Source organism: Streptomyces sp. NPDC085524 (genome assembly GCF_044541755.1).
GTDB lineage: Bacteria > Actinomycetota > Actinomycetes > Streptomycetales > Streptomycetaceae > Streptomyces.
Window position 1 is genome coordinate 56,351 of the sequence record NZ_JBITTH010000006.1, and the last position, 102,982, is coordinate 159,332.

The 102,982-nt window shown below is 71.0% G+C and carries 87 protein-coding genes, 1 tRNA gene and 2 pseudogenes (1 of these 90 only partly in view); 56 read left to right on the plus strand and 34 right to left on the minus strand.

Annotated elements, in window-relative coordinates:
* The 4 genes from ACIGFK_RS10710 to ACIGFK_RS10725 form a co-directional block, all read left to right on the plus strand.
* Positions 1–347: the 3' end of an arylamine N-acetyltransferase gene (locus ACIGFK_RS10710; RefSeq protein ID WP_376660454.1), read on the plus strand. Its footprint begins 496 nt before the window's first position; 347 of the gene's 843 nt are visible here — the last part of the coding sequence; its start codon lies beyond the left edge, outside the window; the stop codon is at positions 345–347.
* A 73-nt stretch (positions 348–420) separates the two neighbouring features.
* Positions 421–636 (plus strand): hypothetical protein, encoded by a 216-nt coding sequence (locus tag ACIGFK_RS10715; RefSeq protein ID WP_376660453.1) that lies wholly within the window; start codon positions 421–423, stop codon positions 634–636.
* A 70-nt stretch (positions 637–706) separates the two neighbouring features.
* Positions 707–1,039, plus strand: a complete 333-nt coding sequence (locus tag ACIGFK_RS10720) for a hypothetical protein (protein WP_376660452.1) — start codon at positions 707–709, stop codon at positions 1,037–1,039.
* 84 nt (positions 1,040–1,123) lie between these two features.
* The gene (locus ACIGFK_RS10725; RefSeq protein ID WP_386464379.1) at positions 1,124–2,368 is read left to right on the plus strand and encodes an alpha/beta hydrolase; all 1,245 of its coding nucleotides are present in this window, start codon (positions 1,124–1,126) and stop codon (positions 2,366–2,368) included.
* Between the two features lie 3 nt (positions 2,369–2,371).
* Here ACIGFK_RS10725 and ACIGFK_RS10730 read toward each other — a convergent pair whose 3' ends face one another.
* The 4 genes from ACIGFK_RS10730 to ACIGFK_RS10745 all read right to left on the minus strand — a co-directional run bounded on the left by ACIGFK_RS10730 (position 2,372) and on the right by ACIGFK_RS10745 (position 5,946).
* Positions 2,372–3,394 carry a hypothetical protein gene (locus ACIGFK_RS10730; protein WP_376660450.1) on the minus strand — a complete coding sequence of 341 codons (1,023 nt, stop codon included), beginning with the start codon at positions 3,392–3,394 and terminating at the stop codon, positions 2,372–2,374.
* Positions 3,395–3,505: 111 nt separating this feature from the next.
* Positions 3,506–4,489, minus strand: coding sequence for an ABC transporter substrate-binding protein (locus tag ACIGFK_RS10735; protein WP_376660449.1), 984 nt, complete (start codon positions 4,487–4,489; stop codon positions 3,506–3,508).
* A gap of 94 nt (positions 4,490–4,583) precedes the next feature.
* Positions 4,584–5,249: an ABC transporter permease gene (locus ACIGFK_RS10740; RefSeq protein ID WP_376660462.1), complete on the minus strand. Its 666-nt coding sequence runs from the start codon at positions 5,247–5,249 to the stop codon at positions 4,584–4,586.
* A gap of 4 nt (positions 5,250–5,253) precedes the next feature.
* On the minus strand, positions 5,254–5,946 hold the full coding sequence (locus ACIGFK_RS10745; protein WP_400051262.1) for an ABC transporter permease: 693 nt from the start codon (positions 5,944–5,946) through the stop codon (positions 5,254–5,256).
* Between the two features lie 133 nt (positions 5,947–6,079).
* Here ACIGFK_RS10745 and ACIGFK_RS10750 point away from each other — a divergent pair, with 133 nt between their 5' ends.
* A complete protein-coding gene (locus ACIGFK_RS10750; RefSeq protein WP_376660447.1) occupies positions 6,080–7,045 on the plus strand; it encodes an ABC transporter ATP-binding protein in 966 nt (321 codons plus the stop codon).
* Positions 7,046–7,144: 99 nt separating this feature from the next.
* Here the strand turns inward: ACIGFK_RS10750 and ACIGFK_RS10755 are convergent, their stop codons facing one another.
* Positions 7,145–8,254, minus strand: coding sequence for an alpha/beta hydrolase (locus tag ACIGFK_RS10755; protein WP_376660446.1), 1,110 nt, complete (start codon positions 8,252–8,254; stop codon positions 7,145–7,147).
* Positions 8,255–8,406: 152 nt separating this feature from the next.
* Here ACIGFK_RS10755 and ACIGFK_RS10760 point away from each other — a divergent pair, with 152 nt between their 5' ends.
* From ACIGFK_RS10760 to ACIGFK_RS10785, 6 genes are all read left to right on the plus strand, one after another.
* Entirely contained in the window at positions 8,407–10,254 is a 1,848-nt protein-coding gene (locus tag ACIGFK_RS10760) for a phosphatidylglycerol lysyltransferase domain-containing protein (RefSeq protein WP_376660445.1), read from the plus strand.
* A 315-nt stretch (positions 10,255–10,569) separates the two neighbouring features.
* The gene (gene folP, locus ACIGFK_RS10765; RefSeq protein WP_376656362.1) at positions 10,570–11,370 is read left to right on the plus strand and encodes a dihydropteroate synthase; all 801 of its coding nucleotides are present in this window, start codon (positions 10,570–10,572) and stop codon (positions 11,368–11,370) included.
* A gap of 25 nt (positions 11,371–11,395) precedes the next feature.
* Complete coding sequence (locus ACIGFK_RS10770) at positions 11,396–11,839, plus strand: nuclear transport factor 2 family protein (protein WP_376656361.1); 444 nt, start codon at positions 11,396–11,398, stop codon at positions 11,837–11,839.
* Between the two features lie 131 nt (positions 11,840–11,970).
* The gene (folB, locus tag ACIGFK_RS10775) at positions 11,971–12,330 is read left to right on the plus strand and encodes a dihydroneopterin aldolase (RefSeq protein WP_030010912.1); all 360 of its coding nucleotides are present in this window, start codon (positions 11,971–11,973) and stop codon (positions 12,328–12,330) included.
* Positions 12,327–12,935: a 2-amino-4-hydroxy-6-hydroxymethyldihydropteridine diphosphokinase gene (gene folK / locus ACIGFK_RS10780; RefSeq protein WP_376656360.1), complete on the plus strand. Its 609-nt coding sequence runs from the start codon at positions 12,327–12,329 to the stop codon at positions 12,933–12,935. The genes folB and folK overlap by 4 nt, the downstream gene beginning before the upstream one ends.
* Positions 12,936–12,981: 46 nt before the next feature.
* Entirely contained in the window at positions 12,982–13,470 is a 489-nt protein-coding gene (locus ACIGFK_RS10785) for a DUF3180 domain-containing protein (protein WP_376656359.1), read from the plus strand.
* A 15-nt stretch (positions 13,471–13,485) separates the two neighbouring features.
* Here ACIGFK_RS10785 and ACIGFK_RS10790 read toward each other — a convergent pair whose 3' ends face one another.
* The 7 genes from ACIGFK_RS10790 to dacB all read right to left on the minus strand — a co-directional run bounded on the left by ACIGFK_RS10790 (position 13,486) and on the right by dacB (position 21,328).
* Positions 13,486–13,878, minus strand: a complete 393-nt coding sequence (locus ACIGFK_RS10790) for a hypothetical protein (RefSeq protein ID WP_376656358.1) — start codon at positions 13,876–13,878, stop codon at positions 13,486–13,488.
* 4 nt (positions 13,879–13,882) lie between these two features.
* A complete protein-coding gene (gene folE, locus ACIGFK_RS10795; protein WP_365165259.1) occupies positions 13,883–14,491 on the minus strand; it encodes a GTP cyclohydrolase I FolE in 609 nt (202 codons plus the stop codon).
* Positions 14,492–14,592: 101 nt separating this feature from the next.
* Positions 14,593–16,629 (minus strand): ATP-dependent zinc metalloprotease FtsH, encoded by a 2,037-nt coding sequence (ftsH, locus tag ACIGFK_RS10800; protein ID WP_376656357.1) that lies wholly within the window; start codon positions 16,627–16,629, stop codon positions 14,593–14,595.
* Between the two features lie 207 nt (positions 16,630–16,836).
* Positions 16,837–17,397, minus strand: a complete 561-nt coding sequence (hpt, locus tag ACIGFK_RS10805; protein ID WP_243339812.1) for a hypoxanthine phosphoribosyltransferase — start codon at positions 17,395–17,397, stop codon at positions 16,837–16,839.
* 65 nt (positions 17,398–17,462) lie between these two features.
* Positions 17,463–18,488, minus strand: a complete 1,026-nt coding sequence (tilS, locus tag ACIGFK_RS10810) for a tRNA lysidine(34) synthetase TilS (RefSeq protein ID WP_376656356.1) — start codon at positions 18,486–18,488, stop codon at positions 17,463–17,465.
* 235 nt (positions 18,489–18,723) lie between these two features.
* Positions 18,724–19,866 (minus strand): zinc-dependent metalloprotease, encoded by a 1,143-nt coding sequence (locus tag ACIGFK_RS10815; protein WP_376656355.1) that lies wholly within the window; start codon positions 19,864–19,866, stop codon positions 18,724–18,726.
* 37 nt (positions 19,867–19,903) lie between these two features.
* Positions 19,904–21,328: a D-alanyl-D-alanine carboxypeptidase/D-alanyl-D-alanine-endopeptidase gene (dacB, locus tag ACIGFK_RS10820; RefSeq protein WP_376656354.1), complete on the minus strand. Its 1,425-nt coding sequence runs from the start codon at positions 21,326–21,328 to the stop codon at positions 19,904–19,906.
* A 181-nt stretch (positions 21,329–21,509) separates the two neighbouring features.
* Between dacB and ACIGFK_RS10825 the strand changes: the two genes are divergently transcribed.
* Positions 21,510–22,004, plus strand: a complete 495-nt coding sequence (locus tag ACIGFK_RS10825) for an inorganic diphosphatase (protein ID WP_243629059.1) — start codon at positions 21,510–21,512, stop codon at positions 22,002–22,004.
* Between the two features lie 200 nt (positions 22,005–22,204).
* Positions 22,205–23,848, plus strand: coding sequence for a threonine/serine exporter ThrE family protein (locus tag ACIGFK_RS10830; protein ID WP_376656353.1), 1,644 nt, complete (start codon positions 22,205–22,207; stop codon positions 23,846–23,848).
* Positions 23,849–23,987: 139 nt separating this feature from the next.
* On the opposite strand, the gene ACIGFK_RS10835 is transcribed toward ACIGFK_RS10830, so the two are convergent.
* The 6 genes and pseudogenes from ACIGFK_RS10835 to ACIGFK_RS10860 all read right to left on the minus strand — a co-directional run bounded on the left by ACIGFK_RS10835 (position 23,988) and on the right by ACIGFK_RS10860 (position 30,845).
* Positions 23,988–24,683 (minus strand): DedA family protein, encoded by a 696-nt coding sequence (locus ACIGFK_RS10835; RefSeq protein ID WP_376656352.1) that lies wholly within the window; start codon positions 24,681–24,683, stop codon positions 23,988–23,990.
* A gap of 121 nt (positions 24,684–24,804) precedes the next feature.
* The gene (locus ACIGFK_RS10840) at positions 24,805–25,563 is read right to left on the minus strand and encodes a MerR family transcriptional regulator (protein ID WP_376656351.1); all 759 of its coding nucleotides are present in this window, start codon (positions 25,561–25,563) and stop codon (positions 24,805–24,807) included.
* An 85-nt stretch (positions 25,564–25,648) separates the two neighbouring features.
* Positions 25,649–26,161: a DinB family protein gene (locus ACIGFK_RS10845; protein ID WP_376656350.1), complete on the minus strand. Its 513-nt coding sequence runs from the start codon at positions 26,159–26,161 to the stop codon at positions 25,649–25,651.
* Between the two features lie 118 nt (positions 26,162–26,279).
* Positions 26,280–28,361, minus strand: a pseudogene (mrdA, locus tag ACIGFK_RS10850) (penicillin-binding protein 2); the annotation flags it as partial.
* A 58-nt stretch (positions 28,362–28,419) separates the two neighbouring features.
* Positions 28,420–29,877 carry an aldehyde dehydrogenase family protein gene (locus ACIGFK_RS10855; protein WP_376656349.1) on the minus strand — a complete coding sequence of 486 codons (1,458 nt, stop codon included), beginning with the start codon at positions 29,875–29,877 and terminating at the stop codon, positions 28,420–28,422.
* Positions 29,878–29,966: 89 nt separating this feature from the next.
* Complete coding sequence (locus ACIGFK_RS10860; protein WP_376656348.1) at positions 29,967–30,845, minus strand: helix-turn-helix domain-containing protein; 879 nt, start codon at positions 30,843–30,845, stop codon at positions 29,967–29,969.
* A 351-nt stretch (positions 30,846–31,196) separates the two neighbouring features.
* On the opposite strand from ACIGFK_RS10860, the gene ACIGFK_RS10865 reads away from it, so the two are divergent.
* Positions 31,197–31,685: an ATP-binding protein gene (locus ACIGFK_RS10865; RefSeq protein ID WP_376656347.1), complete on the plus strand. Its 489-nt coding sequence runs from the start codon at positions 31,197–31,199 to the stop codon at positions 31,683–31,685.
* 144 nt (positions 31,686–31,829) lie between these two features.
* Here the strand turns inward: ACIGFK_RS10865 and ACIGFK_RS10870 are convergent, their stop codons facing one another.
* Positions 31,830–32,075: a DUF397 domain-containing protein gene (locus ACIGFK_RS10870; protein ID WP_376656346.1), complete on the minus strand. Its 246-nt coding sequence runs from the start codon at positions 32,073–32,075 to the stop codon at positions 31,830–31,832.
* Between the two features lie 194 nt (positions 32,076–32,269).
* Positions 32,270–33,445: a DUF2786 domain-containing protein gene (locus ACIGFK_RS10875; RefSeq protein ID WP_400051269.1), complete on the minus strand. Its 1,176-nt coding sequence runs from the start codon at positions 33,443–33,445 to the stop codon at positions 32,270–32,272.
* 236 nt (positions 33,446–33,681) lie between these two features.
* Here ACIGFK_RS10875 and ACIGFK_RS10880 point away from each other — a divergent pair, with 236 nt between their 5' ends.
* On the plus strand, positions 33,682–35,352 hold the full coding sequence (locus tag ACIGFK_RS10880) for a bifunctional 3'-5' exonuclease/DNA polymerase (RefSeq protein WP_386464406.1): 1,671 nt from the start codon (positions 33,682–33,684) through the stop codon (positions 35,350–35,352).
* Between the two features lies 1 nt (position 35,353).
* Here the strand turns inward: ACIGFK_RS10880 and ACIGFK_RS10885 are convergent, their stop codons facing one another.
* The 4 genes from ACIGFK_RS10885 to ACIGFK_RS10900 all read right to left on the minus strand — a co-directional run bounded on the left by ACIGFK_RS10885 (position 35,354) and on the right by ACIGFK_RS10900 (position 39,114).
* Positions 35,354–36,628: a hypothetical protein gene (locus ACIGFK_RS10885; protein ID WP_400051271.1), complete on the minus strand. Its 1,275-nt coding sequence runs from the start codon at positions 36,626–36,628 to the stop codon at positions 35,354–35,356.
* Positions 36,629–36,738: 110 nt separating this feature from the next.
* Positions 36,739–37,254, minus strand: a complete 516-nt coding sequence (locus tag ACIGFK_RS10890) for a SigE family RNA polymerase sigma factor (RefSeq protein WP_376656342.1) — start codon at positions 37,252–37,254, stop codon at positions 36,739–36,741.
* A gap of 55 nt (positions 37,255–37,309) precedes the next feature.
* The gene (locus ACIGFK_RS10895; protein ID WP_376656341.1) at positions 37,310–37,822 is read right to left on the minus strand and encodes a GNAT family N-acetyltransferase; all 513 of its coding nucleotides are present in this window, start codon (positions 37,820–37,822) and stop codon (positions 37,310–37,312) included.
* An 83-nt stretch (positions 37,823–37,905) separates the two neighbouring features.
* Complete coding sequence (locus tag ACIGFK_RS10900; RefSeq protein WP_400051273.1) at positions 37,906–39,114, minus strand: serine hydrolase domain-containing protein; 1,209 nt, start codon at positions 39,112–39,114, stop codon at positions 37,906–37,908.
* 241 nt (positions 39,115–39,355) lie between these two features.
* On the opposite strand from ACIGFK_RS10900, the gene ACIGFK_RS10905 reads away from it, so the two are divergent.
* The 14 genes from ACIGFK_RS10905 (at position 39,356) to ACIGFK_RS10970 (ending at position 56,739) form a co-directional block, all read left to right on the plus strand.
* A complete protein-coding gene (locus tag ACIGFK_RS10905) occupies positions 39,356–39,763 on the plus strand; it encodes a hypothetical protein (protein ID WP_400051275.1) in 408 nt (135 codons plus the stop codon).
* A gap of 107 nt (positions 39,764–39,870) precedes the next feature.
* Entirely contained in the window at positions 39,871–41,226 is a 1,356-nt protein-coding gene (gene eccD, locus ACIGFK_RS10910) for a type VII secretion integral membrane protein EccD (protein WP_386464415.1), read from the plus strand.
* A gap of 60 nt (positions 41,227–41,286) precedes the next feature.
* Complete coding sequence (locus tag ACIGFK_RS10915) at positions 41,287–42,966, plus strand: hypothetical protein (protein ID WP_400051277.1); 1,680 nt, start codon at positions 41,287–41,289, stop codon at positions 42,964–42,966.
* A 118-nt stretch (positions 42,967–43,084) separates the two neighbouring features.
* Entirely contained in the window at positions 43,085–47,059 is a 3,975-nt protein-coding gene (gene eccCa / locus ACIGFK_RS10920; protein ID WP_376656336.1) for a type VII secretion protein EccCa, read from the plus strand.
* A gap of 16 nt (positions 47,060–47,075) precedes the next feature.
* A complete protein-coding gene (locus ACIGFK_RS10925) occupies positions 47,076–48,494 on the plus strand; it encodes a DUF6177 family protein (RefSeq protein WP_376656335.1) in 1,419 nt (472 codons plus the stop codon).
* A gap of 132 nt (positions 48,495–48,626) precedes the next feature.
* Positions 48,627–48,959, plus strand: a complete 333-nt coding sequence (locus ACIGFK_RS10930; protein ID WP_376656334.1) for a hypothetical protein — start codon at positions 48,627–48,629, stop codon at positions 48,957–48,959.
* A 25-nt stretch (positions 48,960–48,984) separates the two neighbouring features.
* Complete coding sequence (locus tag ACIGFK_RS10935) at positions 48,985–49,296, plus strand: pore-forming ESAT-6 family protein (RefSeq protein WP_376656333.1); 312 nt, start codon at positions 48,985–48,987, stop codon at positions 49,294–49,296.
* A 74-nt stretch (positions 49,297–49,370) separates the two neighbouring features.
* Positions 49,371–49,784 (plus strand): DUF6507 family protein, encoded by a 414-nt coding sequence (locus tag ACIGFK_RS10940; RefSeq protein WP_376656332.1) that lies wholly within the window; start codon positions 49,371–49,373, stop codon positions 49,782–49,784.
* Entirely contained in the window at positions 49,781–52,594 is a 2,814-nt protein-coding gene (locus tag ACIGFK_RS10945) for a hypothetical protein (RefSeq protein ID WP_400051280.1), read from the plus strand. Before ACIGFK_RS10940 ends, ACIGFK_RS10945 begins: the two co-directional genes overlap by 4 nt.
* 77 nt (positions 52,595–52,671) lie before the next feature.
* Positions 52,672–53,457 (plus strand): immunity 49 family protein, encoded by a 786-nt coding sequence (locus ACIGFK_RS10950; protein ID WP_400051282.1) that lies wholly within the window; start codon positions 52,672–52,674, stop codon positions 53,455–53,457.
* A 143-nt stretch (positions 53,458–53,600) separates the two neighbouring features.
* Complete coding sequence (locus tag ACIGFK_RS10955) at positions 53,601–54,452, plus strand: immunity 49 family protein (RefSeq protein ID WP_400051284.1); 852 nt, start codon at positions 53,601–53,603, stop codon at positions 54,450–54,452.
* Entirely contained in the window at positions 54,449–55,339 is an 891-nt protein-coding gene (locus ACIGFK_RS10960) for an immunity 49 family protein (protein ID WP_386464442.1), read from the plus strand. The genes ACIGFK_RS10955 and ACIGFK_RS10960 overlap by 4 nt, the downstream gene beginning before the upstream one ends.
* A 35-nt stretch (positions 55,340–55,374) precedes the next feature.
* Complete coding sequence (locus ACIGFK_RS10965; RefSeq protein WP_400051286.1) at positions 55,375–56,019, plus strand: hypothetical protein; 645 nt, start codon at positions 55,375–55,377, stop codon at positions 56,017–56,019.
* A gap of 156 nt (positions 56,020–56,175) precedes the next feature.
* Positions 56,176–56,739 carry a hypothetical protein gene (locus ACIGFK_RS10970; protein ID WP_400051288.1) on the plus strand — a complete coding sequence of 188 codons (564 nt, stop codon included), beginning with the start codon at positions 56,176–56,178 and terminating at the stop codon, positions 56,737–56,739.
* 6 nt (positions 56,740–56,745) lie between these two features.
* Here ACIGFK_RS10970 and ACIGFK_RS10975 read toward each other — a convergent pair whose 3' ends face one another.
* On the minus strand, positions 56,746–57,240 hold the full coding sequence (locus ACIGFK_RS10975) for an ATP-binding protein (RefSeq protein ID WP_400051290.1): 495 nt from the start codon (positions 57,238–57,240) through the stop codon (positions 56,746–56,748).
* Between the two features lie 239 nt (positions 57,241–57,479).
* Between ACIGFK_RS10975 and ACIGFK_RS10980 the strand changes: the two genes are divergently transcribed.
* The 9 genes from ACIGFK_RS10980 (at position 57,480) to ACIGFK_RS11020 (ending at position 69,049) form a co-directional block, all read left to right on the plus strand.
* Entirely contained in the window at positions 57,480–58,331 is an 852-nt protein-coding gene (locus tag ACIGFK_RS10980; RefSeq protein ID WP_400051291.1) for a helix-turn-helix domain-containing protein, read from the plus strand.
* A 9-nt stretch (positions 58,332–58,340) separates the two neighbouring features.
* A complete protein-coding gene (locus ACIGFK_RS10985) occupies positions 58,341–58,538 on the plus strand; it encodes a hypothetical protein (protein WP_400051293.1) in 198 nt (65 codons plus the stop codon).
* Positions 58,539–58,794: 256 nt separating this feature from the next.
* The gene (locus ACIGFK_RS10990) at positions 58,795–58,980 is read left to right on the plus strand and encodes a plantaricin C family lantibiotic (RefSeq protein ID WP_376656322.1); all 186 of its coding nucleotides are present in this window, start codon (positions 58,795–58,797) and stop codon (positions 58,978–58,980) included.
* Between the two features lie 69 nt (positions 58,981–59,049).
* A complete protein-coding gene (locus ACIGFK_RS10995) occupies positions 59,050–62,085 on the plus strand; it encodes a type 2 lanthipeptide synthetase LanM family protein (RefSeq protein WP_400051295.1) in 3,036 nt (1,011 codons plus the stop codon).
* Positions 62,086–62,152: 67 nt separating this feature from the next.
* A complete protein-coding gene (locus ACIGFK_RS11000) occupies positions 62,153–62,353 on the plus strand; it encodes a class II lanthipeptide, LchA2/BrtA2 family (RefSeq protein WP_376656320.1) in 201 nt (66 codons plus the stop codon).
* A gap of 110 nt (positions 62,354–62,463) precedes the next feature.
* Positions 62,464–65,253: a type 2 lanthipeptide synthetase LanM gene (lanM, locus tag ACIGFK_RS11005; RefSeq protein WP_400051297.1), complete on the plus strand. Its 2,790-nt coding sequence runs from the start codon at positions 62,464–62,466 to the stop codon at positions 65,251–65,253.
* Positions 65,253–67,415, plus strand: a complete 2,163-nt coding sequence (locus ACIGFK_RS11010) for a peptidase domain-containing ABC transporter (protein ID WP_376656318.1) — start codon at positions 65,253–65,255, stop codon at positions 67,413–67,415. The genes lanM and ACIGFK_RS11010 overlap by 1 nt, the downstream gene beginning before the upstream one ends.
* A 39-nt stretch (positions 67,416–67,454) precedes the next feature.
* Positions 67,455–68,189: an ABC transporter ATP-binding protein gene (locus ACIGFK_RS11015; protein ID WP_376656317.1), complete on the plus strand. Its 735-nt coding sequence runs from the start codon at positions 67,455–67,457 to the stop codon at positions 68,187–68,189.
* The gene (locus ACIGFK_RS11020; RefSeq protein ID WP_400051299.1) at positions 68,186–69,049 is read left to right on the plus strand and encodes an ABC transporter permease; all 864 of its coding nucleotides are present in this window, start codon (positions 68,186–68,188) and stop codon (positions 69,047–69,049) included. Before ACIGFK_RS11015 ends, ACIGFK_RS11020 begins: the two co-directional genes overlap by 4 nt.
* A 93-nt stretch (positions 69,050–69,142) precedes the next feature.
* On the opposite strand, the gene ACIGFK_RS11025 is transcribed toward ACIGFK_RS11020, so the two are convergent.
* The 4 genes from ACIGFK_RS11025 to ACIGFK_RS11040 all read right to left on the minus strand — a co-directional run bounded on the left by ACIGFK_RS11025 (position 69,143) and on the right by ACIGFK_RS11040 (position 72,017).
* Complete coding sequence (locus tag ACIGFK_RS11025) at positions 69,143–69,325, minus strand: hypothetical protein (protein ID WP_376658507.1); 183 nt, start codon at positions 69,323–69,325, stop codon at positions 69,143–69,145.
* A 35-nt stretch (positions 69,326–69,360) separates the two neighbouring features.
* Positions 69,361–70,023: a LuxR C-terminal-related transcriptional regulator gene (locus tag ACIGFK_RS11030; RefSeq protein ID WP_376658483.1), complete on the minus strand. Its 663-nt coding sequence runs from the start codon at positions 70,021–70,023 to the stop codon at positions 69,361–69,363.
* A gap of 222 nt (positions 70,024–70,245) precedes the next feature.
* A complete protein-coding gene (locus ACIGFK_RS11035) occupies positions 70,246–71,358 on the minus strand; it encodes a sensor histidine kinase (RefSeq protein WP_376658484.1) in 1,113 nt (370 codons plus the stop codon).
* Positions 71,355–72,017 (minus strand): response regulator, encoded by a 663-nt coding sequence (locus ACIGFK_RS11040; RefSeq protein WP_400051427.1) that lies wholly within the window; start codon positions 72,015–72,017, stop codon positions 71,355–71,357. The genes ACIGFK_RS11035 and ACIGFK_RS11040 overlap by 4 nt, the downstream gene beginning before the upstream one ends.
* A gap of 361 nt (positions 72,018–72,378) precedes the next feature.
* Here ACIGFK_RS11040 and ACIGFK_RS11045 point away from each other — a divergent pair, with 361 nt between their 5' ends.
* The 5 genes from ACIGFK_RS11045 to ACIGFK_RS11065 all read left to right on the plus strand — a co-directional run bounded on the left by ACIGFK_RS11045 (position 72,379) and on the right by ACIGFK_RS11065 (position 77,547).
* Positions 72,379–73,797, plus strand: a complete 1,419-nt coding sequence (locus tag ACIGFK_RS11045) for a protein kinase (protein ID WP_376658485.1) — start codon at positions 72,379–72,381, stop codon at positions 73,795–73,797.
* A 72-nt stretch (positions 73,798–73,869) separates the two neighbouring features.
* Positions 73,870–74,427 carry a hypothetical protein gene (locus ACIGFK_RS11050; RefSeq protein WP_376658486.1) on the plus strand — a complete coding sequence of 186 codons (558 nt, stop codon included), beginning with the start codon at positions 73,870–73,872 and terminating at the stop codon, positions 74,425–74,427.
* A 31-nt stretch (positions 74,428–74,458) separates the two neighbouring features.
* Positions 74,459–76,492, plus strand: a complete 2,034-nt coding sequence (locus tag ACIGFK_RS11055) for a ThiF family adenylyltransferase (RefSeq protein ID WP_400051302.1) — start codon at positions 74,459–74,461, stop codon at positions 76,490–76,492.
* A gap of 57 nt (positions 76,493–76,549) precedes the next feature.
* A complete protein-coding gene (locus ACIGFK_RS11060) occupies positions 76,550–77,185 on the plus strand; it encodes a hypothetical protein (RefSeq protein WP_376658488.1) in 636 nt (211 codons plus the stop codon).
* Between the two features lie 209 nt (positions 77,186–77,394).
* A complete protein-coding gene (locus ACIGFK_RS11065) occupies positions 77,395–77,547 on the plus strand; it encodes a hypothetical protein (protein WP_376658489.1) in 153 nt (50 codons plus the stop codon).
* 17 nt (positions 77,548–77,564) lie between these two features.
* On the opposite strand, the gene ACIGFK_RS11070 is transcribed toward ACIGFK_RS11065, so the two are convergent.
* Positions 77,565–80,498: a BTAD domain-containing putative transcriptional regulator gene (locus tag ACIGFK_RS11070; RefSeq protein WP_400051304.1), complete on the minus strand. Its 2,934-nt coding sequence runs from the start codon at positions 80,496–80,498 to the stop codon at positions 77,565–77,567.
* Positions 80,499–80,757: 259 nt separating this feature from the next.
* On the opposite strand from ACIGFK_RS11070, the pseudogene ACIGFK_RS11075 reads away from it, so the two are divergent.
* From ACIGFK_RS11075 to ACIGFK_RS11135, 13 genes and pseudogenes are all read left to right on the plus strand, one after another.
* A pseudogene (locus tag ACIGFK_RS11075) lies at positions 80,758–81,290 on the plus strand (IS5/IS1182 family transposase); the annotation flags it as partial.
* A 529-nt stretch (positions 81,291–81,819) separates the two neighbouring features.
* Positions 81,820–82,980 (plus strand): acetyl-CoA carboxylase biotin carboxylase subunit family protein, encoded by a 1,161-nt coding sequence (locus tag ACIGFK_RS11080; protein ID WP_376658506.1) that lies wholly within the window; start codon positions 81,820–81,822, stop codon positions 82,978–82,980.
* Positions 82,981–83,110: 130 nt separating this feature from the next.
* Positions 83,111–84,514 (plus strand): diaminobutyrate--2-oxoglutarate transaminase family protein, encoded by a 1,404-nt coding sequence (locus ACIGFK_RS11085; RefSeq protein ID WP_376658491.1) that lies wholly within the window; start codon positions 83,111–83,113, stop codon positions 84,512–84,514.
* Entirely contained in the window at positions 84,511–85,731 is a 1,221-nt protein-coding gene (locus tag ACIGFK_RS11090) for a hypothetical protein (protein WP_376658492.1), read from the plus strand. Before ACIGFK_RS11085 ends, ACIGFK_RS11090 begins: the two co-directional genes overlap by 4 nt.
* Positions 85,721–86,881 (plus strand): hypothetical protein, encoded by a 1,161-nt coding sequence (locus ACIGFK_RS11095; protein ID WP_400051305.1) that lies wholly within the window; start codon positions 85,721–85,723, stop codon positions 86,879–86,881. Before ACIGFK_RS11090 ends, ACIGFK_RS11095 begins: the two co-directional genes overlap by 11 nt.
* 25 nt (positions 86,882–86,906) lie before the next feature.
* On the plus strand, positions 86,907–87,977 hold the full coding sequence (locus tag ACIGFK_RS11100; protein ID WP_376658494.1) for an LLM class flavin-dependent oxidoreductase: 1,071 nt from the start codon (positions 86,907–86,909) through the stop codon (positions 87,975–87,977).
* Between the two features lie 48 nt (positions 87,978–88,025).
* Positions 88,026–89,267, plus strand: coding sequence for an acetyl-CoA carboxylase biotin carboxylase subunit family protein (locus ACIGFK_RS11105; RefSeq protein WP_376658495.1), 1,242 nt, complete (start codon positions 88,026–88,028; stop codon positions 89,265–89,267).
* 11 nt (positions 89,268–89,278) lie between these two features.
* A complete protein-coding gene (locus ACIGFK_RS11110; RefSeq protein ID WP_386464480.1) occupies positions 89,279–90,529 on the plus strand; it encodes an MFS transporter in 1,251 nt (416 codons plus the stop codon).
* Positions 90,530–90,665: 136 nt separating this feature from the next.
* On the plus strand, positions 90,666–91,166 hold the full coding sequence (locus ACIGFK_RS11115) for a cobalamin-dependent protein (RefSeq protein ID WP_376658497.1): 501 nt from the start codon (positions 90,666–90,668) through the stop codon (positions 91,164–91,166).
* 13 nt (positions 91,167–91,179) lie between these two features.
* A complete protein-coding gene (locus ACIGFK_RS11120; RefSeq protein ID WP_400051309.1) occupies positions 91,180–92,442 on the plus strand; it encodes a methylaspartate mutase in 1,263 nt (420 codons plus the stop codon).
* Positions 92,393–92,950, plus strand: coding sequence for a flavin reductase family protein (locus ACIGFK_RS11125; RefSeq protein WP_386464486.1), 558 nt, complete (start codon positions 92,393–92,395; stop codon positions 92,948–92,950). The genes ACIGFK_RS11120 and ACIGFK_RS11125 overlap by 50 nt, the downstream gene beginning before the upstream one ends.
* Positions 92,947–94,137, plus strand: coding sequence for an ATP-grasp domain-containing protein (locus ACIGFK_RS11130; protein ID WP_376658500.1), 1,191 nt, complete (start codon positions 92,947–92,949; stop codon positions 94,135–94,137). The genes ACIGFK_RS11125 and ACIGFK_RS11130 overlap by 4 nt, the downstream gene beginning before the upstream one ends.
* Before the next feature lie 416 nt (positions 94,138–94,553).
* Positions 94,554–95,606 (plus strand): aspartate-semialdehyde dehydrogenase, encoded by a 1,053-nt coding sequence (locus tag ACIGFK_RS11135; protein ID WP_376658501.1) that lies wholly within the window; start codon positions 94,554–94,556, stop codon positions 95,604–95,606.
* Positions 95,607–96,290: 684 nt separating this feature from the next.
* Here ACIGFK_RS11135 and ACIGFK_RS11140 read toward each other — a convergent pair.
* The 4 genes from ACIGFK_RS11140 to tmk form a co-directional block, all read right to left on the minus strand.
* Positions 96,291–96,364: transfer RNA gene (locus ACIGFK_RS11140), tRNA-Thr, on the minus strand.
* A 112-nt stretch (positions 96,365–96,476) separates the two neighbouring features.
* The gene (locus ACIGFK_RS11145; protein ID WP_376658502.1) at positions 96,477–98,036 is read right to left on the minus strand and encodes an alpha/beta hydrolase; all 1,560 of its coding nucleotides are present in this window, start codon (positions 98,034–98,036) and stop codon (positions 96,477–96,479) included.
* Positions 98,037–98,194: 158 nt separating this feature from the next.
* A complete protein-coding gene (locus ACIGFK_RS11150; RefSeq protein ID WP_376658503.1) occupies positions 98,195–99,406 on the minus strand; it encodes a DNA polymerase III subunit delta' in 1,212 nt (403 codons plus the stop codon).
* Positions 99,407–99,492: 86 nt separating this feature from the next.
* Positions 99,493–102,672 (minus strand): dTMP kinase, encoded by a 3,180-nt coding sequence (gene tmk / locus ACIGFK_RS11155; RefSeq protein ID WP_400051312.1) that lies wholly within the window; start codon positions 102,670–102,672, stop codon positions 99,493–99,495.
* Positions 102,673–102,982: the final 310 nt, after the last annotated feature.

A 102,982-nucleotide genomic window follows, 5' to 3' on the forward strand; every position in this document is an offset into this window, starting at 1 on the left:
GCCCCTTCCCCGTCATGACCTTCCTGTCCGCGCCCGCGACGATGGCCGACTTCGGAGCCGAACACCTGCGGCTGTCGACAGCCCCGGACTCCCCCTTCGTACGGACCTTCGCCGCGCTGCGCCGCGACGCCACGGGCATCGACCTGCTGAGGGGACGGGTGCTGAGCCGGATCGACCCGGAGAAGGGGCCCGTCGAGCGGGAACTGGGCAGCCCCGAGGAGCTGTTCGACGCGCTGACGGGCGTCTTCGGCCTGGACCTCGGCGACCTGCCCGGGGCCGACCGCGAGGAGCTGTGGGCCCGGGTGCAGCAGGCCCACGAGGAGTGGCTGGCCACCCGACAGGACTGACGGCCGTCCGCGGGCGCGGCCGAAGCGGGGTGCGGCGCGGTCGGTGTCGGTGGGGCAGGGCAGACTGGGGTCCATGTCCCACTCTCCCCGCCGGGCCTGCCCCTCCTGCGGCCGCGACTGCGCCGTGACCGCCGGCCGGATCGCCCGCCACGACCCCCCGGCCGGGCGGGGCCGCGGCGACATGGTGTCCTGCCCGGGATCGCGCGCCCGGGTGGTGCTGGGCGCCTCGGCGCCGGTTCTCGACGGCTTCGTGCTGTCCGAACACCCGGGGCAACTGCCGCTGTTCTGAGTACGCGCGCCCGCGCGGGCTGAGTATCCGCGCGGGTCCCCGGGAGGCGGGCACGGCACAGGATGGGGGCATGTCGTGGAACCAGCCCGCCGCCGTACCCCCGCCGCCGTCCGAGGCGGGCACCACCCTCCGTGAGCGGGCCGTGCTCGCGCTCCTCGCGCTCCTGCCCGTGCTGTTCATCGCGAAGTTCCTGCTGCTGGCCACCGACAGGGGCGGCCGCTGCTTCGTGAACGACATCGGCTGCGCACCCTTCCCGGGCGGGGTCTTCCTGGCGCTGCTCGGCGCCGCGGTGTCGGCGGCCGTCCTCGTGGGGACCGCGACGGTGCGGGCGGGGCGGATCGCCCTCCGCGTCCAGCTGGTACTGGAGGCCGCGGCCGTGGGCATCGTCCTGGCGTTCCCCTGACCCTCCGCCCTCGGGTTCGCCCCCCTCGACCACCGGGTGCGGCCCGTATGTCGGCGCGCACCCGCCGTCCGTAGCGTTCCGGGCATGACGAACACACGGATACCGAAGCAGTGGCTGCGGCGCGGGGCCGCCGCCGTGGCCCTCGCGGCCGTACTCGGCGGGATCGCCGCCCCCGCCGCGCTGGCCGTACCCACGGTCGCGTCCCAGGGCGCCGCACAGCGCGGCTCCCTGCTCTCCGTCACCCCGGCCGGGACCCTGGACCGCGCGGGCGTCGCCGCATACCTCTCCGACCTCGGCATGGACGCGGGCACCGTCCGCCACGGGATCACCGCGTACCGGCTGACCTACGCCACCGTGGACCCGCAGGGCCGCCCCACCACCGCCACCGGGCTCCTCGTTCTGCCCCAGGGCGGCCCGCGCCGCCTCGACCTGGTCTCCGACACCCACGGCACCACCGCCCACCGGGACGACGCCCCGTCGGGCGGGGCCGGCTACAACCGGCTCACCCCGTACCTGCACGCCTCCGCCGGCCGGGCCGTCGCGGCCCCCGACTACCTGGGCCTCGGCGGCGGGCCCGGCCCGCACCCCTACGTGGACACCGCGTCCTCCGTCACCGCGTCCCTGGACATGCTGCGGGCGGCCCGCACCGCCGGGGACCGGCTGGGCCGCACCATCACCCGGGACGTGTACGCCACCGGCTTCTCACAGGGCGGCCAGGTGGCGATGGCCCTGGGCCGCGGGCTCTCCCGCCCGGGCAGCGGTTTCCGGCTGCGGGCGCTGGCCCCGATGGCCGGGCCCTACGACCTGAGCGGCTCCGAGATCCCCGGCATCACCGACGGCCGGGTCGCACCGCGCAGCGCCGTCTTCTACCTCTCGTACTTCCTCACCGCGCAGAACCGGCTGCACCCGCTCTACAAGGACCCGGCCGAGGCCTTCCGCGCACCTTATGCACAGGCTGTGGAAAGTCTGTTCGACGGGAACCACCGGGAGGAGGACATCGTCGGCGCGCTGCCCGCGACGCCGCAGGAGCTGCTGACCCCGGAGTGGTACGAGAACGTCCGCGCCCCGCGCGGGGAACTGCGCACGGTCCTCGAGGCGAACGACGGCGCGTGCGACTGGAAGCCGGCCGTGCCCGTACGCCTCTACACGGGCGCCGCCGACACCGACGTGCCGATCGCGAACAGCCGGGCCTGCGCCGCCGACCTGGCGCGCCACGGGGTCCGGGCGAAGATCGTCGACCAGGGCCCGGACGCCGACCACTTCGCGACGGCGATGCGCTCGGCCCCCCAGGTGTCCCGCTGGTTCGACTCGGTGGGCCGGGGCCGGTAGGTCCTAGGAGATGGCGGTGCGGAGGCGGGCCACGTCGATCGGCTCCGTCTCGTCGTGGGCCGTCAGGTCGATGACCTGGCCCGCGGCGGGGGTCTGGTCGGCAGGGGTCTGGCCGGCGGCCGTCCCGGCGGCGGGCTGCGCCGGCTGCACGGCCTCCGCCTCGTGGACCGCGAGGGCCTCGGCGCCGACCACGTCCGCCAGGTCCTCGTTCTGGACCGCCTCGATGGCCGCGCGGGCCTGCGCCGCGTTCTTGGTGCCGAAGAAGTCGAAGCCGCCCTCGACCCGGGAGGCCGGGCGCTGCCGGGAGGCGTACGGGGCCACGGGCGCCGCCGGGCGGCGGGCGGGCAGGGCGGCCGGGCGGGAGTGGGTCTCGGCCGGGGGCAGCTCCGCGCGGACCTGCTTCTTCGGCCCGGGCTCCGGGTCCGGCTCCGGGGCCGGCGGCTTCTTGCGGGCCAGCGCGAGCATGGCCGCGTGGGCCCGGGCGTAGCCGACCGCGGTGGGCGCGCCCGCCGAGGTGCGCTCCTCGGTGACCGGCGGCAGTTCCTTCGGCGCGGACGCCGGGGCCGACTCGGCGGCCTCCATCGCGAGCAGCCGACGGCCCTCCAGGGCGCTGGCGCGCTCGGTCTCGGCGGTCGCGTACCGGCGCAGCAGCGCGGCGTGCTCGCCGCGCAGCCCCGCGAGTTCGACCCGCTTGGCGCGCAGCTTGGTCTCGAGCCTGGCGCGCAGCACCCGGGCCTCTTCGAGGTCGGACTCGAGCTCGGCTATCCGCTCTTCCGTCTTCCACTCGTCCTTGACGCGCTCGCGCGCCAGCTCCGCGACGCGGCGGCCCGCCGCGCGGTCCCAGGCCCGCATGACGACGGCACCGGCGACCCCGGCGCCCGCCGTGAGCGCCACGAGGAGCCTGAGCGCCAGCGGTTCCGCGAGCAGCCAGGCGACGCCGGCGCTGGTGACGGACACGCCGGCGACGGACGTCGGCGTGAGCAGCCGGTGCAGGGGTTCGGGATTGCGGTGGCGTCCACGGGGCATGGCCTGAAATTTACAGGGCATGGCCCTCGATTGGAGTACCCGCCCGGAAAACTGTTCCCAGGCGGTTACCCGTCATTTCCGCCGCAAACCGTGCGACTGTTGCCGGTTCCGCTACTTCACGAGGCCCTTGGACTGCAGATAGGCCTTCGCGACGTCCGCGGGCTTGGCGCGCTCGGCGTCGACCTTGCGGTTCAGGTCGACGAGGTCGGCCGTCGTGAGGACCTTGGTCAGCTTGTCGAGCGCGGCCGCGACCTCGGGGGCCCCGGCGTCCTTGGCGTTCACCACCGGCAGCACGTTGTCGGCGTTCTGGAGCTTCTTGTCGTCCTCCAGCAGGACCAGGCCGAAGGCGTCGAGCGTGGCGTCGGTGGTCGTGGTGAGCACCAGCTGGTCCGCGCCGTCCTTGACGGCCTGCTTGGCCTGCGGGGTGCCGACTCCCTTCGGGTCGATACCGGAAACCTGAATTCCGTATGTCTTCGTCAACCCGGGAGCGCAGAAGGGCCGGACGGCGCATTCGTCGCCCGCCGCGATCTTCACCTTCAGGCCGGACTTCCCGAGATCGGAAAGGGTCTTCAGGTTGTTCTTCTCGGCGAATTCCCTGGTCACCGCGAAGGCGTTCTGGTCGACCGCCGAGCCCGCCGGCAGGGCCTTCAGGCCGAGCGGGCCCGCGAGCTTCTCCAGGCCCGCCACGGTCGCCGCCACGTCGCTCGACGCGACGGGCTTCTCCTCCGGCGCCTTCGGCCCGTTCACCTTGGCGTTGAGGAACTCGGCGAGCGTGGCCGCGTACTCCGGGACGACGTCGATCTCGCCCTTTTCCAGCGACGGCTCGTACAGCTCGCGGTTGTTGACCGTCTTGGTGGAGGCGCTGTAGCCGGCGTCCTTGAGGACCTGCGCGTACAGCTCGGCCAGCACGTTGGACTCGGTGAAGCCGGCGGCGCCGATCACCAGGCTGCCCTTGCCGGCGCCCGCTGCGGGGTCGGCGGCGGAGGCGCCGCCGTCCTTGCTCTTCTCCAGGCTTTCGCCGCCGCACGCGGCCAGCGACACCGCCAGCGCGAGGGTGCCCAGGGACGCGCCGAGGACGCGTGTGGTCTTGCTCATGGGGAACTCCGTTCGAGGCGTGGGAAAGAGTCGTGGGTCTGTACGGGGGCGGGGTGCGGGGCACGGGGTGCCGGATCCGGGGTCCGTACGGGGATCAGCGCGGGCCGGTGCGCGGCAGCAGCCGCTCCGCGGCCACCAGGGCCCCCTCCACCAGCAGGGCGAGCGCGGCCACCAGCAGTGCGCCCGCGACGACCTGTGCGGTGTTGTAGGTGTTGAAGCCGGCCGTGATGATCCGGCCGAGGCCGCCCTGGCCGACCATCGCGGCGATCGTGGCCGTGGCGACGACCTGCACCGCTCCCGAGCGCAGTCCGGTCATCACCAGCCGCCGGGCGAGGGGCAGTTCCACGCGGAAGAAGAGCTGGGCGCCGGACATGCCCATCCCCCGGGCGGCCTCCACGACCGAGCGGTCCACTTCGCGGATGCCGACGTACGCATGGGTGAGCAGCGGCGGCACGGTGAAGAGGACGAGCGCCGCGATCGTCGGCAGGTAGCCCGCGTTGCGCAGCGGCGAGACCATGAACAGGGCCAGCACCGCGAAGACGGGCACGGCGCGCCCGATGTTCGACAGGTTCACGGCGAGGGCGCCGCCCTTGCCGAGGTGGCCGAGCCACAGCCCGACGGGCAGCGCCAGCACGCAGGCGATGCCGAGGGCGACGCCGCTGACGTAGGCGTGCTCGGCGAGCCGGTTCCAGACGCCGCTCTCCCCGGACCAGTTGGCGCCGTCCGCCAGCCAGCTCCAGGCGTCCCCCGCCACACCCAGCACCTCAGGCCTCCTTGCCGGCGGGCCGGCGGCCGGCCCGGGTCCACGGCGTGAGCAGCCGCTGTACGCCGAGCAGCAGCAGGTCGGCCACGAGCGCGAGCAGCACGCACAGCAGGGAGGCGGTGAGCACCTGGGCCTTGAAGGAGCTGTTCACGGCCGGGGCGATGAGGTTGCCGAGGCCGCCCTTGCCGACGATGGAGCCGACGGTGGTCAGGGCCACGGTCGACACCGTCGCGATGCGCAGCCCGGCGAACAGTGCGGGCAGCGCGAGCGGCAGTTCGACCTGCCACAGCAGCCGCCCCGGGCCGTACCCCATGCCCCGCGCGGCCTCCCGCACCTCCTCGGGCACGGATTCCAGGCCGGCCAGCGCGCCCCGGACCAGGATGGTCAGCGAGTACAGCACCAGCCCGGTCACCACGAGCGCCGCCGACAGCCCGAAGAGCGGGAGCAGCAGGGAGAACATGGCGAGCGAGGGGACCGTGTAGAGCAGGGTGGTCAGGCCGAGCACGGGCGCCGCCCAGCGGCGGCCGCGGCGGGCCAGCAGGGCGAGCGGGAGGGACACGGCGAGCCCGATGAGGACCGACACGCCCGTGATCCAGACGTGTTCGAGGGTGGCGTCGGTGAGCTCCTGGGAGCGGGAGGAGACGTACTCCCAGCAGAACCAGTCGTTCGCCACCAGGCAGCCCCGGCCCGCCATCCCCCTCACCCCCGGTCATCGAACGTACGTTGGGACCGACCCTAACCCCCGGCGGTGTCCATGGCCGGAATCCTTCGCACATGGGCAACACGCCCTTCACAAACCGGTGGGCCCGGTAGGGAAGGATGACGATGTGATCCGATTCGAGCACGTGACCAAGCGCTACCCCGACGGGACGACAGCCGTCGAGGACCTGTCCTTCGAGGTGGCGGAGGGCGAACTGGTCACCCTCGTCGGCCCGTCCGGCTGCGGCAAGACGACCACGATGAAGATGGTCAACCGGCTGATCGAGCCCACCTCGGGGCGGATCCTGCTCGACGGCGAGGACATCGCCGCCACCGATCCGGTCCGGCTGCGCCGCCGCATCGGCTACGTCATCCAGCAGGTGGGGCTGTTCCCCCACAAGACGGTGCTCGAGAACACGGCGACCGTGTCCCGGCTCATCGGCACCCCCAAGGCCGCCGCCCGCGCCCGGGCCGCCGAACTGCTCGAACTGGTGGGCCTGGATCCGGCCGTCTACGGGGGCCGCTACCCGGACCAGCTGTCGGGCGGGCAGCGGCAGCGCGTGGGAGTGGCCCGCGCACTGGCCGCCGATCCGCCGGTGCTGCTGATGGACGAGCCGTTCGGAGCGGTGGACCCGGTGGTGCGCGAGCGCCTGCAGAACGAGTTCCTGGCCCTCCAGCGCACGGTGCGCAAGACGATCCTGCTCGTCACGCACGACCTGGAGGAGGCCATCCGGCTCGGCGACCGCATCGCCGTCTACGGACAGGGCACCATCGAGCAGTTCGCCCGCCCGGCGGCGGTGCTCGGCGCGCCGGCCACCGACTACGTGGCCTCCTTCGTCGGCGCCGACCGGGGCCTGAAGCGGCTCGCGGTCACGGTGGTGGAGAAGGCCGACCTGACGCCTGCCGAGGAAGGCTCCGCGCCCGCCGCGGCGGTGGAGCTGGGCGCGTCGCTGCGCGAGGCCCTCGCCGCCCTGCTCCAGGAGGACTCGGGCCGGATCGGCGTCACGGACCCGGCCTCCGGCGCGCTGGTCGGCGTACTGACCCCGGAGGGCGTCCACCGGGCGCTGCGGCGGGCCGAACCGCAGCACGCATAGGGCACACAAAAGAGTGACCGGCCCCGAAGGGCCGGTCACGGGTGCTTCGTTCGGCTGAATCGCCGGGCGGATCGCCCGGGCGGATCGCCGGGCGGATCGTCAGGCCTCGATCCGGCCGCTCATCCACACCAGCATCGGCGGGATCTCGCGGCGCCACGTGTTGAAGTTGTGGCCGCCGCTGTCGAGGATGATCGAGGAGACCCGGTCCGGGCTCTGCACCTTCTTGATGAACTTGCGGGTGTCGCCGAGGTTCGGCTCGCCCTTCTCGCTGCTGGTGACGAGGAACGACGTACCGCTCGGCTTCTTGTTCTCCATGCTGTGCAGGACGTCGGCGCGCTTCTTCAGCTTGCCGTCGCCGTGGAAGAGGTCACCGGTCGTCGGGTCGTCGGGGGCGTCGTAGTACGCGGACAGCCCCGCGGCCGCGCCGAAGGTCTGCGGGTAGTGCGCGGCGATCTTCAGCGCGCAGTAACCGCCGGTGGAGTTGCCGATGAAGCCCATGTTCTGGGGCTTCTTGCCGACCCGGAAGGTGTCCGTGATGGCCTGCGGCAGGTCCACGCCGAAGAACGTCTCGGTCTGCGGGCCGTCGGGGATGTCCACGCACTCGGTGTCGCGCGGCGGCGCGACGGTCGGGCGCAGCATGACCAGGATCATCGGCTTCATCTTCCCGGCCTTCGACAGGCTGAACGCCTTCATCGGGTAGTCGAGCCCTTTGATCAGGTTCTCGGCGGTGCCCGGGTAGCCGGTCAGGACTATGGACGCGGGGAAGTTCTCGTTCTTGTGCTGCGGCTGGAAGTACTCCGGCGGGAGCCAGACGTAGCCGGGGCTCGTTATCTTCGACTTCTGCCCCGTTATGGCAACCTTCAGGATCTGTCCGCCGACCTGGGGCTTGGCACCGCCCGGCACGTCCAGCTTCTGCTTGTCGACGACCTTGATGTCCTTGCTGCTCATCGAGTGGTCGACGACCTTGCCCATGGACGTCTCCTGGCCGAACAGGTCGGCCCAGGAACCGTAGAAGAGGAACGACTTGTTCGCCGCGAGCCCCACAGCCGAGAACAGCGCCAGCTGGGTCGCCAGCAGGAGCCCGACCCGGCCGGCTACCGGGCGGAAGCCGCGGCCCGAGAGCTTCGGCCAGAACCAGACCGTGGCCGCGAAGAGCAGCACCCCGGCGAGGATGGCCAGCGCCAGAACCGTATTACTGGTGAGACCCATGAGCAGTCAGTCGACTTTCTGATGGCAGGACTGGAAATTTCCGACGGAAGAGTGAACCCGCTCCCCGTCGCCGTCGTCCTAATGGACGCACCACACTCCGGAGGCTGTCGCGGCCTTCGGCCACATGATCTCTCGCGGAGCAACGGGAAGCGATGTCTAGCAGGATAGATGGCGATAAGTCCGGACAGGTTCCGGCCCTGGCGGGTCGAATCCTCCGGGGTCCCCGACCGGAGGCCGTCCCCGGTCTCGTAGGTACGGCCGTCACGCTCGTCGGCCTGCTCGACATCGCGGCGGGTGTCTTCCCGCGCTTCCGGCACAGCCGGATCCACGCGGTCACCGAGCTGCTGCCCGGCACCTTCGGCCCCTTCGCAGCCGCCGCGTCCCTCAGCGTGGGCGTGCTGCTCCTGCTGCTCGCGCACGGCCTGAAGCGGCACAAGCGGCGCGCCTGGCGTGCCGCGGTCGTGCTGCTCCCGGCCGGCGCGGTGGCGCAGTTCATGTACCGGCACTCGGTGATCGGCGTGGTCATCGCGATGGTGCTCCTCGCCCTGCTGGTACGCCACCAGGGTGAGTTCAAGGCGCTGCCGGACCCGCGCAGCCGCTGGAAGGCGCTCGCGAACTTCGTCCTGATGAGCGCCGGCTCCATCGGCCTCGGCCTGCTCATCGTCAACGTCCACCCGAACCGGGTGGTCGGCAACCCGAGCCTGTACGAGCAGATCACCCATGTGGTCTACGGCCTCTTCGGCTTCGAGGGCCCGGTCGACTACTCCGGGAAGGTGTCCTGGACCGTCGGCTACTCGCTCGGCGCCCTGGGCATGCTGACCGCGCTGACCACGATCTACCTGGCCTTCCGCCCCGAGCACCCGGCCGCCCGGCTCACCGCCGACGACGAGTCCAAGCTGCGCGAGCTCCTCACCCGCCACGGCGGCCGCGACTCCCTCGGGCACTTCGCGCTCCGCCGCGACAAGGCCGTCGTCTTCTCCCCCAGCGGCAAGGCCGCCGTCACCTACCGCGTCGTCTCCGGCGTGATGCTCGCCTCCGGCGACCCCATCGGCGACGTCGAGGCCTGGCCCGGCGCCATCGAGCGGTTCATGGCCGAGGCCAAGGCCCACTCGTGGACCCCGGCCGTCGTGGGCTGCAGCGAGACCGGCGGCGAGGTCTGGACCCGCGAGACCGGCCTGGACGCCCTGGAGCTCGGTGACGAGGCGATCGTCGACGTCAAAGACTTCTCCCTCTCCGGCCGCCCCATGCGCAACGTCCGCCAGATGGTCAAGCGCATCGAGCGCAACGGCTACACCACCAAGGTCCGCCGCGTCGACGAGCTGACCGAGGAGGAGCTGGAGCAGGTCCGCGGCGCGGCCGAGGCCTGGCGCGGCACCGACACCGAGCGCGGGTTCTCCATGGCCCTGGGCCGCGTCGGCGACCCCGGCGACGGCGACTGCATCATCGCCACCGCGCACCGCGTGGAGGAGGGCGACACCAGCCCCTTCGGCGACCTCAAGGCCATCCAGCACTTCGTGCCGTGGGGCAAGGACGGCATGTCGCTGGAGATGATGCGCCGCGACCGCGCCGCCGACCCGGGCATGAACGAGCTGCTGATCGTCGCCTCCCTGCAGCAGGCCCCCGAGCTCGGCATCGAGAAGGTCTCCCTGAACTTCGCGATGTTCCGCGCGGCGCTGGCCCGCGGCGAGAAGATCGGCGCCGGCCCGGTCCTGCGCGCCTGGCGCAGCCTGCTCGTCTTCCTCTCCCGCTGGTTCCAGATCGAGTCGCTGTACAAGTTCAACGAGAAGTTCCGCCCCCGCTGGGAGCCGCGCTTCATGGTCTACCGCACCAGCCGCGACCTGCCCCGCATCGGCTTCGCCGTGATGCAGGCCGAGGGCTTCGTGACGCTGGCCCTGCCGCGCCTGTTCGCGAGCCGCCGCCGCCCGAAGCCGGTCCGCACGTGCACGCACAACGACATGACGGCAGTCCGCCAGCCGGACCGCGAGGTCCAGGCCGCGTAGCCGTCCGCCGGGCGTGCCGCCGGTCCCGGGGGTGTTCCCCGACCCACGCCCGCGGGCGGCCCCCGCCTCGAACGCCGGCGGGGCCGGAGGATCCAGCCCCGCCGGCGTTCGCCTTCCCGCCCACCCGCACCCTCCGGCCCGTCCGGCGTTCGAGGACCGGGGTCCGGGGCGGAGTCCCGGCAGCGGCGCTGCACGCGCCCTCCGCCACCGCCCAGCCGGGCCAAGGGCTCTACCCTGGAGCCCATGAACAGCAACCGCCGGCCGGCTCCCAGAGGCCGGGTCGAAGGCCTGCCCGACCTGGACCGCTGCGCGGTCATGGGCGTCGTCAACGTCACCCCCGACTCCTTCTCCGACGGCGGCCGCTGGTTCGACACCACCGCCGCCGTCAAGCGCGGGCTCGACCTCGTCGCCCAGGGGGCCGACCTCATCGACGTCGGCGGCGAATCCACCCGCCCCGGCGCCACCCGCGTCGACGAGGAGGAAGAGCTGCGCCGGGTCGTCCCCGTCGTGCGCGGGCTCGCCTCCGAGGGCGTCTCCGTCTCCGTCGACACCATGCGCGCGGCCGTCGCCGCCCAGGCCGTCGCCGCGGGCGCCACGCTCGTCAACGACGTCAGCGGCGGGCTCGCCGACCCCGGGATGATCCCGGCCGTCGCCGCGGCCGAGGTGCCCTTCGTCGTCATGCACTGGCGCGGCTTCAGCGCCGACATGAACAGCCTCGCCGTCTACGCGGACGTCCTCGGCGAGGTCACCGCCGAACTCCGCGCCCGCATCGACGCGGTCGTCTCCGGCGGCATCGCCCCGGAGCGGCTCGTCGTCGACCCCGGCCTCGGCTTCGCGAAGAACGCCGAACACGACCTGGCCCTGGTGGCGCACCTGCCCGAGCTGCGCGCGCTCGGCTTCCCGCTGCTGGTCGCCGCCTCGCGGAAGCGCTTCCTCGGCCGGGTCCTCGCCGGCGGGGACGGCGCCGCCCCGCCGCCCGCCCGCGAGCGGGACGCGGCCACGGCCGCCGTGTCCGCCATCGCCGCCCACCAGGGCGCCTGGGCCGTACGGGTCCACGAGGTACGGGCGACCGCGGACGCGGTTCGGGTGGCCCGCGCCGTGGAAGGGGCTCTGTGAGCCGCACGCACCCAGAAGGAGCCCAGTGAGCAGAACCGACATCGAAGCGGTCGAAGAGGTCAACACGGCCTTCTACGAGGCCATGGAGCGGGGGGACTTCGACGCACTGTCGGCGCTCTGGCTGGAGGACGAGATCTCCTGCGTGCACCCGGGCTGGCCCGTCCTGACGGGCCGCGGCGAGGTGCTGCGCTCGTACGCGCTGATCATGTCCCACACGGAGTACATCCAGTTCTTCCTCACCGACACGAAGGTGTCCGTCATAGCCGACACCGCCCTGGTGACGTGTACGGAGAACATCCTCAGCGGCGGGCCCGCCGAGGACGGCGGTGAGCTCGGCCCGCTCGTGGGCCAGCTGGTCGTCGCCACGAATGTGTTCCGACGCACACCGGAGGGCTGGCGGCTCTGGTCCCACCACGGTTCTCCCGTCCTGACGGAGTCCGACGAAGAGGACGAACAGGACACCGACTGACCCCCGCGGGCGGGATCCCCGGTATTTCGCAGGTAAATTCGAAGACGGACGACGCCGACCGCACTCGGCACAGGCCCATGGTTTCGGGGAGTCCCGGACCGGAAGAACCTACGAAAGCAGGAGTGATTCGCGTGGATCGTGTCGCACTGCGCGGCCTCAAGGCTCGCGGGCACCACGGCGTCTTCCCCAGGGAACGCGAAGAGGGCCAGACCTTCATCGTCGACCTCGTGCTGCACCTCGACACCCGCCCCGCGGCGGCCGGCGACGACCTGGCGAAGACCGTGCACTACGGGGTCGTCGCCGAGGAGGTCGTCGACGTCGTCCAGGGAGAGCCCGTGGACCTGATCGAGACCCTCGCCGAGCGGATCGCCCAGCAGTGCCTCAAGCACGAAGCGGTGGCACAGGTGGAGGTCGTCGTCCACAAGCCGGACGCACCCATCACCGTCCCCTTCGACGACGTGACCATCACGATCACCCGGAGCCGCGCATGAATCACGGACTGAGCGCCCAGAGCGACCCCACCGTCCAGCCCGTACCCGCGTCCGTCACCGAAGCCGTGGACGCGGCGGACGTCACCCTGTCCAACCCCAAATGGGCAGTGGTCGCGCTCGGCGCGAACCTCGGCAACCGGCTGGAGACCCTGCAGGGCGCCATCGACGCCCTCGGCGACACCCCGGGCCTGCGGGTCAAGGCCGTCTCCCCCGTCTACGAGACCGAGCCGTGGGGCGTCGAGCCCGGCTCGCAGCCCTCGTACCTCAACGCGGTCGTCCGCATCCGGACCACGCTTCCGCCCTCCTCCCTCCTGGAGCGCGGCCAGGCCGTCGAAGAGGCCTTCGACCGCGTCCGCGAGGAGCGCTGGGGCCCGCGCACGATCGACGTCGACATCGTCTCGTACGCCGAGGTGGTCTCCGACGACCCCGTCCTCACCCTCCCGCACCCGCGGGCGCACCAGCGCGCCTTCGTGCTGGCCCCCTGGCACGACATCGACCCCGAGGCCCAGATCCCGGGCCATGGCCCGGTCGCGGCCCTCCTGGCCGGAATCGGCCTGAGCGGCGTCACGCCGCGCCCCGACCTGGAACTCCGCCTCCCCGAGTAGTCGTTAGCCTGTTCATGGCTACTCGCTGAAAGTGGGGAACGCGGAAGTGAAGCAACTGAGGCCGGCGGTCCTGGCGGGCATCTTCCTGATCGCCGGGATCCTGTCCTGGGCGGGCGCCCGGCTGTGGAACGCCTACGGCACGCTGCCGGGCGTCCCGCTGGCCGCCCCGATCGTGCTGGCCGTGATCGCGGTGATCCTCCTCGCCACGGCCCTGTCGATGCGCGCCCGCCTCAAGGCCCAGCGCGAGCGCCGCCCGGGCGCCAAGGGCGTGGAGCCGCTGATGGCGGCCCGCGCCGTGGTCTTCGGCCAGGCCAGCGCCCTGGTGGCGGCCCTGGTGGCGGGCATGTACGGCGGTGTGGGCGTCTTCCTGCTGACCGACTCCCTCGACGTCCCCGCCCGCCGCGACCAGGCCTGGTACGCCGGCTTCTCGGTCCTGGCGGGCGCGGCGGTCGTCGCCGCCGCGCTCTTCCTGGAGCACGTCCTGAAACTCCCCGAGGACGACGACCAGTCCCCCCAGGGCGCCGCCCGGGCGTAGGCCCTGCGGGGCGGCTCAGGTGATGGGCGGGCCCATCACGTGGCGGGGGCCCAGCCACTCCCAGAGCCGCAGCGGCCCCGGCCCCCGCTCCTCCCAGTCGCAGAACTGCAGGTCCACGAGGAAACCGCTGTTCGCGAGCAGGGTCGCCTCGCCGTCGTAGCCGCCCTCGGCGTTGATGAGGGCGGCGCCCGCGACCGAGTCCACGGGCTGTTCCATGGGCGCGGCCGACACGGCGTCCACGTCCACGCTCAGGAACACGCACGGGCACGAGCACTCGCCCGGGTGCATCACCGCGTGCGGGATCTGGGCCCGGAAGCCCCGGTCGGCGTCGGAGTCGCCCTCCAGCAGCAGCTCGAGGGTCCGCCGTACGTCCTCGCTCAGCGGCACCCAGCCGTCCGCGTCGTCCACCGGCTCAGCGGGCCATGATCAGGGACATCGCCTCGTTGCGGGTGGCGGGGTCGCGGAGCTGGCCGCGGACGGCCGAGGTGATGGTCTTCGCACCCGGCTTCCGCACGCCGCGCATGGTCATGCACATGTGCTCGCACTCGATGACCACGATGACCCCGCGCGGGTCCAGGATCTCCATCAGGGAGTCCGCGATCTGCGTGGTCAGGCGTTCCTGGACCTGGGGGCGGCGGGCGTACACGTCCACCAGGCGGGCCAGCTTGGAGAGGCCGGTGATCTTGCCGTCCGTGGACGGGATGTAACCCACATGGGCTACGCCATGGAAGGGGACCAGATGATGTTCACACGAGCTCATGACCTCGATGTCCTTCACCAGGACCATCTCGTCGTGGCCGAGGTCGAACGTCGTCGTCAGGACCTCCTCGGGCTTCTGGTACAGCCCGGCGAATATCTCCTTGTACGCCCGCGCCACCCGCGCCGGCGTCTCCAGCAGGCCCTCGCGGTCCGGGTCCTCGCCGACCGCGATCAGGAGTTCGCGGATCGCCGCCTCGGCGCGCTTCTCGTCGAACTCGCCGATCGTGCCCTCGTCACCGGTCAGGGTCACTGGGTCGGTCATGTCGTCTTCCTCGTTCCTGTCCACACAGCGCTCGCAGGCGCATAAAAGTGCCGCGCCCCCCAGGCTAGAACCTGGGGGGCGCGGCTTCCATTCCGGGTGGATCAGGCCTCGGGGCGGTCCTCCGGGGCCACCTCGATGCCCTTCTCCGTGGAGACCGGCGTGACGGCGGTGGCCGCCGAGCTGCCGTTCGCCGCGTTCGTCAGCTGGAGCTCCTTGGGAGAGAGCACCGGCGGACGGGTGGACGGGGTGCGCCGGGCGGAGCCGGTCCACGCCGGGCGGGCCGGGCGCTTGACGATGGTCGAGAAGATCTCGGCGATCTCCTCCTTGCCCAGCGTCTCCTTCTCCAGCAGCGCGAGGACGAGGTTGTCCAGGACGTCCCGGTTCTCGACCAGGATCTCCCAGGCCTCGTTGTGCGCGGTCTCGATGAGCTTCTTGACCTCTTCGTCGACCAGCGCCGCGACCTCTTCCGAGTAGTCCCGCGGGTGCGACATCTCGCGGCCCAGGAACGGCTCGGTGTTGTCGCCGCCGAACTTGATCGCGCCGAGGCGCTCGGTCATGCCGTACTGCGTGACCATCGCGCGGGCCGTCGCCGTGGCCTTCTCGATGTCGTTCGCGGCGCCGGTGGTCGGGTCGTGGAAGACCAGCTCCTCGGCCGCGCGCCCGCCCAGCATGTACGCCAGCTGGTCGAGCATCTCGTTGCGCGTGGTGGAGTACTTGTCCTCGTCGGGCAGGACCATGGTGTAGCCCAGGGCCCGGCCGCGGGACAGGATCGTGATCTTGTGGACCGGGTCGGAGTTCGGGGAGGCCGCCGCGACCAGGGCGTGACCGCCCTCGTGGTACGCGGTGATCTTCTTTTCCCGGTCCGACATGATCCGGGTCCGCTTCTGCGGGCCCGCCACGACGCGGTCGATCGCCTCGTCCAGCATGTGGTTGTCGATCAGCTTCTTGTCCGAGCGGGCGGTCAGCAGCGCCGCCTCGTTCAGGACGTTGGAGAGATCGGCACCGGTGAAGCCGGGGGTGCGGCGGGCGACGGCCGAGAGGTCGACGTCCGGAGCGACCGGCTTGCCCTTCTGGTGGACCTTGAGGATCTCCAGACGGCCCTGCATGTCCGGCCGGTCGACCGCGATCTGCCGGTCGAAGCGGCCCGGGCGCAGGAGGGCCGGGTCGAGGATGTCGGGGCGGTTCGTGGCGGCGATCAGGATGACGCCGCCCTTCACGTCGAAGCCGTCCATCTCGACGAGCAGCTGGTTCAGGGTCTGCTCGCGCTCGTCGTGGCCGCCGCCGAGGCCCGCACCGCGGTGCCGGCCGACGGCGTCGATCTCGTCGACGAAGACGATCGCCGGGGCGTTGGCCTTGGCCTGCTCGAACAGGTCGCGGACACGCGAGGCACCGACACCGACGAACATCTCGACGAAATCGGAACCGGAGATCGAGTAGAACGGGACGCCCGCCTCGCCCGCGACGGCACGCGCGAGCAGGGTCTTGCCGGTTCCGGGCGGGCCGTAGAGCAGCACGCCCTTGGGGATCTTGGCGCCGACGGCCTGGAACTTCGCCGGCTCCTGGAGGAACTCCTTGATCTCGTGGAGCTCCTCGACGGCCTCGTCCGAGCCCGCGACGTCCGCGAACGTCGTCTTCGGGGTGTCCTTGGTGATGAGCTTGGCCTTGGACTTCCCGAAGTTCATGACCCGGGAGCCGCCGCCCTGCATCTGGTTCATCAGGAACAGGAAGACGACGACGATGAGGACGAAGGGCAGGAGCGAGAGCAGCACGCTCAGGAACGGGCTGGTCTTGTCCGGGGTCACGGAGTAACCCTTGGGGATCTGACCGGCGTCGTACTTGGTCTGGAGGTTCTGGGCGAGCTGGACGCCCTGATCCCCGATGTAGTTGGCCTGGAACTTGGTGCCGTCGTGCTTGCCGAGCTTCTGGCCTTCGCTCAGCTCGATCTTGATCATCTGGCTGTCGCCGGTGGTCAGCTTCGCCGACTCCACCTGGCCACTGTTGATCGCCTTGATGACCTCGCTGGTGTCCACCGACTTGTAGCCGCCGCCGGAGCCGACGACATTCATCAACACGACCACGGCGAGGACGGCCAGCACGATCCACATGACCGGCCCACGGAAGTATCGCTTCACGTCCATCCATACGGGGCGCAAGGCACCCCGTCCCTCCTGCCCGTAGGTAAATGCTGCTTTGAGTAAAGACTGTTCTTCGGAATGTACCCCTGAATTGTCACCCGCGGCCTCGTAGGGCGGCTGACAGACCCGCTTTCCCTGCTCCAACGGCGGGAATCGCCCCCAGGTTCCCGTCTTCCGGGCCCCGGGGGCGTCGTACTCCGCGTGCGGCGGTCAGCCGCCGTAGACGTGCGGGGCGAGCGTGCCGACGAACGGCAGGTTGCGGTACTTCTCCGCGTAGTCGAGGCCGTAGCCCACGACGAACTCGTTCGGGATGTCGAAGCCGACCCACTTCACGTCGATCGCGACCTTGGCGGCGTCGGGCTTGCGCAGCAGGGTGACGACCTCCAGCGAGGCCGGCTGGCGGGAGCCCAGGTTCGACAGCAGCCAGGACAGCGTCAGACCGGAGTCGATGATGTCCTCGACGATCAGGACGTGCTTGTCCTTGATGTCGGTGTCCAGGTCCTTGAGGATCCGGACGACGCCCGAGGACTGGGTCCCGGCGCCGTACGAGGACACCGCCATCCAGTCCATGGTGAGCGGGGTGGACAAGGCGCGCGCCAGGTCCGCCATCACCATCACGGCGCCCTTGAGCACACCGACGATGAGCAGGTCCTTGCCCGCGTACTCCGCGTCGATCTTCGCGGCCAGCTCGGCCAGCTTCGCGTCGATCTCTTCCTTGGTGATGAGCACCGACTGGAGGTCGTTGCCCATGTCCTTCTCGTCCACCCGCATCACTTTCGTTGTCGGCCGGGGCTCCGGGGGTGTCCCCGGAGGACTCAGCCGTGCTTCAGCACCAATCAGCCCTGCCGGATGACAAGTCTGCCACCCTGGCGCTGGGCCTCGACCCGGCCGGGCAGGTTGATGGCGCCCTGACCACGCCATCCGGTGATGAGGCGGTCCACTTCCTCGATGTGCCGGGCGAAGAGGGAGCCCGCGGGGGAGCCGGCGGCGACGACCGCCCTGCGCAGCACCCGGCGGCGGACGGCCGGGGGCAGGGCGTACAGCTTGGCGCACTCCAGCCGGCCGTCCTCGTCCCGTACGCCGGTCTCGGCCTCTGCGGCCCAGGCGTCCAGGGCGTCGGCGTCGTCGCGGGAGAGCTGGGCGGTGCGGGCCAGCGCCTCGACGACGCCCTTGCCGAGCGCCTTCTCCAGCGCGGGCAGTCCCTCGTGGCGCAGGCGGGAGCGCGTGTAGGCGGGGTCGATGTTGTGCGGGTCGTCCCAGACGGCCAGGGACTGGACCATGCAGGCCTTGCGGGCGGTCTGGCGGTCGACCTGGAGGAAGGGGCGGCGGTAGCGGTGGCTGCGGCCGGGGCCGCCGGACACTTCCGCCATGCCGGACAGCGAGCGGATGCCGGAGCCGCGGGCGAGGCCGAGCAGGACGGTTTCGGCTTGATCGTCCCGGGTGTGGCCGAGCAGCACTGCGGCGGCTCCCAGCCGGTCGGCGGCCTCGTCCAGGGCGGCGTAGCGGGCGTCGCGGGCGGCAGCCTCGGGTCCGCCCTCGCGGCCGACGCGCACGGCGACGGACTCCACCGGGTCGAGGCGGAGTGCGGTCATGCGGGTGACGACCTCGGCGGCGCGCAGGTCGGAGCCGGGCTGGAGTCCGTGGTCGACGGTGATGCCGCCGGCCCGGATGCCGAGCTTGGGGGCCTCGAAGGCGAGGGCCGAGGCGAGTGCCATCGAGTCGGCGCCGCCGGAGCAGGCGACGAGGACGAGCGGCGGGGTGGTGCGGGGGTCGGCGGAGCGGTGGGAGAGGTCGGTGAGGACGTCGTGGAGTACGCGGCGGACCGCCAGGCGTATCGCCGCGACCGCAGGATGGGGACCCATGTCCGGTGCCCTTCGATGGAGTTCGGATGCCTCGGAGGCTTCGGGGAGTGTGGTGCGTTGGGGTGCTTGCCCGGCTGCCCCCGCAGGGCGGGGATGTCACTCAGAGTGCGTCGATGGTGACAGAACCGAGCCGTTCCCCGAGCATCGCACGCCCTTCCACGCCCCACGGTCCCTCGGACGGGTGATGCTGCTTCCCCCAGTGGGACATGTTTACGCCCCCTGAGTCACACCTGAGTCAGCTTTCTGCGCCCCCCTCGGTCCCCTTGCGGTGCACGCGGGCCACCCAGTCGGCAGGGCGGGCGATCTCCGCCTTGGTCGGGAGGGTGTTCGGGGAGGTCCACACGCGGTTGAAGCCGTCCATGCCGACCTGGTCGACGACGGCGCGCACGAACCGCTCGCCGTCGCGGTACTGGCGCAGCTTGGCGTCCAGGCCGAGGAGCTTGCGCAGCGCCGCGTCGAGGCGGCCCGCGCCGCTGGCCCTGCGCTGCTGGAACTTCTCTCGGATCTCGGCGACGGAGGGCACGACGTCGGGGCCGACCCCGTCCATGACGAAGTCGGCGTGGCCCTCCAGCAGGGACATGACGGCGGTGAGCCGGCCGAGGATCTCGCGCTGTTCGGGCGTCTGTACGAGCTCGACCAGGGAGCGGCCCTCGTCGCCGTTTTCGGCGTCGGGGCGGGCGCCGGCGAAGGACTGGGCGGCCTCGCGCACGCGCTCGAGGACGGTCGCCGGGTCGAGCTCGGTGGCGCCGAGGAACGACTGGATCTCGCCCTCGAGGTGGTCGCGCAGCCAGGGGACGGCCGTGAACTGCGTGCGGTGCGTCTCCTCGTGCAGGCAGACCCAGAGCCGGAAGTCGTGCGGGGCGACCTCCAGCTCGCGTTCGACGTGGACGATGTTGGGGGCGACGAGCAGCAGCCGGCCGCCGCCCGCGGAACCGGGCAGGTCGCGGGAGACCGGCGCGAAGGTCTCGTACTGGCCGAGGACCCGGGAGGCCAGGAAGCTGAGCAGCATCCCGAGCTCCACGCCGGTCACCTTGCCGCCGACGGCGCCGAGCACGGCTCCGCCTGGGGTTCCCGCGCGGCGGTCCTGCATCTTGCCGAGGAGCGGCTGGAGCAGTTCCCGGAAGCCGGCCACGTTGGCCTTGACCCAGCCGTTCCGGTCGACGACGAGGACGGGGGTGTCGGGGAAGGCCGCGCCTTCGGGGATCATGCGGGTGAACTCGCGTACGTGTCGTTCCGAGGTCCTGGCGTGCGCGCGCAGCTCCGCGACCACCGCCCGCGCCTCGTCCCTCCCGACCTCCGGGCCGGGCCTCACCAATCGGGTCGCGGTCGCCACCGCGAGGTTCCAGTCGACCATCTCGGCACCACTGATGCTCGTCATGCGTCAACGGTACGTGGACGAGCCCTCCGGCGGACCCCTACGGTGCGGCCGCGACTGCGGCGGCCAGCTTGTCGAGGGCCTTCTCGGCGCCCTCCGGGCCCGGGGTGTTCGCGGTGAGGAACGCGAAGGCGAGGAGCCGGCCGGAGCGGTCGACGACGGTGCCGGAGAGCGAGTTCACGCCGCTCAGGGTGCCCGTCTTGGCGCGGAGCAGGCCGGCCGCCGGGGAGCTGCCGGAGTTGCGGGCGCGCAGGGTCCCGGTGAATCCGGCGACGGGCAGTCCGGTGAGGACCGGCCGCAGCTCGGGGTGGTCGGGGCCCGCGGCCTTGGAGAGGAGCCCGGTCAGCAGGCCGGCGCTGACCTTGTCGGCGCGGTTGAGGCCGCTGCCGTCGGCGAAGCGGGAGCCGGAGACGTCCACGCCGAGGGAGGAGAGGCGTGCGGCGACGGCCTTCTCGGCGCCTTCGAAGCTGGCGGGCTGTCCGGAGGCGAGGGCGGTCTGGCGGGCGAGCGCCTCGGCGATGTCGTTGTCGCTGTTGGTCAGCATCCGCTCGACGAGGCCGGAGAGCGGGGTGGAGAGGGTGACGGCCAGCGGCTGCGCGCCGGCCGCGGGCTTGGCCCGGGCGGGGGCGCCGGTGACCTTGACGCCCCTCTCGGCCAGGAGGGCGGCGAAGGCGCGGGCGGTCTCCTTCGCCGGGTCCTCGACCCGCTCCACGGGCCCGGAGGTGGAGTCGTCGGGGCGGCCCTCGTCCGCGGCCAGGGAGGTCACGAGGGCGATGTTGGGGTTGTCGCCGATCGGGTGGCGGGCGGGGCCGGTGTAGAGGCTGTCGTCGTAGCCCAGGGTCACGGTGTAGGTGCCGGCGGCCTTGAGGGCCTGCGCGGTGTCGCCGGCGAGCTTGACGAGGTTGCCGCCGGGGCCGGGGTTCTTCGTCTTGGCGGTGAGGGAGGGGTCGCCGCCGCCGACGAGGACGATCTGTCCCGCGGCGTCGCCCGGGGCGACCGTGGTCCGGATCCGGTGCTCGGGCCCGAGGGCGGCCAGGGCCGCGGCGGCGGTGGCGATCTTGACGGTGGAGGCGGGGGTCATCGCGTCGCGCGACCCGGACTCGTAGAGCACCTGCCCCGTCGCGGTGTCGACGACGGAGGCGGTACGGACGGTGCCGAGCGCGGGGTCGGCGAGCAGCGGCCGCAGCGCGGAGGCGAGCCCGTCCGGGGCGGCGGCCTGCGCGCGGCCCGGGCCGACGCCCTGGAGCACCCCGGGAGCGCTGGGAGCGGCCTGCGGCAGGCCCCCGGGGCCGGAGCCGGAGCCGTGATCTGCGCCACCCGTACGGCTCCAGGAGGCGGCCCTGTCCCGCTCGGCCTTACGCTGGCCGGAGTCCCAGGGACCGGCGGAGGCCACGACGGCCGCCGAAAGGGCGAGGCCGGCGACGGCGGACCCCGCGATGAGCTGCCACGTCTTGACCAATGGCACCTCGGACCAGCCCCTTTCGCGATCACACATATGCGTGAGGGACACTTAACCACTGCGTCTTGCCGCGAGCATGGCACCCCACCCGCCAACCGGCAGGGCAGGGCCGGACGCGCACGTAGTTCAATCAAATGCCGTCTCGAAGCAAAGCAGTCTTCTGAGGCTGATCATGGAGGAGCAGGACGTGGAGTTCGACGTCACCATCGAGATCCCCAAGGGTTCGCGGAACAAGTACGAGGTGGACCACGAGACCGGCCGGATCCGTCTGGACCGTCGCCTCTTCACCTCGACCAGCTACCCGGCCGACTACGGCTTCGTCGAGAACACCCTCGGCGAGGACGGCGACCCGCTGGACGCGCTGGTCATCCTGGACGAGCCGACCTTCCCGGGCTGCCTGATCAAGTGCCGCGCCATCGGCATGTTCCGCATGACGGACGAGGCGGGCGGCGACGACAAGCTGCTCTGCGTGCCGGCCTCGGACCCGCGCGTCGAGCACCTGCGCGACATCCACCACGTGTCGGAGTTCGACCGCCTCGAGATCCAGCACTTCTTCGAGGTCTACAAGGACCTGGAGCCGGGCAAGTCGGTCGAGGGCGCGAACTGGGTCGGGCGCGCCGAGGCCGAGGCCGAGATCGAGGCCTCGTACAAGCGCCTCGAGGCCTCCGGCGGCCACCACTGACGCTGCGCTGAGCGCTGACTGACGGCGGGCGGCACCCCCACGGGGGCGCCGCCCGCCGTTGCGTTTCCGGGCCCGTCCCTGCGGGGCTGGTCGTGCCGGCCCGCGCTCACCGGCCCCGCCCCGGGAGGGTCCCGTCGCCGGGGGTGGAACGATTCCGCATACTGATACGGCAGGTGATCACGGAGCGGAGGGCACGGCGCGTGGCGGAAGCCGATGGGGCGGAGGACCGCAAGCCCCAGTCCGACGAGGCGCGGAGCGCCTTCACGCCGCCGCCCGGGATGGAGCCCGAGGTCCCCGAGGAGGAGCAGCCCACCTCCGAGTTCGCCCTCCCGCCCGGCACCGGGCCCGTGCCGCCCGAGCCCGAGGGGTCGGCCTTCCGGCCCCCCGCCACCTACAGCGCCGCGCACTCCCCGCCCGCCTACACCCCGGGGCAGGGGTTCCCCGTCGCGCGGATGAAGGAGTCCCCCTGGCAGGACCGCATGCGCACGATGCTGCGCATGCCGGTCGACGTGCGCCCCGTCCCCGAGCTCGTGCAGAAGCCCAGCGAGACCGGGCCCGCCGTGGGCCGCGTGCTCGACCTGACGCTGCGCATCGGGGAACTGCTGCTCTCGGGCGGCGAGGGCTCCGAGGACGTGGAGGCCGCGATGTTCGCGGTGGCCCGTTCCTACGGGCTGGACCGCTGCGAGCCCACCGTCACGTTCACCATGCTGTCGATCACCCACCAGCCCTCCCTGGTGGGCGACCCGGTGTCGGCGAACCGGACCGTGCGCCGCCGGGGCACCGACTACACCCGCCTGGCGGCCGTGTACCGGCTCGTGGACGACATCAGCGCCCACGAGTACGACATCACGCTGGAGGAGGCCTACCGGCGCCTCGCGGAGATCCGGCGCAACCGGCACCCGTACCCGACCTGGGTGCTCACCGCGGCCGCCGGAGTGCTCGCCGGGGCGGCCTCCGTCCTCGTGGGCGGCGGGGTCGTCGTCTTCTTCGCAGCCGCACTCGGCGCGGTCCTCGGCGACCGGCTCGCGTGGCTGTTCGCCGGGCGCGGGCTGCCGGAGTTCTACCAGTTCGTGGTGGCCGCGATGCCCCCGGCCGCCTTCGGCGTGGCGCTCAAGCTCGCCGAGATCGAGGACATCAAGGCCTCCGCGGTGATCACCGGCGGACTGTTCGCGCTGCTGCCCGGGCGGGCCCTGGTCGCGGCCGTGCAGGACGGGCTGACCGGCTACTACATCACCGCGTCCGCCCGGCTGCTGGAGGTCATGTACCTCTTCATCGGCATCATCATGGGCGTGCTGGTCGTGCTCTACCTGGGCCTGCAGCTCGGCGCCTCCCCCAAGCCGGAGGAGGTCCTGCAGATCACCCAGCGGCCGCTGATCCAGATCGCCGCCTCGATGGTTCTCGTGTTCACCTTCGCGATCCTGCTCCAGCAGGAGCGCTCCTCCGTGTGGATCGTGACGCTGAACGGCGGGGTGGCGTGGGTGACCTTCGGGGCCCTGCACTACGCCGGCGGCATCCCGCCCGTGCCGTCCACGGCCGTCGCGGCCGGGCTGGTCGGCCTCTTCGGGCAGCTCTTCTCCCGCTACCGCTTCGCGTCCGCCCTGCCGTACGTGACGGCCGCGATCGGCCCGCTGCTGCCCGGCTCGGCCACGTACTACGGGCTGCTGCTGATCGCCGAGGACCGGCTGAACGAGGGGCTGGGGTCGCTGGTGAACGCGGCGGCCATCGCGCTGGCCATCGCGATCGGCGTCAACCTGGGCTCGGAGACCTCGCGGCTCTTCATGCGCATCCCGGGCGCGGCGAGCGCGGCCAAGCGCCGTGCCGCCAAGCGCACGCGCGGCTACTGACGGGGTACGCCGTACGCCCCCGCAGGGGCCCGGGCGGCCCTGCGGGGGCGTACGTGGGGGCTGGTGAGGCCTGGCGCGTGGCCCAGGGATTCGGGGCTCCGCCCCGGACCCCGCGCCTCAGACGCCGGCGGGGCTGGTTTCAGCGCTTGGCGTGGCGGCCGCGCTGGGGGCCGGTCTCGTCGATCGGGTGGGGCCCCGCGGGAGCGGCCGCGGCGGCCGCCTTCTTCTCCTTGCGGGACTTCAGCACCTCGAAGATCACCGGGATGACGGAGATCAGGACGATGCCGATGAAGATCGGCTCGACGTTCTTCTTGATGACCTCGAACTGGCCGAGCTGGTAACCCAGGATCGTGACGCCCGCGCCCCACAGCACGCCGCCGATGACGTTGAACGTCAGGAAGGTGCGGTACTTCATCGCGGTCGCGCCCGCGACCATCGGCGCGAAGGTGCGGATGATCGGCACGAAGCGCGCGAGCACGATGGCCTTGGGGCCGTGCTTCTCCATGAACCCGTGCGCCGAGTCGAGGTTCTCGGGCTTGAAGAGCTTGGAGTTCGGCCGGTTGAAGATCTTCGGGCCGAAGAACTTGCCGATCAGGTAGCCGACCTGGTCGCCGATGATCGCCGCGGCCGAGATCAGGGTGCACACCAGCCACAGCGGCTGCGTGATGGTGCCGCTCGCGGTGAACAGGCCCGCCGTGAACAGCAGCGAGTCCCCCGGCAGGAACGCGAAGAGGCCCGACTCCGCGAAGACGATGACCAGCGTGCCGATCAGGCCGAACTGCCCGACCAGATACTCCGGGGAAATCCACTCAGGACCGAGCGCAAGCGTGTTCACGGGTTCCGGGCTCTCCTGGATCGGGGGGGTCTGCGGTGCCGCGGCGACATTGCGGCCGTCTCAGTATGAACGCACACCTCCCCCGCCCGGTTCCAGGTCCCGGGCGGGGGAGATGTGCGCGCTACGCCTTGCGGACCGCGTTCGCCGTGATCGAGTCCCGCAGGTGCTCGGCCAGGCCGGGCTTCATGGAGTCGTAGAACTCCTTGAACCGCTCGTCCGCCACGTACATCTCGCCGAGACCCGTGTGGATCTCGTACGTGCAGTCGTAGTACCAGGTCACGATGTGCTGCCGGTGCTCCTCGGCCATGTCCATGGCCGCCTCGCCGTCGGCGGGCTCACCGGCCTCCATCAGGGCCGCGTACCGGGCGCCCCAGTCGGCGACCTGGTCCTGGACCCGCTGCCAGTCCTCCTTGGTGTACGTGGCGACCCGCCGCTGCGACTCCGCGTAGGCCTCGGTGCCGCCCCAGCGGCGCTCCGCCTCCTCCGCGTACTGCTCCGGGTCCTTGTCCCCGAACACCTCGAACCGTTCCTCCGGCGTGAGGTTGATGCCCATCTTCTTCGCCTCCATGGCGTGCTCAACGGCCTTGGCCATCTGCTGGAGCCGGGCGATCCGGTCGGTCAGCAGGGCATGCTGCCGGCGCAGATGCTCCCGCGGATCCGATTCCGGGTCGTCCAGCAGGACCGCGACCTCGTCGAGGGGGAAGCCGAGCTCCCGGTAGAACAGGATCCGCTGCAGCCGGTCCAGGTCGGCGTCGTCGTACCGCCGGTGACCTGCGGGGCTGCGGCCGCTCGGGGAGAGCAGACCGATCTCGTCGTAGTGGTGCAGGGTGCGCACCGTGACTCCGGCGAATCCGGCGACCTGGCCCACGGAATAGCCCATCCTCCTCGCCCTCCTCCTGGTTGGGTACGCCCTTCACTGTGGGTCCTCACGCCACGTGAGGTGCAAGCCCTTCGTGGGAGGGGGCTCAGCCCATCGCCTTCGTGCCGTCCAGGGTCTCGCGGATGATGTCCGCGTGGCCCGCGTGCCGGGCGAACTCCCGGACCAGGTGCAGGAGCATCCAGCGCATCGACACCTTGGCGTCCTTCGGGAACCAGGGCGCCGGGGGCAGCGGGAAGGTGTCGTCCAGGCTGGGGACGGCGGCGATGAAGGCCTCGGTCTGCTCCTTCACCCCGTCCCAGAAGGCGAGGGCGGAGGCGAGGGTCTCGTCCCCGGCCAGCCGGAAGCCGTCGTGCCAGGCCTCCGGGGCGCGGCCGTGCTCGTTCGGCCGCTGCTGCGCCATGCGCAGCCAGTTGAGCTCGACCTCGGCGGCGTGCTTGACGAGGCCGGAGAGGGACAGCTCGCTGACGGTGGGGCGGCTCGCGGCCTGCTCCTCGGTCACGCCCTGGGCCGCCGTGCGGAGGGCTGCGCGCTGGTCCTCGACGAACAGGAGGAGCGTCCCGCGCTCGTCTCCGGCAATCTCCTGGGTGGGGTGCGCCATGCTGACCGCCTCTTCCGTGATCGTGGTTGCTGCTTGCTGTGTCCTGTCCTGCTGACAAGAACCACGCTACGGACCGATGCGGTCAGACTGTGTCCTAAATCGCCACCCGCCCTCAGTTGGCCGCGATCTCCCCGTCCGGGCGGATCACCGGCAGCGCGGTGGCGGGCTGCGGGAGCAGCGCCTTGGCCAGGTCCTGCTTGCCGGTCGGGTCGAGCCCGTACATCGCCTCGTAGATCTTGCGGACGGCAGGTCCCGAGGCACCCGAGCCGGTGCCGCCCTGGGAGATCGTCATGACGATCGCGTAGTCCGAGGTGTACGAGGCGAACCAGGAGGTGGTCTGCTTGCCCTGGACCTCGGCGGTGCCGGTCTTGGCGTGCATGGGGATCTGCTTCTGCGGCCAGCCGCCGAAGCGCCATGCGGCGCTGCCGTTGGTGGCCACGCCGGCCAGGGCCTGGTCGATGTCGTCGCGGGTCTCGGCGTCCATGGGCAGCTTGCCCCGCACCTTGGGTGCGATCTCCTGCACCGACTTGCCGTCGGCGCTGACGATCGCCTTGCCGATGCTGGGCTGGTGGAGCGTGCCGCCGTTGGCGATGGCCGAGTAGACGGAGGCCATCTGGATGGGCGTGACCAGGGTGTCGCCCTGGCCGATGGAGTAGTTGATCGCGTCGCCCTCGCGCATCTGGTTGCCCTGGCGGCAGTTCTCGTAGGCGATCTTCTCGGCGAAGGTGCCGTTCTTCTTGCCGTCCCGGCACCAGGCGTTCTTGTTCGCGTCGAAGAAGTCCTGCTTCCACTTGCGGTCGGGGATCCGGCCGGGGACCTCGTTGGGGAGGTCGATGCCGGTGCGCTGCCCCAGCCCGAACTCGTGGGCCGTCTTGAAGAACCAGTCGTTGGGGTTCTTCTTCGGGTTGATGCCGCCGTCCTTCTTCCACTCCTGGTCGGCGAGCAGGTAGTACACGGTGTCGCAGGAGACCTCCAGGGCCCGGCCGATGGTGATGTCGCCGTGTCCCTGGGACTCGAAGTTGGTGAAGGTCTGGCTGCCGACGGAGTACGAGCTGGGGCAGGGGTAGCGGCCGTTGAACGGGTAGCCGGCGTTGACCACGGCCGTCGAGGAGACCACCTTGAAGATGGAGCCGGGGGCCGCCTGGGCCTGGATGGCCCGGTTCAGCAGCGGGTGGTTGGAGTCCTTGTCGGTGAGCTTGGCGTAGTCCTTGGCGGAGATGCCGCCCACCCAGGCGTTCGGGTCGTAGGTCGGGTTGGAGGCCATCGCGACGACGCGGCCGGTCTTGGTCTCCATGACGACGACGGCGCCCGAGTCCGCCTCGTAGTTGCGTCCGGTGTTCTTGTCGTACGTCTTGCGGGCCTCGATCATCGCGTTGTTGAGCTCGCGCTCCGCGACCGCCTGCACGCGGGAGTCGATCGAGGTCACGACGTTCGAGCCGGGCTGCGCCGGGTCGCTCTGGCCCTGCCCGATGACCCGGCCGAGGTTGTCGACCTCGTAGCGGGTGACGCCCGCCTTGCCGCGCAGCTCCTTGTCGTACGTGCGCTCCAGGCCGGAGCGGCCGACCTGGTCGGAGCGCAGGTAGGGGGAGTCCGTGTTCTTCGCCTTGGCGATCTCCTCGTCGGTGACCGGGGAGAGGTAGCCGAGCACCTGGGAGGTGTTGGCCTCGTCCGGTGCCGCGTAGCGGCGCAGGGCGGTGGGCTCGGCGGTGATGCCGGGGAAGTCCTCGGGGTGCTCGCGGATCTGCAGGGCCTGCTCGGTGGTGGCCTCGTCGGTGACGGGGATCGGCTGGTACGGGGAGCCGTTCCAGCAGGGCTGCTTCGTCTTGGCGTCGCAGAGCCGGACCTTGTCGATGGTCTCCTGCGGGTCCGTGCCGAGGACCCCGGCGAGCCGGGTCAGGACTTCCCTGCCCTTGTCCTTCATGGTCAGCAGCTCGGTGCGGCTGGCGGAGACCACGAGGTGCGTCGCGTTGTCGGCGAGCGGGACCCCGCGCGAGTCGAGGATGGATCCGCGCACGGCAGGCTGGACCACGCGCTGGACGTGGTTGTTCTTCGCCTCGTCGGTGTACTCCTGGCCATTGCGTATCTGCAGGTACCAGAGACGTCCGCCCAGGGTGAGCAGCAGCGAGAAGACGACGATCTGGATGACGACGAGCCGGTTCTGGACCCGAGGGGTCCGGCCGGTCTCCGGTATGTTGCTCAACTCGATCTCCCCCGGGCGGCACCGCGTACGCCCGGTCGAGTCTAGGGGCAGTCGGAGGTCAGAACGGGAACCGGCTGCGGCCGTGCTGTACCGAGATCCACTTCTGGGTGGTGAAGGCCTCCACGGTCGCCTCGCCGTTCAGCCGGCCCAGCCCGGAGGCCTTCTCGCCGCCGAAGGCCGCGAGGGGCTCGTCGCCGATGGTGGAGTCGTTGACGTGGATCATCCCGGTCTCGATCCGCTGCGCGAAGCGCACGCCGCGTTCCACGTCCCGGGTGTGCACGGCGCCGCTCAGCCCGTACGGGGTCGCGTTGGTCATCCGTACGGCCTCGTCCTCGCCGTCGAAGACCACGAGGAGGGCGACGGGGCCGAAGATCTCCTGGCCCAGCAGCGGGGAGTCCTCGGGGAGGCCGGCCAGCACGGTGGGTTCGACCAGGTTGCCGCGCGTAGCGCCGCGTACGAGGGCCTGGGCGCCGGCCTCGACCGCCCGGTCCACGAGGGCGGTCAGGGCGTCCGCCTGGAAGGAGTTGATCAGCGGGCCGATCTGGGTGTCGGGCTCGTGCGGGTCGCCCGTCTTCAGGGAGCGGACGCGGGCGGTGAACTTCTCGGTGAACTCCTCCGCGACGGCCGCGTCGACGAGGATCCGGTTGGCGGCCATGCAGACCTGGCCCTGGTAGACGAAGCGGCTGAAGACGGCCGCGTCCACCGCGTAGTCGAGGTCGGCGTCGTCGAGGACGACGAGTGCGCTGTTGCCGCTGAGTTCCAGGACCGTCCGCTTGAAGTGGCGGGCGGCGACGGCCCCGACGTGCCGGCCGACCCGGTCGGACCCCGCGAAGGAGATCACCTTGGGGACGGGGTGCGTCAGGAGCGCGTCGCCTATCTCGGCTATGTCGGTGACCAGGACGTTGAGCAGGCCGGCCGGGAGCCCGGCCTCCTCGAAGATCTTGGCGATGACCCCGCCGCCGACGACGGGTGCGTTCTGGTTCGGCTTGATGACGACCGCGTTGCCCAGGGCCAGGGCCGGGGCGACCGACTTCAGGGTGACCAGGAACGGGAAGTTGAAGGGGCTGATCACGGTGACGACGCCGACGGGGAGGCGCTGGACCCGGTTCTCCTTGCCCTCGACGGGCGAGGCCAGGATCCGGCCCTCGGGGCGGACGGCGAGCTGGACCGACTCGCGGATGAACTCCTTGGCGAGGTACACCTCGTACTCGGCCTTGGGACGGGTCCCGCCGAGCTCGTCGATCATCGCCTCGACGATCTCCTTCTCGCGCTCCTCGGTGATCCGCAGGGCGCGTTCCAGGATCTCGCGTCTGGTGTACGGGCTGGTGGCGGCCCACTCGCGCTGGGCGCGTTCGGCGCCGCGGTAGGCCTGGTCCACCTGCTCGACGGTGGCCACCGTGATGGCCGCGAGCTTCTCGCCGTTGTAGGGGTTGACGTCGATGATGTCCCAGGAACCGTTGCCGGCCAGCCATTCGCCGTCGATGTACTGGTGAGCGAGTTCGCTGAATATGGACATGCCATCCCTTACTGCGAGCGCGCACCCGTGCGCTGCACCGGAGACCGATCGGTCATCATGCACTGATCAGACGTCATACTACGTGCGAATCAAGACAGTTGGAGCAGGCCGCGGAGAAGATCGCGGGTCTGGTCCGGGTCGGGGCAGTCCTCCTGCAGCCGCGCCATCGCCCGCTCGTACTGGCCCACTTCCTCCTCTTTGTCGAGGTAGAGGGCACTGGTGAGCTGTTCCAGATAGACGATGTCCTGGAGGTCGGACTCGGGGAAGCGCAGCAGGGTGAAGGCCCCGCTCTCGCCCGCGTGGCCGCCGAAGGAGAAGGGCATCACCTGGAGCTGGACGTTGGGCCGCTGGGAGACCTCGATGAGGTGCTCCAGCTGCCCGCGCATGACGTTGCGGTCGCCGTACGGGCGGCGCAGCGCGGCCTCGTCGAGTACGGCGTGGAAGACCGGCGCGCTCTCGGACACGAGGACCTTCTGCCGCTCCAGGCGCAGGGCGACGCGGCGGTCGATCTCGGCGGCGGTGGCGCCGGGCATGCCCCGGCTGACGACGGCGTGCGCGTAGGCCTCGGTCTGCAGGAGGCCGTGCACGAACTGGACTTCGTAGATCCTGATGAGCGACGCCGCGCCCTCCAGGCCGATGTACGTCTGGAACCACCCGGGCAGCACGTCGCCGTAACTGTGCCACCAGCCGGTCGCGTTGGCCTCGCGGACCAGCCCCAGCAGGGATTCGCGTTCCGTGGTGTCCATGACTCCGTAGAGCGTGAGGAGGTCCTCCACGTCTCTGGCCTTGAAGCTCACCCTTCCCAACTCCAAGCGGCTGATCTTCGATTCGGATGCGCGGATCGAGTAGCCGGCCGCCTCGCGGGTGATGCCGCGGGATTCACGGAGTCGCCTGAGCTGGGAGCCCAGGAGGATGCGGCGCACCACGGAACCGCTGGCTTCTGCGGTCACTAGTACTGCCCTCCCCATCGCAATTGGCATGCGTGCGCGTCGAGGGGCCCCCGCACCCCAGAGGCCGCAGTCTGCCACCAAAACGCATCGGCCCGTACTCGTTCTGTAACGGAATCCCGCCGCCCGGAAAAGAAGTCCGTAAGTATGCGTAGGAAGAAATGAGCAAGAACCGTCACGGGAGTGGACAGGTCCGGCGCGTGCACGTGCATCTGCCCTTGCATCCGGCTCTCCCATTCGGAACGATGGTCCCCGCGCACCTGCGTGCTCTTCGCGCCGGCGCCGGACCCACCCCGCAGTTCTCTTTGGACGAAGCCGCCGCTTCGCCCGCGAATCCCGGGAGTGCCTCGCATGGGGACGAATGGATCGACCATGCTCGAGCCGTTACGGCAGGGGCTTCCCCCGGTCGACCCCACGGCTGTCTCCGGGTCCGCGTCATGTGCCCTGCCCGCCCGCTTCGACGCGGTGCGCGGGGCACGTTCGTTCACTCGCTCGACCCTGGCCCAGTGGGGCCTGGACGAGCGCTTCGACGACGTGGCCCTCGTCGTCTCCGAACTCGTCACCAACGCGCTGCGCCATGCGCTGCCGGAGGAATCGCGGGGGCCGGACGCCGAGCCGGAGCCGTCGGTGCGGCTGCACCTGATGCGGTGGAGCACCCGACTGGTGTGCGCCGTGCGCGACCCCAGCGAGGACCGGCCCGGCGGGGCCTTCTCGCCGGAGCGGGCCGAGGAGAACTGCGACCTGGAGTCCGGGCGGGGGCTGTTCCTCGTGGACGCCTACAGCGACAGCTGGGGCTGGCACCCGCTCGCGGGACGGCTGACCGGCAAGGTGGTCTGGGCGCTGTTCCTGCTCCACGACTGAGCCGGGCGCGCGGGGCGCAGGGTTCCGCACACGAGGTTCCGCACACGTCATCTGGCCGGGAATGATCATTGCGATCAGTCCCGGCCAGTGCACGTGCATGGCTTGATGACGGCTCTGTGAGCGCTCTGTTCCTCGCCTGCCCTGTCAGCTGATCAGGTGGTCGAACTCGCCGTCCTTGACGCCCAGGAGCAGGGCCTCTATCTCGGCCGGCGTGTAGACGAGCGCCGGACCGTCCGGAAAGCGCGAATTGCGGACGGCGACGTCGCCGCCCGGCAGCTTCGCGAACTCCACGCAGGAACCCTGCGAGTTGCTGTGTCTGCTCTTCTGCCAGGTCAGCCCGAACGTGGTGGCGAGTTCTGCAGCTGCCGTCCCGTTGTACGCGTGGTCCACAGGAAGCCCCCGATAGTGCAGATGTCAACTGCACCGGATCATAGCTGTGTTCATAAGCGCATGCATGGGCAGATGCACGTGCACGCGCAGGGTTATGCCTTGATCACAGACACGACATCCCTACGGGCGCAGGGCCCGGCGTTCGAGACGCGGGGGTTCGGGAGCGGGGCCCCCGCAGCGGCGCCGCACACGGCCTACCGCGGCAGCGGCTTGCGGCGGCCGCCCACGTGCGCGGCGTCCGCGGCGGCCGTGCCGTCCTCCCAGCCCGCGTGGTCGGTGGCCCCCCGCAGCCGGGTCGTGGTGGTCTTCGGGAACATCTCGTCCGCCCGGGAGGTGACCGCCACGTCGCGGGCCACCAGGGCCGGCAGGTTGTCCGGGGCCCCGCTCACCGCGTGCTCGGCGGTTTCGGCGAGCCGCCGACCGAGGCGGCTGGCGTAGGCGAGCAGGAAGGACTGCCGGAAGGTCTTGGTCCGCTTGCGTCCCCCGGCCCGCTGCGCGGCCTCCGCGCGGGTCATCGCCGCCATCCCCTGCACGAGCAGCGAGGTGTACAGCAGCTCCACCGCCTCCAGGTCGCTCTCGAAGCCGACCACCGTGGAGAACTCGAAGGCGCTGTTCCACACCGCCCGGCAGCGGTTGGCCGTGGCCACCGCGTCGAGCAGCACCGCCTTGGCCTCCTCGTACGGCGGCTCGACCCCGATCCGGCAGGCCCCCGGGACCTGCGCCGGGCGGCCTCCGCGTGCGGCGAGCAGCGCCTCGTCCACGGTGTGCCGGGCCATCAGCTCCTGGGCCTTGGCGCTGAGCGCCTCCGCCTCCTCGGGGAAGGTGGTCGCCTCGGCCTTGGCGAGCAGGGCGCGGATGCGGCCGAGCATGCGGGGCTCGATGTGCGCGTGCTCGTGCTCGTCCAGCGGGTCGCCCGGAAGCGGGCCCACCGGTTCGATGGAGGGCAGCCGGATCAGCAGCCGGAACACCTCCAGCAGCGCGGTCGCCAGGGTGAACCGGTCCGTCCGTTCGCGCTGCGCGAGCCCGTCGGCGTACTCCTGGTCCCCCGCCCACCACACCTCGGCCCCGGTCCAGCGCTCGGGGAGCCGGGTGTAGCGGCGTGCCTCGCCGGCGATCAGGTCGCCGGTGATGCGTATGTGCCGCTCGTCGAGGTCCCGCCGCACCAGCCGCAGCAGGTCGGCGGGCTGCCACCCCCGCTCCCAGGCCTGCCGTACGTACGCCTCCCCGCGCGCGAGCAGCTCCTGCCCGACGCCGGGCCAGGCGGCCGGGTCCGCCGCCAGGACGGAGGCGCCGGTGTCCAGCCCGGCGTCGTCCTGGGCGTACAGGGCTGCGGCGAAGGCACGGTCGACGGTCTTGGCGAGGTCAGTCACACCCCCAGCTTGGCATGCCGTGCTTTCGCCGCGGCGGGGGTCACCGGCCCGTCCGGGGTGGTGGCCGCTGCGCGGGGCCGGTCCCCTACCCGCCCTTCCACCGTTCCCGCCTCGATCGCCGGCGCGGCTCACTGCACGGCCCGCGCGGGGTCCGGGGCAGCGCCCCGGCAGCGGCGCCGCACCCGGCACGCCCCGGCTACGCCGCGCTGTCAGACCCCGGTGGGACACTCGCACCTGTGAGCGAGAACGCCGGGCGTTGGGCCCTGGCCGAGGACGGAGACGGTGCGTGGCACGCCGCACCCACGGACCCCGCCGCCGGGGGGCGGATCACCGTGCGGCACCCCGCCGAAGCCATCCGCACCGCACCCCCCGGCACCCGCTGGATCTGGCAGTCCACCGCCGCCGTCTACCCCCGCCTGCTCGCGGCCGGCGCCCGCGTGGACCGCTGCTACGACGTCGAGGACGCCGAGCTGCTCCTCCTCGGCCACGAGGGCCGCTTCGGCGAGCCCCGCTCGGCCGCCGCCGCCTGGGCCCGGCTCACCGGCGCCCCCGTGCCCCCGGACCCACCGCAGCGCGCCGCCGAGCCCGGCACCCAGGACTCCCTCTTCGACGCCCGCCCGGCCCCCGTCCCCCTGGACGCCCTGCTCGCCGTCCACGCCGACCAGGCAAAGCGGCTCGACGCCACCGCCCACCCCGACCGCATGCGGCTGCTGACCGCCTCCGAGTCGGCGGCCTTCCTCGTGGCCGCCGAGATGCACCGCGCGGGCCTGCCCTGGCGGGCCGACGTGCACCGGGCCCTGCTGACGGAGCTGCTCGGCGAGCGCTACGCCGGGGGCGGTGAGCCCCGCCGCCTGGCGGAGCTGGCCGACCGGATCTCCGCCGCGTTCGGCCGCCGGGTGCGCCCCGAGCTGCCGGCCGACGTCGTCAAGGCCTTCGCCGAGGCCGGCATCAAGCTGAAGTCGACCCGCCGCTGGGAGATCCAGGAGCTCGACCACCCCGCGGTCGAGCCCCTCCTCGCGTACAAGAAGCTGTACCGGATCTACACCGCCCACGGCTGGAGCTGGCTCGCGGACTGGGTCCACGAGGGCCGGTTCCGCCCGGAGTTCATCCCCGGCGGCACCCTCACCGGCCGCTGGGTCACCAACGGCGGCGGGGCCCTGCAGATCCCCAAGGTGATCCGCCGGGCCGTCGTCGCCGACCCCGGCTGGCGGCTCGTCGTCGCCGACGCCGACCAGATGGAGCCGCGCGTCCTCGCCGCGATCTCCCGCGACCCCGCCTTCATGGAGGTGGCCGGGCGGCCGGAGGACCTGTACACCGCCGTCTCCCGCCAGGGCTTCTCCGGCGACCGCGACAAGGCCAAGATCGCCGTACTGGGCGCGGTCTACGGCCAGACCTCCGGCGACGGCCTCAAGAACCTCGCCGCCCTGCGCCGCCGGTTCCCGCGCGCGGTGGCGTACGTCGACGAGGCGGCGAAGGCCGGGGAGGAGGGCCGGCTCGTACGGACGTGGCTGGGCCGCACCTGCCCGCCGCCGGCCGGGGCCCCCGACGAGGAGGGGGAGGCGGGCATCCCGCAGGACCAGGAGGAGCGCTGGACCCCGAGCTACGCCTCGACGAACACCCGGGCCCGCGGCCGCTTCACCCGCAACTTCGTCGTGCAGGGGAGCGCCGCCGACTGGGCCCTGCTGCTGCTCGCCGCCCTGCGCCAGGCCCTCGCCGGGATGCGGGCCGAGCTGGTGTTCTTCCAGCACGACGAGGTGATCGTGCACTGCCCGGCCGAGGAGGCCGAGGCCGTCGCCGAGGCCATCCGGCGCGCCGGTGACCGGGCCGGGCGGATCGCCTTCGGCGACACCCCGGTCCGGTTCCCGTTCACCACGGCGGTCGTGGAGTGCTACGCCGACGCGAAGTGAGCTACTGCTGCGGGGCGGTCCACATCGGGCTCAGTGCGAGCTCCTTCAGCTGGTCCATGGTCAGCAACGGGGTCTTGCGGGTGGCGGGCTTGTCCTGGTTGCCGGTGTTGAAGCCGGAGACCACCACCCGGAAGCCGTCCGGACGCAGCGTGTCCACGCTCCACCAGACCACTCCGGCACCGCCCTTCTCGCCCGGCTTCTCCTCCACCTTCACCTTGGTGCCGTCCGGCAGCGTCGTCACGTCCGCGCCGCTCATGTGACCGGCCAGCAGACCGCCCATGTTCGCCTGGGCGTTGACCTGGACCAGCGAGTTGCCCTTGCCGTCCGTGAGGACGGCGTACGCGTATTCGCCTTCGCCGCCCTTGGAGACGACCGAGATCCCGTACTGCCGGATCAGGGACAACAGGACGGTTCCGGCGTCCGGCCGGCCGGTGGCGGGCGGGGCCTGGGGCGCCGGCTCCGGCTCGGCGGCCGGCAGGTCGTTCAGCGCCGGATGCCACTTGTCCGAGGTGACCAGGGCCTTCAACCGGTCCGGATCCAGCGGAGGCTTGGGACGGGAGACGGCCGCCCCCTTCTCGGCCGGGGCGTTCCACTCCGAGGCCTCCACCTGGAAGCCCTGCGGGGTCACGAGCACGGCCCTCCAGAGCTTGGTGTCCACGCGGCGGTCCGGGTACTCGTAGCCCTGTTCGACCAGTAGCCGGGAGCCGTCCGCCAGCTGCTCGGCCTCGCAGTCGTCGTAGCTCCGGAGGTTCTTGTCCCCGCAGTCGGTCAGCTGACGGGCGTTGCTGCCGTGCGGGTCCACCCGGGAAAGGCCCACGGCGACGGCCGCCTTGCCGGCGCCGTCGTCGTACACGCCCTGTACGTACGGGGCGTCCTCCGTACCGCGGGCCGTGGTCCCGGTCAGCTTCCCGCCCGGCAGCAGCCCCCTGAACACCTCGACCAGCTGTTCGGCGGTGACCGCGCCGCTGCCGCCGACGGGCTTCCGGTCCCAGGCGCCGCCCTGACCGGACTGGCCGGCGGCCCGCGTCGGCGGCGCCGCGACGTCCACCCGGTCCGCGCCGCCCGAGCCGCCTGCGCCCAGCAGGCCGCCGGCATACGCGCCGGCCGTGCCGATCAGGGCCAGGGACAGGACCGATCCGCCGATCACGCCGGCCCGGCGGCGGGCGACGAGCCGCCGTCCCCGCCGCTCACCGGCATCCACGAGGGCGTGCCGGTCGGTCGTGAAACCGTCCCCCGCACGCCGGAGGGCTTCGCCGAGGTCGTCTTCAAAGGGCATGTGGAACCAAACCTTCCGTTTTCAGGGGGTGTGAAGGGGCCGAAACCGGCCCGGCCGCCCGACGGGGCCCGCGAACGGGCGCCCTGCCGGACCGTTTCCGTCTGCGCTTCTCAGAGACCTGCCAACTCGCTGATGCTCCCGCCCAGTTGCTCCCTGAGCCGGCCGAGCGCCCGCGAGGTCCGGGTACGGACCGCCGCCGAGCTGGTGTTCATCGCGTCGGCGGTCTCCTCGACACTGCGGTCCTCCCAGTAGCGCAGCACGAGCACCGCCCGGTCCTTGGGCGCGAGCCGCCCCAGCGCCTGCAGCAGCGTCAGCCGCAGCGCCGGATCGCCGGAACCGGCGGCGGCCGCACCCGAGTCGGGGAACTCCCCGACCGGGCGCTCCCCCGCCGACCGGCGGCGCTGGTGCGTCAGGAAGGCCCGTACGAGCACCGTCTGCGCGTACGCCGCCGGATTGTCGATACGGGAGATGCGCCCCCAGAGCAGGTACATCCGGCCCAGGGTCTCCTGTACGAGGTCCTCCGCGAGATGGGTGTCCCCGCTGGCCAGCAGGCAGGCCGACCGGTACAGGTGCCCCGACCGGCCTTCCGCGAACTCACGGAACCCGTCTCTGCGCCCCTGCCGCATCTACTCCCCCTCGCGTCGTCCCACCCCATTGACGCGACGACTGCGGCGTTGTGTTTCACCCGAGTTCGTGGAAGTAGACGTGGAACTCCTCGCGCACGAAGCCCTCCGCCTCGTACAGCCCCTGCGCGACCGTGTTGTCGTACGCGGTCTCCAGCTGCACCCCGGCCACCCCGGCCTCCCGGGCCCGGCGCAGCACCTCGCGCAGCAGCGCCCGGCCGGCTCCGGTGCGGCGGCCCTCCGGGGCCACGTACAGGTCGTTGAGGACCCAGGCGGTGCCCATGGTGAGCGACGAGAAGGCCCGGTAGACCTGCGCGAAGCCGACGGTGCCGACGCCCGGCGCGTCGGCGAGCAGGATCAGCGACTCGTCCTTCGCGATCCGCTCGGCGAGGAAGGCGCGGGGCCGGTCCGGATCCGTCACCTCCACCTCGTAGAAGTCGAGGTACCCGCGGAACAGCCGGGCCGCCGCCTCGATGTCCGCCTCACCCGCGACGCGCAGTGCGATCCCCCGTTCCTGCGCGTGCTCCGCATCCTGCACCTGCCGCGTGCCCTGCTCGCCGTGAACGCCCACACCCGTCTCCTTCGTCCGTCCCTGCGCGCCGGACCCATTGTGCGCGCAGGGACGGACGTCCCCCGGGGCGGTACGCGGCCGCCCTACTTGGTGGTGGACTGGGCGGGCAGCGTATAGACGTTGTCCGGCGTCACGATCCTGGTGATGGCCTCGGCGAACAGCGTGCTCGGCTCCTCGCCCTCCGCGGTGATGTCGGTGTTGAGCATGATGACCATCGTGGCCTTCGCCTGCGGCATGTAGGTGACGACGGCCTCGTACCCCGGCAGCGAGCCGTTGTGCCCGATCCAGCCGTGGAGGTTGAAGATCCCCAGGCCGTAACCCGTGCCCGGCAGGGCGTCGATGACCTTCAGCCGCTGGGCCTGCGTGGCGGGCTCCAGCAGCGACCCGGTGGCCAGGGTCTTCGCCCAGGACGTCATGTCGTCGAGGTTGGAGATCATCGCTCCTGCGGCCCAGCCCCAGGACGGGTTCCAGTCGGTCGCGTCCTCGACCTTCCCGCTCTGCGTCTGGTTCGTGTAGCCGTGGGCGTGCGGGCTGGGGAACTCCGCACCCTTGGGGAAGAGCGTGTGCTTCAGCCCGGCGGGCGCGACCACCCTGTTGTTGATGTAGTCGTCGAGCTGCTGCCCGGTCTCCTTCTCCACGACCAGCCCGAGCAGGATCAGATTGGTGTTGGAGTAGTAGAACTTCGCGCCCGGCTCGAACATCACCGGGTGTTTGAAGGAGTACGCGAGCAGCTCCTGCGGGGTGAACGGCCGGTCCGGGTCGGCGAAGAACGCCTTGTCGAACCCCGGGTCCTCGGAGTAGTTGAACAGCCCGCTGCGCATCTCCGCGAGCTGGCGCAGCGTGATCCGGTCCCCGTTCGGGACCCCGGCGACGTACGTGCCGATGGGGTCGTCCAGGCCGACCTTGCCCTGGTCGACGAGCTGGAGCAGCGCGGTCACCGTGAAGGTCTTGGTCACGCTGCCGATCCGCATGTTCAGGTCCGTCCGCATGGGGGCGCGGGTCGCCTTGTCGGCGATGCCGAAGGCCTTCACGTACTCGCCCTTGCCGGGCGCGGAGAGGTGCACCATCACCCCGGGCACGTGGGCCTGGGCCATCACCTTGCGCACGGCCTCGTCCAGCTGCTGCTTCACGGCTGGTGTGAGCTGCGCGAAGTCCCCGTCGTCCCGGACCGGCGCCGCGACCGGCGCGGCCCGTGGAGCGCTCCAGGCACTGCCGGCCGCCGCCCCGAGGGGCACCACGGCCATCCCGATGGCGGCTGCTGCGACCGCCGCCCTCCGCACGCGTGTGACCATGCCGGGCCCTCCTGCACCACAGATGCCCCCGCCCCTCCAACGTAGCCCCGCCCCCCTGCCCCGGCGACCGCAGCGGGGGCGGGCCACGGGTTGCGTCCCGGGCCTGGACGTGCCCACCGCTCGGACATGCTCTATGTTGCAGAGGCAAAAACGGGAGCTTCGCACGGCCGTTCGCTCGGTGGCGGGCCTCCGGAGCGGTAGTTGGCACTCGACGAGCCGAGACTGAGGCGACGGACGACGGATGGCACGGGACTACGACAGCCAGCTTCTGGAATCGGTGGCAGTACGCCGCCGCAGGATGAGGGACGCGCTGCTGTTCGGCGCGCAGCGGGCGCGGCGCACCGCCGACGAGCGCCTCGGGAAGATGTTCGCGGGCATCGCCATCGCGGCCGTCCTGTGCGCGGGTTGCGTCGGCTGGTCCTTCGTGCAGCACACGCTCGCGAAGCAGAAGGCCGAGCAGCAGAAGCAGCAACAGCAACAGCAGCCGGTCCCGCTCCCGCAGCCCGGGCAGTCGTCGAAGTCGAAGCAGCCGTCGGCACCGGCGAGCCCGTCGGCGTCGTCCGGACCCTCCAAGACGCCGAAGACGCCCAAGACTTCGCAGCCCTCGCACACCCCCACGGCCAAGTCGCCGAAGCCGTCGCATTCGTAGAAGAAGGATCGGCGACGTGCAGATCCGGGAGAGTTCACAGTCCGGCCGCAGAGCTACGTCCCTTTAGTCCCGAAAGGTCGCAACGCCGCGATGATAGGTTCCCGTAAGTGGTGAGCACAGCAACGACTTCCCGGGCGCAATTGAGCCGGGTGACCCTCGTCGGCGAGCGGCGCCGGGCGGACATCGTCCTGCCCTCGGACACCCCGATCGGGCAGCTGCTCCCCGACATCCTCTACCTGCTCGACGACCGGGCCGCATCGCGTCCGATGACCCGTCAGCTGATCACGTCCGACGGTTCCGCGCTGCCGCACGACAGCACGCTCGCGTCGGCCGGGATAGCCGACGGCGCCGTCCTCCGGCTCGTCAGGACCCACTCCGCGCCGCCCGCCCCCGTCGTCCACGACGTCACGGACCTGGTCGCAGACGACCTCGACCTGCAGGCCTGGCGCTGGCGGCCCGCCGCCCGCCGGGCCAGTGCCGGGGTGGCGACCGTCGCGATCACGGTCACCGCCGCACTGCTCGCGCGCCGCGAGTTCGCACTCGGCGCCCTGGCCGGCGCCCTCGCGGCCGTCACGGTCGTACTGCTCGCGGCCGGCGCGCTCGTCGCCCGCAACGGGCGCGGCAACCAGGGCCTGTCGACCGCCCTCCTGCTCGCCTCCGGCGGGCTGGGCGTGCTCGCCGCGTGGACCGCCGCGGACGCCGGCCACTGGTCGGGGGTCGTCCGGCTCGCCGCCGTCGCGGGCGCGCTCGTCCTGATGCTGGTGATGCTCGGCTTCTTCTCGCCGCTCGGCCGCGGCGGGCTGATGGGAGCCGCGGCCATCGCCGTGCTCACCGCCCTGTGGGAGGCCGTCGCCGTCCTCCAGGACGACCCGGCCCGGCTCGGCGCGGTCATGGCCCTGTGCTCCGTGGTGCTGCTCGGCCTGCTGCCGCGGCTCGCCCTGATGGCCTCGGGGCTCACCGCGCTCGACGACCGCCGCTCCGGCGGCACCTCCGTCAGCCGCCACGAGGTGGGCAACGCGCTCGCCGCCACGCACCGCGGGCTCGCCCTCGCGACGATCGCCACCGCCGTCTCGGCGGCGGCCGCCGGCTGGCTGCTGACGCTGGCCGGGAAGCCCAGCGTGTGGACGGTGGCACTGCCGGCGCTCGTCGCCGTGGTGCTGCTGTCGAGGGCCCGGGCCTTCCCGCTGGTCGCGGAGGTCGTGGCCCTGTTCACCGCCGCTGCGGTGCTCGTCGTACGGCTCGTGATGCTGTGGGGCGAGCACGGCGGGGGCGCCGGGCCGCTGGCCGTCCTGGGTGTGGCCGCGCTGCTGCCGCTGCTCGTCCTCGCGGTGCAGCCGCCGGAGCACGTGCGGGTCCGGCTGGGGCGTGCCGCCGATCTCGTCGAGTCGGTCGGCATGGTGGGGCTCTTCCCGCTCGCCGTCGGGGTGTTCGGCGTGTACGGGCAGCTGCTCAACAAGTTCTGAGTCAACGCGCAGGCGCTCCGGGCGGGGCAGCAGGTCGAAGGAAGAGGGGCAGGGGCAGACATGCCGAGCGGAGACAACTGGCAGGGCGACGTCCTGCGCGACCTGAGGGCCGGGCAGGCGGCCGGGCAGGCGGACCAGAACCCCCCGCACCCGGACCAGGAGGCCCAGCACCCGGGCCAGCAGGCCTCGCACCCCGTGCACCCGGGCCAAGGGGCACCGCAGGCCCAGCAGCCCTCGGTCCCGCACCCGGGCCAGGGGGCACCGCAGCACGCGCAGCCCCAGCCGGGCCCCGGCGCACCGCAGCCCGGGCACCCCGCGGCAGCGGGCCCGCAGGGGTTCCCCGGGCACGCCGGCCAGGCGCCCGCGTACGGCTACCCGGGCCCGGAGCAGGCACAGGCCGCGGGCCACGCGGCCGGGCCACAGGCATCCCCCGGTGCGCCCGCCGCCCGGCAGGGCCAGGCCCCCGCATACGGCTACGAGGCACAGGCGCAGGCCCACGCGCCCGGGCCGCAGAAGTTCCCCGGCCACGACCCCGCCCAGCAGGGCCAGGCCCCGGCGTACGGCTACGAAGCCCAGGCACAGGCACAGGCCCACGCGCCCGGACCGCAGGGGTTCCCCGGCCACGACCCCGCCCGGCAGGGCCAGGCCCCGGCATACGGCTACCCGGGCCCCGACCAGGCACAGGGCCAGGGACACCCCGCCGCCCAGCAGGGCCAGGGCCACGCGGCCGGATACGGCTACCCGGGCCAGACCCCGTCCCACTCCCACCCGCAGCAGCAGGCGAAGCCGCAGCCGCGCCGCGCGTCCGTGGGGGCCCGCACCCCCGACTCCCGGCCCCCGGTCGACCCCGCGCTGGCCGCGGCCGGCCGCAAGCCCCTGCACGGGGAGGCCTTCGGCGCCCGCGCCACCCGCGCCGTACGCCGAATCGTTTCCTCATCCGCCGCCCGCGAGGTCGCCGACGCCACCCGCTCCGCCGAGCTGCTCCAGCAGTCCGTGACCACCGGCCGCCAGATCGCCGTCACCTCCATCCGCGGCGGCGCCGGAAAGTCCACCGTCGCGGCCCTGCTCGGCACCACGTACGCCCACTACCGGCAGGACCCCGTCCTCTTCGTCGAGGCCGACCCCGCCCTGGGCTCGCTGCCGATCCGGCTGGGCGCCGAGTCCCTGCGCTGGACCACCGGCGACATCGCGGACATCGTCGAGCCCCAGATGTCGCTGCTCGACATCACCGGCTACCTGGTCCAGCTCCACGACAACGCCTGGCTGCTGCCCGGCAGCCAGGGCCAGATCGGCGCGATGCTCGACACCCGCTCCTACGAGCGGGCCATGGTCGCCCTGCGCCGCTACTTCGGCGTGACCGTCGTCGACTGCGAGACGCTCCCCGCCGAGGTCGCCCGCGTCGCGCTCACCGCCTCCCAGGCGCGCGTCCTGACCACCCCCGCGACCCTGGACGGGGTCATGAGCACGTACGCGGTCCTCCAGTGGATGCAGGGCCTGCCCCAGCACGTGATCGCCGGCACGGTCGTCGTGCTCACCGAGCAGGCCCCGCACTCCGGCATCGACCTCGCCGAGGCCGTCCGCAGCCTCGAGTCCACCGGGACGGGCGTGCACGTCCTGCCGTACGACCGCCACCTCGCGGCCGGCGGCCGCATCCGCACCGAACTGCTCGCCCACTCCACCAGGCAGACCACCGCCCGGCTCGCCGCGGACGTCTTCCAGCTGTCCCAGCAGCGCCACTGACCGGCATGCCGAGCCCGACTGCGACGCCCCGGACCGTACCGAGCCCGACCCCGGCGACGAGCCAGAACCCGACGAGCCAGACCGTGACGAGCCAGACCGCGAATGGCGGACGACAACGATGAGCACCCGACTGATCCACCGCCCGGCCAGGACCGTCCGGCCCCTGGTCGCCCCTGCCGCACGCCTCATCGAGGCCCCGCCCAACCTCCCCGAGGGGAAAGCGGGCAACATCGCGATGTCGCTGCTGCCCGTGGCCGGAGTCATGTCGTCCGTCGTGATGATGACGGTCGTCCGCAACAGCCAGTTCGCCGGGCTCGGCGCGCTGATCCTCGTCGTCACCGTCATCGGCTCCCTCGCGCTCGTCTTCTCGCAGCGCGGCAAGGCCCAGCGCACCCGCCGCACCCAGCGCGAGGCCTATCTCGCCTACCTGGAGGACCTGCGCGAGGAGCTCGCCGGCGAGGAGCGCGAGCGCGGCGAGCTCGCCGACGTGCTCAACCCGCCGCCGCACGCCCTGTACGACATCGTCCGCGACCCGGCCCGGCTGTGGGAGCGCCGCCGCGTCGACGGCGACTTCCTGCGCGTGCGCGTCGGCACCGGCGAAATGCCCGTACGCGACCTGCAGATCGGCCAGCAGGGCTCCACCGTCCTCACCCCGCCCGACCGCTTCATGCTCAACGAGGCCTCGGCGCTGACGGCCCGCTTCCGGGGCGGCACCGACCTCCCGCTCACCGTTCCGCTCGACCGCGTCGGCAACATCAGCGTCATCGGCCCCCGCGAGGACTGCCTGCGCGTCGCCCGCGCCCTGCTGGTCCAGGCCGCCGCCCTGCACGCCCCCGACGACGTGGCGATCGCCCTGGCCGTCCCCGGCGACCGGCTCCCCGACTGGGAGTGGGCCAAGTGGATGCCGCACCTCCTCGACACCGAGCAGCTCGACGGCCCCGTCGCCGCCCGCCGGATCGCCCCCTCCGCGGCCCAGCTCGCCCGGCAGATCGGCCCGGAGCTGCGCCGTCGCGCCTCCTACGCGGCCGAGGTGCGCCGCGGACTGTCCGGCCAGGACGCCCTGTCCATGACCTCGCGGCTGCTCGTCGTGACCGACGGACACGGCGAGGACGCCGTCGAACTGCCCCGCCCCGACGAGGCGGTGGGCCTGCGCGAGATGGGCGTCACCGTCCTCCACCTGCTCGACCAGCGCGTCCAGGAGCCCGGCCACGTCGGCGTGCGCATCACCGTCGAAGGCGACCGGGTGTTCATCGAGGACCTGCGCCAGGACGAGCCCATCAGCGCCCACGGCACCGTGGACGAGGTCGGCGTCCCCTTCGCGGAGGGCCTGGCCCGGATGCTCGCCCCGCTCCGGTTGTCCGCCGAGTCCCTCATCGACGCCCCGCTGTCCGGGCCCGTCGACTTCGCCGACCTCCTCGGCATCGACGACGTCGCCCGCCTCGACCTGGCGAGCCTGTGGGCCCCGCGCGGCGAACGCGCCTTCCTGCGCGTGCCCATCGGCATCAGCGACTCCCGGGAGCCCGTGCTGCTCGACCTGAAGGAATCCTCCGAGCTGGGCATGGGCCCGCACGGCCTGTGCGTCGGCGCGACCGGTTCCGGCAAGTCCGAGCTGCTGCGCACCCTCGTCCTCGCCCTGGTGGCCACGCACCCGCCGGAGGACCTCGCCCTGGTCCTCGTCGACTACAAGGGCGGTGCGACCTTCGCGCCGTTCGCGGACCTGCCGCACGTCGCGGGCGTCATCACCAACCTGGAGAACCAGGCCGGCCTCGTCGAGCGCGTGCACGCCTCGCTCGCCGGCGAGGTCAAGCGCCGCCAGCAGGTCCTCAAGGACGCGGGCAACGTCGCCGACATCGGCGACTACGCCGCGCTGCGCGCCGACCGCCGGCCCGACCTGGACCCGCTCCCGCACCTCTTCGTCGTCATCGACGAGTTCGGCGAACTGCTCACCGCGAAGCCCGACTTCATCGACCTGTTCCTGTCCATCGGCCGCATCGGCCGCTCCATCGGCGTGCACCTGCTGCTGTCCAGCCAGCGCATCGAGGGCGGCAAGCTCAAGGGCCTGGACACCTACCTCTCGTACCGCCTGGGCCTGCGCACCTTCTCCGCCGACGAGTCCCGCACCGTCCTGGACACCACCGACGCCTTCCACCTCCCGCCGCTGCCCGGCTTCGGCTACCTCAAGGTCGACACGAGCCACTACGAGCGCTTCAAGGCGAGCTACGTCTCCGGCGGATACCGCGGCCCCGTCCAGCGCGCGGAGGAGGTGGAGAGCGGCCCCCTCGTCCTGGAGTACGAGGCCTTCAACACGCTGTCCGAGCCGGAGAGCGCCGGCCCGCAGGAACCCTCCTCCCGGCGCCGGGAGACCGGGCCGACCGAGATGGGCGTCATCGTCGAGCAGCTGGAGCACGCCGCCGCTCCGGTGCGCCGCATCTGGCTGCCGCCGCTGCCCGCCGCGATCCCCCTGGACGCGGTCGGCGGCGGCCTCGACGTGGGCGTGCGCGGAATGCAGCTCTCCAAGCGCCGCGGACGGCTCACCGTGCCGCTCGGCCTGCTCGACGACCCGACCCGGCAGTGGCAGGGCGAGTGGTACCTCGACCTGACCGTCGCGGGCGGCCACGCCGCCGTCATCGGCGGCCCGCAGTCCGGCAAGACCACACTGCTGCGCACCCTCGTCCTCTCGCTCGCGCTGACCCACACCCCGCAGGAGGTCGGCGTCTACGGCCTCGACCTGGTCGGCGGCGGCCTCCAGGCACTGTCGGGCCTGCCGCACGTCGGCGGCATCGCGGGCCGCGCCGACCGCGAGCGCGCGGCCCGTACCGTCGAAGAGGTGCGGAACATGCTCGCGACCCGCGAGGACCTCTTCCGCGACCACGGCATCGACTCCGTGGAGCAGCTGCGCACCCTGCACGCGGCCGGCCGGCTGCCGGGGCTGGCCTCCGCCGAGATCGTCCTGGTCATCGACGGGTTCGGTGCGCTGCGCGACGACTTCGAGGAGCTCGACGACGCCATCGCCGACATCCTCAAGCGCGGCGGCGGCTACGGCATCCACGTCGTCGCCGGCATGCTCCGCTGGAACGACGTCCGCATCGCGACCCAGTCGAACTTCGGCACCCGCGTCGAGCTGCGCCTGAACGACCCCAGTGAGTCCAGCATCGAGCGCAAGCTCGCCGAGACCCTGTCGCCCGACGAGCCGGGCCGCGTGCTGACCGACGGCAAGCTCTTCGCGCAGGTGGCGCTGCCCCGGACGGACGGGCTGCGCGACACCGCCGAGCTGGGCGCGGTGCTGGAGCGCACGGCACGCACCATCCGCGCCACCTGGACCGGCGAGGCCGCCCAGCCGGTGCGGGTGCTGCCGCACGTACTGGAGCCGCACCTGCTGCCGGGTCCGGTCGCCGAGCCGAAGCGGGTCCCGATCGGCCTCGACCAGGGCGCGCTGGCGCCCGTACTGCTCGACCTGTTCCACCACGACCAGCACCTGCTGGTCATGGGCGACAGCGAGTGCGGCAAGACCAACCTGCTGAAGACCGTCGCGGCCGGGCTCATCGAGCGCTACGGCGAGGACGAGCTGGTCTTCGCGATCATGGACCCGCGGCGCAGTCTGCGCGGCGTGATCCCGGAGGAGTTCAACGGCGGCTACGCGTACAACGCCAAGATGTGCGCGGGCCTGGCCGCCGGCATCGCCACCGAGCTGGAGCGGCGGATGCCCGACGACAGCGCCCCGCTGGAGGACCTGGAGCCGGGCAGCTGGGGCGGCGGGCCGCGGATCGTCGTCCTCGTCGACGACTACGACGTGCTGACCACGGCCGGGCAGTCGCCGCTGCAGCCGTTCCTGCCGTACGTCCCGTCGGCCCAGGACATCGGCCTGCACTTCGTCCTGACCCGGCGCGTCGCGGGTGCCTCGCGCGGCATGTACGAGCCGCTGGTGCAGGGCCTGCGCGAATCGGGGGCCTCGGCGATCGTCATGGCGGGCGACCGCAGCGAGGGCCAGCTGTTCCCGGGGGTGTACGCCTCGCAGCAGCCCGCCGGGCGCGGCGTGCTCGTCCGCAGGGGCCAGTCCAACCGCCTGATCCAGACCGTGTACACCCCCGAGTGAAGGACCGCGCGACCACATGACCAAGGACGTCATAGCCCTGACCCAGCGGATGCCCGACCCGTGGGCGGTGCTCGCGGGCCTGCTCTCCGGGGGGCCGGACAAGCTGGTGAACGCCACGGGCGAGGGGGCGGTCGTCCAGCTCTGCGACGAGCAGGGCCGGCCGCTGGTCTCGGTCGAGGCGCCGATGCTGATCCAGGTCGAGGGCGAGGCCGAGCGGCTGCTCGGGGCCACCCCGCCGCGGGTCCCCTACTGGTGGACCGAGGCCCGCGCCACCACGGGCGTTCCCGACGCGGAGCGGCTCGCGGGGACCTTCGCGGGCCGCCTCGCCACCCTGTCCGGCGGCTCCGCCTGGCCGCCGGAGATGGCGCGCTCGCTGGGCGTGGTGCAGACCGACGGGGTGAGCGTCGCGCCCACGCCCGCGGCGGCGCAGCCCGCCGTCGACGCACTGACCCACAGCGTGGCGGTGATCATCATGGACCGCCCGGTCGTCGCCATGACGGCCTGGCTCGCCGACGCGTTCCGCGGCGCGGCGGCGGCCGAGCGGGGCCTGCAGATCGTGACCCCGCCCGGAACGGTGCTCTCCCCGGCGGTGCTGGCGAACATGCCGGGCTGGCCGTCGCGGTGGGTCGTACAGGACGAGCGGGAGGGCTACTACGACGGCCTCTCGGGTGCGGTGCTGCGCTGGCAGGACGGCATGTTCGGCACGCTGGTGTCCCCGCACGCCACCGAGGACGACCCGGCGACCCCGGTCGCGGCCTCGTACCAGGAGGTCGTGGACAGGGGCGAACGGCAGCTCGCCGTCACGTTCCGTACGGTCCACCCCGCGGACGACCGGCTGGTCCTCGGCGGAGCCCTGGAGACGGTGTGGCGCGAGCTGACCGGCGGGGCCCCGGCCGGGTGGGGCACGGCGGAGCCCGCCAACCTGCCCTGGTCGCCGGGCCGCCTCACCGACGTCGCCTACGCCCGCTCCCCCGAGCCGACGTGGTTCGTGGTCGTGGGCAGCCCGGAGCGCCCAGGCCTCGCCACGATCCGTGTGCGCCGCACGAAGACGGGCGTCGAGGAGGACGTCACCCTCGCGTTCGGCTACGGCGCCGACGAGGAGCTGCCGCTGGAGGCCCTGCACCGCACGGCGGAGGCCCTCGTCACCCGCCACCACCTCCAGTCGATGCTCGTACAGCTCCGCAAAGCCCGCCGCGACCTGCTGGTACCGCCGCGCTTCGAGGGGCCGGGGGTGCCGCTGGCCTTCGTGCTGGGCGCGGAGGAGGTCCGGAAGATGCCGGACGACCGGGCCGCGCGCACGCCACTGGCCGAACCGCCTTTGCGGCTGGGGCCGAAGACGCGTCCCGGCTACTACTACCCGCTGCCGGGGGACCCGTCGGACCTGTCGGGGTGGAGCGACTTCGAGCAGCTGGTGCGGCATCTGAAGGGTTCGTGAAGATCCCTGTCGGTATGTCATGAGTGAGTCACAACACGCTCGTTGCTGATTGCAGCAGCGATGTATGTTGATAGGACCAGAGATACTTTTGATCGTTCGTGCTGACGACTACGACGACTACGGGGGAGCGGGATGAAGTTCGACATGGGGACTCAGGTTCTTTCGAACCTGATGAAGGGGTCGCGGAATTCGAGTACGGACCTCGGTGCGCTGGTCAAGCAGCTGGTCCACGCCGCCCAGCCGCTGGAGGGCAAGTTCAACGGCCAGGGCAAGGTCGCGTTCGACTCGTTCAAGTCGCGCTCGGACTCGATCGCGGCCGAGCTGAACGCCTCGCTGTCGGCGATCCTGGGCGGCCAGTCGGGCATGGAGCAGGCCTTCGGCTCGGGTGACCAGGAGCAGGGCGAGAACGCCCGCCAGCAGCAGTCGGCGGCGAACTTCGACGCGGCCCGCTTCTCGGGCCGCTGATCTACTTCACGGGGAGTGATGTGTGATGGCCGGTGACAAGGACCGTCGTTCGTACGACATGGGCGCCTCGACGGAGGCGCAGGGCAACATCAAAGCGGTGATCGGCCAGCTGGAGCGGGTGATCGCCGAGCGCGACGCACAGGTGGCGGCCGCGATGGCGGACTTCGCGGCGGACGGCGTGTCGGACGACTACCACGCCAAGGAACAGCGCTGGAAGAACGCCTCGCAGGAGGTCAAGAACATCATCCACCTGCTGAACACGACGCTGGAGAAGAACGACGGCACGGCGCAGCAGACGCTGCAGCGCGCGAAGGCCGCGGTCGACAACATCGGCTGAGCCGAATCGTTTCAGCAGCACGGCAGGACAGTGCAGGACAGTAGGGCAGCGGGTTACACGGGGGTGGGTCGTCGATGACGTCATGGGACATCAAGCCGCAAGGCGTACAGGGCCAGTTGAAGACGGTCGGCGGCCACGCCGGTGATCTGGAGAAGGCCCTGAACACCCTGCTGACGGACATGTCACAGGCGGCGCAGTTCGCGGGCACGGCGATCATGGGCTCGCAGTCGAAGGTCGTCGGCCCGCTGGCCCCCGGCCAGGCGCGCAACGCCATGGGCCCGGTGGCGGCCGCCCTGGGTGAGTACCTCAAGGGCCGGGAGCCGGAGCTCAAGTCGATGACGGAGCGCATCGAGGCCTGCATGCGCGGCGCAGCGACGGCGACCAACGAGTACCTCCAGGGCGACATGGACCAGGCGAAGGCGGCCCAGGACGCCGCCCGCTCCGTGAACCTCCAGTACCTGCGCGAGCACTCGGGGGAGAAGAAGTGAGCAACGCACCGGTCGATCCGGCCGAAGTCCCCATCTTCACGGGCGATTTCGCGCAGTTGGACCTGAAGGTGAAGGCGATCTCCTCGGGCGGGGCCGCGATCTCGACGGCCGCGAGCGACGTCCACAGCAGCTTCGGCGGCCTGCAGGCCTTCTACCAGGCGCCGGAGGCCGACCAGCTCTTCGCGACGACGAAGCCCGTCTCCGACCTGGGCCTGAAGATCAGCTCCGACATGTGCACGATCGCGGGCGCCCTCGGCACGTACGCCCGGGACGCGGAGCCGATCGCAAAACGCCTCGACTCACTCAAAAAAGAAGCCGAAGCCTTCCGCACCAAGGTCACGAAAGACGAGCACTGGGACCGGGACGGCGACCTGATCGACGAGAACCTCGAGCGCCGCAACAAGATCGCCGAGGCCTGGGCCCAGTTCCAGGAGGTCGAAAGGGCCGCCCACGCCAAGATCGTCGCCCTGGTGGGCGGCACGCCCCTCACCAAGGACGACGGCTCCCACGGCAAGGGCATGTACGGCTACGACGCCGAGGCCCTGAAGCAGGCCAAGACCCTGCCGTGGGGCGAGGCGGTCGAGGAGGACATCCCCGCCTGGCAGATCTGGGAACACGCCTGGGAGTTCACCAAGGGCTTCTTCGTCGACGGCGTCTGGGGCACCCTCAAGGGCCTCGGCGGCCTCGTCGGCCTCCAGGGCTGGGACACCTTCAAGCAGTCCTGGACGGGCCTGGCCAAACTCGCCACGGGCCTCGCGATCGTCTCCATCCCCGGCGCCGGCCCGCTCTTCATGGCCGTCCCGGACGACAAGCTCCCCTCCTGGCTGCGCGATTCGCGCACCGCGATGAAGGAGACCGGCAAGGCCCTCCTCGCATGGGACCAGTGGGGCTCCAACCCGGGCCGCGCGGCGGGCGCGGTCACCTTCAACGTGATCACCACCATCGCCACGGGCGGCTCGGGCAGCGCGGCCGCGGGCGCGGGCAAGGCGGGCGCGGTCGCCAAGGCCCTGTCGGCGGCGGGCAAGGTGGGCCACTACGTCGACCCCATGACGTACGTCTTCAAGGGCGCCGGCGCCGGCATCTCGAAGATCGGCGACGTCATGACCGCCCTCAAGGGCATGGGCAAGGTCGAAGTCCCCAGCATCGACATCGACGGGGCCATCTCCCTCCCCGAGGGCACCGTCCACCTCCCGGACGGCGCGATCCACCTCCCGGACGGCGCACCGATCCCGGAGGGCGCGACCAAGCTCCCGGACGGCAACATCAAGCTTCCCGAGGGCACGGTCACCCTGCCCCCGGACGCGGTGAAGCTGCCCCACTTCGAGGGCAGCGAGGCGAAGTACGCCGACGGTGAAGGCAACCTGTACAAGGAGGACGGCAGCCTCCTGGAGGACGGTGCGCACGCGCCGAAGGAGAATCCCACCGCGGGCGCGGGGGTGCCGAAGACCGACGCCCCGAAGATCGACTCCCCGTCCACGGTCAAGGTCCCGGAACGCGAACTGGTCGGCGTGGGCGGCCGCGGCGGCGACGACGCCATCCGCCTCGGCTCCGACACCTCCAACCCGCTCCACCCGCTGGACAACGGCGCCCACGGCGGCCCGCACGGTATCGACAACACCCCCACGGGCCGCGCCGGCGACCACACCCCCGGCGGCCACGCCCCGGACAACATGCCGCGCAACGACCTGAACAACGGCCCCCACGGCAACGGCCCCCACCCGGACACCCCGACCACGCACTCCCCGGACGGCACGTCCGGCAGCGGCCACGGCACGGGCGGCACCCACCCGGACGGGGCAGGCGGCACCCACCCGGACGGCACGGGAACGGGCGGCGGCAACCACCAGCCCCCGTCCACGCGCGGCGCCCACCCTGACACGCCGGGCACGGGCGGCGGGGACGACGCGGCGCGCGGCGGCAACGCGGGACGGAACGCGAACCAGGAAGACCAACTGGTCCGGCGCACCCCCGAAGAAGCCAAGGCCATCCAGGACGAGCACGTCCGATTGGCCAATGAGGACCCCGCCTGGCGCAGCAAGTACTACGACGCGGCCAATCACCGCAGGCATGCGAATGAAATCGTCGACGGCCAGTACCTTCCCATTCTGAAGGACGTCGGCAATGGAAAATTCATATCCACTAGCGAACTACCTTATGGGCCCGCCGAAGAATTCCGCCTGAAGCCCGAAACTCCCAAGCTCGACAACCTCAGCCTCGAGCGGAAGAACGAACTCGACGGCCTCGCCGGGAAGCACAAGAAATACACGGATTTCGGGATTGCCGAGCGAGCTCACAAAGCCAACCCGACCGATGAGACCGCAGCCGCTCTGAAGGCGGCCAAGGATGCCATGGGTGACACCCCGATCAACACGAAGATCGGGGAGAAGCTGGGCGAGGCTTCAGCACGGTTCCACGTCATCCCGAAAGTCTTCCCCGACGCGGTGGAAGTCGCGGATCTCCCCAGCACTGCCAACGGTTCCCGCGCCTTCGATCAGCTGTACGAGCTGAAGAACGGCGACTATCTGATCGTCGAGGCAAAGGCGCCCGACGGACGACTCGCTTGGCGTCAGGGAGTAGGCGCCAACGCGAACAGGCTGGTCAGGCAGGGAACGCTGGAATACGCTCACACGATCGTCGACGAAATGTTCGAACGCGGCGGCCGGGACCGGGAGCTTGCAATCAAGCTCCGAATCGCCCTATTGGACGAAAAGGTCCAGTATGTCATGGTTCAGGCGAAGCATCATTCGGGCACCTATGCTGGTGGCGAGCTCCAGTACTTCAAGATCTTCAAGGAAGAGGGCCAGAGCTAGTGGCTACAGCCATTCCCCGTCACAGCATTTCCCGGCAGGACCTTCCGGGCCGCGAGCCGTCCCTCTCGGAACACACGATGATGCTGATCGACCGAATCGACAAGGCGCCTTTCGCCCTTGAGAACGCGATGTCGACGGCCCTCATCACCGCGTATGAACGGAGTGCGGTCGATCCCACCGCCACCTGGCTGGAGTCATGGGAGGCCTGGGTCGCGGCCATGCAGTGCGGTTCGGCCGTATTCACCGCTGCCACGACGACCGAGACCAGCGTGCAATGTCTCATCCACCACGAGACCCGCACGGTTCCGGCCTTCGTGGATCCCGAACCGTTCGTGGACGCGGGCCACTGGACCACTGCCTTCTACCTGGCGGTCATCTGCCGCAATGCAGAGCGCATCACAGCTCTGTGCAACGTTCCGCTGGCAAAGCTACGCGAATCGGGGTCGGTTTACGACGCGTACAACTACGCCTGGATCGAAACGCTCCAGGCCTTCTGGCTGGGCCGGCCGGACTTCGCCGACAAGCTCATGGAAGCGGCCCGGGGAACCGACCCCGACCTCCCGTCCATCGCCGGCCACGACCATGTCTCGCAGCTCTCATGGCCCCCCATGGACCTCCTCCGGTGGCGTGCCACCGGCTCACACGAGGAGTTCAACCGCTCGCTCGAAGAAGCGCTCCGCGCCCACAAGGCGTACTGGACGTCCGACCAGGGGCGTGCCGATTCCCCCTACGGATGGGTGGCCTTGGCCCCTCTGGCGATGGCCTGTCTGGCCCAGGACGCCGACTTCCCCATCGAGGTCGAGTCCGAATACCTGCCCGAGCACCTCCTCAAGGGCACGTGGGCCGGGGAATTCCCCACGTGAGCAGCCCGGTGGTCCTGAGCGTGTCCCGCCAGGACCACCCGAACGAACCGGACTGCTTCCCCCGAGTCCTCCTCGCCTTCGCCCGGCCAGAGGCATTCGACGCCTGACAGAATTCGCATCAAGTTCTTTTGAGGAGAGGCGCGTTGGTCTCGAATGTCTCCCGCCACTCGTTTCCTACGGGGAACGCGGAAGCTGGCCTCGCCTTTCTCGAGGAGAGTGCGCAAGCCTGGCTCAGCGGTCTGGAAGGACGCTCCACCACTCTTGGTGAGGCCCTGGACAGCACGTTCATCGTCGCCCAGGCACGCTGCCTGATGGATCCGCGGGCTGCGATCTATCCCACCTGGGATGCCTGGGTGACCGCGATGCAGGTCGGGTCAGCCTTGTTCGCCGCGGCGACCACCACTGAGCCCCACGTCCAGTGCCGCATCGCGCACAAGGACCTCACGCTCGAAGCCACCGGTCCGCAGCCCTACGTGACCCCGGCGGCCTGGGTCACCGCGTTCTACCTGGCCGTGGTGTGCCGCGAGCGTGACCGGATCACCGCCCTCTGCCGGGTACCGCTGTCACTGCTCCGGGAGAACGGCGGTGTCACCCAGGAATTCGAGTACGCCTGGATCGACACCCTCCAGACCTACTGGCTCGGTGGTCCCGACCTCGGCCAGAAGCTCGTGGCGGCGATCGACGGCACCGATCCGGAGGTCGCAACAGACCCGGAGACGGTGGGCCGGCTGTTCTACCCGCCGATGGAGATGTTCCACCGCATCATCCGCAACGATGAGGCGGGGTTCAACCGCGCCTTCACGGCCGCCCTGCAGTGGCACCAGGAGTACTGGACCCAGGATGACCGGTCCCAGCTGATCTCCAGCCTTGTCGCGCTCGCCCCGCTCGCCATGGCCTGCTTCGCCCGAGAAGCCGGCATCTCGATCGAGGTCGAGTCCGACTACGTGCCGGCGGTGCTGCTGAAGGGCAACTGGCTCGGCGAATTCCCCACGTGACGAACTCCTCCCCGGGTGCGGAGCGCTGGGCCGTGAGCCTGCCCCGCTACGACTATCAGAAAGACGAGTGGGCGACGGTTGTTCCCGTCATGGAGAGGTCGCTGTCCTATTCGCTGGAAGAGATCGAGATCTCCCACAACTCCAGGTCGGGCGCGGTCATGAGGTCGCTGAACGTCGCCCTTGTCCGCTGTGTCGGGGACCCCACGGCCGGCATGCTTGAGACGTGGGAATCCTGGCTGCTGGCCATGCAGGTGCACTCGGCCGTCTTCGCCGCCACCGCCCCCGACCAGGAAACGGTCACCTGCAAGATCCGCCAGGAGGAACGCCACCTCGCCACCACCGGACGGCAGACCTACCTCCACGCGGACACCTGGCTCGACGCCTTCTACCTCGCGGTCATCTGCCGTGAAGCAGCCCGCCTCGACATGCTTGCCCAGATCCCGGTGTCCCTGCTGCGCGACTTCGGCGGCGCCCTGGACGAGTACACCTACGCCTGGGTGGAAACCCTCCAGAGCTTCTGGCTCCGCCGGGACGACCTGCAAACCCACTTGGTGCGGGCTGTGGACCTGAGCTCGGCCGAGCACGCCCGCGTCATCGACGCGGAGGAGATGACCAAACTCCGGTACCCGCCGATCATGATGCTCTACCACTACCTGCGCAACGACGTCGCCGGGTTCAACAACGCCCTGGCCGACGCCGTCCGCTGGCACAAGGAGTACTGGACCGCCGACGAGGACCGCACCGTACAGGTTCTCGGCATCGTCGCCCTCGCCCCACTGGCCATCGCCTGCCTGGCGAAGGCCAACGGCATCCCCGTCGAGTTGGAGTCCGAGTACCTCCCCGAGGCCCTCCTCGACTTCCTCTGGCGCGGCGAGTTGGACGCGTAGTGTCCCCGGCGAGCGACGCACCGGGATCGATGTCCATGCTGATGCGCGCAGCGAAGGAGTGCGGCTCGTGGTTCTGGGACCTGGACGACGTGGCCGAGCCCGGTCTGGAGTCCGCGCTCCGGACCGCGGCACGCATGGGCGCCGTGCTCCGGAAGCACGGCCTCCTGGAGCCGGCCTCGCTCGAGTGGCACTGGTTCCAGATCGGCAGGGGCGGCCTCGGCATCCACAGCCGTCTGGACCTCGGCAGGCGTTCACTCGATGATCCGGCCCTGCCCGGTGACCTCCGCGCGTGCCGGCCGGGCGGCCATCCGCAGGCGGAGATGGGCGGAATCCTCGTGCTGGGATACGGCACCTGGTTCGACGCGAGCGGAACAGGCCACAAGGAGTACCGCCTGGTGGAACTCATGCTGTCGCCCGACGAGATCGGGCCTTCGGCGGAACTGTCCGTGTACCACGACGTATGGGGTCAGTGCGATTTCCGGGGCAGTCCGCACCCGGCCATCCATGCCAACAACGCGCCCCGGCTGGCATCGGCCCTGCGGGAGCTCGACCAGTTGCTCGGGGTCGAGGCGGAGCCCGGCGAGCCGACGTACTACGGCCGCGCCGAGGGCTACGGCCTCCAGGCTCCCGACCTCATCGACGGGCGTGGGCCCGACCTCACCGATTCCGTATTCGGCTAGGCGTTGGCGCGCTCGCCGAGACCGCGGCCCACCCCCCAAAGGCGGACAACAGCGGGCTCCGCAGTACGTTTTGCTCTTCAGCGAGCAGAACGCGCGGACGAGCCACTCGGCCGCCATTCCCTTCTCTGCCTCCGATCAGCCCCTGAGAGACCTCCCATGACCACTCCATCCGCACCGCAGCCCAACCCGTACGGCCAGCCCAACCCGTACGCCCAGCCGAACCCGTACGGCCAGCCGAATCCCTACGCCCAGCCGAACCCGTCGTACGGTGCCCCGTCCGGGACGCAGGCACCCGCCCACCCCGGGGCTCCCGCATGGCAGCCCACCGGCCCGTTCTGCCGCAGCTGCGGTGCGCAGCCCGCCGCCGAGGTGACCGTCCGCGCCCACATGGGGCTGCTGATCGTGATGCGCTTCTTCAAGGTCGACGGACCGTTCTGCAAGTCCTGCGGTACCTCCGTCGTCCGCGACATGACGACCAACACGCTCGGGATGGGCTGGTGGTCCCCGTTCTCCCTGGTGTTCTTCAGCCCGTTCACGCTGATCTGGAACCTCGTCGTCAGCCGTAAGCTCGCCGCTCTGCCGGCGCCGGGCCCGGCCATGCCCGGCGCTTCCCCTCGCCCTGAGGGGAAGCCGGTCCTCCACCGCCCGATGGCGTACCTCGCGATCGCACCGCTGATATGGGTGGGATGGGTCATCACCAACATCATCACCCACGCGTAGGCCGGGTCAGGCGCGCAGGTAGCCGGCCGCCCCGCGCCGGGGCAGGTTCGCCCAGGTCCGGGTCCCGCCGCCCGGTTCCCGGGACTCTCCGAAGCCCCACGCGCCGCCGCACTCCCGGACCACCGCGCCCATGACCCGCAGGGCGGCCCGGCGGCGGGCCTCGCAGTGGGCGGCGAGGCGGGGGTGGGCGTGGGGTGCGTGGCCGTCGTAGACGGTGAGGCGGAGCGCGTCGTCCCGGTAGCGGACGGACAGGTACAGGGCGCGGCCCGGGTCCAGGCGCCAGCCCGCCGCGACCAGTTCCCCGGTCACCTGCTCGGCGGCGGGCGCGAGCGGGTCGAGGTCGTAGGCGTGGAGGACCGAGCGGACGGCGGCCCGGGCGATCTGGCCGCTGAGCGGCTCCCCGGGGATGGTGAGGCTGCACGTGAGCGTGTCGAGCACGGGCTCGCCTGCGGCGGGCGCGGGCGCGGAGGAGGGGCAGGCGGTGAAGGGGTGGGTGGACATCGCGGACTCCCTGAGGTCTGAGTTGACTACGGCGAGTTCGACGCGCACGGGTGGCTGACGCGGGGTGGGGAGCGTGGCTCGTCGCCGAGGCCGAGGCATGCTGCGGCGGTGCACTTCAACTCCCCTGCGTGAGCGGTGCGTGACCAACGGTAGCGGGCTGGTTGGTCAATTGGCCATTTACATCGGGTATTTGGTCCAACACGTGACTCGGGGGTCCTCGGGCGCGGCAGACTGCACCCATGCCTCCGAGGACATCACCGACAGAGCGGCGGAAGCGGCTGGGCGCGGAGCTGCGCAAGATGAGGCTCGCGGCCGACGTATCCGCCGAGTCGGCAGCCGGACTGCTCGGCGTCGACCGGTCGAAGGTCTCAGCCATCGAACAGGGCGTACGGACCATCAGCGAGGAGCGGTTGCGCGCACTCGCATGTCACTGCGACTGCGCCGACGAGCCGTACATCAGTGCCCTGATCGAGATGGCACAGCCCCGGCCGCGCGGCTGGTGGGAGCGATACAGGGGCGTACTGTCCGCCGCTCTGCTCGACATCGCCGAACTGGAGGCACACTCGACCCGCATCCGGTACGCGCAGTCGGTGCACATCCCCGGGATGCTCCAGACCAGTGACCACGCTCTGGCGGTCTTTCGCTTCGTCATTCCGGCGCTCCCGGAACAGCAGGTAGCCGTACGACTGGCCCACCGATTGGAGAGGCAGCGACTCCTGGATGGCGCCTCGCCACCCGCCTACGCGGGGGTGATTCACGAGGCAGCCCTGCGCATGCAGTTCGGCGGCAGGCAAGTCACCCGCGCGCAGCTCGACTATCTGATTCACATGTCGGAACGGGACAACGTCACCCTGCTGGTCCTGCCGTTCGCGGCGGGCGGGTTCCCAGGAGCGGGGCAGACGATCAACTACATGGAGGGGACTGTCCCGCGGCTCGACACCGTCCAGGTCGACAGCACACACGGGCCGGAATTCGTTCACGCCGAGGCGCAGCTCTCAAAGTACCGTGCACATCTGGACTGGATGGAGCAACTCAGCCTGTCCCCCACCAAGTCACGGGACTTCATCCACCACCTGGCGCGCGAACTCTGAGGGGATCCAATGACCGACATCACCTGGGAAGACGCATTCTGCGGCGAAGGGTCGAGCTGCTACAGAATCGGCGTGGACGACACCGGCAACAGCTACATCGCCATCGCTGGCCGCGAAGACACCTACCTCACCGACACCACCGACGCCCTCCGCCAGCTGATCCGGGACATCAAGGCCGGCAAGGCCGACCACCTCCTGGCCGACTAGGCCGCGCCGCCCACCCTCCCCGGCCCCCTTCCAACAGCGCATCGCCGCCGCTGGAAGGGGGCTTCGCCATGCCCGCTCCCCCGTCCACCCCCTCCCCTCCCCGTCCCCAGGACAGGTCCCGGGGACGGGGTCAGAACCCGTCCCCGGGCGGGGGTGCGCGGAGCCGCCGGTGCCTAGCGTTCAGGGGGTCAAGATCAGTACGGATCGGCAGCAGGGCGCGAGCCACACCGGTCCAGGCATGAAAGGTGTGAGCCCCATGGCGAACCCGAACGTCGGAATCCTCGAAGAGATCGACGACCAGAACCTCGACGCCGTCAGCGCCGCCGGCCAGGGCTGGGGCACGCTCATGTCCTCCCTGACCTGCTACGGCGCCAGCTACGTCCTGGGCAACAACGGCAACTTCTGCACTGCCACCGCCGAGTGCCAGAGCAACTGCAAGTAGCCGAACGGAATGGCGCCGGGACTCCCCTCCCGGCGTCACCCCCCTCTCCTCGCCCTGGACGCAGCATTCATGAAGAATCACGACGCTTCACCCGGTACGACGCCCGACGCGGTCTCCGACGCGCTGCGGACGTACCTCCCGGAGCTGACCTCTCCCGAGCTCATGGAGCAGGTCGCCGAGCGGCTTCGCGCCGCCCATGACGCGGACGACGCCCAGGGCGCGAAGCGGCGGCCCGGCCGCCCCGCCGACTACGACCCGGCCCTCGACTCCGCCGGCCTGTTCCACGACTACTTCGCACACTTCGTGCGGCCGTGGGCGGACCTGGTCCGCGAGGCCGCCGCGTCCTCCCCGGTGCTGGCCGCCGCGAACACCGTCGCCGACGACTTCGCCGTCAACCAGACGGGCCTCGCCTCCCGGCTGATGATCCGGACCCTGGTGGAGGAGCTGCACCGGCGCCGCTCGGACGGCCTGCTCGAGGGGGACACCCCGCAGGAGCGGTACGCCTCGTTCCGCCGCTGGACCAACAGCGACGCCGGCCACGAAGCGCTGCTCGCCGCCTACCCGCACCTCTTCCACCTGGTCGACACCCGGGTGGAGGCCTCCGCCCGGTACGTCATCGGCCTGATCGGCGAAGCGGCCGCGCACCACGACCGGCTGGGCGCGCTCCTGCCGGGCGGCGGCCCCGCCCCCCGGATCAAGCGGTTCTCCCTCGGCGAGGGCGACACCCACAACGGCGGCAAGTCCGTCGCGCAGGTGGTCTTCAGCGACGACAGCCGCGTGCTCTACAAGCCGCACCCCATCGACGCCGAAGCGGGCTACGGCTCCTTCGTCTCCTGGATGAACGAGCGGCTCGGCACCGACCTGCCCACCGTCTCCGTCGTCCCCACCGCCCACGGCGGGTTCGTCGAGTTCATCCCCACGCAGGAGTACGCCGGCGAGCAGAAGGACTACTTCGCCCGGATCGGGACCGTCGCGGGCATCCTGTTCCTGCTCAAGGCCACCGACATCCACTTCGAGAACATGGTGTCGTGCGCCGCCGGGCCCGTCGTCATCGACACCGAGACCCTGCTGTCGCCCAGGCTGCGCGCCCCCGAGTCGTACGACGACGGCGCCGCCTCCACCCTGGGGGCGCTCACGCTCCGCGAGTCGATCATCGGCTCCGGTCTGCTGCCGCTCGTCGTCCGGGCCGGCGACGACGACCGCGGCATGGACATCGGCGCCATCGGCTACGACACGGGCCAGCGCGCCCCGTACAAGTCGCTCAGCCTGCAGAACGCCGGCCGCGACGACATGTTCATCGGCATGGTGACGACGGAGACGACCACCGCCAACGCCAACCTCCCCGTGCAGCGCGCCACCCAGCTCGCGGTGACCGCCCAGCGGGACGCCGTCAAGGCCGAGTTCCGCCGCGTGCTGGAGTACGCGGCGGCGCACCGGGACGACGTCATGGGCGCGGTCGAGGAGTTCCTCGGCGACGTCGAGTTCCGGCACGTCAACCAGGCCACGATCTTCTACACGCAGCTGCTGCGGATGGCGACCCACCCGAGCGCGATGGCCGACCCGCTGGTCCGGGCCGCCGTGCTGAACCGTGTCGTCCTGCGCACCAACGACTCCCCCGCGGTCTCCGACGAGGAGGTCCGGCAGATGGCCGAGGGGGACGTGCCGTACTTCTCGTACTCGGCGCGCGACACCGCCCTCCACGCCCACGGCCGGGTCGTACGGGCGGACGCGCTCGCCGAACCGCCGCTGGAGACCGTACGCGCCCGGATCCAGGGCCTCGACGAGGACGTCATCGCCCGCGAACTCCGCCTGATCGACTACTCCTTCGTCAACAAGCTGCCCACCGAACAGGAGAAGACCGGCTTCGCACCGGTCCGCCCCGCCGGCCGGCCCGCCGTGCGCACCGACCGCGGCCGGCTCGTCCGGGAGGCCGAGCGCATCGGCGACCGGCTGCTCGCGACGCTCGTCCGCAGCACCGACCGCCGCCACCCCGCCACGTGGATCGCACCCCAGGTCACCACCGACTCGCAGAGCCAGTGGAGCCCCGGCACCCTCGGCTACGACCTGTACGGCGGCAGCCCCGGCCCCGCCCTGGTCCTGGCCGGCCTGGCCCGCGAGACCGGCCGGCGCGACTTCGCCGACGGCGCGCGGCGCGTCCTCGACCCGGTCGAGGAGCAGCTGCGCGGCGGCCTCCTCGCCGAGCAGGGCGTCTCCGTCGGCGGCATGACCGGCATGGCCGGCACCGCGTACGCCGTCGCCGTGGCCCGCGAGCTGCTGGACGAGCCCGACGGCGCACGCACCGTCGAGCTGGCCGGGGAACTCGCCCGGTGCTCGGGCTCCGAGGTCGGCACCGACTACCTCAGCGGGATGGCGGGCGCCCTGACCGTCTGCCTGGCGCTCCTCGACCGTACGACGGGCCCCGCGGAGCGCGCGGCCGTCGAGGCGGCCGTACGGACCGTCGCCGCCGAGGAGGTGCGGGCGCTCGGCGGCGCCGGCCTGGGCCTCGCGGACCCGTCCGGCGCGCGCGTCACCCCGTACACCGGCTACGCGCACGGCGCGATGGGCATCGGCCCCGTCCTGATCAGGTACGGCACGCAGTGCGCCGACCCGCAGGTGCGGGAGCTGGGCCTGCGGATCGTCGGCGCGGTGCTCGACGCGTACGACGAGGGCGACCGCGACTGGCCGCGCGTCTGGGGCGAGCCGGAGCGCTCGTACGGCTGGTGCCACGGCGCCCCCGGCATGCTGCTGGGCGCCCTCGGCGCGGTGGACCACGCGCCCGGGGCGGTGCCCGGTCCCGTGCTGGCCCGGCTCGCGGAGCTCACCCTGAGCCGCGGCTTCGGCAACAACCCGACGTACTGCCACGGCGACCTCGCCAGCGCGGAGGTCGTGGCCCTGGGCGAGCGCAAGCTCCCCGGTCTGTTCGGCGATGGCGTCGACGACCTCTACCCGCGCCTGTTCGGCGAGGTCGTCGAGCGGTACGAGCAGCGGTCCGACACCAAGTACGCGTACTCCAACAGCCTGATGGTCGGTGAAGCGGGACTGGCCTGGTCCGTCCTCCACCACCTCGACCCGGAGGTCTACCCCTCCCTCCTGCGCTTCTCGTAGCGCAGCCCAGATCGAGGCTCGTCCCGAGCCTTGCCATGAAGAAGCACCACCGAAGAAAGGACCCGTCATGGACAACATCGCCATGAACGACGCCACCGGTTACGCCTCCGCCGACGAGCTCGTCGAGCTCGCGGACGCCCCGGAGTCGCTGGCGGCGGGCTTCACGCCCACCATCATCCCGGCCACCGCCATCACCACCGTGGTCGTCGGCGCCAGCGCCGCGATGCAGGGCGGCTGCCCGACCAGCGGTTGCACCAAGCGCTGCTGAACCGGCCGGACCGGCTGAACCGGCATGGAGCGGGCGCCCCGGAACTGGTACTTCCGGGGCGCCCGCCCCAGCATCCCATCCACCCACCCACCCCGACACGAGAGCAGACCGTGTACCCGAGCGAAGCATCCCTCGACGAGCTGGTGAAGCGCATCACCGAGGAGCGGGCCGATGTCTTCGGCGCCTTCTACACCCCGTACCTCAGGGACTGCGCGCAGCACATCGCCACGCTCTCGGACCATCCGACCTTCGACGATGCCGTCGACCTCACGCCCGTCGCCGAATCGGTGCTCCGCTCGCTGATGGGCGTCTGCGCCGAGACCGGCGTGCGCACCCTCATCGCCTCCTTCCACGCGGAAGGCGGTACGTACGAGGCCTTCCACTCCCGCGTCGCCGACGAGCGGGGCCACCAGGAGATCACCGCCCGCTTCCCCGAGCTGGACCGGCTGCTGCGCCTGGTCACCGACCGCGCCGCCCGGACCCTGCGGGAGGTCCTGGACGCCGCCGTCGCGGACCGGCCCGAGCTCGACGCGCTGCTGGGCGCGCGGGGGCGGATCACCGCCCTCACCCCCGGCCTCGGCGACTCCCACCGCGGTGGCCGGACCGTCTGCCTGGTGACCTGGGAGGACGGCACCCGTACCGTCTACAAGCCGCAGCAGGACAACTGCCAGCAGCTCCTGTCCACCCTGCGCACCATGCTCGACCCGGACGGGGAGTTCTTCGGCCCGCTGCACCCGCGCTCGATCGTCCGGCCGACGCACGTGTGGCAGGAGTTCGTCGAGCAGACCGACTTGGAGGACGCCCGCCGGAGCGCGGCGTACTTCCGCCGCTTCGGCCGGGCCTCGGCCCTGCTCAGCATGATCGGCGCGACCGATCTGCACCACGAGAACATCATCGCCGTGGCCGGGGGGCCCGTGGTCATCGACACCGAAACCCTCGTCTCACTGCCCAACGGCGCACCGCAGCACGGCGCCTCCGCACAGGCTTCGCTCAACCTGGACGTCGAGCACTCCGTCCTCAACACGCTCCTGTTCCCCGCCCGCTACTCGGGCGCGAAGCTGGACGTCGACATCTCGGGCATCGGCTGCATACGGCCGGCGGCCTCCGAGCACCTCCAGTCGTACATGGTCGTGGATGCGGGCACGGACGACATCCGCTTCGACCGCAGTGCCGTCGTCGTGGAGCACGGCTCCAACATGGCCACGGTCGCCGGCGAACCGCTGGACCCCCGGGACTGGGCCGACGAGATCACCACCGGGTACTCCGAAGCCCGCGCCCTGCTGGAGACCCACCGGGACGGCATCGAGGCGGCCGTACGGGATTCCCGCGACTGGGCGGTGCGCCAGGTCGTGCGGCCCACGTACATCTACGCCCGCTTCCTGGAGGCCTCCACCCACCCCGTCCACCTGGGGAGCACCGCGGCACGGGCCGAGCTGCTCGGCAAGCTGCCCCGCCAGTACCGCGGCGCCGCCGCGGAATCGGCGGACGCCCTGCACCGGCAGGAGGTGGCCGCCCTGCTCGATCTCGACGTGCCCTTCTTCACCGTGGACTGCGACTCCGGCCTGCTGCGCGGAGACGACGCGCATGCTGCGCAGGACATGCGCAGCGCCTCGGGGACCACCCCCCGGCAGTCCGCGCTCGCGGCGATCCGTTCCTTCTTCGCCCGTCCGCCGGAGCGCGACCTCTCCTACGTGCGCTACGCGCTGGCGGGCTCCGTGGACGACGTATGGGAGGTCCGCCGCACCTCCCACCGCACGGCCTTCCCCGAGCTGGCCGACGCCGGCTCCCTGCACTCCACCCTCCGCGACCTGGTCGTCGGCACGGATGCGGCGCCGACCTGGCTGCTGCCGCGCCTCCAGGGCGACGGTCTGCGCCTGGGCGGGGTCAACGCCCCGCTGTACGACGGCGGCGGCCTCCTGCTCTACCTCGCCCAGGTGGAGGCGCTGACCGGAACCTCCCCGCTCGGTGTGGACATCGAGGCGGTCTCCCGGTCCGCGATGCACCCGGTGTTCGTGCCGGACCGCACTCCCCTGTCGATGTCCCCGTTCACCGGAGCCCTCTCCGAGCTGGTCACCGACTGGGAGATCCGCCGGCTGCGCACGCCCGAGGCGTCGTTCGCCACCGCGGCACCGCCCCCCGGCGAGGTGCCGCTCGACGTCGACGCCCTCACCGCGGCCGACTTCGACTACCTCAACGGGTACGGCGGGTACCTCGTCCACCTCGCCGCCCACCTGGAGCACGGCGCCCCCGAGCTGACGGGCGTCGCGCCCGAGCGGCTGCTGCGGCGGCTGGTCGAGGTGGACGGCGATCCCGAATCCCACAGCGGCGAAATCGGCCTGTCGCACGGCCGGTTCGGGCGCATCACCGCCATGAGCGCCATGGTGGCAAAGGGCCTCGACGGCGACAGCGGGGCCCGGGAGCACCTGGCGCGGTTCGCCGATGCCTACGCACGCCACCGCTGGCAGGACGAGTGCCTGCGCGACCGGCCGAACGCGGGCGGATGGTGCAAGGGGTACGCGGGGGTGGCCTACGGTGCCGGTGAGCTCTTCGAAGCGCTCGGCGAACCGGCCGCCCGGATCCGCGCCGCCATCGCCCCCGAGGTGGAGCGGGTCGTCACCGCTGACCTGGGGAGCGACATCAGCTTCTGCCACGGCGCCGCCGGCCGCATCGCGGTCCTGTGCACGCTGGCCGACCGCTTCGACTGGCCGGAGCTGCGCGACGAGGCGGCCGGCCTCCACACCGCCTTCCTCGACCGCCACGGCGACGGCGGCTGGCACTGCGGGATCGGGACCGAACCGCACCTCCCCTCCTTCTTCCTCGGCCTGTCCGGCTGGCACTACGCGCGACTGCTGCTGGACCACCCCCGGGCCGCCCTTCCCCTCGTTCTCGGAGGCCGCTGATGGCTGTGCGCACCCGCAGGGCCCGCCGGGTCCGGGAGGTCCAGCAGTTCGCCCAGTCCGAATGCGGGCTGTGCTGCATCGCGATGATCCTGTCCGCGTACGGCTCGCGCGACTCGGTCGCCGCGCTGCGGCGCGAGCACGAGGTGGGCCGCGACGGGCTCACCATCAAGGAGATCGCGACGATCCTGCGCGGCCGCGGCTTCCGGGTCCGGGCCTTCCGGGCCGGCGCGGACCGCCTCGACCAGCTCGCCCTGCCGCTGATCGCGTACTGGGACGACAGTCACGTCGTGGTCGTCGAGGAGATCACCGACCGCCACGTGGTCGTCGTCGACCCGGGCGGCGGCCGCCGGAAGTACGAGGTCGCCGAGTTCGAGCAGCACTACTCGGGGCTCGCGCTCGAAGCCACGCCCACCGAGGACCACCAGCCGGTGCGCCACCGCGAACCGAGCGTGTGGCGGGAGTTCTTCCGCTCGCTGAGCGGGGCGCGGCGGCCGCTGCTCCAGGCGTTCCTGATGTCGCTGGTGCTGTACTCGTTCACGGTGTTCATGCCGATCGCGACCCAGTACGCGGTCAACGACTACGCCGGGTACCTGGAGAAGGCGCCGATCGTGCTGGTCCTCGTCGCCTTCACGGTGCCGATGGCGGTGTTCTTCGTACTGTCCCTGCTCAGAACGGTGTGCCTGGCCGCGGTGATCCGCGGTCTGGGCGAGGCCATGATGGGCAAGACGTTCAAGAAACTGCTCGACCTGCCGTACAAGTACTTCGCGAACCGCTCCCAGGGCGAACTGTTCTACCGGCTGTCCAGCATCGCGTCCGTACGGGACATGATCTCCAGCCAGGTGTCGATCGTGCTCCTCGACCTCGGCAGCGTGATCGCGATCTTCAGCTACATGTTCTACCGCTCGCTCACGCTGGGGGCGGCCGCCTTCGCCGTCTTCCTGGTCATGCTCGTGGTCGCCGTGTCCACCTACCGGCCGATCCGGCGCATCACGGAGCGGGAGATCAGCGAGACCGCCAAGTCCTCGTCCATCCAGATGGAGGCGCTGGGGTCGATCGAGACGCTGAAGGTCTCCGGGATGACGGACACGTTCTTCCGCGACTGGAAGAAGGTCTACTCGGCGGGCATGGAGCAGACCCAGCGGCGGATCGTCCTCCAGGGCGTGGCCGCCGGCGGCTACTCCGTGTTCCAGGTCTTCGGGCCGCTGCTGGTGCTGGCCGTGGGGCTGTGGCTGGTGCTGCACGGGTCGCTCGACCTCGGGTCCGCGGTGGCCGCGCAGACGCTGACGGCCACCAGCCTCGGCATGGTGATGTCCCTGTCCGGCGCCTTCACCCAGCTGATCACGGCGAACGCGCAGGTCGCGCGGGTCGGCGACATCCTCCACCAGCCGGAGTCCAAGGGCGCCTTCGGCGACCGGCCGGCCGTGATGCGGGGCGCGGTCTCGCTCCGTGAGGTGACGTTCGCCTACCCCGGCGTCCAGTCGCCCGCGCTGGACGGCATCTCGTTCGACGTCCGGCCCGGGGAGCGGGTCGCGATCGTCGGCAGTTCTGGCTCCGGGAAGAGCACCCTCGGCAAGCTCCTCATGGGGCTCTATCCGCTCCAGTCGGGCGACGTCGTCTACGACGGCGTGTCCATCGGGGAGATCGACGCCGACACGTTCTACGAGGGAGCCGCGTACGTCCCCCAGGACATCGTGCTCAGCAACCGCAGCATCGCCGAGAACATCCGCTTCGGCGTCCCCGACGCCACCATGGAGGCAGTGGACGCCGCCGCCCGCCAGGCCCATGTGCACGAGGACATCGCGGCGATGCCCCTCGGGTACCACACTCCCGTACGGGAGATGGGCGGCAGCCTCTCCGGCGGCCAGCGCCAGCGCATCGCCCTGGCCCGCGCCCTGGTCCGCCGGCCGAAGGTGCTCGTGCTCGACGAGGCGACGAGCGCGCTGGACACCGTCACCGAATCCCGGATCGCGGCCGCGCTGGACCGTCTCGAATGCACCCGGATCATCATCGCCCACCGGCTCTCCACGATCGTCAACGCGGACCTCGTCGTCGTCCTGGAACAGGGCCGGGTCGTCCAGACGGGACGCCACGACGAACTGATCGCGGAACCCGGCCCCTACCGCGAGCTGATCCGCTCCCAGGTCGACCTGACGGCGGCCTGAACCATGCCCGAACAACCAGACCGAGGAGATGACGACCGGATGGAAGAAGAGGAGAAGCAGGTGATCTCGGTCCGGGGGCTCCGCAAGGAGTTCCGGGGGACGAAGGCCGTCGACGGCGTCTCGTTCGACGTGGCCCGCGGAAGGATCACCGGCTTCCTCGGCCCCAACGGCGCCGGGAAGACCACGACCCTGCGCATGCTGCTCGGGCTGATCCGGCCCACCGGGGGCACCGCGCACTTCTGGGGCCGCCCCTACCGTGAGCTGCCCGCCCCCACCCGCCGGATCGGAGTCGGCCTGGACGGCGGGGCGTTCGTCGCCGGCCGGACCGGCCGCGGCCATCTGAGCTGCTACGCGCAGGCCGCCGGGTGCGACTCCGCGCGCATCGACGAGCTGCTCTCGGACGTGGGCCTGCGCGGGGCGGCCGACCGCCCCGTCGGCGGCTACTCGACCGGCATGAAGCAGCGGCTGTCCCTCGCCACGGCGCTCCTCGGCGACCCGGAGCTGCTGATCCTGGACGAGCCGAGCAACGGCCTCGACCCCGAGGGAATGGTGTGGCTGCGCGAGTTCCTGCGGGAGTTCGCCGCATCGGGCAGGACGGTGCTGCTCTCCAGCCATCTGCTGGGCGAGATGGAGCAGACCGTCGACGACGTCCTGCTCCTGCACCACGGACGGCTGCTGTGCAGCGAGCCGCTGGGCGAACTGCTGCGGACGGACGGCCGCCTCGAGTCGGCCTTCATGCGCCTGACGCGGGCGGGGAACGGAGCAGCGGCATGACCACGGACACGATCACGCGCACGGACACGCACACGCACAAGGGCACGGGCACGGACATGAGCACGGGCACGACGATGGGCACGCACCTGCGGTCCGAACTCCGCAAGCTCACCACCACCAGGCTGTGGTGGATCCTGCTGCTCGCCATGGTCGTGGGCAGCGCGGGCCTCACGGCCCTCGTCGTCTCCGCCGGCCTCGGCGCCCCGATGAGCCCGCTGAGTTTCGGCTCGGCGGCCGAGGCCGTCCCCGCGTACAACCTCGCCGTCGCGCTCGCGTACGTCTTCCCGCTGGCCATCGGCGTCGTCATGGTCACGCAGGAGTACGGCTCCCGGACGATCACGGCCACCCTGCTGTCCGAGCCCCGCCGGATGCGGGTGTTCGGGGCCAAGGTCCTGGTCGGCCTCTGCACGGCGTTCGTCTACGGAGCGGTGTCGGTGGCGGGCAGCGCCCTGGTCGCGGCCGCCCTGCTGTCGGGCCACGGCGAACCGGCGTACCTCACGGACCCCGCGGTGCTCAGCGCCCTCGCGGGCAGCGTGGTCGTGATGACCCTGTGGGGCGCGATCGGCGTGGGCCTGGGTGCGCTGGTGCGCAACCAGGCCGTGGCCATCGTCGGCATCCTGCTGATGACGCAGTTCGTGGAGCCGACGCTGCGGATCCTCGCCTCCGCCATGGGCCATCCGGGCGTGGGCAACTTCCTCCCCGGCGGCGCCGGGGACACCGCGGCCGGCGGCACGATCATGACGGCCGCGGCCGGGGCCGAGGGAGCGGCGCAGCCGCTCGGCTTCCTGGTGCTCGCCCTCTACGCGGTGGCGGTCGCCGCACTCGGCGGCCTGCGGTTCAACCGCTACGAAGTGGCCTGATCCCGCCGGTCCTGCCGACCGCCGAACCCGGAAACACAAGCGCCGGGCCTCCCCTTCGGGGGGAGGCCCGGCGCTTGTGTTTCCGGCCTGGGATCATCCGCCGTTGCGGGCCCGCCCGTTCTTCTGCACCGCGACATTGGCGCCGGCCAGCATCATGGCGAGCAGCAGGGGAATCACCACCGCCGTGGGACTGTCACCGAAAAGCGGTGCCACGAGCGCCAGGACCAGCAGAATTCCGACCGGGCTCCAGCGCACGGTTTCCTTCATTTTCGACACGCCGATCTCTCCTCTTCCTTCTTCTTTCTCTTCCCTCAACGGCCGACCGGCTGCTGCCCGGGCATACGGGCCGCGAGTTGGCTCCGGTCACGGAAACCCGTCTTCTGCAGGATGTTCGACATGTGGAATTTCACGGTGCTTTCCGCGATGTAGAGGGCCCCGGCGATTTCACCGTTGTTCATTCCCTGGCCCACCAGGGAAACGACCTCGGACTCACGGGCGGTGAGTGCCGGATCGGCGCGGCGCGCACGCGAGGACGTGTGCGCGGCGTGCGGCGCGTGCGGGGCGGCGTGCACCGGAACCGGGACGTTCGGCCCCGGCCCCTGCAGCAGTGGACGTACCAGCGTGGGCGAAATCCAGCCATGCCCCGAGGCCACTTCCTCGACGGCCTCCAGGAAGGCCTCGTCCAGGTCGTCGAGGTCCAGGACGGCCCTCACATCGGCCCGCACCGCCCCGAGCCGGCGGACGTCGCTGCCGTGGGTCAGTGCGGCAACGGGCGTCGAGCCCCGGACTTCTTCGAGTCGGTCGATGTCCACGACCAGTACGTCGCAGCGCGGTGCGTCGTGGATGTCCTCCACCTCGGCCGCATTCCATCCCCGGCCGGTGAACAGCCGCGTCAGCCGCCGCCTGAGCGACATTCTGGCGACGACGAGCCCGACGGTTATGCAATCGCCCTGCGCTGTTGCTTCATCAACCATATGACGGCGAACCATCGATATACCACTTTCCCCCGTACTCAACATGCGTGGCGATCCTAGCTTTCGCAGGGAAACAGCCGCAACCGACAGATCACCCAAAGGCCGAAACGGCCAATCACCCAGCCATCTGCCGGATCCGGACCCCCGCCGGTCGGCGGGGGTCCGGCGCACGGAATCTCCTCCTCGCGCACGAGGCCGCAATCCGGTTCCAGATTTCCCGAATCAATTCCGGGAAATCGGGAAATCGGCCCGGACGAGGAAACCGCCCCCGTGCACGGCCTCGGACCGGAACGTGCCGCCGAGGAGCTGCGCCCGCTCCCGGAGACCCACGAGGCCGTGCCCGCCGCCGGGCAGATCGACGGGATCACAGGAACCGTCCGCCGCCGTGTTCCGGATCTCCACCCGCAGCCTGCCGTCGACGGGCCGGACGTGTACGTGGACCTCGGCGCCCGGCGCGTGCTTCCGTACGTTGGTGAGCGCCTCCTGCACCGTGCGGTAGGCCGCCCGCTCCACCGCCTCCGGCCAGCCGCCGGCCGCCCCGGGCGCGTCCAGGGTGACCCGCAGCCCGCTGTCCCGGGTCAGCGCCGGGATGTCGGCGAGGCGCGGCTGCGGCGCGGGATCGGCGGAGGTGCCCCCGGCCGCCCGCAGCACGCCCACCATGTGCTGGAGCTCGGTGTTGGTCCGCACGGCGAGCTCGCGGATGACGCCCGCGCGCTCCAGGACGGTGGCCTCGTCGAGATCACCGACCTGGAGCGCCCCGGCCTGCAGGCTGATCAGGACGACCTTGTGCGCGACCACGTCGTGCATCTCGCGGGCCAGCCGGGCCCGCTCGGTGGCCAGCGTCCGCTCGGCCAGCAGCCGGTGTTCGCGCTCCCGGCCCTCCCTGACCTCCCGCAGCCGGTCGCGGCGCAGCCGCGCGGACCGGCCCAGGACCACGGAGCCCGCACCGAGCACACAGGAGTCCAGCGCCGCGAGCAGCGTCTCGCGGTTCACGGCGAGCCCGGAGAAGTCGTCGACCGGGTACGGCAGGAACTGCGCGAAGACGACCGCGACGGCGGCCACGCCCGCGACGACCGAGCTGCGGCGCCGGTCGGCGAGGCAGTACAGGGCGATCAGCGGCGCGAAGGCGATGTAGCCGAAGTACAGCCCCGGCAGCCCCGCGAGCAGCGCCAGCTCGGGCACGCACCGCCGCAGGAGCAGCGCGGCGGCCGCTCCGAGCGCGACCCAGATGCCCGGCCCCGGCCCGAGCCCGTTGACAACGATGCCATCCACCACCGCGAGCGCCACGGGCACCGCCGCACGGCCCCACCCCGCAAGCGGCACACGGAGCTTCACCGGGGGACCTCCCCCTCGGCACCGATCAGCCCCGCCCGGTCCGCCACGACCGCCGCCTGTACCCGGTTGACGCCGCCGAGCTTCGCCAGCACCGAGCTGACGTGGTCCTTGACCGTCCCGTGCGAGAGGCACAGCCTGCGGGCCACGTCCCGGTTGGACAGCCCCTCACCGACGAGGGCCAGCACCTGCCGCTCCCGCTCGGTCAGCGCCTCCACGCGCCGCACCGCGGTGCCGTCCCGGCCGGAGGCGAGGTACCCCCGGATGACCGCCTCGGCGGCCTCGGGCGCCAGGACCCGGCCGCCCGCGGCCAGGACCCGTACGGCGTGGACCAACTGCTCGGGGGCGGTGTTCTTCATGAGTAAACCGGCCGCCCCCGCCCGCAGGGCCTCTTCTATGTACTCGCCGCCGCCGAAGGTGGTCAGCATCGCCACGACAGGGGGCGAGGGCAGCACGGCCACCTGCCGCAGCACGGCCAGCCCGTCCACATCGGGCATCCGGATGTCGAGCAGCAGCACGTCGGGCCGCTGTTCCCGGACGACCTCGACGGCCCCGGCACCGCCGCAGCCGGCGACCACCTCTATGTCTCCGGCCGCCCCCAGGATCAACTGAAGCCCGGACCTGACCAGTTGCTCGTCGTCCACAACGGCGACCCGAATCACCATGCGCTCCTTCACGGGCCCGACCGGGAGTCACCGAAGGATACGCCAGTTCGAAGAACGCACTTGCAACCCCGGCCGCCCCGCCCGGGGGGTGCGGACCCCCGCCCGCCGCCCCAAGCAGCTGATCACCCTCCACACCGGCCCGGCCCCACCGGCCGGGGCCCCGCCCCGGCGGGAGTTCCGGTCTGCACACGCGTCGGCCCCGCCGGCCGGGACCGACGGAATGTTTCCCGAATACGCTCAACGGCGAACGCGCAAGTGCCACCATTGAGCCATGTCGGGTATGCGGGGGGCGAACCCCGGGCCTTCGGGGCGCCTTGTACTGGACCGGTACGAGTTACTTGAGCAGTTCCCGGGAGGCATGGCAGAAGTCTGGAAGGCGCACGACCACCGGCTGGACCGCGTCGTCGTCGCCAAGTTCCTCCGCGTCACGGACCGCGGCACCCGTGCGGCGCTCCGCTTCCTCCGCGAGGCCAGGATCCTCGCGGCCATAGACGATCCGCACATCGTCCGCATCCACGACGTGGACGAGACCGAGATATCCGGGTCCTGGCACCTCTACCTGATCACCCAGTTCATCGAGGGCCGCACCCTGCGCGCCGCCGTCCCCAAGGGGCACCGGCTGCCCGTGGCCCTCGCCCTGGACTGGGCGGCCCAGCTCTGCGACGCGCTGGTCCCCGTGCACGCCCGCAACCTCGTCCACCGCGACATCAAACCCGGCAACGTCATGGTCCGGGAGCCCGCCGGCCGACTCGTCCTGCTCGACTTCGGCATCGCCCGTTCCTACACCGCCGTCGGCGAGCTCGGGTACGCCGCCGGCGTGACGGCCACCAGCCAACTCCTCGGCACGCCCGAGTACATGGCCCCGGAACGCTTCCTCCTGGATCCCGTCACCCCCGCCACCGACCTCTACTCCGTCGGCTGCGTCCTCTTCGAGATGCTCGCCGGCCGCCAGCCCTACGTCTCCCACGGGGACTACGGGGAACTCGCCAAGAAGCACTGCCACGCCGTCGTGCCCTCCGTGCGGGACCTGCGCCCGGAGGTGCAGCCCGCCGTGGACGTCCTCGTGACCCGGCTGCTCACCAAGAACCCCGGCCACCGCCCCGCGGACGCACGGGAGATGGCGGCGCTCTTCCGCGCCCTGAGCGCGGCGGCCACCCCGCTGCCCACCCTCGTCGTCACCCCGCAGACGCCGCCGCCCCCGCCCCCGCCTCCCGGGCCCCCGGCCGACCCTGCGGCCGAGGTCGAGGCACGGTGCAACGCCGTGCTGGAGGCGGAGTCCGACCCCGTCGAGCAGGTCAGGCTGCTGGTCGAGGTCCTCGACCACGCGTCCGGCGTGCTGCCCTCCGACCACCACACCGGGTGGCTCGTCGTCCTGCACCTCGCCCGGGCACTGGCCCGGGCCGGGCGGCCCTCCGAGGCCGCCGACCGGCTCGCCCCGGTGGCCGCGCGGGCCCGCCAGGTCCTCGGCACCGACGACGAGCTGGCCCTCGTGTGCTCCCTCAACCTGGCCCGCTACCTGGGTGACGCCGGGCATGCCGGCCTGGCCGCACAGCACCTCCTGGAGATCCTCACCGCCGTCTCCGGAGTCTTCTCCGCCACCGACCCGCGCCTGTCGGAGATCCGCTTCGACCGGGCCCACTGGCTGAACGCCGCCGGAGAACGGGCCCTCGCCGCGGCCGAGTTCGAGGCCCTGTACCAGGACCACGTGACGGCGCACGGCCCCCACGACCCGAAGACGGTGCGGATACGGGAGCTGATCACCAGCGACCCGTCGTGAACGACGACGCGTACCGCCGCACCGCTTCACCGCACCGCTCCACCCACGTTCCCCTGGGGAGGGATGCCGAACATGGCTGACAAGTACGACCTCAACGCGATCCGGGACAGCTTCTTCGCCAGCCAGTCCAAAAACGCGACGGGCCATCAGCAGGAGGTGTACGTGGACCGTGACGGCAAGGTCCTCCTCGGCACCGGCGGCGAGGACGACGCCCCGCTGTCGAGAGTCCCGCAGAGCACCTTCGCCGCCCGCGGTGCGGAGGCCCGGCTGGCCCGCGAGTCCGAGATCGTGCGGACCAAGTTCCCGTCCAACACCTACTACGAGGACGCCCCCGGTGCGGAGGGCTGGGTCTACGAGATCACCACGATGTTCAACCGGACGTACGTGATGTGCGCGCACTTCAACGGCACCGAGTACCAGGTGCGGCTGATCGAACCCGAGCTGGAGACCCTCCCCAGCCACGACGCGCACGGCGTGCACCTCTACAACAGCGGACTGATCTGCCTGTCCGAGCGGCCCGGTTCGGGCCAGCCCACCCTCCAGGACGCCTACGCCCGGTCGGCGGCCTGGGCCCTGGGCGTGGACTTCGTCCGGATGGGCCGCCCCTTCCCCTTCAACCGCAAGCAGTAGCAGCCCACCCGGAGCCGAAGGGACCGATGCCGTGCTGCCCGTACATGTCTTCGACTACGTGATCGACCAGGTGGAGAAGGACATCGGGCGGACCAGGCCCGAGCAGGGCGGTGCCCTGCTCGGGCTGCGCGGCCGCGACGTGCTGACCGGCTTCGTGCACGACGCCCACGCACATGTGACACGGGTCGAGTACAGCAACACCGGCTGGCTGCTGGACGAGATCGGCCGCCAGGAGGCGGCCGGTCCGATCCGGTTCAAGGGCATCGTCCACTCGCACCCGCTCGGCATGCCGCACCCCTCCCGGCAGGACCACCGCGAATACGGCCGCACGCTGGACGCGGTCCCCGACCTCGGGCGCTACATCGCCCCGATCGTCACCCACGACGTCACCACCCCGCTCGACCGGCACGAACTCGCCGTCGAGAACACTCGGATGTCCTTCTTCGGGGCCACGTGGACCGCCCGGGGGGTGCAGCTCCAGCCGCTGCGCCCGGTGGTCGTGCCGCTGGCCGCCGCCCTCCGGGAGGCCGGGATCTTCTGGTCCGACTCCCACCCGCTGACCTGTGTGGTCGGCGGTGTCGCCGGCGTACGGGTCCCCCTGCCGCCGGGCCGGTCCGGGGCCCGGCGGTACCTCTTCGCCACCCCCGACTTCCCGGTGGCGCCGCCGCTGCTGCTGGAGGAGGCCGGGGCCGACGGGCGCCATCCGGAGCTGCTGGCCGGCGAGCTGCCCTGGGACCACCGGGTGCCGGAACGGGAACGGCTCCGCGAGGCCCTGCGGAACGCGGCCGGCTTCTCCGCCGCCTCCGCACCCCCGAGGGGGACCGCGGAGCCCCTCGTCGCCGGTCCGGCCCGCCGGGACGGACTCCCGATCAGCCGGCCCGACACGTCACCGCCGCCCTCCGCACCCCCTGCGCCCCCGCCGCCCGACCCGCACGCGTCGGCGCCCATGGCTGCGCCCGTGCCCGTGCCGCGTCCCGGTCCCCCGCTCCCGCCGGTCTCCCAGGACGCCGCGGCCCGACCCGCCGAACGGCCCCCCGGCCGGATCCGCCGGCTCACCATGCGGGTCGGGATCGGCCGGACCAGGGCGGCGCGCGCCGGGCTGTTCGCCCGCACCGGGGGGCTGTTGTCGCCCGCCCTCGCCGACAGCCACGTCCTGCTCGTCGGCGTCGGCTCGGTCGGCAGCTACCTGGCCGAGGTCCTGGTCCGCTCGGGCGTCGGCAGGATCACCCTGGTCGACCCCGACCGCGTGGAGCCGGCCAACCTGGGGCGCTCGATGTTCGACTCGCGGGACATCGGCCGGAACAAGGCCAAGGCCACCGCCCGGCGCCTGAAGCGGGTGAACCCGCGGCTGAAGGTCACCGTGCTCAAGCGCGAGGTCGCCGCGCTGGACAACCACAGCTGGCAGCAGCGCATCTCCGACGCCCAACTGCTCATCGCCGCCACCGACGACAACCACGCCCAGCAGCGTCTCAACCACCTCGCGTACTTCGTCGGCCGCCCGGCCCTGTTCGTCGGGCTGTACGAAGGCGCGGCGGGCGGCGAGGTCGTGTTCACCACCCCCGATTCCCCGTGCTGGATGTGCGCCACCGGCGGGGTCCGCGAGTCCCTGGGCGAGCTGGGCCACCAGCCGCGCACGGACTACGGGACGGGCCGGATGTACGCCGTACCGGGCCTGTTGACGGACATCCACCACCTCACCGCGGCCGCTGCGAAGATCGCCCTGGCCCTGCTGCACCCGGCGGGCAGCCACGACCGCATCGGCGGCTTCCTGGCCGTCCCGCGGCGCAAGGACCTGTCCATGGCCCTGTTCGCCATGGAACCCGACCACTGGTTCTTCCCGAAGGTGCTGGGTGAGGTCCCGGGCCAGTACGCCTTCCAGAGCATCTGGCCGCGCACCCGGCGGCGGCCCGACTGCCCGGTCTGCGGGGACCTCACGCTGCGCAGCGATCCCCGCGAGCACGGCAGCCGGGGCGACGACGCGGAGATCACCCGGCGGCAGAAACAGGCCTACGAGAAGCGCCAGCACGGCCGGAACGCCGGCAGCGCCGGAGGCCGCCACCGCTGAACCGCACCGGTCAAGGAAACAGCGACGAGCGACGAACAGGGGACGGGTACAGGGACCATGGCCGACGACACGACCGAGGCGATGCGCCGGGCCCGCGAAGCCCGGCTCAAGTACGGCAAGCCCGCAGGCCCGCCCGTACCTCCGGTGACTCCTCCGGCACCCCCGCGGCCCGGGCCGGCCCCTCAGCCGCAACCGGCCCGCCGCCCGGACCCGGTCCCCGTCCGCCACACGCCGCCCCCGCCCCGCTCCCGGGCCGGGCTGGGCGGCCTCGCCGGAGCGGGCCAGGCCGGCGCGCTGTCCCTGCTCCTCTGGCAGGTCATCCTCCTGACCCACTGGACCCTCCCGTTCCAGAAGGCCGCGGAGCTGTCACCGCGCTGGCGGTTCCCGCACGAACTGGCCGCACGGGAAACCGCCTGGGCGGACTTCCACGAGGTGCGCGACTTCGTCCTGTTCCAGGGCCCCGGCCGCGACCTCCCCTGGCTGTACCCGGCCTGCGCCGTCCTGCTGCTCCTCGTCGTACGGGCAGCCAGGACACCGGCCGCACTCCAGGCCGTCCTGGGCTCGGCCGTAGCGCTCTACGGACTGGCCGCCCTGCTGGCGAGCGGCCCGTCCCTACTCTCCCTATGGCCCCTGACCGCCGCCCTCCTGCTCCTGAGCGCGGCCTTCCTGTACTGGATCCGCCTGAGGAACTAGCGCCACACGCGGGACACGCAAAAGCCCCAGGTCACGTAGTGGGTCCCGGGGCTTCGCCGGAGCCGCTGCCCCGTCCCACCAGATACTTCCCTCCAAGGTATGCAGGCGGGAACGTTCCGGGATCGGCCTGTGACACCTTCACGGACGTCGAACACGGATACGCGCCACACTGCGTCCTATCCGCTCGAACAACCACAGGGGGACGAACCATGCACACCAAGCTGATCAGACTGACGGGAATCATTGCGGCTGCCGTCCTGGCGCTCGGGGTCAGTGCGACCGTGCAGGCCGCCGCGACCGGCCACTCGGCCGAGCAGCAGATCCTCGCGGAGGACAAGGGGCCGGCCAGCCCCACTCCATGAGGTCCGTGCCGCCTTCCTCAATGACCGCGGCCGGCCGCCGGAATCTCCATGAGGTCGAACAACTCGGCGGCTGCCAGCCGGTTCTTCCCAGCCGTAGCGCCGTCGCCGAGTCCCTCGGCCGCTTGGGCCAGACCCAGGTACGCGGACGCCTGCTCGGAGCGGAATTGGATTGCCGAGGCGACCTCGAGCGCGTGGGCATGCAACGCCGCCGCCGATGCGTACTGCCCTTGTGCGGTGTGCAGCCGGCCGAGGATGTTCTCGGCCTTCGCCTGGCGGACCGGCGTACCACCGGACCGTGCGAGGGTCTGGGCACGGTCCGCGAGCTCTGACGCCGCATCACTGGCGCCGAGGCGGTACGCCGCCTCGGCGGACAGAGCCAGCACCAGGGCGACATCGCCCTGCGGCGCGCTCTCGTCGCACAACTCGCGGGCCCGTCTCAGACTCGCCTCGGCATCCACGTACTGACCCATGCCCAGCTGGGCGAAGGCCAGATCGGCCAGAGCCATGGTCTCGTTGACCGAGTTCGCGGTGTCCCGCTCCAGCTCAAGGGCGCGGAGGGCGGACGCTGCAGCCTCCGGATAGCGGCCCCATCGTGCGTACAGCGAGCTGAGAATCGTCTGAGTCTCCGCTTCAGTGCGGGCAGTGCCGAGTTCCCTGGCCAGTTCGACCGCGTGCTCCAACAGGGGAAGGGCCTCGTTGTACCGCCCCAGCATCGACATGAGCAGCCCGAGAGTGGACTCACTGTTCGCCTCGGCGTCACGGTCGCCGAGGCGTACCGCGATCTCACGTCCCTCGCGGGCGACGTTGATGCCCTCCTCGAAGTAGCCGAGCTTCCAGCAAGCGGCGCCGAGACTGGACAGGCTGATACTCAGCAGGACCGGATCATCGAGCCGGCGCGCGGCTTGGACCGCGAGGCGGCCGAGTGCCCGGAACTCTTCGAAATAGCCACCCGCATTCAGATGGAAGACCAGGTCGCGGACCAGCCAGCCGGTGTGCCGGTCGTAGCCGAGCCGATCGGCCAGGTCCACGACCGCCAGCAGTCGCTGGTGTTCGCGACGGAACCAGAGGCTGACGGTCTTCTCTTCCGCCAGGTCCGGGAGCTCTCCCTGATACCGAGGGATCCCGGTTGAGCGGGCGGTACGGCCTGGGAACAGCACGTCGCAGGCTACGTTGGTGGCTGTCAGGTAGTAGCTGAGCAACCGCTCGACGGCGTCCGCATCGGTCTGTTCCGTCATCGGTCCGTGCTGGCTCTGGGCGAAGCTGCGTACGAGGTCGTGGAAGGTGTACTCGCCGAATCCGGGCTGTTGGAGCAGATGTACGTCGAGCAGAAGCTCCAGAATGTCCTCGGCATCCCGGACATCGGTGCCGAGCAGCGCGGCCGCCGAGTAAGCGTCGATGCCATCACCGGGATGCAACCCGAGGGCGCGGAACGCGGCGCGGTGCCTGTTGTCCATGGCCAGATACGACAGCTGAAGTGTCGCTGCGACGCTGCGTTCGCCTGAGCTCAGCTCGTCCATCCGGCGGCTCTCGTCCTGCAGTCGCTCGACGAGGTGCCGCACGGTCCACCGGGGCCGGTTGCGCAGCCGCGCGGTGGCGATACGCAGCGCCAGGGGGAGATGGCCGCACAGCTCGGCGAGCTCGGCGGCCGCCTCCGGTTCGGCTTTCACGCGGGCCGGGCCCAGCGTCCGTGCCACCAGCGTGGCACTGTCCTCGGGTGGCATCAGCCCCAGGGAGATCCACTCGATGCCGTCGAGGTCGAGCAACCGCACCCGGCTGGTGATGAGCACGAGGCAGCCGGGGGGAGCCGCCAACAGCGGCTGGATTTGCGCGGCGTCGGAGGCGTTGTCGAGTAGGAGCAGCATCCGGCGCCCCGCCAGTGCAGCCCCCCATGTGGCGGTGCGGCCGGGCAGGTCCTCGGGGATGTGCTCGCTCGGCGTACCGATCGCGCGCAGCAGGATGTCCAGTGCTGTCGATGCCGAAATGGGGAGCTGCTCACCGGGGGTGAACCCGCGCAGGTCCACATAGAGTTGCCCGTCGGGGAACTCCTCGGCCAGCTGGTGAGCGGCGCGTACGGCCAATGAGGTCTTGCCCGCGCCGCCCATCCCGTCGATGGCTGCGACCCGGGCGCTGTGCTCATCCGGCAATCGCTCGGCCCGGACCCGGCTGAGCAGGATTGCCAGCTCCTTGTCCCGGCCCGTGAAATCCGGCAGCGCATACGGCAGTGTGGAAACCGGACCGCGCTGCTCAGCCGGCATCCCGGAGGCAGTGGCGGGCGGCCCACTCTGCGGGGCTGTCAGCTCCGGACTCTCCCGCAGGATCCCCTCGTACAGCTTGACCAGTCGAGACCCCGGATCGATGCCGAGCTCGTCGCCGAGCAACTCGCGCACCTTCCCGTACTCCTCCAGGGCGTCCGCCTGTCGTCCCGAGCGGTACAGGGCAAGCATGAGCTGGCCGCGCAGCGTCTCACGCAAGGGGTAGGCATCGACGAGCGCCCGCAGACTCGCGACGAGCTCGCTGCTTGCGCCGAGCTCGAGGCGCAGTTCGTGGAGCTGTTCGGCTGCGGCGAGACGGCGCTCCTCCAGCGCAGTTGCCGCGAGGCCGATCACCGGGCCGCCCTCACCCGCGAGGACGGGTCCCCGCCACAGATCGAGAGCGCCCTGCAGCTCTGTGCAGGCATCGGTCAGTCTCCCGATGCCCACGGCTTGCGCCGCTGTCTGGATCCGTGCGTTGAAGTCGAGAAGATCGAGTTGGCTGACCGACGTCATCACCCGGTAGCCCGGGCCGTCCGTGCTGATCACCTCTCTACCGGACGGCAGGCGTCGGCGGAGATCGGCGACAGCCTTGCGCACCTGGTGCGACGCAGTCGCAGGAGGGTCCTCCTCCCAGACGGCCTCGACCAGTCTGGCAATCGGTACTACCCGCCCGGGTTCGAGGAGCAGGGTGGCCAGCACTCGCTCTTGGATGGTTCCGCCGAGACGCACTCGTATGCCGCCGGCCCATACCTCGAGCGAGCCGAGTACATGGAACCGGGGTTCCTGTTCGGACGGAAACCCATCCTTTCCCGAGCCTGCGACTGTCATCGATCCTCTATCGCCCATGCAGAATACCCAAGGTCAAAGGCCTGGTTCGGGGATCATAGGCCATCTGCCATGCCGGCAACAGCATATTCAAGGGTGTTGCACAAGGCTGTGAACTGGGCATTTCAAACATATGGCTGGCATGTTGAGGGCTGAACGGGTGTGGGGTGGAGCCGTTCACGGGCTGCGGTGGACGCAGTTTTCGGGGCTGCTGAAGGTGGTGCGGGAGCGCGGTGGCGACGACTCGCTGCGGGGTCGGCCGGTGGGCCTGCCGCCGGCCGAGCGGGTGCTGCCGGTCGCGGTCCGCTACCGGACGAACCTGACCGTGCGGTAGCCGGGCTCGCTGTTCGGTGACTCGCCGGCCACGGTGTGTCGGGTGATCCAGCGGCTCGGGCCGCTGCCGGCACTGGCGCGCTCCCCCGTCCGGCAGACGCCGTGGACCGGTTCCGGCTCGTGGACGGCACCCTGATCCCGGTCCGCGACCCGCAGGTCGGCACCTCCGGCCGCACTGCCGTTTCTCGGCGAACGTGCAGGTCATCGTGGACGCCGATACCCGCCGCGTGATCGCAGCGGCCCGCCCGGTGGCGGGCACCACCGCGGACGCGCACGCCAGGCGCCTACCTCGACTGCGGGATGGTCACCCCGCACCGCAAACGCCCCCGCCGGATGGCGCACGTGATCGGCCGCCCGGCAACACGGCGACGGCCTCCGTCCACCTCGCGGAGCTGATCCGCGGCCACGGGCACATCGAAGCCCTGCACCACGTCAGGGACACCACCTTCGCCGAGGACGCCTTCCACCTGCGGACCGGCAACGCACGCCGCGCGATGGCGACCTGGCGAAATCCGGCCATCGGCACCCTGAAACTCGCCGGCGTCACCACCTTCGCCGCCGCCCTCCGCAGCAACCCCACGACGCCACCCGGCCCCTCGTTCTCCTCGGCCTCGCGTGGTCACTAAACGGACGTCACGCGACTGCGCCGAAGCCCTGAGTACCGGAGGGGGAACGTTTCGGGAACCACCACTGACAACGTCGTCCACATCATGGTGACGACGCGCTAAGGAAGTCCATGTTCAGTTTGCAGCGTGCCCACGCTAACGGGGACCGGTACCTTCTGCTGCTCGGTGCCGATCTGATGTTGCGCGAGCGAGCAATCGTTTCCGCCCTGCGTACCTATCCCGGCCCGGTGATCGGTATGACGGAGGATCCCGTTTCCGGTGCGAACCGGTATTTCGACCACGTCCTCCCGGCCAGTAGCTACAAAGCCAAGCCCGCACTGAAGGCCGTGGAGGAATTCGAGCGGCAGACCGGCCTGAAGCCGGACGCGGTGGTCCCCATCTACGAGATGAACCTGCACGCCTCGGTGGCGATCGCCCACCACTACGGGCTGCCGGCGCTCTCCGACGAAGCGCTCCGGCGCTCGCGGGACAAGCACACGATGAAGGTGGCGTTCGAAGAAGCTGGTGTTCCCTGCGCCCGGCACCGGTTGTTCTCCACCGCTGAGGAGCTGCGAGCAATAGCAGCGGAGCTGGAGTTCCCCCTGGTGCTGAAGCCGAGGGACTTCGCCGGAAGCGTCGGGATCATCAGGGTCAACACGGCTGACGAACTCGACGACGCCTATGAGCACTGCCGTTCCTCGCTCATGGAGGTCTCCGGGACCTTCGATCTCACTGACGGACGCTTCCAGGTGGAGGAGTTCTTCGTCTCGACGCACGAGGTCTCTGTCGAGGTCATCAACTACGAGGGCAGCCGTGCGGTGCTGGCCGTCACCGACAAGAACAAGAGCGCACCCCCGTACTTCGCCGAGACCGGCCAGCTCGTGCCGAGCCGGGAGTCCGGCAACGCTGCACTGCGCGCGCTCGCGCTCAAGGCATGCGAGGCGCTCCACATCGACCGCGGCATCGCCCACGTCGAGATCCTGGTCAACGGGGACGAGTTGAGCGTGGTCGAGGTCGGGGCCCGCCCTGGCGGCGACGGCATCATGGACCTCATCGATCGGGTCTACGGCTTCAGCCCGTACGACCTGCACATTGCGGCGTACCGCCGGATGATCGAGAAGCTGCCGCCGATCCCCGACACGCCACGAGGGATCGCGGCGACCGGCTTCCTCAAGGCCGCCGGCGGCACGATCACCGGTGTGCACAAGCCGCAGGGGTTCGATCCGGTCGAGCGCGCGCTCTATGTGACGGCGAAGCCCGGCGACCACTCCCGCCCGCCCACCTCCTACCTGGGGCGCGAGGGCGTCATCGAGTGCTTCGAGCACGGGCGCGGTCCTGGTGACTCCGAAGAATTCCAGGCGCGGGTGGCGGAGCTGGCGGCGGCACACAGCCAGAACCTCTTCAGCGTCGAACCGTGAGGGCGGAAAGCAGAGCGGAACGGCTCATCGGGCTTGTGCGCGACCCGCTCCGCTTCGCATTCGTCGCCCCTCTCGACCAGGGCATCAAGCAGTCAAACCAGGCTCCTGAGTGGGGCGAAAGGAATTCGCCGTGAGTGCGTCCGTTGTCACCAGTCTCCCGGGGCCCGCTTCGCGGCGGTTGCTGGAGCAGCAGGAGCGGGATGAGTCCTCGGCCCGTACCTATCCGCGACACACGCCGATCGCGGTCGCCGGCGGAGAGGGTTCCTATCTGCACGACGTCGACGGAAACCGGTTTCTCGACTTTCTGTCCGGGGCCGGCGTGCTTGCTCTCGGCCACAGCAATCCCGAGCTGATCGCCGCCGCACAGGCTCAGCTGAATGTCGCGTCCCACATGCTCGACTTCCCCACCGAAGCGAAGTCGGAGTTCTCCACCCGGCTCCTGGGGATGCTGCCCGAGGCGATGCGGGACCGAATGAAGATTCACTTCTGCGGGCCGACCGGTGCGGACGGAATTGATGCTGCGCTGAAGCTCTGCAAGACCGCGACCGGGCGGGCGGACGTGATCTCGTTCCACGGCGGCTTTCACGGCAGCACGCAGAGCACGCTTGCGATCACCGGGCTGCGTGGCTCGAAGGAGCACCTGCACAATCTGATGCCCGGTACGACGTTCTTCCCGTACTCGTACTGCTTCAAGTGCCCGCTCTCTCTGAACCCGGACAGCTGCCAGGTCAACTGCGTGCGCTACCTGGAGAATCTGCTGGCTGATCCGAACGGCGGTGTACGCCTCCCGGCCGCTGTGGTGCTCGAGATGGTTCAGGGCGAAGGCGGGGTGGTCCCGGCCCGGCCCGAGTTCGTCACTGAGCTCCGCCGGATCACGCGCGAGCGGAACATCCCGCTGGTGGTCGACGAAGTGCAGACCGGCTGCGGGCGGACAGGTACGTGGTACGCCTTCGAGCAGTACGGGATCGAACCCGACGTCATCGTCTCGTCCAAGGCCCTGGGCGGAGGCCACCCGGCTTCGGTCATCATCTACGACGAGCGGCTGGACGGCTGGGCGCCCGGCGCGCACACCGGAACCTTCCGCGGCAACCAGCTCGCCTTCGCTGCGGGTGCCGCCCTCATGCGGATCGTCGAGCGCGATGAGGTGCTGGCGCATGTGCTCGAGATCGGGGAGTTCCTCCGTGCGGGACTGGATGCGCTGCAGCTGAACCACGGCATCGGCCCCATGATCGGCGAGGTCCGGGGGCGCGGGCTGATGCTCGGTGTCGAGCTGAACCCGGTGGGCAGCTGGACTGCGAGCGAAGTCGCCGGCCGGGTCCGGATGGCTGCGCTCCGCCGGGGGCTGCTCTTTGAGCTCGCAGGACGGGACGACTGTGTCGCCCGGTTCCTGCCGCCCCTGAACCTCAGCCGCGGAGAAGCTCAGGAGGCCCTGGACATCCTGGGCGCGGCCTTCGCCGAAGTGAGCGCCGAAGCGCTCGGTGCCCACGTCGGCAGCCAAGACGGTAGTCACGAGCAGGAAGGGATCCTCGTATGACGGCAACATCCTCAGTACGTTCGGAAGAGATCAGAGCTTCCTATCAGCGCTTCCCCCGGTGGACGCAACACGGCTGGACGTGGATCACTGGTAAGGCGCTCCCCGGCCAGCAGCCACTGGTTCGCCTGAACCCTGTCACCTACCTGCTCTGCGACTTCGTCGCACTCGCGGTCGGCATCGGCAGTGCCTGGTGGATCGTCGCACGGGGTCCGCTCTGGACGCTCGTACTGCTGCCCTTGTCCTGGTGCCTCACCGCGTCCGCGGCGCGAGTGTGCTCGACGGTGATCGCGCACCACGCCATCCACACCCGTTTCACCGGTCGGATACGGCAGGACCGACTGATCCACCAAGTGCTGTCCACGCTCGTATGCACCGACGACGCGGATCAGTACTACGAGGACCACGTCAATCTCCACCATCGCAAGGAAACCTTCGCGACCCTCGCCGATCCCACCATCCAGCACCTGCTCATGCTCGGCTTCCGGCCCGGCATGTCCACCCGGGCGCTGTGGCGCCGGCTGGCCCTGATGATCGTGTCCCCGCGGTTCCACGGCGAGTTCCTGTACACCCGGCTGGCCCAGAACCTGGTCCGCTGTGCGCCGTACCGACGGGTCATGGGGTTCGCCTACCTGGCCAGCGTTCTCGGCGTGGTGACCTGGCAAGGGGTGTGGTGGGAGTTCACCGTCGCCGTGCTCGTCCCGATGGTCCCGCTCTACCAGGTTGTCGCGCTGCTGGAGTTCCTCAGCGAGCACGCCTGGTTCAAGGCCAAGGACGGCAGCCTGAGCGGCCGGGCCTTCCACGTGTCGCATTCCTGGGGACGGTTCTGCGGTGATCCGCTGCCGCCGAAGGGCCTCGGCCGGTCCGCCGCGTTCCGCGCCTGGTTCCGATGGGGCGCCCGCCTCGTCTGCTACCACATCCCGGCTCGGGTCCTCGTCGTACCCGGCGATCTCGCTCAGCATGACTTCCACCACCGGCGGCCCTCGACCCGAGAGTGGGTACGCGCGGCATACGCCCGTCAGCACGACATCGACGCTGGACACCCCAAGTGGCCCGCGTACACCGACGTCTGGGGGATGGGCGATGCCATCGGCCGGGTGTTCACGATCCTGAGCCAGGAGAAGCCCACCGAATGGGGGCTCGGCGGCGAGAAGAGGCGCACGTCCGAGGGCACGCAGGCAGCGAACTCGTCGTCGAGGATGGTGCAGGATGCCGCGTGACTCCGAGCACCTGCGCGTCGTCAAGTTCGGCGGATCATCCTTCGTGGAGCTGGCGGACTACGCCCGGGTTGCTGCCCATTTGATCGAAATGACCAACGACGGCGACACCGGGGTGATCGCCGTAGTGAGCGGGATGTCCGGCTCCACCGGCCGTCTGCTCGAGGCGGCGTTGGCGGTCGACCCGGACCTGAAGCCGGAGGTGCAGGACCAGGCGCTGGCCACCGCCGAAATGCTGAGCGCCACTCTGCTCCGGGCCGCCCTGCACGCCCAGGGGAGTACAGCGATCGATCTCTGGGCGCACCAGCTGGGCATTGTCGGTGATGACACCGCCACCCGGTCGAAGATCGTCACGATCGACCCCGCGCCCGTGCGCAAAGCGCTGACCGAGCATCAGGTCGTCGTGCTGGCCGGCGGCCAGGCGGTACGGCCCGATGGCCGCATCACCATGCTCGGCCGCAACAGCTCGGACCTCACCGCGGTCGCCATCGCCGGGGCACTCGGCGTCACCGAGTGTGAGATCTACTCCGATGTCCCCGGTGTGTACACCACCGACCCCTACACCGAACCCGCGGCTCGGCTGATGCCGGAGCTGTCCTATGCGCAGTGCGAAGCGATGTCGGACAGCGGGGCCAAGGTCCTGTTCGGCGGGTCAGTGGCGGCGGCCAGGCGGTACGGCGTTGCCATCGCGTGCCGGTCCCTGGGCGACGACCGAGGAACCGTCGTGGGACCCGGAGCGGGCACGACCGCGGTGGTCGGTGACCGCAAGGCCCAGGTCTTCCGGCTCGCAACCGGTGTCGATCCCGGCCAGGTCGCCACGCTGATGCGGGAGACGGGACTCGTCGCCGTGGCAGTGCCCTCCGCCGAGCCCGTCCTGGCGTTCACAGGTGACCAGCGTGGTGTGGCCGAAGCCCTGGCCGGCGCCGGGGTCATGGCCGAGGCCGTGCACGGAACCGCGTTGATGTCGGTCGTCGAACCGGACGGCACCGCCCGGCGGTGGCTGGTCCCACTGGACGAGGTGGACGCCCATGTCCGGCGCGAACACGCCCGGCTGTATCAGCAGCCCGGTTCCACAGATCTGGCGCGCCTCGCACCGAAGGCCCGCTCGGCCAACAGCGGGCTGCTCATCGGTTCCGCCGGCACCAACCCGTAGACCTTCCGGAATGAGGAGAACAACAGTGGAACCGCTGCGCATGCATTGGGACGTACCGACGGACGGGGGCGGTCAGACCAAGCCCACGGAAAAGTACAAGCTGGGCGCCCTGGACATGGGCGAAATCACCGACTTCGTCAAGGAGGCCGAGGAACTCGGCGTCGACAGCCTGCTGTTCGGGATCGGGCACTACCTGCCGGATCCCGTGCCGATCATCGCGGCCCTCACCCAGCAGACGGAGCGGGTCAAGTTCATGCTCGCGTACCGCCCGGGGCTCCTTTCGCCGACGCTCTTCACGCAGATCGTCAACACCCTTTCCTGGATGTCCGACGACCGCCTCTCCCTCAATGTGGTCGCCGGGATCTCGGTGGCCGAGCAGGCCGGCTACGGCGATTTCCTGGACCACGACCAGCGGTACGCCAGATCGGGTGAGTTCCTCCACATCCTCCGGGAATTCTGGGAGGGCGAGGTCCCGCAGACCTTTGACGGGCAGCACTACACGATCAAGGACGCGGAACTGCATCTCGGCTACAAGGGCGGCAAGCGTCCGGAGATCTACATCAGCGGTGCCTCGGAGGTGGCGCAGCAGACCGCCCTCAGCTACGGCGATTGCTGGATGCGTTACGGCGACACCCCGGAAGGGATGCGGCAGGCAAGCCTGCCGTTGATCGAGGGGGGCTGCCGGGTCGGCACCCGGATGCATGTGCTCGCCCGGGAGACCCGCGAGGAGGCGCTGGCCGAACTCGCCGAGCTGATGGGCGATCCCGACGTCGAACACGAGGCCTGGATCCGCGAATTCGTCAAGAACGTCGACTCCGAAGCGGTGAAGTCCTCCTTCCGGCTCGCCGATCAGGCTTCCGGAAAGTGGCTCTCGCCCTACATCTACACCGGCGCCGTCCCCTATCGCGGAGGCCCGGCGCTGTGCCTGGTCGGTAGCTACCAGGAGGTGGCCGACTACCTCTTCCAGTACAAGCAGGCCGGCATCAGCGAGTTCATCTTCTCCGGCTGGCCGACCCGGCCGGAAATGAGGACCTTCTTCACCCACGTGGTGCCCCTCATCCGTGAGCTGGAGCGTGACGCGCAGCTGCAGTCATGACTGCTCGCTCAAGCCCGCTGAACTCAACTCACTGAAAGATGGATCCCCATGCACATCGTGGTTCTCAACCGCTGGCCCAGGTTCTCCGACGAACGGCGCTGGGACAACGAACTTGAGCGATTCGAGGATCTCGACCATGACCGGCACCAGATCAGCTATGTGGTCGACGCAGAAGGGGCTACCGGAGTCCTCGCCGATCGTTCTCACATCGCAGATTTCGTCATTCTCGAAGATCTGACAGATCTCGCCGCGGTGTGTGCCGCCGTACGGGGAATAGCCGACCGCGTCGGACCTGTCGATCAGCTGGTGGCGTTGTCGGAGTATCTGCTGGAAGTGGCTGCCCAGGTCCGCGAGGAACTGGAGATCCCCGGTCCGCGCCCGGCGGAGGTCAATACCTATCGGAACAAGCTGACCATGAAGCAGCTCCTCGCCGACTCGGGTGTACGGGTGCCTCGGTTCGCCCCTTGCGCGGATGTGGAGACGACCACACGGATCGCCCGTGACATCGGCTATCCCCTGATCCTCAAGCCGGTCGCCGGGGCGGCCAGCAAGGGCGTGCACCGCGTGGCGGACGAAGCGTCGCTCCGGTCGTGGCTGGCGAGCGTCGACAGCGCCGACTACCAGATCGAAGAATTGATCGACGGGACCGTCTACCACGTGGACGGATTCGCCGACCACGAGGCGCGGGTGCCCTTCCAGGTGGTGTCCCGCTACATCAACGACTGCCTTGCGTTCGAGACGTCGGGAGCACCACTCGGTTCGGTGGTTGTGCAGGAATCTGCGCTGCGGGAAAGAATCGAAGAGTTCGCCCGGGTCTGTGTCGCCGCGCTCGACATGAGGTCAATGGCGATCCACCTGGAACTCTTCGTGACCCAGGACGAAGAGATCGTCTTCCTGGAGATCGCCGGGCGTGTCGGCGGTGCCGAGGTGCCGCATCTCATCAACCGCCTCTTCGGCGTCAACTTGAGCTGGGTCTGGCTGCAGGCGATCTGCGGAGAGCCCGTTTCCCTCCCGGCCAAGACGTCGGACCCGTCCGGTGGCTGGCTGATCATTCCCAAGCCCGACCAGCTTCCTGCCAAGGTGCTCCATCGGACCTCGATGCGGTCCTCGGTCCCGACGGTCTGGCGCGAGCTCGTGCCCAGCCCGGGGGAGGTCCTGGACCCGGACGGCAGTTATGACTCCCTCCACAGCGGGCGGTACATCCTCGTCGGGGACGAAGCACAGGTCGAAGCGGACATTCAGCACATCATTGAAAACTTCCGCATTGAGACCAGTTTGCTTCCGGCGTGAAGGGGAGAGAGATGTCGTCGCCAGTAGAGACCGTCACGCCGATTCCGCCAGTGGCGAAGCGCGCCAACCGGCAACGCCCTCTCTTCCTGACCGGGGTCTTGCTGGGCGCTGTGGCAGAGCAGGTCGTGCTCTTCGCCCTTCCCCTGCTCATCTTCCAGAAGACGAACGACGTTTCCCTCCTGGGCCTCGCCTATGCCATCGAATGGCTTCCGGCGTTGCTGGCATATCCGTTCGCGGGGTTGATAGCCGACCGGGACGGGGGTCCCCGGCTGTTCTCCGTCGTCACCACCGGCCGGTCGGTCGTTCTCGTCCTCGCCCTGGCCGGCTGCCTGCTGCTGTCGGACTGGCAGACTCCGATCCTGATGTCCTGCGGAGCGCTCCTCGCCCTGCTCCTGGCGCCGGTTCACATGGCGATCGAGAAGGTCGTGCCACAAGTGGCCACGGGCGAGGACCTGCCGAAAACGCAGGGGCTGGTGCAGAGCATGGAGGTGTCGGCGATGGCCGTCGGCCCCGCGCTCGCGCTGCTGGGCGTGATGTTCTTTGACAAGACCATGCTCCTCGGCGTCGCCGCAGCGTTGTTCCTGGCCGCTGCCTGCTGCTGGCTGCCGATACCCCGCGGACCGAGGGCCGCAAAGCCCGGCACCGCGAGGGAAACCATGGCCGAGCTCGGCCTGGGCTGGAAACTTCTGGCCAGGAGCAAGCCGTTGGTCCTGCTGGCCGGTCTGAACTTCTCGATCAACCTGGTCTTCGGCACGGCGCTCAGCGCCAATGCGGCGTTGGTGACCGACGTGTTCGACGGCCCGGAATCGGCATTCGCTCTCCTGAACGTCTGTATCGGCGTGGTCGGGTTGGCCAACCTGCTGGTCATCCCGTTCCTGCTGCGCTTCTTCGACGTCAGGGTGATCGGGGTGGTCGGACTCGCCATCCTGTGTGCCTGTCTGGTGGTGCTCGGCTTCGCGCCGTCGCTGCTGGTCTACGGTCCGGCTTTCGTCATGGCGATGGTCGGGGTGACCTACTTCAATGTCTACAACCGCACCCAGCGGATCAGGGTGATCGCGCCGGAGCATCTGGGCAAGGTCATGGGGCCGTTCTACATGATCAATCTCCTGGCGGCACCGCTCGGTGGACTGCTGCTGGCCGGCCTCGGCACCAGTCTCGGGCCGCAATCGCTCATCGCGGTTTCCGCGATCGCGCTGAGTGGAGTTGCCGCCGTCCTGCTCCCGCTGACGATCCGTTCCTTCCATCGCGCATTGAACAGTTGAGCAACGTCCAGCCGCCGGCTGCAGCCATCAATTGGGATCTCCGCGGTCGCGCTTGATGGGGCCGACGCCATTCGATTCGCTGCTGACGATACGTTCGCTCAGTTTCGCACCTTCCACATAAGGGGAAGCCCGCACCATGAGCATTGGGAAAGGCAAAGCCTTTCGCTGCCTGCTGACCACTGTCGAATCCGACTCCCATTTCTGGAACCTCATCTATCTGGAGAAGTTCATTGCCGAGAACGGCGGAGAGGTTCGCAATCTAGGCGGCTGCACGCCCGCGGATCTGGTCGTCAAGGAAGTCAACGACTTTCAGCCGGATCTGCTGGTGGTTTCCAGCATCAACGGCCATGGCTACTACGGCACCAGCGTCGTGCTGACGGAGCTCAAGCGAGCCGGCATCAACGTTCCTTGTGTCGCGGGCGGCAAACTCACCACTGCCCCGTCAGACAATGATCGGGTGCGCCGGGAATTGCTCTCCCAGGGCTGCACCGACGTCTTCCTGGGCGAGAATTCCATCGATCACTTCCGGGAATTCCTGGCTTTCGGCGTCCGTTACGGGTTCGCTGCCTGGCAGCCCAGCATGCCGGTGGTCGCGCCGTGGGACGGACGCGTCGCCAGCCTGTCCGTGGCCCAATAGCATGTCCGGCTACATGGATCGGTTCATTGCCGACGCCCGCCGACGCGAAACCCTGGTGGTGCAGCCCCGGATGGGGTTCGGCAACATCGCTACGATGCGCGCGGGCCTGCGCGACGTACATGACCTCGACATCCCGGTCGTCGGAACCATCACCGTCGACAGCTACACCCGCGTCGGCGACCACGTGAGCTCGATCGAGCGGCTGAAGGCGGGGGAGGAACTCAACGGGTACCCCATCGTCTCCCACCCGACGGACAAAACCCGGGAAATGCTCGCCGGATTGTACGGGCCCGGGTTTCCCGTTCAAGTCCGGCACGGCACTGCCCTGCCGTTGCGGGTGATCGAGAGCTTGGTGCTCGCCGGCCTGGACACGACGGAAGGCGGGCCGGTCTCCTACTGCTTGCCGTACAGCCGTCTCCCGCTTGAGCATGCGGTATCGGCGTGGGCCGAGAGTTGCCGCTACCTCGTCGGCGAGGTGGAGCACGGGCACATTGAGAGCTTCGGAGGGTGCCTGCTGGGGCAGTTGTGCCCGCCGTCGCTGCTGATCGCCATGACGGTGCTCGAGGGGCTGTTCTTCGCACAGCACGGCGTGCGGTCCATGTCGCTGAGCTACGCCCAGGGGACGCACGACGATCAGGACAGAGCGGCTGTGCGCGTGCTGCGGGCACTGGCGCAGGAATATCTTCCTTCGGTCACGTGGCATGTCGTCCTCTACACCTACATGGGGCTGTTTCCGAGTACCCCTGATGGTGCTACGGAGCTGATTCGCAGCAGCGCGCGGCTGGCCCGTGATACGCACTGTGAACGCCTCATCGTGAAAACGGTGTCCGAGGCGTGGCAAATACCGAGCGTGGCAGAAAACCTGGACGCACTGCGGGTGGCATCCGCTGCCGCCGGCGGGCCGCCGGCAGCTGCCCGCCCGCAGGAAAAGGAATACTTCGATGAAATAATGGAAGAAGCCCGATGCCTGATTGAGGGAGTCCTCAATCTGGACGCCGATGTTGGCACGGCGCTAACCCGTGCCTTCGCGTTGGGATTGCTCGACATTCCCTTTTGCCTGCACGCCGACAACCAGAACAGAACAACGTGCGTGTTGGACGATCAGGGTGCTCTCAAGTGGGGCGACATCGGAAATCTCCCATTCCGGGGATCGGTGCGGCAGAATGCAATGGGGCAGCTCCAGTCGAGCGAGCTCTACCGTATGTTGAATCATGTCGCCCATCGCTATGACCACGGTCAGCCAAACAGAGAGAAGGGCGATGATGGAAAGTTCTGACCGCTTCAGGGAACTCTTCGGTTCCTTTCCCACCCCGGTCGCAATCGTGACTGCGATGGGTCCGGACGGCACCCCGTTCGGTTTCACCAGCAATGCGGTGTGCGCGGTGTCTGCAGCGACGCCATCCCTACTGATTTCGGTGGGTGCGGGCTCGCGAACGCTGCCGGCGATCGTCGCCTCGCAGGCGTTCGCGGTGAACTTCCTTTCGGTGGAAGGCCAGGCGGCATCGGAGCTGTTCGCGAGCAAGGCAGCCGACAAGTTCGCGCACGTGGATTGGGAGCCCTCCGCCCTCGCGGCAGGGGCACCGCTCTTGACGGACATCGCCCTGAGCTACGCCGAGTGCCGGATCGTCAGCACCACCCGTGCTGACGACCATTGGCTCTTCACCGCCCGGGTGGAAGGCACCGCCGTCTTTCCCCGCGTCCCGCTGTTGTACCGCCGCGGCGAGTACAGCGCCTGGTCATCTCACCATGACGCGTCGCTGCCCGTGCTGGAGGGAGCCCTGTGAAGAAGCTCATGCTGATCGGGGTCGGCCAGATGGGCCGGCCGTACGTCGCCGCTGCAGGTCGACTCGGGGTGAGCGTCCATGCTGTCGAGGCGGCCTCCCGCGCCGATCAGGTGACGGGTACGGCGAGTGTGGCGCAGGTCCGGGGCGAGCTCGACGAACACTGGATGGAGGGCGCCTGCCTCGCCCTTGAAGACGGCCCGTTCGACGGCGTCATCGCCTTCAACGAGCCCCAGGTCATCGTCGCGGCCATGCTCCAGGATCGGTTCGGTCTTCCTGGGCCGTCCCTGCACGCCGCGACGGCTTCTCGGAACAAGGCGCTGCAAAGAGCGCTGTTCACCGCGGCCGGGATCACTCAGCCGGCGTACACCGTGACCGACTCCCTCGCCGAGGAGATGGACTGGGCCGCCGAGCGCTGGCCGGTGATCGTCAAGCCGCTGTCCTCCGCCGGCAGCGACGGTGTCGAACTGGTGACCGATGCCGAGAGCTTCCGTGCCGCGGCGCAGGCCCGCGCCGGTGAGCGGGTCATCGTGGAGGAGGCGATCGACGGCCCGGAGTACAGCTGGGAGGCTCTGGTCCGCGACGGCGAGGTGTGGTTCGCCAACATCACCGCCAAGGAAACCACCGGGCCGCCCCAGTTCGTCGAGGTGGGTCATCGCACCGGCGTACACCTGCCGGAACCGAGTGCCAGGCAGGTGGCCGATACCGGTGCCCGGGTGCTGCGTGCGTTGGGAATGCGGACCGGCCTGGTGCACATGGAGTTTCGCCTCTCCGCCGCTGGGCCGGTCCCCATCGAGGTTGCGGTCCGGACTCCAGGCGACTATCTGATGGACCTCCTTGGTGCCACGTACGGCATCGACTGGTACGAGATGGTGGTCCGGATGGCGGTGGGGATGCCACTGCCCCAACCGCCAGTTGGCCCGTTCCGGCATGCCGCCAGCATCTTCACGATCTCGGAACCGGGTGTGGTGCAGGACATCTGCGGTCTGGACGCAGTGCGGAGTCACCCGCTGGTGCTCCAGGCGGGCGTGGAGGTCGAGCCCGGGGACACGGTCCTGGCGGTGCGGAGTTCGGGTCATCGGACGGGCGAGATCGTGCTGGCCGCTCCGTCTTCCGCCGAGCTCGAGAGTGCCATCGCGTTCGTCCAGCAGACACTGGTCGTCACCACCGTTTCGCCGCATTCCACGTAGACCGACACCGCTGTGAACAACGCGGAACCCTGTATGGCTGAAGGGCTTCCCGATGCTGATGTCAAGCCGCAGCCGTAACGGACGGTGCGGCTTGGCAGCACGCTCCGTCGCGCATCACGGCCCGCAGGGCATAGGCCGGCCGACGCGCAAGCGCCTCCAGCCCCCATGTCCGGGGCACGGCTACCTCCGCCGGCCCGTCTCGCGTTCACAGCCCAGCAGGCGACCTCGCCGACGTTGCCCTGCGCAGCGATCGAGTCGCATCTCCCCATGGGCGGTCGAGTCGTCGCAGGACTCCGGGCGGCCAAGCCCTTCCAGCCGTCTCACGGCGCCGTCATGACAGCCATACCCGGAGCCCCCGGGTCCCGCTGATCTTACGAGTGACCAGTTCGAACCCAAGACAAGAAAGTAGGACAGTCATGGCCAGTCAAGGTCTCCGAGTCGGCGTAGTGGGCGCGACCGGGCAAGTTGGAGTAGTGATCCGCAGCATCCTTCGGCAGCGGGATTTCCCGGTCGGACAGCTGCGCTTCTTCGCCTCTGCGAAATCGGCGGGTCTACGGCTTCCATGGGGCGACGACAGCATCGTGGTGGAAGACGCCGAAACGGCGGACCCATCCGGCCTGGACATCGTCATCTTCTCCGCCGGAGGAGCAACAGCACTGCAACTGGCACCCCGGTTCGCGGCGGCCGGAGCCGTCGTCATCGACAACTCCTCGGCGTTTCGGATGGATCCCGATGTGCCACTGGTGGTCAGTGAGGTCAACCCGGAAGCTGTGTCTGAGGCGCGACGCGGCATCATAGCCAATCCCAACTGCACGACGATGGCCGCGATGCCAGTGATCAAGCCGCTGCATGACGAGGCTGGTCTGGTGCGGCTCACTGCGAGCACCTACCAAGCGGTGTCCGGCGGCGGGGTCGCTGGAGTGGAAGAGCTCAGGTCTCAGGTGAGCGGAGTGATCGACCGAGCAGCCGGCTTGGCGCTCGACGGGGCGGCGGTGGACTTCCCGCCTCCGGTGAAATTCGCCAGAACCATCGCCTTCAACACGGTGCCGATGGCCGGTTCGATTGTGACCGACGGCTCCGCGGAGACTGACGAGGAGCAGAAGCTGCGCAATGAGAGCAGGAAGATTCTTGGCCTGCCGTCACTGCGTGTCTCCGGGACCTGTGTCCGGGTCCCTGTCTTTACCGGCCATTCCCTCGCGGTGCATGCGGAGTTTGCCCGTCCCATCTCCGCTGAACGCGCATCCGTGTTGCTTGAGCACGCCCCGGGTGTCCAGCTGTCCGACATTCCGACCCCGCTCCAAGCGTGCGGCCAGGACGCTAGCTTCGTGGGCAGGATTCGCCAGGATCAGAGCGTCGAGGAGGGGCGTGGCCTCATACTCTTCATCAGCAACGACAACCTGCGAAAGGGTGCGGCCCTCAACGCCGTCCAAGTTGCCGAGCTGGTCGCGGCGAACTTGCTCAACGTGTAGCAGGGCGCAGAGCGCCACACCGCGCAGGGTCTGGCTCAGGGCTTCGGCGTAGTCGTGTGCTGTCCGGTTGAGGGGGCCGGGAGCGCAACGGGCGCGGGCTTCCAAGATCACGGAGTTCTCGACGCCCCGTGATCCTCCTGGAAGACCGTGCCTGCCGACGCATCATCTCTGCCCCTCCTCCACTTGACCAGCTCCGCGAGTGTCTGGAGCGACTGGCGGTCGGCGAGTGGATCAGCGATGCGCCGACGCACGTGCTGGAACAGCCCGGCGTCCGTCCTGATCCACTGCTGCCCCGACGTCGGCCGCAAGATCCACCTGCTCGCCGCCGTGGAGCACCCCACCGGACTGGTCCTGGCCCAGCCGGACGTCGGCGAGAAGACGAACGAGACCACCTGCTTCCGTCCGCTGCTCGACACCGTCGGCGCCGAGTCGTTGCGCGGCCTCGTTCGCCTCGCTGGACCGCGACTGCGAAGCGTCCGGTGGCCAGGAGACGGCGACCCGCGGTCCGCGGTCCGCGGTCCGCGGTCCGCGGTCCGCGGCGACCTTGCCCGCCGCGCCGGCGCCGGTACCAGGCGACGCGCTCGCCGATGGTCCAGCCGGCCGCAGCCTCGTGGGCCCTGCCATGCCATGCCCCGAGCAACAGAAAGGGCCAGGTCAGACGATGTCTGACCTGGCCCTTCTCTGAGCCGCCTTCGGGATTCGAACCCGAGACCTACGCATTACGAGTGCGTTGCTCTGGCCAACTGAGCTAAGGCGGCACCGCTGGTTAGACAAGTGTTCCCTCGAAGAGGGGCTCTCATCAGCAGCGGCGCCAAGTCTACAGGGTCCGGAAGGGTGCCCCGAACCGGGTTGTTCCGTGGCGGGGGCCGGTCAGCACTTCTTGCCGTCCGTCGGCGGCTTGCCCTCGAGGAGGTAGGTGTTGATCGCGGTGTCGATGCAGTCGCTGCCGCGGCCGTACGCGGTGTGGCCGTCGCCGTCGTAGGTGAGGAGGGTGCCCGAGTCGAGCTGTTCCGCCAGGCCCTGCGCCCACTTGTACGGGGTCGCCGGGTCGCGGGTCGTGCCCACGACCACGATCGGCGCAGCGCCCTTCGCGGCCAGCGGCTTCGCCGACCCCGTTGCCTTCACCGGCCAGTACGCGCAGTTCAGGGAGGCCCAGGCCAGGCCGGCGCCGAAGACCGGGGAGGCCTTCTCGAAGGAGGGGAGCGCGGCGTCCACGGCCTCCGGGCCGCTGAAGGCCGGCGGCTGGTCCAGACAGTTGACGGCGGCGTTGGCGAACATCAGGTTGGCGTACTTGCCGTTCGGCTCGCGCTCGTAGTAGCTGTCGGCCAGGGCCAGCAGCCCCGCGCCGTCACCGTTCATCGCGGCGGTGAGCGCCTCCCGCAGCTGCGGCCAGGCGCTCTCGTCGTACAGCGCCGCGATCACCCCGGTGGTCGCGAGGGCCTCGCCCAGCGGGCGGGCCTGCTCCCCGGTGGGGGCCGGCTGGGCGTCGACCTTGCGGAAGAACTCCTTCAGCCGCTCCGCCATCGCCGCCACGTCCCCCTTGCCGAGCGGGCAGTCGGGCTGCTTCGCGCAGTCCTTGGCGAAGGAGGTGAAGGCCGTCTCGAAGCCCGCCGTCTGGTCGCGGTTGAGGTCGAGTGCGTTCCGGGAGGGATCCATCGCACCGTCCAGGACGAGCCGGCCGACCCGGTCCGGGAAGAGGTCCGCGTAGGTGGCCCCCAGGAAGGTGCCGTACGAGGCCCCGACGTACGTCAGCTTCTTGTCGCCGAGCACCCCGCGCAGCAGGTCCATGTCCCGGGCGGCCTCCACCGTGGAGACGTGCGGCAGGACCCGCTCGGAGCGCTTCCGGCAGCCCGCAGCGAACTCCTTGAAGGCCGTCACCAGGGCGGCGCGTTCCGCCGGGGTGTCGGGCGTCTGGTCCACCTGGGTGTACTTGTCCATCTCCGGACCGGTCAGGCATTCGACGGGGCTGCTGCGGTCCACCCCGCGCGGGTCGAAGGAGACCATGTCGTACTGCGCGCGGACCGGGGCGGGGTATCCGATGCCCGCGTACGCCTGGAGGTAGCCGATGCCGGAGCCGCCCGGGCCGCCCGGGTTGACCACCAGCGAGCCGAGCCGCTTGCCCGGGCCGGTGGCCTTGCGGCGGGCCACGGCGATGTCGACGTCCTGGCCCGAGCCGGGGTTCGCGTAGTCCAGCGGGGCCTTCATCGTGGCGCACTGGAATCCGGGGACACCGCACTCCCGCCAGTTCAGCTTCTGCGCGTAGTACGGGCGCAGCGCGGCCTCGTCGACGGACGGCCGGGCGGCGGAGAGCCCGGTGGAGGATGCGGCGGCCCGGGTTCCCCCCGACCCGCCCGAGGTGCACCCGGAGAGGAGCAGCCCGGCAGCGGCGATCACGGTTCCGGTCGTACGCAGCAGGCGACTGGTGTCCATCCCAGGAGCCTACGGCCTGTCGGCCCGGGCCATCGGGCGTCCCTGCACCGGTCGGCCGCGCGCCTTCCGTGGCCCGCCCCGGGCGGGGCAAGCACCGGACCGTTCCCGGCCCCCCCAGCCGGTCCGCCCATACGGGTGAGCCGGTCAACCGTCTCCGGTCAGCCCGCGCGCAGCGCCATCGTCATCGCCTCGACCGCGAGCAGCGGGGCCACGTTGCGGTCGAGGGCCTCACCGCAGGCGATGATCGCCTCGATCCGGCGCAGGGTCCGCTCCGGGCCGGACGCGCGGGCGACGCGCTCCAGGTCCGGCCGTATGTCCTCGTTGGCGATGGCGAGGTTGGAGCCCAGCTGGAGGGCGAGGACGTCGCGGTAGAAGCCGGTCAGGTCGGAGAGGGCCACGTCGAGGCTGTTGCGCTGGGTCCGGGTCCGGCGCCGCTTCTGGTTGTCCTCCAGTTCCTTCATGACGCCCGCCGTGCCGCGCGGCATCCGCCCGCCCGTCCCGGCGGCGGCGCCCATGGCGGCCCGGAGCTCCTCGGTCTCCTTGGTGTCGACCTCCTCGGCCAGCTGCTTGGCGTCCTCGGCAGCGGCGTCCACCAGCTCCTGGGCCGCCTTGAGGCAGGCACCGACGTCGTCCACCCGGAGCGGGAGTTTCAGGACCGTCGCCCGGCGCTCCCGGGCCCCCTCGTCGGTGGCCAGCCGGCGGGCGCGGTCGACGTGCCCCTGGGTGGCCCTGGCGGCGGCCAGCGCCGCCGACGGCTCGACGCCGTCCCGCCGGACCAGCATGTCGGCGACGTCGGCGACCGAGGGGGTGCTGAGGTTGAGGTGGCGGCAGCGGGAGCGGATGGTGGGCAGCACGTCCTCCACGGAGGGCGAGCAGAGCAGCCAGACCGTGCGGGGCGCGGGCTCCTCCACGGCCTTGAGGACCGCATTTGCGGACTTCTCGTTCAGCCGCTCGGCATCCTCGACCAGGATGACCTGCCAGCGGCCCGTGGCCGGGGACGTGTAGGACTTGCGGACGGTGTCCCGCATCGCGTCGACGAGGATCTGGCTGCCGACCGCGGCCACGGTGGAGACGTCCGCGTGCGTGCCGACCATCGTGGTGTGGCAGCCGTCGCAGAACCCGCAGCCCGGCTCACCGCCGAGGGCGCGGTCCGGGCTGGTGCACTGCAGGGCCGCCGCGAAGGCCCGGGCCACGGTGGCCCGCCCCGAGCCGGGCGGCCCGGTGAACAGCCAGGCGTGGGTCATCTTGGAGGCCGCGGGCGGCTCGGTCCCCTCGGCGACGGCCGTGACCAGGGCGTCGGCATCGCGGGCGGCGGCGGCGAGCTGCGTCCGGACCCGCTCCTGTCCCACCAGGTCGTCCCATACGGGCATCCCGCCCACCACCTTTCACTTCACTCTCCGTGCACCCATTGTGGCGCGCGGCACTGACAATCCGGCCGCGCCGGGGACGGCCCGGGTCAGCGGCGCCGGCCCCGGCCGTCCTCGTCCTCGTCCCGGTGCGGGCCGAGCAGTTCGTCCGCGAGGGTCGGCAGATCGTCCAGCGGGGTCTCCTCGGCCCAGTCCGGACGCGGCCTGCGGGGCCGGCCGTCGTCGTCGAGGACGGGGATCTCCCGCGTCCGGTCGTTCGCCGAATCCCGGAAGATGCCCGGCGGCACCCGGTCGGCCGGGTTCTCCTCGGGGCGCTGCGCGGTCGGCCGCGTGGCGGAGTGGGCCGTCGAGGCGCCCTTGGCCTGCGGGGCCTGCGGAGGGGTGGCCGGGCCGGAGGGGCGGACGGGCGGCAGTACGGCGGTCTCGTCGGTCGCGCGGACCGGCGGGAGCACCGCCGTCTCCGCCGCGTCCGCGGGGGCGGCGGGGCCGACCTTCGGCACCGGCACGGTCTGCGTCACGTCGTCCGGCCGCACGACCCGCTTGTCCTGCTGGACGACCGGGGTCTCGACCGTCACGGCGTCGTCCGGGTGCGGCTCCTTCGTCATGCCGACCTTCGGCGCAGGGGCCTCCGGGGCCGCGGGAGCTGCCGGAGCAGCCGCAGCGGAAGCCGCCGCGGCAGCAGCCGCCTCGGCCGCGGCAGCCGCCTTCGCGGCCTCCGCCAGCCTGCGCGCCTCCTCGGCCTTCAGCAGGGCCTCCTCCGCACGCCGCTGCTTCTCCAGTCGCCGTTCCTCGGCCTCGGCCCGCAGCCGGGCCTCCTCCTCGGCCTGCTTGCGCAGCCGCTCCTCCTCCTCGGCACGGGCCTTCTCCTCGGCCTCGATGCGCAGCCGCTCGGCCTCGGCCCGGGCACGGGCCTCCTCCTCGGCGCGCAGCCGCTCCTCCTCCGCCTTGCGGGCGGCCTCCGCCTCGGCCTCGATCCGGGCTTCCTCCGCCTCGCGGGCCAGCCTGGCCTCCTCCTCGGCCTTCAGCCGGGCTTCCTCCGCCTTGCGCGCGGCCTCTTCCTCGGCCTTGCGCCGGGCCTCCTCCTCGGCGAGGCGCCGGGCCTCGGCCTGGGCTGCCACCTCGGCTTCGGAGAGCGGGAGCATCCGGTCCAGGCGGTGGCGCACGACGGTGGTCACCGAGGCCGGGTCCTGGCCGGCGTCCACGACGAGGTAGCGCCCGGGGTCGGCCGCGGCGAGCGTCAGGAACCCGGCCCGCACCCGCTGGTGGAACTCGGCCGGCTCCGACTCCAGCCGGTCCGGCGCCTCCGTGAATCGTTCCCGCGCCGTCTCCGGCGACACGTCCAGCAGCACGGTCAGGTTCGGGACGAGCCCGTCGGTGGCCCAGCGCGAGATCCGGGCGATCTCGGTCGGCGACAGGTCGCGCCCGGCGCCCTGGTAGGCCACCGAGGAGTCGATGTAGCGGTCCGAGATGACGACGGCGCCGCGCTCCAGTGCGGGGCGCACGACGGTGTCCACGTGTTCCGCCCGGTCGGCGGCGTACAGCAGCGCCTCGGCGCGGTTCGACAGCCCGGCCGAGGAGACGTCCAGCAGGATCGAACGGAGCCGCTTGCCGACGGGGGTGGCCCCCGGCTCGCGGGTCACCACGACCTCGTGGCCCTTGCCCCGTATCCAGTCGGCCAGCGCCTCCACCTGGGTGGACTTGCCGGCGCCGTCGCCGCCCTCCAGGGCGATGAAGAAGCCGGTGGCGGACGCCGCCTGGACGGGCTCCCCGCCGCGCAGCGCCTCGCGCAGGTCACGGCGCAGCGGCACTCCGCTGCGGTCGTCGGCCTTGGTGAGCACGACCACGGCGACGGGCAGCAGCAGGGCGCCGACCAGCATCAGGGTGAAGGCGGCCCCGCCGTGCGCGAAGACGACCTCGCCGGCGGTGAACCGGTGCGGGCCGATCAGCGCGGCCAGCACCGGGGCCAGGACGGCGCCGAGGGCCACGGCCACCCGTACGACGGCCTGGAGGTGCTCGGTGACCCGGGCCCGGCGGAACTCCTCGGTTTCCTGGTCCAGCAGCGTGTGCCCGGTGTTGGCGGCGACGCCCGCGGCGAGGCCGGCGAGCAGCGACAGGAAGACCACGGTCGCGGTGTCCGGGACGAGCCCGGTCAGCAGGAGCGAGAGCCCGGCCACCGCTATCGCGAGGGCCAGCAGGCGACGGCGGGACAGGGCGGGCAGCACCTTGCCTGCCTGGGTGGCGCGGATCCCTGCGGCGGTGCCGCCGAGCAGCGCGAGGACCAGCAGCGCGAAGGTGGCCGGGCCGCCGCCCAGGTCGAAGGCGTGCAGTACGGCGACCGCGGCGGCGCAGGACACCGCCCCGGCGACGGCGGCCGAGGCCAGGACGAGCAGCGGGACGGCTCCCGTACGCCCCTTCTCCGGGCGGTCCCCCGCCTTGGGCGTGCGCAGCCCCTCCAGGGGGGAACGCGGCCGCGGGGTCTTCGTGCCGGGCAGCACCAGCGGGAGCAGCAGCGAGACCGACGCCGCGAAGAGGCCGGAGGCCACGTACGAGCCGAGCGCGGCCTCGTTCTCGGCGAACCAGTCCACGCCGAGGCCGAGGGCCTTGCCGACGAGGGTCGCGGCGAGCAGCGCGGCCGCGGCGGCGGGGAGCGCCGCGAAGGCCGTGCGCAGGGTCAGGCGCCGCAGTGCGTCGAGGTGGTCCGGGAGCGGCCGTACGGTCGCCCCCTCCGGCGGCGGCGCGGGCAGCAGGGCGGGGGCGGTGCTGTCCTTGGCCAGGCTCCACAGCCGCTCGGCGGCGCCGGAGACGAAGACGGTGGCCAGCAGCACGGTGAGCGCCTGCCCCGGGATCCACTCGAGCCACAGCGGGGCGACCACGAAGAGGCCGATCCGCACCCCGTCCGCGCCGATCATCGTCCAACGGCGGTCCAGCTTGCCGCCGGGGGCGAGGAGGGCGGAGAGGGGGCCGAGGAGGACCGCACCGAAAAGCAGGGTGGCGAGGATCCGCACCCCGAAAACGGCGGCGACGGCGAGGGCCGCACCGCGGTACCCGTCGCCGAAGGCACCTTCCTGCACGGCGGCCTGCAGGGCCAGCAGCACCAGCACCAGCAGGGCGAGGGCATCACCGATGCCGCTCACCAGCTGGGCGCTCCACAACCGGCGCAGCCTGGGCGTGCGCAGCAGTGCGCGCACCGCTCGCTCGCGGGAATCCGCGGCTAGGGCTTCGTCGTAGGTGGGGGCGGTCACGACCGTTGGCTGCTCGGCTCGCGTCATCCGCCCAGCCTATCCGCTGCGCTTGGCCGCTGCGGAGGCCTGTGGACAAGGTCCGGTGTGACCCCGCACCCACCTTCCCGACCCGGACCTGCGCGCCCGCCGCCGGGGTCGGGTGTGCGGTGGGGCGCCCCCGCAGGGCGTCGAACGCAACCGCCCCGCGCCGGCCGGACCTGTGGAAACGTTCGACGGCCGAGGAGGTGCCCCGCCGCGCGCCCGGCCCCCGCGGCCCCCCCGCGGACGGGCCGCGGCGCGGGGCCGTGCCCCCCCCCCCCCCCAACCCAAAACCGGGGGGCCCCCCCGCCCCACCCCC

Coding starts and splice junctions, on each gene's coding strand:
- ACIGFK_RS11135 (WP_376658501.1), top strand. CDS start 94,554: ATGGCCAGTCAAGGTCTCCGAGTCGGCGTAGTGGGCGCGACCGGGCAA.
- ACIGFK_RS10745 (WP_400051262.1), bottom strand. CDS start 5,946: ATGGCGGGCCGGGGCTGCCTGGTGGCGAACGACTGGTTCTGCTGGGAG.
- folP (WP_376656362.1), top strand. CDS start 10,570: ATGGGCGTCGTCAACGTCACCCCCGACTCCTTCTCCGACGGCGGCCGC.
- ftsH (WP_376656357.1), bottom strand. CDS start 16,629: ATGGACGTGAAGCGATACTTCCGTGGGCCGGTCATGTGGATCGTGCTG.
- ACIGFK_RS11060 (WP_376658488.1), top strand. CDS start 76,550: ATGGCCGACGACACGACCGAGGCGATGCGCCGGGCCCGCGAAGCCCGG.
- ACIGFK_RS10815 (WP_376656355.1), bottom strand. CDS start 19,866: ATGACGAGCATCAGTGGTGCCGAGATGGTCGACTGGAACCTCGCGGTG.
- ACIGFK_RS11095 (WP_400051305.1), top strand. CDS start 85,721: ATGCCGCGTGACTCCGAGCACCTGCGCGTCGTCAAGTTCGGCGGATCA.
- ACIGFK_RS10865 (WP_376656347.1), top strand. CDS start 31,197: ATGCTCGAGCCGTTACGGCAGGGGCTTCCCCCGGTCGACCCCACGGCT.
- ACIGFK_RS10725 (WP_386464379.1), top strand. CDS start 1,124: ATGACGAACACACGGATACCGAAGCAGTGGCTGCGGCGCGGGGCCGCC.
- ACIGFK_RS10845 (WP_376656350.1), bottom strand. CDS start 26,161: ATGGCGCACCCCACCCAGGAGATTGCCGGAGACGAGCGCGGGACGCTC.
- folE (WP_365165259.1), bottom strand. CDS start 14,491: ATGACCGACCCAGTGACCCTGACCGGTGACGAGGGCACGATCGGCGAG.
- ACIGFK_RS11115 (WP_376658497.1), top strand. CDS start 90,666: ATGAGCATTGGGAAAGGCAAAGCCTTTCGCTGCCTGCTGACCACTGTC.
- ACIGFK_RS10890 (WP_376656342.1), bottom strand. CDS start 37,254: ATGCGGCAGGGGCGCAGAGACGGGTTCCGTGAGTTCGCGGAAGGCCGG.
- ACIGFK_RS10855 (WP_376656349.1), bottom strand. CDS start 29,877: ATGTCCATATTCAGCGAACTCGCTCACCAGTACATCGACGGCGAATGG.
- ACIGFK_RS10900 (WP_400051273.1), bottom strand. CDS start 39,114: ATGGTCACACGCGTGCGGAGGGCGGCGGTCGCAGCAGCCGCCATCGGG.
- ACIGFK_RS10755 (WP_376660446.1), bottom strand. CDS start 8,254: ATGGGTCTCACCAGTAATACGGTTCTGGCGCTGGCCATCCTCGCCGGG.
- ACIGFK_RS11010 (WP_376656318.1), top strand. CDS start 65,253: ATGGCTGTGCGCACCCGCAGGGCCCGCCGGGTCCGGGAGGTCCAGCAG.
- hpt (WP_243339812.1), bottom strand. CDS start 17,397: ATGCGGGTGGACGAGAAGGACATGGGCAACGACCTCCAGTCGGTGCTC.
- ACIGFK_RS10905 (WP_400051275.1), top strand. CDS start 39,356: ATGGCACGGGACTACGACAGCCAGCTTCTGGAATCGGTGGCAGTACGC.
- ACIGFK_RS11020 (WP_400051299.1), top strand. CDS start 68,186: ATGACCACGGACACGATCACGCGCACGGACACGCACACGCACAAGGGC.
- ACIGFK_RS10720 (WP_376660452.1), top strand. CDS start 707: ATGTCGTGGAACCAGCCCGCCGCCGTACCCCCGCCGCCGTCCGAGGCG.
- ACIGFK_RS10925 (WP_376656335.1), top strand. CDS start 47,076: ATGACCAAGGACGTCATAGCCCTGACCCAGCGGATGCCCGACCCGTGG.
- ACIGFK_RS10885 (WP_400051271.1), bottom strand. CDS start 36,628: ATGCCCTTTGAAGACGACCTCGGCGAAGCCCTCCGGCGTGCGGGGGAC.
- ACIGFK_RS10915 (WP_400051277.1), top strand. CDS start 41,287: ATGCCGAGCGGAGACAACTGGCAGGGCGACGTCCTGCGCGACCTGAGG.
- ACIGFK_RS11120 (WP_400051309.1), top strand. CDS start 91,180: ATGGATCGGTTCATTGCCGACGCCCGCCGACGCGAAACCCTGGTGGTG.
- ACIGFK_RS10985 (WP_400051293.1), top strand. CDS start 58,341: ATGACCGACATCACCTGGGAAGACGCATTCTGCGGCGAAGGGTCGAGC.
- ACIGFK_RS10970 (WP_400051288.1), top strand. CDS start 56,176: ATGACCACTCCATCCGCACCGCAGCCCAACCCGTACGGCCAGCCCAAC.
- eccCa (WP_376656336.1), top strand. CDS start 43,085: ATGAGCACCCGACTGATCCACCGCCCGGCCAGGACCGTCCGGCCCCTG.
- ACIGFK_RS10950 (WP_400051282.1), top strand. CDS start 52,672: ATGATGCTGATCGACCGAATCGACAAGGCGCCTTTCGCCCTTGAGAAC.
- ACIGFK_RS10735 (WP_376660449.1), bottom strand. CDS start 4,489: ATGAGCAAGACCACACGCGTCCTCGGCGCGTCCCTGGGCACCCTCGCG.
- ACIGFK_RS10930 (WP_376656334.1), top strand. CDS start 48,627: ATGAAGTTCGACATGGGGACTCAGGTTCTTTCGAACCTGATGAAGGGG.
- ACIGFK_RS11065 (WP_376658489.1), top strand. CDS start 77,395: ATGCACACCAAGCTGATCAGACTGACGGGAATCATTGCGGCTGCCGTC.
- ACIGFK_RS11015 (WP_376656317.1), top strand. CDS start 67,455: ATGGAAGAAGAGGAGAAGCAGGTGATCTCGGTCCGGGGGCTCCGCAAG.
- tmk (WP_400051312.1), bottom strand. CDS start 102,672: ATGACGCGAGCCGAGCAGCCAACGGTCGTGACCGCCCCCACCTACGAC.
- ACIGFK_RS10990 (WP_376656322.1), top strand. CDS start 58,795: ATGGCGAACCCGAACGTCGGAATCCTCGAAGAGATCGACGACCAGAAC.
- ACIGFK_RS10760 (WP_376660445.1), top strand. CDS start 8,407: ATGTCTAGCAGGATAGATGGCGATAAGTCCGGACAGGTTCCGGCCCTG.
- ACIGFK_RS10965 (WP_400051286.1), top strand. CDS start 55,375: ATGCTGATGCGCGCAGCGAAGGAGTGCGGCTCGTGGTTCTGGGACCTG.
- ACIGFK_RS11150 (WP_376658503.1), bottom strand. CDS start 99,406: ATGCCCGTATGGGACGACCTGGTGGGACAGGAGCGGGTCCGGACGCAG.
- ACIGFK_RS11110 (WP_386464480.1), top strand. CDS start 89,279: ATGTCGTCGCCAGTAGAGACCGTCACGCCGATTCCGCCAGTGGCGAAG.
- ACIGFK_RS10840 (WP_376656351.1), bottom strand. CDS start 25,563: ATGGGCTATTCCGTGGGCCAGGTCGCCGGATTCGCCGGAGTCACGGTG.
- folK (WP_376656360.1), top strand. CDS start 12,327: ATGAATCACGGACTGAGCGCCCAGAGCGACCCCACCGTCCAGCCCGTA.
- ACIGFK_RS11050 (WP_376658486.1), top strand. CDS start 73,870: ATGGCTGACAAGTACGACCTCAACGCGATCCGGGACAGCTTCTTCGCC.
- ACIGFK_RS10935 (WP_376656333.1), top strand. CDS start 48,985: ATGGCCGGTGACAAGGACCGTCGTTCGTACGACATGGGCGCCTCGACG.
- ACIGFK_RS10940 (WP_376656332.1), top strand. CDS start 49,371: ATGACGTCATGGGACATCAAGCCGCAAGGCGTACAGGGCCAGTTGAAG.
- tilS (WP_376656356.1), bottom strand. CDS start 18,488: ATGGGTCCCCATCCTGCGGTCGCGGCGATACGCCTGGCGGTCCGCCGC.
- ACIGFK_RS10730 (WP_376660450.1), bottom strand. CDS start 3,394: ATGCCCCGTGGACGCCACCGCAATCCCGAACCCCTGCACCGGCTGCTC.
- ACIGFK_RS10980 (WP_400051291.1), top strand. CDS start 57,480: ATGCCTCCGAGGACATCACCGACAGAGCGGCGGAAGCGGCTGGGCGCG.
- ACIGFK_RS11030 (WP_376658483.1), bottom strand. CDS start 70,023: ATGGTTGATGAAGCAACAGCGCAGGGCGATTGCATAACCGTCGGGCTC.
- ACIGFK_RS10995 (WP_400051295.1), top strand. CDS start 59,050: ATGAAGAATCACGACGCTTCACCCGGTACGACGCCCGACGCGGTCTCC.
- ACIGFK_RS10715 (WP_376660453.1), top strand. CDS start 421: ATGTCCCACTCTCCCCGCCGGGCCTGCCCCTCCTGCGGCCGCGACTGC.
- ACIGFK_RS11125 (WP_386464486.1), top strand. CDS start 92,393: ATGACCACGGTCAGCCAAACAGAGAGAAGGGCGATGATGGAAAGTTCT.
- ACIGFK_RS11090 (WP_376658492.1), top strand. CDS start 84,511: ATGACGGCAACATCCTCAGTACGTTCGGAAGAGATCAGAGCTTCCTAT.
- ACIGFK_RS11105 (WP_376658495.1), top strand. CDS start 88,026: ATGCACATCGTGGTTCTCAACCGCTGGCCCAGGTTCTCCGACGAACGG.
- ACIGFK_RS11080 (WP_376658506.1), top strand. CDS start 81,820: ATGACGGAGGATCCCGTTTCCGGTGCGAACCGGTATTTCGACCACGTC.
- ACIGFK_RS10860 (WP_376656348.1), bottom strand. CDS start 30,845: ATGGGGAGGGCAGTACTAGTGACCGCAGAAGCCAGCGGTTCCGTGGTG.
- ACIGFK_RS11000 (WP_376656320.1), top strand. CDS start 62,153: ATGGACAACATCGCCATGAACGACGCCACCGGTTACGCCTCCGCCGAC.
- ACIGFK_RS10975 (WP_400051290.1), bottom strand. CDS start 57,240: ATGTCCACCCACCCCTTCACCGCCTGCCCCTCCTCCGCGCCCGCGCCC.
- ACIGFK_RS11145 (WP_376658502.1), bottom strand. CDS start 98,036: ATGGACACCAGTCGCCTGCTGCGTACGACCGGAACCGTGATCGCCGCT.
- ACIGFK_RS11045 (WP_376658485.1), top strand. CDS start 72,379: ATGGCAGAAGTCTGGAAGGCGCACGACCACCGGCTGGACCGCGTCGTC.